Raw genomic sequence first — 115343 nt, 5'->3', positions numbered from 1 at the left:
AATATTTCCGTGACAATTTACTCTTATTTACGTATTTACATTTAGCTGCAGAGCCTGAATTAACAAAGGCTCTTGTTAAGAAAAAAGTAATTGGACTTGCTTATGAGACAGTACAGTTACCAAATGGTTCCCTTCCATTACTAACACCAATGAGTGAGGTTGCGGGAAGGATGGCAACGCAAATCGGCGCCCAATTTTTAGAGAAGCCACATGGTGGCAAAGGTATTTTACTAGCTGGAGTACCTGGAGTACATCGTGGTAATGTGACGATCATCGGTGGTGGAGTTGCAGGTACGAATGCTGCTAAGATGGCAGTGGGTCTTGGAGCACAGGTAACGGTTATCGATTTAAATCCAGACCGTCTCCGCCAGCTTGATGACATTTTTGGCGCAGATGTAACAACACTTATGTCAAACCCACTTACTATTGCAGAAGCTGTGAAGGAATCCGATCTTGTAATCGGAGCAGTACTCATTCCGGGAGCAAAGGCTCCAAAACTTGTAACGGAAGAAATGATTAAATCAATGGCACCAGGTTCTGTAGTCGTAGATATTGCAATAGACCAAGGTGGGATTTTTGAAACCACGGACAAAATTACAACACATGATAATCCAACCTATATCAAACATGATGTTGTCCACTATGCCGTTGCGAACATGCCTGGAGCAGTACCACGCACTTCAACTTTTGCATTAACAAATGTAACTGTTCCGTATGCACTGATGATCGCGAATAAAGGATTCAAGAAAGCTTGTTTGGAAAATGATGCTTTGTTCCAAGGAATCAATACACTAGATGGATATGTAACCTACAAAGCGGTTGCAGAAGCACACGGAACCTCCTATTCAGATGAAAAAACACTTTTTGAAAATAGATAAAAACTCTGAGGGTACCTTTTTAGGTATCCTTTTCCAGTTTCGCCAGTATCTAATCATTGTCACCATTCTTTATGCATAAAAATAAGATAAAGAAAAGTATGTAGTGAGTCATACGTCTACTAAAGGAGTAAAGGAGTGCACAAGTATGGGTTCATCCGTTTTTTATAATGGATCATTAGCACCCTATGTTCACCGACCAACGTCTTCCGAAACAGAAAATCTGAATCAATCGACCTATTATTCGAATTTTGTATCTGAACATATAAAGTTACAGGAAAAATACAATGAAACCATTAAAGAATATATAAAAAGCAATGAAGAATTAATTAAGAAGTTAGCGGAGGAACAAAAGGGATTTCAACATCAATTTTTTGATCATGAACAGAAGCAAAGGATGAAGGAGGAAAAGCTCTCAAAGAATATGAGCGAACAGAAAAATTTATTGGAGGTATTTGTTGGCTTTATGAAGAAACAGGAAAAATACAATGAAACAGCAGCTAAGCAGCAAGTGGACCATAAAGACCAGCTTGAGATTTTAGGACGCATTGTTCAAAATCAAGAAGTCTTTAACAAAAAAGTCTCTGAGAATATGAATCTCGTGAAGGATCAATTTGACCAAATCATCGCTGCCTTAAAAAACCATGAGGTGAAAAACGAAACAATTTCAAAACGATTTGAAGAAAAAGATGAGAAAGATCTGGAAATCGTAAATACCATCTCGGAACAAAAGGAATTGTTTTTTAAGGTGTTAAATGGGTTGCAGGATAATAAAGAGCAATATAATATTTTATTTGATTATGTGCGTAATCAGGATAATTTTAACCATAAGCTGTTTGAATACCTTTGTTCAAAATTTGAAGAGGAAGAGAATGCATTTAATTAAAAGGACCCCAATGGGTCCTTTCAGAGTGTAGACAAAGTCATTACTGACTTTGTCTACACGTTTTTTACAGGATATCTAGATGTAAATTACTCTCCCCAGACTGTCTTGAAAACGCTTGTCAGACAAGGCACGCAGCCGATCGAAGACGCGAATAGAAGTTGCCTTCATGAGCGGACGAGAGAGGCAAGCAACGAAGTATGCGAGCGTTTGTCAACAGTCTGAAAAGGACCCCAAGGGGTCCTTTCATATTTATTTCGTAATGAGTTCTTTTGGGAAATTAGTTAATGTTTTAGCACCATCAGTGGTGATGATCATATCATCTTCAATCCGGACACCACCGATTTCTGGAACATAAATTCCTGGTTCAATGGTAAATACCATTCCTTTTTGTAAAAGCATATCATTTGTTTCATTCATGGATGGGAATTCATGAACATCAATTCCAAGCCCGTGACCTATTCGATGTGTGAAATATTCCCCATATCCAGCATTTGAAATAATGGAACGTGCTGCCACGTCGATATCTCCTACTCTTGTTCCTGGTTGACATGCATCAACAGCTGCTAATTGAGCTTTTAATACGGTGTTATAAACCTCACGTTGTTGATCTGAAATCTCACCAACAGCAACCGTTCTGGTAATGTCTGAACAATATCCATCTAGAACTACACCTAAATCAAATAGGACAAAATCCCCTTTTTTGATCGTTTCAAGACCAGGTTTCCCGTGTGGTGCAGCTGTTTTTAGACCTGTTAATACCATGGTATCAAAGGACATTTGACGGATTCCTTTTTTCTTTAATTCAAATTCGATTGTTGCTAACACATCTAGTTCTGTTTTTCCTTCAGCAATGGCTTCTACCCCAACTTCTACTCCATAATCAGCAAGCTTAGCTGCTTCTTGGAGAATAGATACCTCTTGTTCTTCTTTAATCATACGTAACGTATGTAATTTTTCTTCAGCAGATACAAATGAGGTGGAAGGGAATAATTTTTGAATCTGCTCAAATCGCTCAACGGTTAAATGCTCTTTTTCAAGGGCCAATGTGGATACATTTACATTTCGTTTTGAGAGAGAATTTTGGATTAGCTCCCATGGATTATCTGTATCACTAAATCCGATGATTTCATATTGCCAGCCTGCATTACGTGCTTGAGCAAGTTCCATATTAGGACAAATTAAAATAGGCTCTTCATCTTGAAAGACAAATAAACCAAGAAGTCTTTCATGTGGGTCTGTATAAAAATTTGTTAAGTAAAATACATTTGGAGTAGACGTAATGAAACTACACGTAATGTCTTTTTCCTTTAACCAACTAGATAACTGTTGTAATCGTTGATTCATATGTAACACATCCTTTTGAATAATAAAGAACACTGTTCAATTTTAGCACTTTGTTGGTTAAAGAGAAAGGAGGAGAACTTCATAGTAAAAATAATTCAGGGTTTGTTTTAATTAGGAAAAGGGTATAAAAAAAGAGGGAAAGTACGCATGAAAAAAGAAGTAATATAATATGGTTTCTACATACAATTCTGGAAGGAGAGATCCATATGAAGGTATCGTATCATGGACATTCTGTCGTAAAAATTGAAACGAGTGGTAAGACAATCATAATTGACCCGTTTATTACAGGTAACCCACATACAGACTTAAACTCAGCGGAAGAAAAAGTCGATGTCATTTTACTCACACATGGACATGGAGATCATGTTGGGGACACTGTAGACCTTGCTAAGCGTAACTCAAGCTTGGTGGTTGCACCAAATGAACTTGCTGTTTATTTAGGATGGCAGGGATTGAAGGTGCATCCAATGCATATTGGTGGTGCGCACCAATTTGATTTCGGGAAGGTGAAGTATACTCTGGCCTTTCACGGTTCAAGCGTAGAAATTCCTGAGAAGAAGGAGTTTGTATATACAGGTATGCCAGGAGGCATCTTGTTTACGGCTGAAGGAAAGACCATTTATCATGCAGGAGACACTGCATTGTTTTATGACATGAAGTTAATTGGCGAACTTAACGACATTGATGTTGCCTTCTTGCCAATAGGGGATAATTTTACAATGGGACCAGATGATGCTTTAATCGCAGCGGAGTGGTTAAAAGCAAAAACAATTGTTCCAATTCACTATAATACTTTCCCGGTTATTCAGCAGGATGCCAATGATTTTGTCTCAAGACTTACCTCAAGTGAAGGAAAAGTTTTATCAGCAGGAGATTCAATTGAATTATAGAGCGAAATAAAGGCGTGAGGATCAGTCTTTTTTCTATGCTTGCCTCATAGAATAATACAAGCATAGGTAAAGGAGGAAATGGTATGCATAATAGATTATTACTATGTTTACTGCTTTGTGGTGTTTTACTATACTATGGGGTACCACGTTTATCAATAGGTGCAGAAGGCTTAGAAGGTATTTTTGCGATTTCGTGGCTCGTTTTTGCTTTGATTGTAGTCAGTGGAAATCTAATTGGTTTATTGTATAATCCTAAAACTTCTCAAAAAATGGCAAATCCACAAGGTGCGTCAGCAAAACGTCGACAAAGAATGCGGAATTACTAACATCAATCAGCCTAAGCTGATTGATGTTAGTAATTAGCCTCCGGCGGATGCCACGATTTTTCAAAAGAAGATTTTCAGGAGTAAGATCAAAGACTAACAACGCCACATCCTGTGGCAACGTCTTTGTGACCCACCTCGTGTGCCTAAAATCGGGCGCAAATACGCTGAGGCGTATTTGATTTCTATATAAAATTGAATAAAGCGTGCTTCACCCGTATAATAAAGATAAGAAAATAACGGAAATAGATAAAAGAATGATTATTAGAGGGTGAAGAGCTTGGCGACAAAGCATGAGCAAATATTACAGTATATTGACACACTTCCGATTGGTGAGAAAATTTCAGTTCGACAAATTGCCAAGGATATGAAGGTGAGCGAGGGGACGGCTTACCGTGCAATCAAGGATGCAGAAAATAAGGGATATGTTAGCACGATCGAACGTGTAGGGACAATTCGAATTGAACGAAAGAAGAAGGAAAACATTGAAAAACTCACCTTCGCTGAAGTTGTGAACATTGTCGATGGACAAGTGCTTGGGGGAAAAGCGGGTCTTCACAAAACATTAAATAAATTTGTCATCGGTGCTATGAAGCTTGAGGCAATGATGCGTTATACGGGTGCTGGAAACCTATTGATTGTTGGTAACCGTACAAAGGCACATGAATATGCGTTAAATGCAGGTGCTGCTGTACTGATTACAGGTGGCTTTGACACGGATGAACAAGTAAAAAAACTTGCTGATGAACTACAGCTACCTATTATCTCCAGTAGCTATGATACCTTTACGGTTGCTACAATGATTAATCGTGCCATTTATGATCAGCTCATAAAAAAAGAGATTGTATTAGTTGAGGATATTTTAACACCGGAAACTGAGACGGTTAGTCTTCACCTTTCGGATAAAGTTGAGAAATGGTATGAACACAATACTGAAACAGGGCACGGACGCTATCCTGTAATTGATAACCAATCAAAGGTAGTTGGTATGGTGACTGCAAAGGACATCATGGGACAGGACCCACAAATGCCAATTGAAAAAGTGATGACAAAAAACCCAATGACGGTGAATGGAAAAACATCTGTTGCATCTGTCTCACATATGATGGTATGGGAAGGAATTGAAATGCTACCGGTCGTCAATCAGTCAAATCGATTGCAAGGAATCATTAGTCGTCAGGATGTATTAAAAGCCCTTCAGATGATAGGTCGTCAACCACAGGTAGGGGAAACAATTGATGATATTGTCACAAATCAACTCGTGGATATTTCTGCTGATGGAGAGTCTATTTATCAATGTGAAGTTACTCCACAAATGACAAATTACTTGGGGACCATTTCCTACGGTGTGTTTACAACAATTGTCACAGAGGCTGCCAATAGGGTACTTAAATCCTTTAAAAAAGGTGACCTTGTTATTGAAAATATGACGGTTTATTTTATGAAGCCTGTTCAAATTGATAGTATGATGGAAATTCATCCTCGAGTTTTAGAGGTTGGTAGACGATTTGGTAAAGTCGATGTTGAAGTTTTCAATGGTGGAGTCGTTGTTGGAAAGGCAATGATGATGGCACAATTAATTGAAAGATAGATTGTTTATTTAGGTTCAAACTTTGATGTTATTGAGCAAAATTGATTTCCACTGTAGGTGGACGCTTTCAGCGGGCGTGGCTTGAGCCTCCTCGTCGCTAATCGCTCCTGTGGGGTCTCAAGTCTCACGCTTTTCCCGCAGGACTTTGGATTTCTTCCTTGAAATAACCCACGCACGAAGAAAATGTGAATGCATTTTCGAGGAGTCGCCACCTTCCGCTTCAATCAAAATGGTTTTGTTTTATCCAATAGCAACAATCTTTTAAGAAATTTTATGTAAGGAAAAAAAAGAGACGCTAAGGCGTCCTTTTTCTTTCTTACTGTTGTTCTGCTTCTTTTATCACTAATGGTTGATAATGCTTATAGGCACGGAATCCTGCCCATGTGCTTCCGCCACCAACAATGATAAGGATGGTACCAATTACATATGAGATTGTAGAAGGATGAACAAAGTAAGCATTTAAACCGAAAAAGGCAACAAATAGTCCGAGTGCCATACTCGACTTCGCAGAAAGCCATTGTTTTTCAACTGGACGTCTTGTGCGAAAGTATTTTGTCTTATAATAAAAATAAAACATAAGTGCAAATATGATGAAAAAAACAAGTATCTTCATAAAGCTTCCTCCAATTCTAGATTGCTATTCCTATTGTAACTAGAACGAATCTAAAATGCTAGTGAATAGAATGTGGAAACTTCGTGAAGAAAAGAGAGAACAAAATGGTATTCAATAAGGAGAGTTGAAATGATTCAAGAGATTCTAAAAGCAATAAGAGAATTTGAGACAATTATCATTCATCGCCATGTAAGGCCGGATCCGGATGCTTATGGGTCACAATGTGGTTTAGCTGAAATCTTGACAGCTTCCTATCCGACTAAAAACGTTTTTGTCGTTGGCGAGGATGAACCCTCATTACTCTTTCTAAAAGAAATGGATAAGATATCTGATGAAACCTATAAAGACGCTCTAGTGATTGTTTGTGATACTGCAAATCAGGGGCGGATTTCAGATCAGCGCTACAAACAAGGCAGAAAGCTAATTAAAATTGATCATCATCCAAATGAAGACCCATATGGAGACCTTCTATGGGTTGATACAAATGCAAGCTCCTGCAGTGAATTGATTTATGAGCTCTACCTCCAAGGGGAAAATCAGGGTTTTACACTTTCACAGGAGGCTGCGAAACTTCTATTTGCTGGAATGGTCGGAGACACCGGTCGATTTTTATTTCCAAATACAAATCCAAAAACATTTACATATGCAGGAGAATTACTTGAATATGGCTTTGATTTTCCATTAGTTTACGAAAATTTGTATAAAATAAAGGAACAAGTCGCTCGTCTAAGTGGGTATGTTTATCAGAATTACAAGGTTACTGAAGATGGTGTGGGCTGGATGACAATTACAAATGATATTTTGAAAAAATACAATGTAACACCTGATGAAGCATCGCAGCTTGTAAGTAATTTAGGAAATATCGAAAATCTCAAGACGTGGGTGTTTTTCGTAGAGGAAAAGGATCAAATTCGTGTTCGCTTACGCTCAAAAGGACCGGTAATAAACGAGGTTGCCAAAAAGTACAATGGTGGTGGGCATCCCCTCGCATCAGGAGCTACCATCTATTCATGGGATGAGGTAGAACAGGTTATTGCTGATTTGCAGGAGGTTTGCAGACTAAAAAAATAAAGCCGCTCCATTTGCATGCGACTTTTCTTTTAGTTTTCTACCTTTATGGGGATGAACCAAGAGCCTAAATCCGTTACCTCTTCAAGAACATTAAGGTTTAGTGCTTGTATTTCTTTCTTTAGCGCATTGATGACATCTGGGGATTCTGCGTAAGCGGAGTACCCATTTTTTAAATGTGTCATTTTCTCATTTAAAAGTTTTCTGCGGTTAATATACATATTTTCCCTCCTTGTGCGTTTTAATTACATTTTATTTCATTTCTGCTCAAAAATGCTACATATTTTTAAAATTTTCCAAAAATTTTAATGTGTCTGTAACAAAATGTTCACTTGATAACGAATAAAAGCCTCCTAAAATGGAGGCTTCGTTTAAAGATAAGAAAGTATAAAATTTTTTACGTAGTTTTCGTTGCTAGCTCCAGGCGCCATTGGCTCTCTGGTCATAAGCCTATCGCTCGGGAGGCAAGAAGCGCCTTCTGTCAGCGCTTTTCTTATTTAACTAGTTCGATATAGAGTGTGATTTCGAGTGTAGTATCAAAAAAGACGGTGTGAATTTTGAGTCTATATTTTTTATCGTCCAGTTCATAAACACTATTTTCAATTGTCCTAAAAAGAAGCTCTTTGTTTTGGGATACAGTTTGAATATCCTGTCCAATTAAGGTGTTAAGATCCTCAATGACAGCGGTTTTCATATGATGAAGATTGAGTGAACTAATATCAAACTTCTTTTTATTTACAAAATCCACCTTAAAGTCTTGAATTTTGAGTTTGTTTTTGTTATCTTCGTTTAATTTTTTCACATCTTCAATAAGAATATCCTTACTTTTTTTTAGCTCTTTAATTTCATCTTCCTGTTGTGTAATCTTTCGAATCTGATTATCCTGCAACACCCCAAACTGAAACAAAAAGATGAACCAACTTAATAGTGCGCCGATTACAATACCAGCAAAAAATCGTTGCCATCCCGGTTTTTGATGATAAGGCGGGACTCTCATTAGGTGATATGCTCCTGTGTGAACCACTCAATAATTCTCCACCCGAACTGAGCTCCTCCCATTGCTGAGACAATTAGGAGAAATTGCTTAAAGACATCTTTTGTTTGTCCAAGAAAAATCCCCTTTTCAAAGCTATAAAAGGTATCGAAAGTCCCACCAATTGCAGCAACAAGTGCCCAAATTTTTAACTTGCTTGCCACCGAATAGATTTCAGATAAAGGTGCTTGACCTGACATAAAGGCACCGAGCCCCCCGATTAACGATCCACCTAAAAGAACCCCGAGCGCAATAAAAAAGCTATGAATAAATGCAGGCATAAAAGCATCTTTTATTTCCATTTGGACACCCTCTTTTTGTTATTGATATTTTTATAATGATTTAATACATGTATATGGACAAACCGTACAAACTATGAGTTTTGTTTTGCTTGTTTCATAAATAGGACTATAATTGAAGTATTCAATAGAACGAATCAAGAAAGAGGTGGGATTTCATTGCCTTTTGTTCATCTACAGGTTCAAAGCGCCTACAGCCTTTTATCGAGTGCTGCAAAAATAGAAGCATTGGTTGAAAAAGCGAGCAACCTTGGGCTTAAAGCATTGGCGTTAACCGATGAAAATGTAATGTATGGTGCAATAGCTTTTTATAAAGAATGCAGGAAGCGTGGAATCAGGCCAATCATAGGAATGACTGCCTCCGTGTTGTCGGAGGATGAGCACATTGCTTATCCTGTAGTATTACTCGCGAAAAACAACAAAGGATATCAAAATCTATTAAAAATTAGTAGTGCTATCCAGACCAAATCAAAAGAAGGAATCCCAAGAAGATGGTTATCCCAATATCGCGAGGGGTTAATTGGTATATCGCCTGGTCTTAAAGGGGACATTGAGCAAAGTTTAAAGAATGGAAATTACGAGGAAGCTATAAAGCGGTCTATTTCTTATAAGAATATTTTTGAACAAGAGAACTTTTATTTATCTGTGCAGGACCATGGCTTGCGAGAAAATGTGGAAATCAACAAAAACCTTTTCGCAATAAGTAAAGAACTAAAAATACCATTGGTTGCTACAAATAACGTTCAATACATAGAGCAAGAAGATTCATTTGCTCACGAATGCTTATTATCGATTAAAAATGGAACTAAGCTTGCAGATGATGATCGAGCCGTTCTACCAAGCAAGGAATATTATTTAAAATCTCCTTCACAAATGACCGAGCTTTTTTCTGACACTCCAGAGGTTCTTGAAAATACAATACACATTGCTGGACAGTGTCATGTTGAAATAGAATTTGGTAAATTTGCACTACCTAAATACCCGGTTCCGGCTCAAGAATCGGCAGAGGACTATCTATCGCGAATCTGTCTTAACGGACTGAAAGAAAGGTATCAAAATCCTTCTGATGAACAATTTGAAAGACTCGAATATGAGCTTCAAGTCATCAAAAATATGAATTTTAGTGATTATTTTTTAATTGTTTGGGATTTTATGAAGTATGCTCATGAAAATGGTATTGTGACGGGACCAGGGAGGGGGTCAGCAGCCGGCTCATTAGTCGCATATGTTCTTTATATTACGGATGTTGATCCATTAGAACACCAGCTATTATTTGAACGATTCTTAAACCCCGAAAGAATATCCATGCCAGATATTGATATTGACTTTCCTGATAACCGACGAGATGAAATGATTGAATATGTATCGAAAAAATACGGAAGCCTTCATGTCGCGCAAATCATTACGTTTGGAACATTGGCTGCAAGAGCTGCACTTCGGGATGTTGGAAGAGTAATGGGAATTTCTCCTAAGGAAGCGGATTTTCTTGCCAAACAAGTTCCTAGTAAGCTTGGAATAACCCTACAACAAGCGTATGAAGAATCCCAAGGGTTACGGGATTATATTCAAAACATTGAAATCGGGCGTAAAATCTTTGAAACAGCTAAAAAAATTGAAGGCCTGCCAAGACACACTTCTACACATGCTGCTGGGGTTGTTATCAGTGAGCAACCGTTGACTGATTTAATCGCTATTCAAGAGGGGCATAATGACGTATATTTGACACAATTTCCGATGGATATACTTGAGGAAATAGGCCTCTTAAAAATGGACTTTCTTGGGCTACGAAATTTGACACTAATCGATAATATCAGGTCAATGATCAAGCGCGGGACTGGAAAGAGTATTGACCTATCGACTATTCCATTAGATGATCCGAAAACATTTGCGTTGTTAAGTAAGGGAGATACAACGGGAGTTTTTCAGCTAGAGTCAAGCGGAATGAGGAGTGTTTTAGCGCGACTACAGCCGAATGCCCTGGAAGACATCGTGGCTGTAAATGCATTGTACAGACCTGGTCCTATGGAAAACATCCCATTGTATATTGCACGTAAACATGGAAAAGAAGCAGTCGAATACCCACACTCCGACTTAAAACCAATCCTACAAATGACATATGGCGTTATTGTGTATCAGGAACAAATCATGCAGATTGCCTCAAAAATGGCTGGATTTAGTTTAGGTGAGGCTGATCTTTTAAGGAGAGCTGTAAGTAAAAAGAAGAAAGAGGTTCTTGATAAGGAGCGGGAGCATTTTATACAAGGCAGTTTAAAGAAAGGCTATACAGAAATAACAGCAAATGAAATTTATGATTTAATTGTTAGATTTGCTAATTATGGTTTTAACCGAAGCCATGCTGTTGCCTACAGTATGATTGCATATCAGCTAGCTTATTTAAAAGCCAACTATCCACTCTATTTTATGGCTGCATTACTTACGAGTGTCATTGGGAATGATGACAAGTTAGGACAATATATTCGTGAATCAAAACAAAAGGGGATTACCGTTCTACCGCCTTCAATTAATAGAAGCTATTATCCATTTATTGTTGAGAAACAGGCGATTCGATTGAGTTTGGCAGGGATAAAAAGCGTAGGAGTTGCCGCGTTAAAAGATATTATTGAAACTCGCAAGGCTAAGCCATTTTCAGACCTGTTTGATTTCTGTGTGAGGACTTCGATGAGAAGCATAAACCGTCGAACCATAGAAGCGTTAATTTGTTCTGGAGCCTTTGATGAATTTGGGGAACATCGGGCCACTCTGTTAGCTACTTTAGATGTGGCAATCGAACATGCAGAACTCGTTCGACCAAAGGATGATGAAAATCAGTTTGAGATGTCTTTTGATGACGATTTTGGACTTAAACCAAAATATGTTGAAGTTGAACCTTTTAAGGAAATGGAAAAACTCCGTTTTGAAAAAGAAGCACTTGGTTTTTATTTATCAAGTCATCCTATTTCAGCCTATGCGACATATTTAAAGAAAAACAGAGCAATCGCGATTTCGGATGCTTCCCGCTATCTACATCAAAACGTTGTGATAGGTGGATTCATCACAAAAGAGAGGACGATACGCACAAAAAAAGGTGAAGTAATGGCCTTTTTGACAATAAGTGATGAAACAGGTGAATTAGAAGGTGTTGCCTTTCCAAGAACGTATACTCAGTCAGGAAAGCTTTTAAAAAATGAGGCGTTATTATTATTAAAAGGGAAGATTGAAAATCGGAATAATCAACTACAGCTAATCATCAATCAAACCGAGGCTTTACCTGAACAAGGCGATATACCCGAAGAAGAAAAGAAACTGTTTATAAGGATGGAAAAAAGTCACCAAGTAGATCAAGTTTTTATCAATTTAAAAGAACTGTTAAGAGAATATCCAGGGGAAACACCTGTTGTTTTATATTACGAGGAATCCCAAAAAACAATTCAACTTCAACATGAACTTTGGATCAGCCCTAATCCAAAATTTTTAACCGAAGTTACGAAATTAATGGGGCCAAAAAATGTGGTGTTCCAATAACAAACTCTTTACAGGAATAGCATATATGTTATATTGTAATAGAAAAGCGAAGTGGTCATACCACTGATCATTCGTGTAAAAGGAAATTCTAATTTACTAGTTTTCATGAAAAAAGTTGGACATGTTTTAACTGCTTTTATGACTTTAACTGGTGCCAATATTTATGGCTGCCAAGTTTTCTTTATAACAAGGAGTGAAAAAAAGGAAATGACTCTAAGAGAAGAAGCTCTACATATTCATCAAATTCATAAGGGAAAGCTTGAATCAAAATCAAAAATTCCAGTAAGAAATGCAAAGGATTTAAGTTTAGCCTACTCACCAGGTGTAGCTGAACCATGTAAGGCTATTTACGATGATAAGTCCAAAGTGTATGAATACACAATGAAGGGGAATATGGTAGCTGTTGTTTCTGACGGGACAGCAGTCCTTGGCTTAGGAAACATTGGTCCAGAAGCTGCACTTCCGGTAATGGAAGGAAAGGCTGTATTGTTTAAGAGCTTTGCAGGTGTAGATGCATTTCCAATTTGTTTGAATACAACAGATGTTGACAAGATTGTGGAAACTGTAAAATTATTAGAGCCAACTTTTGGTGGAGTCAACTTAGAGGATATCGCTGCTCCAAATTGCTTTGTCATTGAGGAGCGTCTTAAAAAAGAGGCCAATATTCCGGTTTTTCATGATGATCAACACGGTACCGCGATTGTTACAGTAGCAGGACTAGTGAATGCATTAAAGCTTGTTGGAAAGAAAATGTCAGAAATAAAAGTGGTTGCAAACGGAGCAGGTGCTGCAGGTATTGCTATTATTAAGCTTTTATACCGCTATGGTGTTCGTGACATTATTATGTGCGACTCTAGAGGTGCGATTTATGAGGGACGTACCTTTGGTATGAATGATGTAAAAGCAGAAGTAGCAAAATATACAAATCGTAATCGCGTTGAAGGCTCTCTTGCAGATGCCCTCCAGGATGCGGATGTCTTTATAGGAGTGTCTGTTGAAGGTGCTTTAACAGCAGATATGGTTAAAACGATGAATCAAGACCCAATTATCTTTGCTATGGCAAATCCTAATCCTGAAATCATGCCAGATGTAGCGTTAGAAGCAGGTGCTAAGGTTGTTGGAACAGGAAGATCTGATTTTCCAAACCAAGTAAACAATGTACTTGCATTCCCAGGGATTTTTAGAGGGGCTTTAGATGCTAGAGCGACACATATAAATGAACAAATGAAAATTGCAGCTGTTGAAGCAATTGCATCATTGATAACTTCCGAGGAGCTTCGACCTGAGTACGTCATCCCTGCACCATTTGATCCGCGTGTTGCTCCCGCAGTTGCAGCAAGTGTTGCAAAGGCAGCAATGGAAACAGGGGTAGCAAGAATCACTGTAAATCCGGAAGAAGTTGCGGAGAAGACAAGAAGTTTAGCCATAATTGAATAATTGAATGGATGATATAAAATGACATCCCAAAGTTCGAAGGTTTATATTGAAATTGTGAAACAAATTAGGTCCATCATTCAAGATGATGGACTTTCCACTGGGGATAAAATCCCTTCCGAACGAGAGCTTTCTGACCGTCTTAATGTGGGGCGTTCCTCTGTAAGAGAAGCCTTAAGGTCGCTAGAATTATTAGGACTAATTGAGACAAGAAGGGGTGAAGGTACCTTCTTAAAGGATTTCGGGGATCACCAGTTGATTCATTTACTGGGTACCTTTATTATCCAAGGAGATAAAACAAAAGACGATCTCCTCGAAACGAAACAAACTCTCGAAAAATCCTGTATTGAATTAGCGTGTCATCAAATAAACGATCAAACGATTACAGAATTAAAAAGGACCATATGGGATGTTGAAGATCCCGAGGAATACCTTTTTAAAACAATTGCCGAAGCGACAGGTAATCGACTTTTACTCCGCATTTGGGTCGTTATTAATGAATATGTGAAGTTCATTTATGAGGAACAGACACATGAAATAAACAAAGAAGGTTTTGATGAGTTAGTTGACGCACTAAGTAAAAGAGATGTGGAAAAAGCTTTATCTGCCTACGAAAAAATCACTTTGTAGGAATTTGTCGTGCTTTTATTGACATATTCCTACAAAAAATAAAGAAGACATTCAGTAAAGTATAAGTACATGCTTTTTTGGCAACGAAGGAAGATAGAGATTTTCCTTTTTTTCGTTACTCAACTTTTTGTCTTAAAATTAGGCTCTTTTCTAAAAGATTGTTGCTTTTGGATAAAACAAAAATATTGATTGAAGCGGAAGGTGGCGACTCCTCGAAAATGCATTCACATTTTCTTCGTGCGTGGGTTATTTCAAGGAAGAAATCCAAAGTCCTTCGGGAAAAGCGTGAGACTTGAGACCCCACAGGAGCGAACAGTAGAACGAAGCATAAAAACGCCACGTCCTGTGGCAACGGCTTCGTGTCCTACATCGTGTATGCCTGAGGAGGCTCAAGCCACGCCCGCGGAAAACGTCACCTACAGCTGAAATCAATTGTGGTAAAAACAACAATGTTTGCGAAAATAGCCTAAAATCATAATCACTAAGGCGATAAATTTCAACGAAGAAGCCATTTCTATTGAAATGTGTGAGGAGGTTTATTTTGTTAAAAGACTTTTTTGTAAAGAAGAAAAAATATGCTTCAATCCCTTCAGAGCAGGCAAGACAAGATGTTCCAGAAGGAATTATGAGCAAATGTCCAAACTGTAAAAAAATCATGTATACAAAGGAACTATTGAAAAACGATAAGGTTTGTATGAACTGTGGCTATCATTATCAAATGACAGCTTATGAAAGAGTCGAGAGCTTACTTGATGAAGGATCTTTCGTTGAGTTCAATCATGATATGGTATCTGAAAATCCACTTGGATTTCCAGACTATCTGGAAAAGCTAAAGAAGGATCAAGTTAAAACAGGAATCAATGAAGCCGTTGTTACTGGTGAAGGTACAATTGAAGGTAATCGAGTTATTTTAGCAATTATGGATTCAAGTTTCCGAATGGGAAGTATGGGTTCTGTTGTTGGTGAAAAGATTACGAGAGCGATTGAAAAGGCAATGGAAGAAAAAGTTCCATTTCTGATTTTCACAGCTTCAGGTGGAGCAAGAATGCAAGAAGGTGTACTTAGTTTAATGCAAATGGCTAAAACGAGTTCGGCCTTAAAGCTCTTTAGTGATCAAGGTGGGCTGATTATTTCAATTATGACTCACCCAACAACAGGTGGTGTATCTGCAAGCTTTGCTTCCTTAGGAGATTTTAATTTTGCAGAGCCAGGTGCGTTAATAGGTTTTGCTGGAAGAAGGATTATTGAGCAAACCATCCGCGAAGAACTTCCAGATGATTTCCAAACAGCTGAGTTTTTATTAAAACATGGTCAATTGGATGCAGTTATCCACCGTCATGAATTAAAAAATACATTGGCAAATATTGTAGACATTCATATGAACGGGGGTGCGGTGAATTGGTAGGAGAACTAGAATTTGAGAAGCCAGTTGTGGAATTGAAAAAGAAGATTGCTGAGTTAAAAGAATTTACAAGTGATTCAAATGTGGATCTATCTGATGAAATTTCTAAACTTGAATCAAGACTTCAAAAACTAGAAAATGATATCTATACTCATTTAAAACCATGGGACCGTGTGCAAATCGCGCGTCATCCCGAGAGACCAACAACCCTTGATTATATTGAACGTATTTTTACAAACTTTTTCGAATGTCATGGTGATCGATTTTACGGTGACGATGCTGCCATTGTCGGTGGCGTGGCTAAATACCATGGATTAGCAGTAACCGTTATTGGCCATCAACGTGGTAAGGACACGAAAGAAAATATTAAAAGAAACTTTGGTATGCCGCATCCTGAAGGATATCGGAAAGCACTTCGTTTAATGAAACAGGCTGAAAAATTTCGACGTCCAATTATTTGTTTCATTGATACGAAGGGGGCATATCCAGGTAAAGCAGCAGAAGAACGTGGACAAAGTGAGGCGATTGCCAAAAATCTTTTTGAAATGGCAAGCTTAACTGTTCCTGTTATTTGTATCGTTATTGGAGAAGGTGGAAGTGGCGGAGCTCTTGCATTAGGTGTTGGAAATCACATCCATATGCTTGAAAACTCTACGTATTCTGTTATTTCTCCCGAAGGTGCAGCTGCATTGCTTTGGAAAGACGCTGGACTTGCGAAAAAAGCTGCAGAGTCTATGAAGATTACTGCGCCAGACTTAAAAGAACTAGGAATTGTAGATGAAATTATTCCTGAAATTAGAGGCGGTGCTCATAAAGATGTTGCAGAGCAAGCAGCTTCCATTGATACAGTTCTATTAAAATCATTAAAAGAATTGCGTAAATTAAATAACGATGAGTTAATTCAGCACCGCTATCAAAAATACAAAAAGATCGGCCAATTTAAAATAGCTGAAGAAGAGTATATCGGAGTTCAGTAAAAAAGTAGACGTGCATCTAACACAAAGTGTAGGGCACGTTTTACTTTGTTTTATTTTCAAAAAAATGAAAATCTTTTTTGTATATATGATTTGCGAATTGCCCTCGCTAAAATTCCTTTTATTTTTTGTTTTTTCGGCAGATTTCACACTTTTTTCTTTATTTAATACGTTTTCATAACTTGTTTTACTTATATATTAGTGTTATTTTATACATATTGCGAAAGAATAGTAAAAGCATACCGAAAAATAAGTTCACGATTATTTTTTACATAGAGGTGGAAAAATGAAAAGAATAGGTGTTTTAACAAGTGGCGGGGATTCACCTGGTATGAACGCTGCAATTCGTGCTGTAGTACGTAAAGCGATTTTTCATGATGTTGAAGTATATGGAATTTATCAGGGATATGCCGGGCTTATTAGTGGACAGATTAAAAAGTTAGAAATTGGGGATGTTGGTGACATCATCCATCGTGGTGGTACAATGCTTTATACGGCACGATGTTTGGAATTCAAGACAGAGGAAGGTCGTAAACAAGGTATTGAACAACTCAATAAATTAGGGATTGAAGGCTTAGTTGTAATAGGCGGTGACGGTTCATACCGTGGTGCCCAAAAATTAACGGAACTTGGTTTCCCATGTGTGGGTGTCCCAGGTACAATTGACAATGACATCCCTGGTACTGATTTTACAATCGGTTTTGACACAGCATTAAATACAGTTATTGATGCAATTGATAAGATTAGGGATACAGCAACTTCTCATGAACGTACATATGTAATTGAAGTAATGGGTAGACATGCTGGCGATCTTGCATTATGGGCAGGATTGGCCGGGGGTGCTGAAACAATCTTAATTCCTGAAGTTGATCATGACATGAATGAAGTTGTTGCAAAGCTTAACCGAGGTCATGAACGTGGTAAGAAACATAGTATTATTGTAGTAGCTGAAGGTGTAGGCAGCGGTGTGGAAATCGGGAACAAGATTCAAGAAGCGACAAGTTTTGAAACGAGAGTAAGTGTACTTGGACATATTCAACGTGGTGGTTCACCAACTGCAACTGACCGTGTATTAGCTAGCCGCCTTGGAGCAAAAGCTGTTGAGCTCTTGCTGGAAGGAAAAGGTGGAAGAGCGGTTGGAATTCAAAAAAACCAATTAGTAGACCATGATATAATGGAAATCTTAGATCGTAAACATACAGTTGACGAAAAAATGTATAACCTGTCGCAAGAACTATCAATTTAATAAGGATTTCTGTATAATTCACTGAGGAAGTGTTGCTAATCGCTCTATGGCGATTATAGAGGAGGAAAATGTAATGAGAAAAACAAAAATAGTATGTACGATAGGACCAGCTAGTGAAAGTATTGAAAAGCTTGTAGCTTTAGCAAACGCTGGGATGAATGTAGCAAGACTTAATTTTTCACATGGCGACTTTGAAGAACATGGTGCACGTATAAAAAATATCCGTGAAGCTTCTAAAATAACTGGCAAGAATATTGCAATTTTATTAGATACTAAAGGACCTGAAATTCGTACAAATACAATGGAAAATGGTGCAATTGAATTAGTTGAAGGGTCAAACATAACTATTTCAATGGAAGAAGTTGTTGGTACACCGGAAAAATTCTCAATTACATATCCGGGACTTATTGAGGATGTTCATGCAGGCTCCAGAATTCTACTAGATGATGGTTTAATCGGATTGGAAGTAGTAGAAATTAATCATCAGAAACGTGAAATTCTAACAAAAGTATTAAATAGCGGAACATTAAAAAACAAAAAAGGTGTAAACGTACCGGGTGTTAGTGTAAACCTACCAGGTATTACTGAAAAAGATGCAAAGGATATTGTATTTGGTATCCAACAAGATGTTGATTATATCGCAGCATCCTTCGTTCGTCGAGCATCAGACGTATTAGAAATAAGAGAATTACTTGAAGAAAATAACGGAGAGAACATTCAAATCATCCCTAAAATTGAAAACCAAGAGGGTGTCGATAACATTGATGAAATCCTTGAAGTATCGGATGGACTAATGGTAGCTCGTGGTGATCTAGGAGTTGAAATTCCTGCTGAAGAAGTGCCACTCGTTCAAAAGGATTTAATTAAGAAATGTAATGCAGCTGGTAAACCAGTTATTACTGCAACTCAAATGTTAGACTCCATGCAACGTAATCCTAGACCAACTCGTGCAGAAGCTAGTGACGTTGCGAATGCGATCTTTGATGGTACTGACGCAATTATGCTTTCTGGTGAAACTGCTGCGGGTTCATATCCAGTTGAGGCTGTTCAAACGATGCATAATATTGCTTCACGCGCTGAAGAGGCTTTAGTACATCGTGAAATCTTATCTCAACGTAGTAAAATCTCTGGTACTACTATTACAGATGCGATTGGTCAGTCGGTTGCCCATACCGCACTTAACCTAGATGTTTCTGCGATTGTCACACCTACTGAAAGTGGACATACAGCAAGAATGATTTCAAAATACCGTCCAAAGGCGCCAATTATTGCTGTAACAGCAAGTGAATCAACAACAAGAAAGCTTTCACTTGTTTGGGGCGTATACGCACAAACAGGTAACGTGGCAAAATCAACTGATGAAATGCTCGATAACTCTGTTGATGTAGCATTAGGAACCGGAATTATCAAACCTGGTGATTTAGTTGTGATTACAGCTGGTGTTCCAGTTGGAGAGCGTGGAACAACTAATATAATGAAGATTCATGTTGTTGGCAACATCCTTGCAAATGGACAAGGAATTGGTAGAAAATCAGCTTTTGGCAAGGTAGTTGTAGCACATAATAGTGAAGAAGCTGCAGCAAAGATGTATGATGGAGCAATCCTTGTAACACCTGCAACTGACCGTGATATGGTAAAATACGTGGAGCAAGCTTCAGCGTTAATTACGGAAGAAGGCGGTCTAACTAGCCACGCAGCTGTAGTAGGATTAAGTATCGGAATTCCTGTTATTGTTGGTGTGGATAAGGCAACAACACTATTGAAGGATGGACAAGATATTACTGTTGATTCTGCTCGTGGAGTTATTTATGAAGGACATGCAAATGTTTTATAAGTATAAGAAAGAGAAGGGAAACCTTCTCTTTTTTTTGCCAATATAGTGAAAAAACGTCTCCCGTCGGGATAAAAAAGGGATACTCTAGCAAATGGTGCTGTGCATTACGAATTGGAAAAATTAGGAGAAGATGAATAAAAACTACTCTTTTGAAGACAGAAAACATATAATATAAGAAAAGCCTTCACTAGGAGGACAATATGAGAATATTACTAGCATTGATTATAGTTGTACCGGCTCTTGAAATAAGTGTTCTAATTTTTTCAGGCAAGACGCTTGGAATTCCATTTACATTACTATTAATCATTCTAACAGGAGTGATTGGTGCATGGCTTGCAAAGAAACAAGGGCTAGAAACAATTAGACGTGCAAGGCAACAGATGGATTACGGTCAAGTACCAGGGGACGCGATAATGGATGGAATCTGTATCTTAATAGGTGCAGTCTTGCTTTTAACTCCCGGCTACATTAGCGATTTGACAGGATTTCTCTTGCTTATTCCTGTAACCCGAAATTATATTAAGCCGGTTATAACGAACTGGATTAGTCGGAGAATTAATAGAGGTCATTTTACAGTTATTCGTCGTTGATAAAGAAAAAGCCACTTGGATGGCTTTTTCTTTATGCTTCTCTTCCGATAATAAAATTCCATACATCTTGAAATACACCTGTTGTATATAAGGTCCTAATGATGACTAAAATGACGGGTCCGATAATCAGTCCGATGAAACCGAATAATTGAAACCCAACGAAAAGGGATATCAAGGTTGCCAAAGGATCTAGTCCAATACTTGATGAGATCACCTTTGGCTCCATTACTTGACGCTGCACAATCACCACAATATATAAAATTCCCAGCCCGATTGCTAGTGGGATTTCCCCACTAAAAGCGGAATAAATAATCCACGGAACAAACACAAGCCCAGTACCTAAATACGGGAGAAGATCCACAAGCCCAATTAACAAGGCAATTGTAATTGCATAATCAACCCGTAATACTAATAACCCAATCAATACGATTCCCGCAGTTATCGAAATCAAAGTTGCTTGAGCTTTAATAAATCCAAATAATGCTTTCTTTAGTTCTATAAAAATTGATTTTCCGCTTGTTCTAGCTTTAACAGGGATAAATTTTCTCCCCATTATGATGAATTTATTCCAATCCTTGCTTATGAAAAACGTTGCTAGCAGTGAAAATACAATAACAGTTGCTGCATTCGGCAACCAACCTAGAAATTTAGGAATGTTTTCTAAGAACGCTTTTAAAAACTCCCCAACATTTGTTGCAATAGTAGTACCTACATTGCTTACATTATCCATTATGGTTTGTTGTTGATCTTGCTCTAAATTATGGAACATGCTTGTTAATCTCTCATATAGAGGGATAATTTGCCCAACGATTAAATCTTCAAAATACACTACTAGTTTTTCAAAATGCTGTGGAACCTCTTTTGCTAAATAGTTTGCTCCCGAAATAATTTCAGCTATTAAAAGCGTAAGGAACCCTGTGACAACACCAAATACAATGAAGATTCCTAAAAATACTGATAAACCTCGTGGCATCCTTCCTTTGCGTTCTAAAAAATTGACAAGGGGATTGATAAGGAAAGCGAGTAATAAAGCAAAAATAAACGGATAGGTAAGTTTAAATAGAAAATAAAACAAGATGAAGCCAACTACTACTAAAGCAATAACTAAAAGAAATCGAAGAAAACTGTACACATAATGAATGTTCAAACTTTTTCCTCCCTAGGTAATTCTTACATCTTATTTTACAACCACATTGAAAACTTTAAAAGTAAATACGAAGTTACGAATAATAAAGTTTCCAATTATGGAGAAAAAATTGGAAATATGATATTATACGTAAGAGCGAGTGAAAAAAATTTCGTGAACAAACTGCAAAAACACAAAATTAGCTATATCTATGATATATTGCTTATTTAGGTATTCGACTCTGTTAAATAGTAAAAGAGAAAAATATTTTTGCATGATAATAGTTTATTACGAAAATTAGTCTCTTTTGATTCACAAAAGTCTGATTCTTTATTATAATAGAGTCGAGAGTTACAACTTTTTCTACATAGCACTTGCTAATTCTCGTAATTGTCACAATATTATTTCGATATTTGTGACATTGAATGTTTTATTGGAAAATGAAAGCATTTACTTCACGAAATGAAGGGTATTTATCGCATTCTCAAAGTGATGTTTGATTTTGAGCATGCGCTCAATTCACCTCTTAAGGGGTAGGGGAATATGAAAAAAGGAGAGGTTCTTATGACAGCAACAAAGGGACTTGAAGGAATTGTAGCTACTACTTCTTCAGTTAGTTCAATTATTGATGACACATTAACGTATGCAGGATTCGATATTGATGAATTAGCTGAAAATGCTAGTTTTGAAGAGGTTGTCTATCTACTTTGGCATCGTAAACTTCCAAATAAAGAGGAGTTAGCTGAACTAAAGCAGCAGCTTGCTGATAATGCAAGTCTACCTCAAGAAGTACTAAATCATTTCAAAACATACCCAATCGATAAAGTTCATCCAATGGCAGCTCTTCGTTCAGCAGTTTCACTATTAGGGCTTTATGATGAAGAAGCGGACGTTATGGATCCAGAAGCAAATTATCGTAAGGCGATTCGTCTACAGGCAAAATTACCTACAATTGTTACCGCTTTTTCTCGTGTGCGAAAAGGATTAGAGCCAGTATCTCCACGTACTGATTTAAGTTTTGCAGGAAACTTTTTGTATATGCTAAGCGGTCAAGAGCCAAGTGAGATTGCAGAAGAAGCTTTCAATAAAGCACTCGTTTTACATGCTGACCATGAACTTAATGCATCTACTTTCACGGCTCGTGTTTGCGTTGCAACTCTTTCTGATATTTATTCAGGCGTTACTGCTGCAATTGGAGCATTAAAAGGTCCTCTACACGGTGGTGCTAACGAAGCAGTTATGAAAATGCTTACTGAAATCGGTGAAGTTGAAAACGTTGAACATTATATTAAAACTAAATTAGCGAATAAAGAGAAAATTATGGGATTCGGGCACAGAGTATACCGTAAAGGTGATCCACGTGCTAAACACTTGAAAGCAATGTCTCAAAAATTAACATCTATTACTGGTGAACCAAAATGGTATGAGATGTCAACGAAAATTGAGAAAATTGTTACAAGTGAAAAACCATTACCACCAAATGTTGACTTCTACTCAGCATCTGTATACCATAGCTTAGGTATTGATCATGATTTATTTACTCCTATCTTTGCAGTAAGCCGTGTTTCAGGTTGGTTAGCTCATATTCTAGAGCAATATGAGAACAACCGTTTAATCCGTCCACGCGCTGAATATACTGGTCCTGGAATGCAAAAATACATTCCACTTGACCAAAGAGGTTAATAAATCAATACAATATATAATAAAAGAGAAGTATTTCAGGAGAAATTCTTCCTGAAATACTTCTTAGAATTTTAGGAGGTAATACTAGTGGCAGGAGAAAAAATTACAGTATCAAATGGTGTACTAAACGTACCTAACAACCCAATTATTCCTTTTATTGAAGGTGATGGAACTGGTCCAGATATTTGGGCTGCAGCGTCACGTGTATTAGAAGCAGCAGTTGAAAAAGCATACAATGGTGAAAAATCAATTGTTTGGAAAGAAGTATTAGCAGGGGAAAAAGCGTTTAATCAAACTGGCGAATGGTTACCAGAGGAAACTTTAGACGTTATTCGCGAGTACATAATTGCTATTAAAGGACCTCTTACTACACCAGTTGGTGGGGGTATTCGTTCATTAAACGTTGCATTACGTCAAGAACTTGATTTATTCACATGTCTTCGTCCGGTACGTTACTTTACAGGTGTGCCTTCACCAGTTAAGCGTCCAGAAGATACAGATATGGTTATTTTCCGTGAAAATACTGAAGATATCTATGCTGGTATCGAATATGCAAAAGGTTCTGAAGGTGTTCAAAAACTTATTAACTTCCTCCAAAATGAACTAGGAGTTAATAAAATCCGTTTCCCAGAAACATCTGGAATTGGAATTAAACCAGTTTCTGAAGAAGGAACAAAGCGTCTTGTACGTGCTGCTATTAATTATGCAATTGAGCAAGGACGTAAGTCAGTAACACTTGTTCACAAAGGAAACATCATGAAGTTTACTGAAGGAGCATTCAAAAACTGGGGATACGAGCTTGCTGAACAAGAATTTGGCGATAAAGTATTCACATGGGCTCAATATGACCGCATCGTTGAAGAAGAAGGTAAAGATGCTGCTAATAAAGCTCAAGCTGAAGCTGAAGCTGCAGGTAAGATTATTGTTAAAGATTCAATTGCAGATATCTTCTTACAACAGATCTTAACTCGTCCTCGTGAATTTGATGTTGTTGCTACTATGAACTTAAACGGTGATTACATTTCTGATGCATTAGCTGCACAAGTTGGTGGAATTGGAATTGCACCTGGAGCAAATATTAACTATGAAACTGGCCATGCAATTTTCGAAGCTACACACGGAACAGCACCTAAATATGCTGGCTTAGACAAAGTTAACCCATCCTCTGTTCTATTATCAGGTGTATTAATGCTTGAACACCTAGGTTGGAATGAAGCAGCAAACCTAATCATGAATTCAATGGAAAAAACAATTGAATCTAAAGTTGTAACATACGACTTTGCGCGTCTAATGGAAGGCGCAACAGAAGTAAAATGTTCAGAGTTTGCTGATGAACTAATCAAAAACTTAGGCTAATCATAATTATAAGTAACTACCCTTTTGGGTAGTTACTTACTTACGTATGAATAGGGAGGATATATAATGAGTCAATTCAAACGCAAAAAGATCTCTGTAATAGGTAGTGGATTTACTGGTGCAACAACAGCTTTTCTACTTGCTCAAAAGGAATTAGGAGACGTCGTTTTAGTTGATATTCCACAAATGGAAAACCCGACCAAAGGGAAAGCTCTAGATATGCTAGAAGCAAGTCCTGTTCAAGGGTTTGATGCAACCATTACCGGAACAGCAAATTATGAAGATACAGCTGATTCCGATATTGTTGTAATTACAGCTGGAATTGCTCGTAAACCTGGAATGAGCCGTGATGACCTTGTTCAAACAAACCAAAAAATCATGAAAAGTGTTGCCCAAGAAATTACAAAACATTCTCCAAACAGTTATATCATTGTTTTAACAAATCCAGTTGACGCTATGACATATACAGTGTTTAAAGAATCTGGTTTCCCTAAAAACCGTGTTATTGGCCAATCAGGCGTACTTGACACTGCTAGATTCCGTACATTTATTGCCCAGGAACTAAATTTATCAGTAAAAGATATTACTGGATTTGTCCTAGGTGGTCATGGTGATGACATGGTACCACTTGTTCGTTACTCCTATGCAGGAGGCATCCCACTTGAAACCTTAATTCCAAAAGATCGCTTAGACGCTATAGTTGAACGGACACGTAAGGGTGGCGGTGAAATTGTAAACCTATTAGGAAATGGAAGTGCGTATTATGCACCAGCTGCTTCCTTAGTGGAAATGGTTGAAGCAATTTTAAAAGACCAGCGTCGTGTCCTACCTGCCATTGCATATCTGGAAGGTGAGTATGGCTTTACCGGAATTTACCTTGGAGTTCCAACTATACTAGGTGCAAATGGCATTGAAAAAATTATTGAACTTGAACTGACAGAGAAGGAAAAAGCAGAACTTGCAAAATCAGCCGATTCCGTAAAAAACGTCATGAATATCCTAGCCTAATCATAAACTAAAAAATACTTGTTCAAAAAGGAGGATGAAAAGGACCGCGTCGACAAGAGCGCCACATCCTGTGGCATTGTCGACACTAGCACGTCCTGTGCGTCGAAATTTCAAGGGGCGGTGCAGCTTTGAGTACCGGAGCGTATGCAGTTAATACGTGAGGAACGGAAAAGCAAGCCAACGCAGAAATTCGATGTGTCATTTTCACCGGACTTTTTGAACTTCCATGAAAAGATTCGGGGGTCTCCCCGAATTTTTTATACATAACCTTGTAATCGTTTTCATTTTAATGGAGGTGCATCCTTTTTTATGTTATTAGGGAAAAAGCGAAAACTAGGTAGAATGATTGAAGAAATGAACGTAGGTGAAAAATTAACGTTAACTGAGAAAATAGAAGATAAGGATTTACTTTTATATTTGGGTTTAACAAATGATGCAAATCCTCTTTATATTCAACATGATTATGCATCACAAACTCCGTTTAAGAAACCGATTGTACCTACAGTTATGCTGACTGGTATTATATCTGCGGCTGTATCAAAATATTTACCTGGTCCTGGTAGTCATATTCTTAAGCAAGAAATTGAATTTTTGCAGCCTTTGTACCACTACGACACAGTTCAATTTCTCTTTGAGGTTACGAAGATTCATTTTCATGACCATACTGTTGAAATTACAGTTACCGCATTGGGTGAAGATGAATCAAAGGCAATCGAGGGAAGACTACTCGTCTGTCCTCCACACCGAATTACCCCTATGGAAGGGAATATATTGGAGAACTTTTAGAGAGCTTTGTCTCTCTTTTTTGTTTTTTCATGGCAAGTCAAGAAATGTTAATCTATAATGATTTTATATAGAGATAAAAATAATGATGGGGTTTATCTTTTTTGATGGAGGAAGACAATGAAGAAAAAAGTATTGGTTGTAGAGGACGAACGTTCGATTATTACATTGCTTCAGTACAACCTACAACAGGCTGGCTACGAGGTCATTACAGCTATGGATGGAGAGGAAGGCTTGGAAAAAGCCTTAGCAGAAAGACCTAGTTTAATCGTCCTTGACTTAATGCTGCCAAAATTGGATGGTATTGAAGTGTGCAAACAGCTTCGCCAAAACAAAGTGGATATTCCAATCCTAATGTTAACCGCAAAGGATGACGAATTTGATAAAGTTCTGGGTTTGGAGCTTGGGGCAGATGACTATATGACAAAACCATTTAGTCCAAGAGAAGTAGTTGCCCGGGTGAAGGCAATACTAAGAAGAACAAGTATAAACGAAGTCAATTCAGAAGACACTACAGCATCTCCTCAAATTATGATTGGGCATCTACGAATTTTACCAGAAAATTTTGAGGCTTATTATAATGAGGAAGCACTTGACCTTACACCAAAAGAATTTGAGTTACTTGCTTATTTAGCAAAGAATAAAGGTAGAGTTCTAACTCGTGATCAACTTTTAAGTGCAGTTTGGAATTATGATTTTGCTGGTGATACAAGAATTGTGGATGTTCATATCAGTCATTTGCGTGAAAAAATCGAAAAAGATTCGAAAAAGCCAAGTGTGATTAAAACAGTAAGGGGATTAGGCTATAAGCTTGAGGAGCCAAAACTCTATGAATAAATTTCACTCGAGACTTCTATTTGCGATTATCTTTTTAATTATTATTGTTTTTCTTTGTATGGGTTTTATGTTGGGCCAATTCATTAGTAGTCTTATCACGAATAGTGCGGTACATGGAACTTCCGTTGAAAAAACAGTTCAGCAGGTTTGGATTGCACTTGTGATTTGCCTAGGAATCGCATTGGTTATTATTCTTTCGCTTATCGTTAGAATTACTACCACCTATACAAAGCCAATTGATGCTGCAACTAAAGCAGTTAAAGAGCTTGCAAAGGGAGATTATCGAGCAAGAACCTATGAAGATGATATAAGTGCTGCTGGATTACTTGGACAATCAATCAATATTGTTGCAAGAAATATTGAAGAAATGACTAAATCCTATGAAATGCAGCATGACCGATTACATACGTTGATTGAAAATATGGGGAGCGGTTTATTGTTCATTGATAGCAAAGGATATATTAGTATTTTCAATCGAACAATCAATGAGATATTTAAGACTGACCAAGGCGATTTGATGGGTCAGCTTTATTACGAAGCTTTTACTCATAAAGAAATTGTAAATTTGGTAGAAGAAATTTTTATGACAGAACGGAAGTTACGAAGACAATTCCATCTGATGATAGGAACCGAACAAAAGGACTTTGAGGTGTATGCTACACCAATATTAGGAGCGAACGTGGAATGGAGGGGTGTTGTTCTAGTCTTTCATGATATTTCAGATTTGAAAAGGCTCGAACAAATGCGAAAGGACTTTGTTGCAAATGTTTCCCATGAACTTCGCACACCAATTACATCCATTAAAGGGTTTGCTGAAACTTTATTAGATGGAGCGATGAATGATAGAGAAGTTCTTGACGATTTTTTAACAATCATTTTAAATGAAAGTCATCGTCTTCAAGTCCTCATTCAAGATTTATTGGACTTATCCAAGATAGAGAATAAAGGTTTTTCGCTTAACCTATCACGTGTAAATGTGAAGGAGCTTTTAGAAAATAGTTTACGAATGCTTAGATCAAAGGCTGAAGAAAAAGATATTCATTTAGAGCTTACAGTAGATGACATAACAACAGTAATTGAAGGAGATATGGACAGATTGAAACAGGTTTTTATCAATGTCATTAATAATAGCCTGTCATATTCTCCAAACAAGGCCAAGGTTGCGGTAAAAGCAACAAATCTTACTGACCACGTTGAAATTCAAATTATCGATACAGGTATTGGAATTGAAGAAAAAGAGCTTTCCCGGATTTTTGAAAGGTTTTACCGAGTAGACAAAGCTAGAAGCAGAAATTCCGGAGGTACCGGTTTAGGTCTTGCAATTGTAAAACATATTATTGAGGCACATGAAGGGGCAGTGCAAATCACTAGTAAGGTAGGAGAAGGAACAACCGTTACAATTCGTTTAAAAAAAGAACTATCAGCTACTAAAATAGGCTAATTTTACAAAATGTTTACAATATATACATATTCTCTTAATATCCGAACCTTATGATATTTATGAGAACCCCTTCATTCAGGAGGCCAAACTTTTTTTGACAAGGATGTATGATCCTTGTCATTTTTTTTAATATTTAAATGAAACCTTTTTACATGATATTCGTATAAGAATATGTAGATATATTGAGGGGGGAAAGCATGGTTAGTTTAAAACGAATTTATACGATTGTTGGACTAAGTGTGCTCGTTCTGATTTTAGGTGTAGTTGGATTTACATCATGGTATACAGTCGATGAATCAGAGCAAGCCATTATTTTAACCTTTGGGAAAGCAGACGAAGGCATTACAGAGCCAGGACTTCATTTTAAAATGCCATGGCCGATCCAAGACGTAGAGAAACTGCCAAAAACAACATACAGTTTACAGTTTGGATATAATCAAAAGAATGGCGAAATTACGGATGTACCAAAGGACACGAAAATGATTACCGGTGACGAAAATATTGTTCTTGCGGATATGGTTGTCCAATGGCAAATTACTGATCCTTCAAAGTTCTTATTTAATTCAGCGGACCCGGAGCAAATTTTATATAATGCTACTTCTGCATCATTAAGAAGTATTATCGGAAGTTCTAAAATCGATGATGCCTTAACATCTGGTAAAGCAGAAATTGAAGCTGAGGTAAGAGACTTATTGACGGATCTTTTAAAAAAATATGATATTGGTGTTTCAGTAACCGCTGTTAAATTGCAGGATGTTGAACTACCAAATGATGAAGTTCGAAAGGCATTTACGAATGTAACAGATGCTCGTGAAACGAGAAATACAAAAGTAAATGAAGCTAACAAATACCGGAATCAAAAATTGAATGAAGCAAAAGGGGAAAAGGAAGCCCTTATTTCTCGTGCTAACGGGGATAAAGCAGCCCGTATCGAAATTGCACGTGGGGATGTTGCGACATTTAATGCATTATACAATGAATATGTTAAAAATCCTGATATTACTAGAAAACGTCTTGTTCTAGAAACATTGGATCAAGTGTTACCAAATACAGAAATTTATATTATGAAGGATGATGGCAATACAATGAAATACTTGCCAATTCGTCCAGCTGGAAACCAAGCACAGGTTCCTCCTGTAGAAACAGAAGGGAGTGGGAACCAATGAGTGAAAATGTCGTTGACTTAAATGAAAAAAAGGGTTCCAATAAATTTAGCAAATATACAAAAGGTGGAATCATTTCACTTATTGTTATTATTTTAATTGGTATCGTATTGGTGAATATATTTATAGTAAGAGAAGGCGAATATAAGGTCGTTCGACAGTTTGGTGAGGTTGTCCGAATTGAAGAAAATCCGGGACTTTCCTATAAAATTCCGTTTATCCAGTCGGTTGAGACCTTACCAAAATATCAAATGATTTATGATGTTGAGGAAGCTGAAATCAATACGAAAGACAAAAAGCGAATGATGATCGATAACTATGCGGTTTGGCGCATTGAAGATCCGAAACAAATGATATCTACAACAAGAACCGTCTTAAATGCAGAAGCAAAGCTTGATGAATTCGTCTATTCTGCCATTCGTACAGAACTCGGTCAATTAAATTATGATGAGATTATTAATGATGAGAAGTCAGAACGTGGTAGTCTTAATGATCGAATTACAGACATTGTAAATAAAAACCTTGAAGAAGACAAATATGGAATCGTTGTAACAGATATTCGTATGAAGCGTACAGATTTACCAGCTGAAAACGAACAATCCGTATATACGAGAATGATCTCTGAGCGTGAGTCAACTGCTCAAAACTATCTCTCAGAAGGGGATGCTAAGAAGAATGAAATCGAAGCTGAAACGGATAGAGAAGTAAAAGTAATTATTTCAAAAGCTCAAGCTGACGCTGAGGTTATTCGAAGTGAAGGGGAAGGGGAAGCAGCGCGTATTTATAATGAAGCCTTCTCTAAGGACCCAGAGTTTTACAATCTTTTCCGTACGTTAGAATCCTATAAAACTACAATTGATGGAGAAACAGTCATTATTTTACCAGCTGACTCTCCGTACGCGAGATTGTTAATGGGATACACTGACTGACGATTAACGAAGTTTACACGTATGAAGTAGCCGTTATTTTCTATTCTGTTCATGACATGCTAAAATGAACAGTAGGAATTGACGGCTTTTTTTTATGAGTTTCAATGGTTGTATGGAATATAATAGATCCCAAGTTGTTATAGAAAGGAAGGATTTTTCTTGGATAAAAAGATTGTTTTGGTGGATGGAAATAGTATTGCATACCGGGCATTTTTCGCCTTGCCACTTTTGAATAATGATAAAGGTATACATACGAATGCGATTTACGGCTTTACGATGATTTTGAATCGAATTCTTGAACAGGAGAAACCAACACATATTTTAGTAGCATTTGATGCAGGAAAAACAACGTTTAGACATAGTACTTTTAGTGAATATAAAGGTGGCCGACAAAAAACACCACCTGAGCTTTCAGAGCAGTTTCCATTTTTACGAGAGCTCCTTGATGCCTACAAGATTGCCAGATATGAATTAGAAAACTATGAAGCCGATGATATTATCGGGACATTATCACTTCAAGCTGAAAGAGAAGGCTTTGAGGTAAAAGTTATTTCAGGCGATAAAGACCTAACCCAGCTTGCCTCAGATCGTGTTACCGTAGATATTACGAAAAAAGGGATTACAGATGTTGATTCATATACGCCTGATTTTATCAATAAAAAATATGGAATTACGCCAGAACGAATTATTGATATGAAAGGACTAATGGGGGATAGTTCAGATAATATTCCAGGTGTACCAGGTGTAGGTGAGAAAACAGCTTTGAAATTATTACAAGAGTTCCATACATTAGAGGAATTACTAGACTCAATTGATAAGGTGAGCGGAAAGAAGCTGAAAGAAAAGCTTGAAGAACATAAGGACCAAGCCATCATGAGTAAGCAACTTGCTACAATCTATCGTGAAGCACCTATCGAAATTGGAATTTCTGAGCTTGAATATAATGGCTATGATGGAGACCAGGTGATTAAACTTTTTAAAGAGCTCGGATTTAATTCATTGCTGGACAAAGTTGAGGCTAGCGAGAAAATAGAAGACAAGCCTTTAGAAGAGATTTCATATAAGATCGTCGATAGAGTTACTGATGATATGTTTTCTGCTGAATCTTCTTTGATTGTGGAAGTGCTTGAGGAAAGTTATCATAGGGCAGACATCCAAGGGATTGCGATATCAAATGAAAACGGGAATTTTTATATTCCAACAAAACTTGCCCTTGAATCAGATGCATTTAAGGAATGGGCAAAGGACAACGAAAAAAAGAAAACCGTGTTTGACGGAAAAAAATCACTTGTTGCGTTGAGATGGAAGGGGATCGACTTACAAGGAATTGACTTTGACTGTTTAATTGCCTCATATATTTTAAATCCATCTGATTCAACCGATGATGTTGCTGCAATAGCAAAATTAAAAGGAATTACAGATGTACAAACGGATGAGGCTGTGTATGGAAAAGGTGCAAAACAAAGCATACCAGACGAAAAAGAGCTTTCTGAGCATATTGTTAGAAAGGCAATTGCTCTCAAGAAGCTACAGGATATTTTCCTAAAAGAATTGCAGGAAAACGAACAATATAAGCTTTTCACTGATTTAGAAATGCCATTATCACTAATATTAGCGGAAATGGAAGCAACCGGGGTTAAGGTTGATGTTGAACGTTTAAAAGCAATGGGAGAAGAATTAAAGGCACATCTTCAAGAACTTGAACAAAAGATTTATGAACTGGCTGGAGAAGAATTTAACATTAATTCACCAAAGCAGCTAGGTGTCATTCTTTTTGAAAAGCTTCAACTTACTGTTTACAAGAAGACCAAAACAGGTTATTCAACGTCTGCAGATATTCTTGAAAAGCTGGCTAAAGAACATGAAATTATTGAATATATTTTGCATTATCGACAAGTTGGAAAGCTTCAATCAACCTATATTGAGGGGTTATTAAAGGTTGTGCATGAAGATACATGTAAGGTTCATACTCGATTCCAGCAAGCTTTAACACAAACCGGAAGATTAAGTTCAACAGATCCAAACCTGCAAAACATTCCAATTCGCTTGGAGGAAGGACGAAAAATAAGACAAGCCTTTGTACCTTCGAAAAAGGATTGGTTTATGTTTGCAGCCGATTACTCTCAAATTGAACTAAGAGTGCTGGCACATATTGCAAACGATGAGAATCTAATTCACGCCTTTACGAATGATCTCGATATTCATACAAAAACGGCAATGGATGTGTTCCATGTAAAGGAAGACGAGGTTACCTCCAATATGCGGCGACAGGCAAAGGCTGTTAACTTCGGAATCGTATACGGAATTAGTGATTTTGGATTATCCCAAAACCTTGGAATTACAAGGAAGGAAGCCGGACAATTTATTGAGCGTTATTTTGCAAGCTTCCCAGGCGTCAAGGAATATATGGAAGATATCGTTGAGGACGTTAGACAAAAAGGCTATGTATCAACTCTTCTTCATAGAAGACGATATATTCCTGAAATTACAGCTCGTAATTTTAATGTTCGTAGCTTTGCAGAAAGAACAGCAATGAATACTCCGATTCAAGGAAGTGCTGCTGATATTATCAAGAAAGCAATGATTGATATGGCGGCTAGATTAAAAGAAGAAAAGCTTCAAGCAAAATTGCTGTTACAAGTACATGACGAATTAATTTTTGAAGCACCAGAAGAAGAAATTGAGATATTGAAAAAAATTGTACCAGAAGTAATGGAAAATGCCATTTCCTTAAAAGTACCATTAAAGGTCGATTATGCATACGGGAAGACATGGTACGATGCTAAATAGTTTAACTTTATTCAGCCGAGTTTTAAACCCAGCTGAATAAAGTTAAAAGCCCGCCGGCGTAGGCCACGATTTTTCAAAGGAAGTTTTTCAGCATTAACTGGCACTAACCCCTCATTGAGGGCAAACGCCAGTAAAAGCCTGATCGGTTCAACTATCAATCTGTGGGGTAAAGCTTCCACAGATTGAAGTTTCACTGTATCTCGCAGTAAGATTAAAGACTAAAACAGCCACTTTCCTGTGGCAACGTCTTTATGACCCACTTTCTGTGGGGCTAAAAATCGGGCGCAAATACGCTATGGCGTATTTGATGTTAAGAAATAAGGAAGTGATCAAATGCCTGAATTACCAGAAGTTGAAACAGTTAGACGAACGTTAACTCAGCTTGTAAATGGAAAAACGATTAATCACGTGAAGGTGCTATGGCCTAAAATAATCAAAAAACCAGAAGAACCAGAACAATTTTGTGACGCTCTTCGTGGTCAAACCATTCATGATGTGGGGCGAAGAGGGAAGTTTTTGAAATTTATATTAGATGATTATGTGATGATTTCGCATTTACGCATGGAGGGCAGATATGGTCTCTATGATAAAGACGAGCCATACGATAAACATACCCATGTTTTATTTACTTTTACAGATGGAACTGAGCTTCGCTATCGGGATGTCCGGAAATTTGGAACGATGCATTTATTTAGCAAAGGGGAAGAAGAAGAGAGTCTTCCCTTATCCCAATTAGGACCTGAGCCATTTTCCAAAGAATTTACACTTAAATATTTAGAGGAAAAGCTAACAAAAACCAATCGGAAGATTAAAGTTGCACTACTTGACCAAACAAATGTTGTTGGGCTTGGGAATATTTATGTGGATGAGGCTTTATTTAGAGCGGGGATATATCCTGAACGCGAAGCAAATTCCCTGACTAAGAAGGAAATGAAGAAACTCCACCATGAAATCATTCAAACATTAAATGAAGCTGTTGAAAAAGGTGGAAGCACAATCCGATCCTATGTGAACACACAAGGTGAAATCGGGATGTTCCAATTGCAGTTATTTGTTTATGGTCAAAACGGAAAAGTATGTCAAAGATGCGGAACAGAAATACAAAAAACAGTCGTGGGCGGAAGGGGCACCCACTACTGCCCAAAATGCCAAAAGAATAAAACGAAACGAAAAAATGAGTAACGGTTAAATCAGAGAAATCCGATGCGTCATTTTCCTTCTCCGCGGACATTTCACATGAAATGGGCTCTCTCCATATACTATCTTAGCAATCGATAGGAAGGAGATTCTTTGAGATGTCCCAGTTCGCATCACTCATTTTATTAGCATTTGCAGTTAGCTTAGATAGTTTTAGTGTTGGTTTCACATATGGTATGAGAAAAATGAAAATACCATTCAGGTCAATCATAACAATAGCCTGCTGTTCAGCTGTAACCATGGCGGCTGCTATGGGGCTAGGTAAATCAATTGCCCTCTTTGTTTCACCAGAAATGGCGGACCGGCTAGGCGGTATCGTACTCGTAATTATTGGTGCCTGGGTATTGTTTCAGTTTTTTCGTCCATCATCCCAAACAGCAGAACAGAACGAAGAAAAGCTATTAGTGAAGGTTGAAATAAAATCACTTGGACTTGTTATCAATATTTTAAAGAAGCCCATGGTTGCCGACCTTGACAAATCAGGAACCATTACCGGTCTTGAAGCATTTTTACTAGGTCTTGCCCTTTCGCTTGATGCTTTTGGTGCAGGAATTGGTGCTGCTTTATTAGGCTTTTCTCCGTGGGTAATGGCTTTGTTGGTAGCCGTGATGAGCTCCCTTTTTGTTTATACAGGTATGAAAAGTGGTTCTGTTTTTTCAAAGAATCGATGGATACAGAAATTTTCATTTTTGCCAGGAATCCTATTGATTTTAATTGGAATCTGGAAATTCTAAAAAACAGCAGAGGAGATAAAATACGTGACATTAACAATCGGATTAACAGGTGGAATCGCCAGTGGAAAAAGTACAGTATCACAGATGTTTAAAGAAGCAGGAATTGTTGTAATTGATGCCGACGTTATTGCACGTAAAGTTGTTGAGATTGGCGAAGAAGCATACGAACAAATTGTTCAATCATTTGGCGAAGACATATTATTACCAGATAAGACGATTAATCGTCCGAAGTTAGGTTCGATAGTCTTTTTCAGTGAGGACAAACGACTTTTATTGAATTCAATTGTTCATCCAGCTGTTCGGAAACAAATGCTGAAGGAAAAAGAAGAGCATATGATGAACGGTGAGGAAACAGTTGTATTAGATATCCCATTGTTATTTGAAAGTAAATTAACCTCCTTAGTCGATAAAACCCTCCTTGTTTATGTTGATTATGAGAAACAGTTATCACGTCTTATGAATCGCAATAGTCTTACCAAGGAAGAGGCAGAGGCTAGGATTCAATCACAAATGCCGCTTAAGGACAAAATTCAACTTGCAGATGCTGTGATTGATAATAATGGCACAATTGAGGCTACGAAGGATCAGTTTCGTGTTATTTGTAAACAATGGGGTATTCAAATTAAAGTTTCATAACATAACAAAGGTGTCTCAAACGGCTGGGATGCCTTTTTCTATGCTTATCCATAGACAATGAGCATTCAGAAGTTGTATAAATAACCATTTTTATAAAAAATCAGAATAAAAATGTTACATATCTAATCTAATGTGTTATACTAATCATGAAAGTTTCGGTTAAATTGTATAACATATATCCTGGAGGGGTTGTAATGAAGCCAAGAATCGCAATTAATGGATTTGGCCGTATTGGTAGAATGGTATTTAGAAATGCAATCATGGATGATTCATTAGAAATAGTTGCAATCAATGCAAGCTACCCTGCTGAAACACTGTCACATCTCATAAAATATGATACAAATCACGGAAAGTTCAATGCGGAGGTCATTCCTGGGGATGACTCATTGTTGGTAAATGGAAAGCGTGTACAACTTCTAAGCTCCCGTGATCCTTTAGAGCTTCCTTGGAAAAGTTTGAATATAGATATTGTGATTGAGGCAACAGGAAAGTTTAACTCAAAGGAAAAGGCAAACTTACATTTACAAGCTGGTGCGAAAAAGGTTATCTTAACAGCACCTGGTAAGAATGAAGACATTACAATCGTTATGGGTGTTAACGAAGATAAATATGATCATGAAAATCATTTGATTATTTCAAATGCATCCTGTACAACAAATTGCTTAGCGCCAGTTGTGAAGGTGCTTAATGAACAGTTCGGAATTGTAAACGGTTTAATGACAACCGTTCACGCGTATACAAATGATCAAAAAAATATAGATAATCCACATAAAGATTTGCGAAGAGCAAGGGCTTGTGCACAATCCATTATTCCGACCTCAACTGGAGCGGCAAAAGCATTATCACTTGTGTTGCCAGAACTAAAAGGAAAATTGCATGGAATGGCGCTTCGAGTTCCAACTCCAAATGTGTCGTTAGTTGATTTAGTTGTAGATGTCGAGCGAGATGTTACAGTTGAAGAAATAAACGAAGCCTTTATTACTGCTTCTGTGGGAGCATTAAAAGGGGTTTTGGATTTTACAACTGAACCGCTAGTTTCTATTGATTTCAATACAAATCCACATTCATCCATTATTGATGGCTTATCTACGATGGTCATCGGAGATCGAAAGGTAAAGGTATTAGCTTGGTACGATAATGAATGGGGTTATTCTTGTAGAGTTGTAGATTTAGCAAAATATGTAGGCACAAAAATCATCCAAAAAACAGAAGCCAGAGTAGGCTAATTAAGAAAATAAAGAAAACCTTCCCAATTACGGGAAGGTTTTTATTTTTTATTTAATAACTGTTGCTAAAAGTATATAAACAAAGTATACTAAATTTCGTGAACTTCTTAAAAGCTTATGCTTTTGTAACTACTTAAAGGGTTAGGACCTCTCTGGACTAACTTTCCCCCGTGGTAGTTATGCTCATGCTTTACGCGAAGAACTCACCCGAAATTATTGTAAGAGGGGGAACAACTTAATTATGGAAACAATGGGTCGTCATGTGATCTCTGAATTATGGGGTTGCGATTTTGAAAAATTAAATGACATACAAGGTATTGAAGAAACGTTTGTTCAGGCAGCACTTAAATCAGGTGCGGAAATTCGTGAAGTAGCATTTCACAAATTTGCTCCACAGGGAGTTAGCGGAGTTGTGATCATTTCGGAATCACATTTAACAATTCACAGTTTTCCTGAACATGGATATGCAAGTATTGACGTTTACACTTGTGGGGATTTAGATCCTAATATTGCCGCAGACTATATTGCTGAGGCACTTGGTGCACAAACGCGTGAGAATATTGAACTCCCACGTGGCATGGGTCCGGTGCAAATAAAGCCAGCACAAGTTAAAGTACTTTAAAAATAAATATGAATCATCTAAAATAGTAAGAGGTGTAATTAACTACACCTCTTTTTTTACATTTATAACTGCAATATTTATAATATAGATTTTATAAGGAGTGGCAAATATGGGATTGCAAGCGTTTTTTTCTAATCACAGTGAAACAAGAGACAAACATTCGGACGAGCTTTTAAAAAGTCATTATTATAAAACAACAAATAAAAAAGCAATCGAAGCAGTAAAAAAGGTTATTCATAATTTAGATGGCTACCATCTCAACTCTGTATCAGAAGAACGAGGAGAAATAAGTATCTCAATCAAAAAAGGAAGAAAAGCCTTTGTTGTAGCAACAGTCGTTTCCGTTAGACCATTTGAAACAGCCATTGACTTTGCAGTAACGACAGAAACACTTCTGTTACCGATTGATTTTGGCTATAGCCGAAAGGTAATCTTGAATTTGTATCAACACTTAGATAAAGAACTGCCGCTAATTGGAAAGGGCGAATTGTAACAACAGAAATTTCCTGAGTAAAAACCCTTGTCCTACAAAAATCTTTCTTATAAGATGAATACATAGAAATCTCCTCGGAAGGGAGTTGTTACCATTGAGATGCCCTACTTGTCACCATAATGGAACAAGAGTTTTGGATTCACGTCCTGTTGATGATAGTCGATCCATCCGCAGAAGACGTGAATGTGAAAAATGCCAATACCGTTTTACGACATTTGAAAAAGTAGAGGAAATACCTTTAATTGTAGTTAAAAAAGAAGGAACGCGTGAGGAATTTAGCCGGGAAAAGATGCTCCGTGGGCTAATTAAAGCATGTGAAAAACGTCCGGTTTCTTTAAAACAATTAGAGGATATCACCCACGAAGTTGAAAAGGAATTGAGAAGTCAAGGGATTGCAGAAGTAAAAAGCGATATGATTGGTGAGTATGTCATGAATCATCTGGCAAAAGTGGATGAAGTGGCATATGTTCGCTTTGCATCCGTATACCGTCAATTTAAAGATATAAATGTATTTATTGATGAATTAAAGGAATTAATTAAACGGGAACGTTAAGGGCTTAAGAACTTTTAAGCTCTTTTTTTCACTATAATAAAGAGAAATGGAAGGCCTTGATGAAATGGAGCATTGGAAGGAAATAGTACCAGTTGATCGCTATATCGTTCATGCTGCAGACCTTTTGCATGACTATGATCGGAAAATTGTCTCATTGCTATACCAGCCTCTAATTGGCATGAAAGCCTTCAGTCTTTATATGACCCTGTGGAGTGAATTGGAGCAAAACCGACTTTGGAGTGATGAAAGTACCCATTATACATTAATGGCGCTACTTCAAACAAATCTTGAGGAAATTTATCAAGAACGATTAAAGCTTGAAGGCATTGGCCTATTAAAAACATTTGTAAAGACTGATGAAGATTCAAGAAGTTTTATCTATGAACTTCAAGCACCCCTTTCGCCGAGAGCTTTTTTTACGGATGGTGTTCTTAACGTTTACTTATATAACAGGCTTGGTAAGAGTAAATTTTTTAAACTAAAGCAGTTCTTTTCAGATAATGAAATAGATTTAGATTCGTACAAACCCATTACAAAGGCGTTTAGTGAAGTATTTGAATCCGTTAAAGTTTCAAAAATGATTTCAACCATTAGTGATGAAATGAATCATAATCTTGAACAGGATGAAAATACAGAATTCATGGATCGAAATGAAGATAAAAAGCTTTTAATTGAAAATGATAACTTTAATTTTGATTTATTCTTTGCAGGTATTTCCGAAGTAATGATACCAAAAAAATCGATTACCCCTCGGGTAAAAGAGGCGATCACAAAGCTTTCCTTCCTTTACGGAATTGATCCGATTGAAATGCAAGGGATTGTTATGAGCGCTCTAGACCCAAACGAAAAAATTGATATTGAAAAGTTAAGAAAAGCCTCACGAGATTGGTATCAATTTGAAACGGGAAATGAATTACCTACGCTGACGGAAAAAATCCAACCATTAACAAATCAAACGATGATCAATAAAGTTCCCCAAACAAAGGAAGAGGAATTAATACAAAAGCTTGAAAGAATTTCTCCGAAAGAGTTTCTAATTGATGTTTCTGGGGGAGCGCAGCCGTCTGTCTCAGAATTAAAAATCATCGAAGAAGTCATGTTCCGACAAAACCTTCTTCCAGGTGTTGTGAATGTACTGTTATATTATGTCATGTTAAAATCAGATATGAGGCTAACAAAGTCCTATATTGAAACCATTGCGAGCAACTGGGCACGTTTGAATATTAAGACAGTAAAAGAGGCCATGGAGACGGCTAAAAAGCATAATTGGACCGCTGATAAAAAGACAAATAAATATAAAAGACAACCAATTCGCAAAGAACTGTTGCCTGATTGGTTAAAGCAAGAAGAAGGAACACAAGCAGAAGCGCCTAAACAGGAAGAAACACATGATCCATCGTTTGAGGACAAGAAGCGTTTATTTGAGGAAAGACTGAAAAAAAACAAATAGGATGGGGGTGAGGATATGAAACCGATTCAGGACTCTTTTAAAAAACTATCTAATAACACTGGATTTCAGCAGCGATATGAACAAATCAAGCATGAAGTATTAAATCACCCAGAGGTAAGGAATTTTATAAATGTCCATCAAGATGAAATAACGAATGATACAATCAATAGAAGTCTTGGGAAGTTGTACGAGTATATTAATCAAAGCAAGGAATGTAGTAAATGTGAAACCCTTGAGGCATGTAAAAACATGCTACAGGGATATCATCCTCAACTCGAACTTAAAGGAAATATAATCGATTTAAGCTATGAAAGATGTCCAAAAAAGGTTATGTATGATGAACAGGTTAAATATAAGTCATTAATTAAAAGCATGTATGTTCCAAAGGATATTCTTGATGCATCTCTTGAATCTCTTGATTTTGATGAAGGGCGTTCAGATGCCATTTTATTAATTCAGGAATTTCTTGACCACTATGAACCAGGCAAAAGAATGCAAGGACTATATTTATACGGTTCATTTGGAATTGGGAAAACCTATTTTTTAGGGGCGCTTGCAAATGGTTTGGCACTAAAAAAGGTAGCATCCATGCTCGTCTATGTACCGGAATTTATGAGAGAATTAAAGGGTTCCCTACAAGACCAATCGATCAACTCTAAAATCGATGCAGTTAAAAAGGTTCCAGTTTTAATGCTTGATGATATCGGAGCAGAATCGATGTCAAGTTGGATGCGCGATGATATTCTTGGAAGTATTCTCCAATATCGAATGCTTGAAAACCTACCTACTTTCTTCACTTCAAATTTTGATTTCAAAGGACTTGAACACCACTTATCCTATACGCAACGTGGTGAAGAGGAAAAGGTAAAAGCAGCGAGAATTATGGAACGAATTAAATATTTAGCGAAACCCGTCGAACTAAAAGGGAAAAACCGTCGCTATTAAGTAAAATAGCTATCTCTAAATGGGATAGCTATTTTTTTATTCTAAAGTTGTCCCATTAGCCATATACATGTAACAGGGTAATGGTATTGGCTATTAGGGGGGGACTAGCTTGATTGAAATGCATTTTCAAGAAACAACAGATGCACAAAAAATGTATAAGGGCTTACTAAGAAAGGTAGAAGCTCTTTCTATAGATTACATAGAGGTTGTACATGAAGAAGAAAATGTAGTGTCGGTGTTCGCATCAGAAAAAACACAATATGTTGTACAGGTCGTGATCATTCCGGTTATGACCGAATTTATCATCAAAAATAAAGAAGATCATTGGATTCTTGATTATATCGAAAATGTATTTTACTTTACTGACTACGAAGAGAAAAAACAAATATTAGAAATTGCAAAAGCGTTAATGGATGGGAATAATCCTGATATCCCTGCTGTGCAGGATGTCGTTCCACGGGAACAATTGGTAGCTGAAGCACTTCACGATTTCCTACAGGTTCCTATTTCTTTTTCATTTGAATCTTTTTTAAAGTTTCGTATGCGCTCGTATAATGAGGCATTATTACAAATTGTGGAGTCGGCTATTGACGAATACAAACTTGAGCAAGAGTATCAAACGTTTATCCAAGGATTGCGAGAATTTCGGGAAAAGCGGGAACCAAAGCTTGAACAATTACATATTTTACATGATGAGCAATTTTATTTTTATAATGATACATTTACTGAAATTAAGCGAGATGAGCTTTTTAAATTTATCGATCGAAAATTAATTTTGCATCAGCCGATGTACATTGATTCTGCCGTCTTGGCACCATTAGTATCAATTGCACCAAGATCTATATCCATTTACACGGATCAGATTGATAATGGAATGATCCAAACCATTCACAATATATTTTTAGAGAATGTCACGATTTACACAAAGAAATCCTTTGAAAATAGACGTCTGAGAGCAAAAAAAATATAAAATATGTGAAGTGCCCTTGATTTAACTTTTAAATAAGACTATAATACACACATATTGCAAATCATACATTTATAATTTTAAAAGTTATGATGAGGACACGATGGTATAATTACGGTTTTCAGAGAGGGAAGACGAGGCTGAGAGCTTCCTAACACGAATGTACTATTACCACCTCTAAACTTCAGTAGTGAACCTTTGGTAAGCAAAGCTGTAATTACTGACGGGAAACCGTTATTTATTTCTTGAGCCATGAAAGATCAACGGAAAGTCGTTTGTCTGACATGGGAACAAGGGTGGAACCACGATACATATACTCGTCCCTTTTTTAGGGACGGGTATTTTTTATTTGGCTGTTTTCGTAAATTTTGTTGTTTTTGGATATGATTGTGCGAAGGTAAATAGTAATTGTTCGCCTTCCTGTGATTTCGGCGGATGGTACGAGACTCCTGCGGGAATAGCGAGCCAAGCGAGACCCCGCAGTGAAGCGAGGAGGCTTGCGGATCGCCCGCGGAAAGCGAGTACCAGAAGCGAAATCACCCTATGTTTTAATAGCAACAATCTTTAAGAAATGAGCCTATAACTTTTATTAAGAAAAAGGAGTTGAAAACTGATGTCAGATGTAGTAAAAATTACATTTCCAGACGGAGCAGTGAAGGAGTTTCCTAAAGGAACAACAACAGAAGAAATTGCTGGCTCGATCAGCCCAGGACTAAAGAAAAAATCAATTGCCGGTAAATTTAACGGCAAGGAAATTGATTTGCGAACTGAAATCCATGAAGATGGTGAAATAGCAATTATTACCCAAGATACTGATGCAGCATTAGAAATCATGCGACACAGTACAGCTCACTTAATGGCTCAAGCAATTAAGCGTCTATACAAAGACGTTAAGCTTGGTGTGGGACCTGTTATTGAAAATGGCTTCTACTATGATATTGATATGGAAAAGTCATTAACACCTGAAGATCTACCTGAAATTGAAAAAGAAATGAAAAAAATTGTAAATGAAAATCTTGAAATTCACCGTGTTGAGGTTTCAAGAGATGAAGCGATTCGTCGATACGAAGAGATTGGTGACGAGCTTAAGCTTGAGCTAATTCAAGATATTCCAGAAGGAGAACCTTTATCCATTTACGAGCAAGGCGAATTCTTTGACCTTTGCCGTGGTGTCCATGTTCCTTCAACAGGAAAAGTAAAAGAATTCAAGCTATTAAGCATTGCTGGTGCATACTGGCGTGGGGATAGCGACAACAAGATGCTTCAACGAATTTATGGGACTGCATTCTTCAAAAAAGCAGACCTCGAAGAACATCTTCATTTCCTTGAAGAAGCCAAGGAACGTGACCATCGAAAATTAGGTAAAGAACTAAGCCTCTTTACAAACTCACAAAAAGTTGGTCAAGGCTTGCCATTATGGCTTCCAAAAGGCGCAACTATTCGTCGTGTGATCGAACGATATATTGTGGATAAAGAAGTAAGACTAGGCTATGACCATGTGTATACACCTGTTCTTGCAAATGTTGAGCTATATAAAACTTCAGGTCACTGGGATCATTATCAAGATGACATGTTCCCTGTAATGGAAATGGATAATGAAGAGCTTGTGCTTCGTCCAATGAACTGCCCGCATCACATGATGATCTATAAAAATGGAATTCACAGTTATCGTAAGCTCCCAATCCGTATTGCTGAATTAGGAACTATGCATCGTTATGAGATGAGTGGAGCATTATCTGGTCTACAACGTGTTAGAGGGATGACTCTAAATGATGCTCATATCTTCGTTCGTCCAGACCAAATTCAAGAAGAATTTAAACGCGTTGTTAATCTAATCTTAGAGGTATATAAAGACTTTGATATTAAAGACTACAGCTTCCGTCTTTCTTATCGCGACCCAGCTGATACTGAAAAATACTTCGATGATGATGCGATGTGGGAAAAAGCACAATCCATGTTAAAAGGTGCAATGGATGACCTTGGCCTTGATTATTTTGAGGCAGAGGGTGAAGCGGCATTCTATGGTCCTAAGCTTGATGTTCAAGTTCGGACAGCACTTGGAAAAGATGAAACACTTTCAACTGTTCAGCTTGATTTCTTATTACCAGAACGCTTTGATTTAACTTATATCGGTGAAGATGGAAAGCAACATCGTCCAGTCGTCATTCACCGTGGTGTTGTATCAACAATGGAACGCTTTGTTGCTTATTTAATTGAAGAATACAAAGGCGCATTTCCAACTTGGTTAGCACCTGTTCAGGTTCAAGTAATACCAGTATCTCCAGACGTTCATTTAGACTATGCGAAGAGTGTTCAAGAAAAGCTCCAGGCAGAAGGCTTACGTGTAGAAATAGATGATCGTGATGAAAAGATTGGCTATAAAATTCGTGAAGCCCAGATGCAAAAAGTTCCATTTATGCTTGTTGTAGGAGACAATGAAATGGGCGAAAATGCAGTAAACGTACGGAAGTATGGCGAGCAGAAATCAGAGACTTTATCCTTTGATACTTTCCTTGCAAATATTTTACAGGAAGTAAAAAAGTAAAAAGTTCTTGTCAAAGATAAAAGTGCATGCTAGAATAAATTTCGTTGTGTTATTCTAGTCATGCACCGTTTGACAGAGATCATCATAGATGTTATACTTTTAAAGGTAATTGAATACTTGTTTGAGAAAGTAGAAGCACCCGCTTCTCACCTGATTGACGCAAATTGCAGTTGGTAGGTCTTACGTTCATTAATCATTAATGTGTAAATGAATTGTAATAGTGTGGGTGTGCATACATTCACACTTTTTTATTTGTCTCAAATCTGTAAAATGCGCAAGATTTCAAACGAGGCATTCTTTAAAAAACCTTGGAGGTGGCTAATTATTAGCAAAGACATGATGGTAAACGAAGGCATTCGTGCCCGTGAGGTTCGTTTGATTGGTCAAAATGGTGATCAGCTAGGAATTAAATCCAAAAGTGAAGCATTAGAAATCGCTGCTAGAGCAAATCTTGATCTTGTATTGGTTGCCCCAAATGCGAAACCACCTGTATGTCGTATTATGGACTACGGTAAATTCCGTTTTGAGCAACAGAAGAAGGAAAAAGAAGCTCGTAAAAATCAAAAGGTTATTAACATCAAGGAAGTTAGACTTAGTCCGACAATTGATGAGCATGATTTTAATACAAAGCTTCGCAATGCAATCAAATTCCTTGAAAAAGGTGACAAAGTTAAAGCATCTATTCGCTTTAAAGGCCGTGCGATTACACATAAAGAAATCGGTCAACGTGTTTTAGATCGTTTTTCTAAAGCTTGTGCTGAAGTTGCTACTATTGAATCACATCCAAAAATGGATGGAAGAAGCATGTTTTTAGTACTAGCACCTAAAACTGAAAAGTAATGAAACGAGGAGGAACTCCCTATGCCAAAAATGAAAACACACCGTGGATCTGCAAAGCGTTTTAAGAAAACAGGATCTGGTAAACTTAAACGTTCACATGCATATACAAGCCACTTATTCGGAAATAAATCACAAAAGCAAAAGCGTAAGCTTCGTAAAGCTTCACTAGTAAGCAAAGGCGATTTCAAACGTATTCGCCACATGTTAGACAACATTAAATAATCGTTGATTGATTGATATAGATTCTAGGAGGGAAACAAAATGCCAAGAGTAAAAGGCGGAACTGTTACACGCAAACGTCGTAAAAAGGTATTAAAATTAGCTAAAGGTTATTTCGGTTCAAAACACACTTTATATAAAGTTGCAAACCAACAAGTAATGAAATCATTAATGTATGCTTATCGTGACCGTCGTCAAAAGAAACGCGACTTCCGTAAGCTATGGATTACTCGTATCAACGCAGCTGCTCGTATGAACGGTCTTTCTTACAGCCGTTTAATGCACGGACTTAAAGTAGCTGGTATCGAAGTAAACCGTAAAATGCTTGCTGACCTAGCTGTTAGCGACGAAAAAGCATTCGCAGAATTAGCAACTGTAGCTAAAAACAACCTAAAATAAAAAAGCGGAAGCGACTTGACCAGAAATTAGGAAACTGGCCGACTAAAATCGCCACGTCCTGTGGCAACGTCGGCACTAGCACTTCCTGTGCGTCGAAGACTTCGACTAAGAGGCGTATTTTGCCTCTACCGGAGGAGTTGAAATTTCACGAATTTCTAGTCGCTGAAGCTAGACTACAAATAAGTCTAGGTAAAAAGGTTACTCCCATTGTAAAATGAGAGTAACCTTTTTTGTTAGTTCGTCACATTAAGCTAAAAACCATAGAAGTGAAATAACGACCATAGAATCAAAATAACGACCATAAAATCGAAATATCGACCACAGAAAGAAAATAAAAACCATATGCCGCATTTTTGCGCGCTGTAAAAGGTGGATAAACAATGTACGCAATTTTAATCATTTACATCATCCTTAACATATACGGTTTCCTACTCATGTACATCGACAAAAACAGAGCTAAAACCAACAAATGGCGCATCTCTGAAAAACATATTTGGATTATCTCCATCTTAGGTGGAGCACTTGGAACGACTTTTGGTATGAGGAAGTTTCGGCATAAGACGAAGCATAAGCAATTTGTCATCCTTCTCCCTATTCTTACATTACTTTCTATAGCCATATATGTTTATATTTTAGTTAACTTGTCATAACAACTTGTACGAATGTATATGCTTAAATAGCACTTTTCATAGAAACTTACGGAAGAGGTGAGTTGTACATTTGGATGATACAATGACACTGCTATTCGTTTTTATTGAGTCTACTGGTCTACTTGCACCTATCATTTTTATTGGAATCCATCTGATTCGTCCTTTCTTTTTCATACCAGTACCTGTTGTATGTATTGTCGGGGGGATTTTATTCGGATCCGTTTTTGGCACAATCTATTCCATAGTAGGATTATCATTTCTCAGCATACTTTTTTATTTCTTATATCGACAGGTTCCAAGATTGTCGAAAAAAATTAATACACTCAAGCAAAAATGGTTAGGTGACAAAGTGAATTTTACCGTTGGGCAAATTGCAATCTTACGTCTTATTCCTTTCATTAATTTTCATCTTTTATCATTATGTATTTTGGATGTTACAAGAAATTTTCGAGAATATGCCAAAGCCTCCTTTTATACAAATATCCCAGTAGCCCTTCTTTACACTGTTTTCGGTCAATTTATCCGTGAGTTCTCTACAACCGTAATTCTTGCGATACTCCTTGCACTTACTCTTTTATTCTATCTATTACGAGAAAGGCAAGTTATTATCAAATGGCATGAGTTTTTTAATCCTAAAGCAGGTAGGTCTTATCAATAAAAAAACAGTCGTGTGCTTAACGCTCACGACTGTTCTCCTTTATCAGTTCTTTTATTGGACTTTTCCAATCAATTTTTGCATGTGGATAATTTTCATTAATTCTACGCTCAATGTATTGGAAATCCGTATAGGTTAATCCCTTCAGATTGTCCGTTTTGGCCCAGACAAAGATGGACACAACCTCAAATGATTTTTTTGTAGAACCTAAATATTTTTCCCCTTCAAATAATACTCCCTTATACGTTAATAAAAAGTTTTTATGGACATTTGCCAGGTCATCAAGCCAGAAGAATTCATTTTTTTCTTGAGCGATCTCAAGCTTCCTCTTTGGATTTAATACGTACTTAAAAATCCGATATAATAAAAAGATGATTAGAAGTAAGATGACAAAACGAATAAGTATGACAAACATAAGAGGACTCCCTCCATTTTCAATCTGCCAACATATACGAATAACCCATACAAAAGGTTTCAAGTTATTTTAAATTTGTTATAATTTTTTTCTAGAGGAGGATTTTCGTATGACATACAACTTAAAAGTAATGCTACTTAATGAGGATGCAAGGCTTCCATTGCAAGCAAATCCAGGTGATGCAGGCCTAGATTTATTTTCTGCTGAAGAAAAGGTTATTAAACCAGGGGAAGCTGAATTAATCAAAACAGGAATCAAAATTGAGCTACCACCAGGAACAGAAGCACAAGTGAGACCAAGAAGTGGACTTGCACTCAAACACTCCGTTACGGTTTTAAATAGTCCAGGAACCATTGACGAAGGCTATCGAGGAGAAATTGCTGTCATTTTAATTAATCATGGAAAAAATGATTTTGTAGTGGAAAAACAGATGCGGATAGCACAAATGGTCATTGCTGAAGTAGCTCAAGTACACTTACTACAGGTTGAGGAAGTGGCAGCCTCTGAAAGAGGAGAAGGCGGATTCGGTTCGAGTGGGACCAAATAATAAGGAACCAAAATTGCTTAATTACCACTATTTTCTGTATAATGAAATAGTCAAATTAACGAAAGTTAGGTGATTTACGAATGACAAAGCTTGATGAAACTTTAACGATGCTAAAAGATCTTACCGACGCAAAAGGGATTCCTGGTAACGAACGAGAGCCTCGTGAAGTCATGAAAAAATACATAACTCCCTATTCAAATGAACTTTCTTATGATGGACTAGGAAGTTTAATTGCTAAAAAAGAAGGCAACCCAAACGGCCCAAAAATTATGATTTCAGGGCATTTAGATGAAGTTGGCTTCATGGTAACACAGATTGATGAAAAAGGATTTTTACGTTTCCAAACCGTTGGTGGCTGGTGGTCACAGGTTATGCTTGCACAACGAGTAACCGTTGTCACAAGTAAAGGGGATATTACAGGTGTAATTGGTTCAAAACCGCCACATATCTTATCTGCTGACGCACGTAAGAAGCCTGTTGAAATCAAAGATATGTTTATTGATATTGGTGCAGCAAGTAGGGAGCAAGCTCTTGAATTTGGGGTAAAACCAGGAGACCAAGTTGTTCCATATTTCGAATTTACAGTGATGAATAATGAAAAAATGCTACTGGCCAAAGCATGGGATAACCGAATTGGCTGTGCCATTGCGATCGATGTTTTAAAATATTTAAAGAACGAAGAACATCCAAACATTGTATATGGAGTTGGTTCGGTTCAAGAGGAAGTGGGTCTTCGTGGTGCAAAAACAGCAGCAACGATGATCAAGCCAGATATTGCAATTGCCGTTGATGTCGGAATTGCCGGTGACACACCTGGAATTTCGGAAAAAGAAGCAATGAGTAAAATGGGTGAAGGTCCTCAAATCATTTTATATGATGCTTCCATGGTTTCACACAAGGGCTTACGTGATTTTGTTGTTGGAGTTGCGGATGAACTTAGCATCCCTTATCAATTTGATGCAATTGCTGGTGGTGGAACAGATGCAGGATCAATCCACATTTCACTTGAAGGTGTCCCAGCATTAGCGATTACAATCGCAACACGCTATATTCATTCACATGCCGGTATTCTTCACCGTGATGATTATGAAAATGCAGTAAAACTTATTGCAGAAGTGATTAAACGTCTAGACCAAGAAACAGTTAACAAAATAAAATTTGATTGATAATAAAAAGCCGATGATTTTTGTCATCGGTTTCAGAGAGTAGACAAAGTCAATACTGACTTTGTCTACTCAAATTTTTCACTAGATATTTAGATATAACTAACTATCTACAGACTGTCTTGAAAACGCTTGTCAGACAAGGCGCGCCGCCGATCGAAGACGCGAATAGAAGTTGCCTTCATGAGCGGACGAGAGAGGCAAGCAACGCAGTATGCGAGCGTTTGTCAACAGTCTGAAGCCGATGATTTTTGTCATCGGCTTTCCTTATTATTGCTTTAACCCTTGCTCTAATGTTGAGAGCATTTCTTGTTTTTCATCTTGGCTCGCGTTTTGCCAGATTACTTCAAATAATACTCCTAATCCCGGGAGCATTTTTTCTTCGCCACTTTGAATGGCATCTACAATAGTATCCTCTAATTCCGCTTGAGAATTTCCAGAGACATTATGCTTAACAGCATGTCTTAAGTTCAAGTTCATTTACAAGCACACCTTTCGTATGTAACTTTTCTTTTGTATCTTTTACGGTATCCGCCTTTTTTATGTATTTACCATAGGATATAATGGAAAAAGAATTAGCTAAAAGGAGCAATTAATACGTTGAAACGAATTGAATCAAATAAAAATCCTCAAATTAAGCAATGGAAAAAACTACATACGAAGAAAGAACGTGACAAGACTGGAACTTTTATGATTGAAGGCTTTCATTTAGTAGAAGAGGCTCTAAAAAGTGATGTTGTCATCAGAGAATTGATTATTAGTGAAACAGTTGACATCCCCTCTAGCTGGAATGTAGATAATCTATCTATCACAATTGTGACAGAAAAAATAATGCAAGAAATAAGTGACACAGATACCTCACAGGGAGTAGCTGCGATTTGTGACCAATATTCTGTAAAAGAAGATGGGCAGTTCTCAAGGTTGTTATTAGTAGATGCTGTACAGGATCCAGGTAATCTAGGCACAATGATTCGAACTGCAGATGCTGCAGGAATCGACGCTGTGATTATTGGTGAGGGGAGCGTTGATGTCTATAATTCAAAGGTAATTCGTTCTACACAGGGCTCGATTTTTCATATACCTATTGTGAAGGAAAATTTACAAGAAACGATTGATGGGCTTAATCAAAATGGTATTAAAGTCTATGGAACATCTTTAAAGAACGCAGTCGACTATAAACAAGCACCTGTCGAAGAGTCCTTTGCATTAATAGTCGGAAATGAAGGAAATGGCGTGCAACCAGCATTACTGGAGAAAACAGATCAAAATCTCTATATTCCAATCTACGGAAAAAGCGAGTCTTTAAATGTTGCAGTAGCAGCGGGGATTTTACTTTATCATTTGCGGTAAACAGGGGGGAGTAAAATAATCGACTTTTTCGGAGGCTCAATTGTAGGTGAACCGTTCCATTGGTTATCTTTTTCACATGTCGTGATGATGGGCTTGCTTTTAGTCTCGGGTTTTGTGTTATTTCTTTTTAGAACCAGACTTACAAAAGGAAAATCAGTCATTCGATATACATTGGCATTATTTTTATTAATTAGTGAGCTGTCTCTTTATGTTTGGTATGTATATACGGGAGTGTGGGATCCAATCGATTCTCTACCATTCCAGCTATGCTCGATTTCGCTTTTTTTGAGTATTATCATGTTACTGACTAAGAGCCACCTGTTATTTGAAGTAACCTATTTCTTAGGCATAGGTGGTGCCCTACAGGCTATGCTTACACCGGAACTCGCCTATGACTTTCCACATTATCGTTATTTTCACTTTTTCTTAGCTCACATCGCGATTATTCTAGCAAGCCTGTACATGCTTTGGTATGAGAATATTAGGCCCACTTTCAATTCTGTTTGGAAGGCATTTGCTGCTTTGAATGTCATTGCATGCATCGTCTTTTTTATCAACAAAGCAACTGGTGGAAACTATATGTTTCTTGCTCGAAAACCAATAAACCCAAGCCTAATTGACTTTCTTGGTCCGTACCCTTGGTATCTCTTATCCTTGGAACTAGTCGCGTTAATCATGTTTTTTATACTCTATCTCCCATTTATACGAAAAAAGAATTAAAATGGGTTTGATTTGCACCTCGAAGATACGTATAATATAATTTATATGCTTTACATATTATCTGTGATTTAAAAAGTCGACGAATCAGAAGCGAGAAGGTCAAGGAACTCGCGGCTTGAGGACCGGAGCGTAGGTTATGAATACGTGAGGGCTGGAGAGGCCGAGTGACGACGAGATTCGGAGCTTATCATTTGGTGACTTTTTAAACATCATATCGAAAAAACAGTGAAAGAGAACAGTAACTTTCCACTCACTATTCAGGGAGAAAATGCCGTGACTGCAAGCATTTTTATAGAAGAAGAAAGTGAATTCACCTCTGGAGTTGGCACTTGGACCGTCTGAACAAATGGCGTAAAGGTGTACCGGCATTTGCCGTTATTGAAACGAAGTGAGCAATTACTTTTTATGTAGTTGTTAACAAGGGTGGTACCGCGAATCTAAACCTCGTCCCTTTTTTGGGATTGAGGTTTTTTATTTTGTCTTATTGTCTAGCTCCAGGTGCCATCGGCTCGAGGTCACAAGTCAATCACTTCGGAAGGCAAAAAGCGTTTTCTGTCAGAGCATGTCTTGTGCTTGTCGCCGATGAACGGGCGCCTTGCGCTTTTCTAATAAAAAGGAGGAAAAAACAATGCAAGAAAGATTACTTGAGCTGAAAGAAGAAGCTCTTGCAAAAGTAGAGGCCGCAACGAATCTCAAAGAATTAAATGATATTCGTGTGGCGTATTTAGGTAAAAAAGGACCGATTACGGAAGTACTAAGAGGAATGGGTAAGCTTTCCGCTGAAGAACGTCCAAAAATGGGAGCACTTGTTAATGAAGTCAGAGAGCAAATCACTGAAAAACTAACTGCAAAACAAGAACTACTTGAAAAAGAAGAAGTCGAAAGAAAATTAGCTTCCGAAACAATTGATGTTACACTTCCGGGAAGACCGATTAAAGTAGGAGGACCTCACCCACTTACTAAGGTTATTGAAGAAATTGAAGATTTATTCCTAGGGATGGGTTATTCCATTGCCGAAGGACCTGAAGTTGAAAAGGATTATTACAATTTTGAAGCTTTAAATTTACCGAAAGACCACCCAGCAAGAGATATGCAGGATTCATTTTATATCACGGAGGATATTCTCCTTCGTACCCAAACATCTCCTGTTCAAGCGAGAACAATGGAAAAGCACGAAGGAAAAGGACCTGTAAAGATCATCTGTCCAGGTAAAGTATACCGCCGTGATAATGATGATGCGACCCACTCTCATCAATTTACACAAATCGAAGGATTAGTTGTCGATGAGAATATTCGAATGAGTGATCTTAAAGGAACCCTTAATACTTTTGCGAAAAAGATGTTTGGTGAGGACCGTGAAATTCGTCTACGCCCAAGCTTTTTCCCATTCACTGAGCCTTCAGTAGAAATGGATATCTCATGCTTTAAGTGTGGCGGGGATGGATGTAATGTATGTAAGAAGACAGGATGGATTGAAATTTTAGGTGCTGGTATGGTTCATCCAAATGTCCTTGAAATGTCAGGATTTGATTCAAAGAAATATACTGGATTTGCGTTCGGTATGGGCCCAGAACGTATTGCAATGTTGAAATATGGTATTGATGATATTCGTCATTTATACACAAATGATAATCGTTTCATCAAACAATTCAATCGGGCTTAAGGAGGGAGAAAGAGAATGTTTGTTTCATATAAATGGTTGCAGGAATACGTTGATTTATCAGGAGTAACGGCAGAAGAATTAGCAGAAAAAATTACGAGAAGTGGAATTGAAGTTGAAGGTGTCGATCATTTAGGCGAAGGCATTAGCGGGATTGTGGTTGGTCATGTATTAGAATGTGAACAACATCCCAATGCTGACAAATTAAATAAATGTCTCGTTGATGTAGGTGAAGGTGAGCCTGTTCAAATTATTTGTGGAGCACCAAACGTTGCGAAAGGCCAAAAGGTCGTAGTCGCAAAGGTAGGCGCTGTTTTACCGGGTAATTTTAAAATCAAAAAGGCAAAGCTTCGTGGTGAGGAGTCAAATGGAATGATTTGTTCTCTTCAAGAGCTTGGTTTTGAATCAAAACTTGTTTCAAAGGAATATGCTGAAGGAATTTTTGTATTCCCACATGAGGTAGAGCCTGGAACAGACGCAATTACTCAATTAAATCTTGATGATAAGGTTCTTGAACTTGGACTAACACCAAATCGTGCTGATGCGATGAGCATGATGGGAGTTGCATATGAGGTTGCGGCTATTTTAGGAAAAGACGTAAAACTACCACAACCCAATGTAACTACTACATCGGAAAAAGCGGATGATTACATTTCGATTTCAGTTGAAGCGAAGGAAGATAATCCATTATATGTAGCACGTGTAGTGAAGAATGTAAAAATTGGTCCATCACCATTATGGCTTCAAACACGCCTGATGGCTGAAGGAATTCGTCCACATAATAATGTAGTCGACATTACAAATTATATTTTATTAGAATATGGTCAACCATTACATGCGTTTGATTATGACCGACTAGGTTCTAAAGAAATTCTCGTTAGACGTGCGAAAAATGGAGAAAAAATTACGACATTAGATGATACAGAGCGTACATTAACTGATGAACACCTTGTGATTACCAATGGAACTGTTCCAGTAGCACTTGCAGGTGTAATGGGTGGAGCGAATTCTGAAGTTAAAAATGACACAACAACCGTTTTAATCGAGTCTGCATTTTTTACTGGAAGTACAATCCGTAAGTCATCTAAAGATCACGGTTTACGTAGTGAAGCTAGTTCACGCTTTGAGAAGGGGATTGATCCAAACCGCACACGAGAAGCAGCGGACCGGGCAGCTGAACTTATGGTAGAGCTTGCTGGTGGTGAAGTTCTTGACGGTGTTGTGGCTGTTGACACACTTGATATTCAGCCAGTCAATGTATCTGTATCACTTGATAGAATCAACAAAGTGTTAGGTACTGCTATTTCAAAGGAAAAAGTAGAGGAAATTTTCACAAACCTAAAATTCTCATATAGTGTTGATAATGAGATTTTCCATGTTACTGTACCTACTCGCAGACCTGACATTACAATTGAAGAGGATCTAATTGAAGAAGTAGCACGACTATACGGATATGATGAATTGCCAACAACTCTTCCAGTTGGAGAATCAAATCCTGGTAGATTAACGGAATATCAAGCAAAGCGCCGTTTAGTTAGAAGATATTTAGAAGGTGTCGGATTATACCAAAGCACCACATATTCACTTACAAGTGCTGAAAAAGCAAAAAAATATGCATTAGAAATAAGTGAACCAATTCGTTTAGCCATGCCAATGAGTGAAGAACGTGCACTTTTAAGGTTAAGCCTTCTTCCGCATTTATTAGAGGTTGTTTCACATAATCTAGCTCGTCAAATTGATAGTGTGGCGACTTACGAAACTGGCTCTGTATTCATTGCGAGACCGAATCAAGAACTCCCAGATGAAAAGGAACACTTAGCGATTGCTCTGACTGGTTCATGGTTATCACCAACATGGCAAGGCGAGAAAAAAGCGGTGGATTTCTATGTTGTGAAAGGAATTTTAGAAGGGCTTTTTGAAAAGCTGGGTCTTGAGAACAGAACTTCATTCCTACAAGCAAGAGTTGAAGGGATGCATCCTGGACGAACAGCTACCGTTTTATTAGATAACAAAGAAATTGGGTTTGTTGGCCAAGTTCATCCAAATGTCCAAAAAGACTTAGATTTAACGCCAACGTATGTAGTTGAATTATCATTAAAGGATGTTTTAGAAGCGGATGTTGAAGAAATCCTTTATAATCCAATTCCACGATTCCCGTCTATGACTCGTGATATTGCACTTGTTGTCGATCAATCAGTGGCTGCTGGTGACATGAAGCAGGTCATTATTGAAGCGGGAGGTAAGTTACTTCGCGATGTTACAATCTTTGACCTTTATGAAGGAGAGCGTATGGAGCCTGGTAAAAAATCAGTTGCTTATTCAATCAAGTATTTTGATCCAGAACGTACGTTAACTGAAGAAGAAGTAACAAAAGCACATGATAAAGTACTAAAAGCTGTTGCTGAAAAATTTAATGCAACATTGCGTTCATAATAAAAAATGGAGTGGGTCCAAAGTGACCACTCCATTTTTTATGTCTAGATTCAGGCGCTATCGGCTCGATGTCATAAGCCAATCGCTTCGGAAGGCAAAAGGCTCTTCTGTCAGCGCTAGTCTTTGGCTTTCTTATACTCCAGCTATTTTCTTTGCTTTTTCTGTATTTGCAAAATGAAGCTTTGTGAAGCTGCGTAGTGCACCTATACCTTGCTTTTTGATCAGTTTAGCAGCCACTACATCAACCTGGGCTCCAGCGCCCTTTTTTAACTCAAGCCCAGCCTTTTCACTTAGCTTATCAAATTCCTTAATGAAAGAATACCTTGCTATGATTGAGGCGGCGGCGACAGATAAATGAACCCCTTCAGCCTTTGTGCTGAAATAAACATTGTCTTTTATGATCTCCTTTTGACCGGACAAATGCTTGAAATACACATCAGGAACAGCGAATTGATCGATTAAAATTCCGTCTGGTGTAGCAGGTGCCATTTTTCTTAGGACATGCCCAATTGCTTGGTTATGTAGTAATGCCTTCAATTTTCCTTGTGTCATGCCTTTTGCTTGGAGTTCATTGTATTTTTCATTATATAAAATTAATAAGCTATATGGAATCACATGAATAATCGATTCAGCAATTTCACAAATTTGTTTGTCATTTAAATCCTTGGAATCTTTAACCCCAAGTTCCTTTAGTAAAGCAAACTTATCTTTCGAAACATATGCTGCAACAACAGTCATTGGCCCAAAATAGTCGCCTGTTCCAACCTCATCAGAGCCGATCATCGATAGTGTTCCAATATGAGGTGGCAAGCCACTATTTTTTGCAACAGATTTCTTATTAGGAGTCGTTTTAGTAGAAGTTTCTGAACTTCCCCATTTTTCTGCTTCCACCGTAGCGCCATTTCCTTGAAATAACACTTTGCCAGATTTATATGCTGTAATGGTGCAGCTTGGTAGTTTAGCGACAAATACCCCACCCTGTGGGACCTTATCTTGTAATTGATTTTTATATTGTAATTTCATTTTTTCAATGGTACCGGGGGTACACTTTAGGACAGTATTAGACAAAAATAACTTCCCCTTTACATAATAAGAGATTATTCTTTATAATCTATCATAACGTTTGTTGAGATTTCTTTCCATAAATATCGTGTTCATGGTATTATTATCAGTAGTACGTGTTCAAAAAGGAGGATGAAAAGGACCACGTCGACAAGAACGCCACGTCCTGTGGCATTGTCGACACTAGCACATCCTGTGCGTCGAAAGTTCGAGGCGGCGAAGCTTTGAGCACCGGAACGTATGCTATTAATACGTGAGGAGCGGAAAAGCGAGCCAACGAAGAAATTCGACGAGTCATTTTCACCGGACTTTTTTGAACATCCTTTTGTAGGATTGACTAGAATGGAGGCCAACTACTTGTCACAGCCACAAAAAACAAGAACAACAGTAGATATATATGGACAGCAATATTCGATTATCGGCTCTGAGAGCACAAGCCATATACGCCTTGTGGCCTCAATTGTCGATGATAAAATGAGAGAAATTAGTAGTAAGAATTCCTCACTTGATATTAATAAACTGGCAGTATTAACAGCCGTTAATATAGTCCATGAACATTTAAAGCTAAAAGAAGATTATGAAGTGCTTGAAAAACAGTTAGAACAAGCAAAAAATGAAAAGGATTGACGTGAAATGTTCGATTTAGTCTTAATAATCATCCTTTTAATGGGATTTATAATTGGGTTAAAAAGAGGGTTTATCCTCCAAATCGTTCATCTTACTGGGTTTATTGTTGCATTTATTGTTGCATACCTCTATTATGATGAACTTATGCCAAAATTAGTATTATGGATTCCATATCCAACATTTGGTGATGCCGATACCATGAAGTTTTTATTTGAAAGTACGAATTTAGAAACTTCTTATTATCGTGCAATTGCCTTTGCCATTATTTTCTTTGCAACAAAGTTCCTTTGGCAAATCATTGGATCGATGCTAGACTTCCTCGCAAATCTACCACTTCTAAAACAAATCAATGGTTGGGCTGGAGGTTTACTAGGTTTTGTCGAAGTATATTTAATTGTCTTTATCATCCTTTATATTGGAGCGCTTCTCCCTGTAGAAATCGTTCAGTCTAATCTCAATGATTCATTCATGGCTAAAATGATTGTCCAACATACCCCGTTTTTTACAGGTAAAATCAAGGATATGTGGATTTAACTTCTCTCTAACAGAGAAGTTTTTTTTATGAAAAACAGCTTTTAACCCACAAAAAGTGACTTTTTCACAAAAAATCTGTATCATTTTGGATAGAAGAAATACGCCTTTGCGCCGATTTTATTTGACTTGTTCGAGAAAATCGTGGCATCCGCCCGGGCTAATATTAATCAGTCGGGATTTAAACCCCAACAGATTAATATAAAACGTATGGAATAGGTAGGTGGTCACAATGAAAATCAATAAAAAAGATGTAATCCGTCTTTTAGAAACAATTGCGATTTATATGGAACTTAAAGGGGACAACCCATTTAAAATATCAGCCTTTCGAAAAGCTGCAGCAGCCCTTGAGAATGATGACCGAAGCTTATCGACGATCGATGACTTCACAACATTACCTGGAATTGGTAAAGGAACAGCAGCTGTGATAACAGAATATATCGACACCGGAGAATCAACTGTCTTAAAGGAATTGAAAGAAATGGTACCAGAGGGTCTCATTCCTTTACTGGACCTTCCAGGACTTGGTGGAAAAAAAATAGCCAAGCTATATCAGGAACTTGGCATTGAAGATATGGAAATGCTGAAACAAGCATGCCTAAATGAAAAAATTCAAAAACTAGCAGGCTTTGGAAAGAAAACAGAAGAAAAAATACTTGCTTCTATTGAGGAATTTGGTAAACGACCAGATCGGTTACCGATTGCTTTAATGCTTGCACTAGCTGAAGATATCGAAAAACAGCTAAGTACGATGGATGGAATCATTACATTTTCCCGAGCAGGTAGCCTTCGTCGGATGAGAGAAACAATTAAAGATCTTGATTTTATTATTGCAACGAATGAACCTGAAAAAGTGCGAGAACAGCTTTTACAGCTAAACGGCATTAATGGCATTATAGCAAGTGGAGATACAAAGGTTTCCGTCCAAATTTCATACAGCTATGATATTTCGGTCGATTTTCGTCTTGTGAAACCACATGAATTCGCAACGACTCTTCACCATTTTACGGGAAGCAAAGATCATAATGTGAGAATGAGGCAACTTGCAAAAGAACGTGGTGAAAAAATAAGTGAGTATGGCGTAGAAAATAGTGAAACAGGTGAAATAAAAACCTTTGAAACAGAAGAAGAATTCTACCAATATTTCGGACTCACCTTTATCCCACCAGAGCTAAGAGAGGATGGCTCCGAGGTAGATGCTTTCCAAAAGAAAGTGGAACATATTCAGCTCGAAGATATAAAAGGTGATCTCCATATGCATACATCGTGGAGTGATGGTGTCTACACCATCGAGGAAATGGTAGAAGCTTGCAGGAATAAAGGCTATCGTTATATGGCGATTACAGACCACTCCCAATACTTACGTGTGGCAAATGGGCTAACACCTGAGCGTTTATTAGAACAACACAAAGAAATTAAAAGATTAAATGAAAAATATGACGATTTTACAATCTTTACAGGTGTTGAAATGGATATTCTACCAGATGGTAGCCTTGATTATAACGACGAAATTATCAGGGATGTCGATGTCGTAATCGCATCGATCCATTCAAGCTTTTCTCAGCCAAGAGAGAAAATCATGCAGCGCTTAAAAACCGCTCTAGAAAATCTCCATGTAGATATTATCGCACACCCTACAGGTAGGATTATCGGGCGTAGAAAAGGGTATGACGTAGATGTTGATATGTTAATTGAGTTAGCAAAAGAAACGAATACAGCTTTAGAACTAAATGCGAATTTGAATCGTTTAGATTTATCATCAGAATATATTAAAAAGGCACAGGAAAAGGGAGTAAAACTAGTCATTAACACAGATGCACATAATATGGACATGCTAGAGGATATGGGATATGGCGTTTCCGCTGCAATAAAAGGGTGGATTAAAAAGGAGAATGTCATTAATACATGGGATAAGGATGAGCTAATCGCTTATCTAAAACGAAATGTATAGGATTAAAAAGGATTCTTTATGTTGAAGCAGTTGGTGCAGGAAGGGAGTTACAGCATGCAACCACGAGTTTTAAAGGTATTAGAGTTTGATAAAGTGAAGGAGCAGCTCAAACAGCATGTCTCATCCTCATTAGGAAGAGAAAAGGTAGATAAAATGATTCCATCTACAAATGTAGAGGAGGTTATTTTTCTGCAGGAGCAAACAGATGAAGCTGCTAAAGTACTGCGTTTAAAAGGAAATGTTCCGCTAGGAGGATTAACAGATATCAGAGCCCCCATAAAACGTGCTAGCATCGGTGGAGCTTTAAATACAATGGAGCTATTAGATATTGCAGGCACGATTTATGCCGGACGTCAAATGAAGAAATTTATAGAGGGCATGATTGTAGATGATATTAGTCTTCCTATATTAGGGGAAATAGTTACAAGCATTACTCCCTTATTTGAGCTTGAGCAAAAAATAAAGAATTGTATTGATGATAATGGTGTGGTCATGGATGGTGCGAGTGACAAATTACGTGGAATTCGAAGCCAGCTCCGAAGCAGTGAAGCAAGAATTAGGGAAAAGCTTGAACATATTATACGTTCGTCAACTGCTCAAAAAACACTTTCTGATGCCATTATTACGATTCGAAATGATCGATATGTAATCCCAGTTAAACAAGAATACCGTGGAACATATGGTGGAATCGTTCATGACCAATCCTCTTCTGGTGCCACATTATTTATCGAACCTCAATCAGTGGTTGAGCTAAATAATGTATTGCAAGAGGCGAGGGTAAGAGAAAAACAAGAAATCGACCGCATTTTACTTGAATTGTCAAATGAAGTAGCAACTGATGCAGAATCACTTTATCAAAATGTAGAGACACTTGGTGAACTTGATTTTATGTTCACAAAGGCCGGCTACAGTAAAAAAATAAAAGGCTCGAAACCAAAAATTAATGGCAATGGCTATGTCCTTATTAAAAAGGGGCGCCATCCATTAATTGATCCACAAGAAGTAGTTCCTAATGATATTGAGCTTGGTAAGGATTATACTTCAATCGTGATAACTGGTCCAAACACAGGTGGTAAAACCGTGACAATAAAAACAATCGGTTTATTAACCATTATGGCACAATCAGGCTTGCAAATTCCGGCACAGGAAGAGTCAGAGATTGCTGTTTTTGAATCTGTATATGCTGATATCGGAGACGAACAATCGATTGAACAAAGCTTAAGTACGTTTTCATCTCATATGGTAAATATTGTGGATATTTTAAAACGGGTCGATGAAAATAGTCTAGTGCTTTTTGATGAATTGGGAGCGGGAACCGATCCGCAGGAAGGGGCTGCACTTGCAATTTCGATACTTGATGAAGTCTATAACCGTGGTGCGAGGGTAATCGCAACAACGCATTATCCAGAGCTTAAAGCATATGGTTATAATCGAGCAGGAGTTATTAATGCAAGTGTCGAATTCGATATAGAAACATTGAGCCCGACTTATAAGCTATTAATTGGAGTACCAGGTCGAAGCAATGCATTTGAAATTTCAAAACGTCTTGGACTTTCAAATACAATCATACATGCAGCAAAAAGTCATATTAGCTCTGAAACGAACACAGTTGAAAATATGATCGCGTCTTTGGAACAAAGTAAAAAGGATGCCGAGCAAGAGCTTGATGAAGCAGAAGAAATCCGTAAACAAGCTGAAAAACTTCATAAGCAACTACAACAACAAATCATCGAATTTAATGAACAGCGTGATAAACTATATGAAAAAGCTGAACAAAAAGCAGCGGAAACGGTTGAAAATGCAAAAGCTGAAGCAGAACATGTCATTCGTGATCTACGTAAAATGAAGCTTGAGCAACAATCGCTTGTCAAAGAACATCAATTGATTGATGCAAAAAAACGTTTGGAAAATGCTGTTCCAAAGCTTACAGAAAAAACAAATAAACAATCTGTTGCAACGAAAACGAAGAGAAAGCTTGTTCCTGGAGACGAAGTGAAGGTAATAAGTTTAAATCAAAAGGGTCATCTAGTTGAAAAGTCAGGAAATAATGAATGGCAGGTCCAAATCGGGATTTTAAAAATGAAAGTAAAAGAAAAAGACCTCGAGTTTGTAAGTAGCCCCAAACCAGTGGAAACAAAGCCGCTTGCAACAGTTAGAGGTAAAGATTATCATGTGAGTCTTGAGCTTGACCTACGTGGTGAACGCTATGAAGATGCACTAGCAAGAGTGGAAAAATACATTGATGATGCTTTATTAGCGGGGTATCCACGTGTTTCCATTATTCATGGAAAAGGAACTGGTGCCCTAAGGCAGGGAGTTCAAGAATACCTGAAAAATCACCGCTCTGTAAAATCAACAAGATTCGGGGAAGCCGGAGAAGGTGGAACAGGCGTGACTGTTGTAGAACTCAAATAAACATGAATGAAGTGCAATCTCTAATAGGGAGAGAAGATGATGGAGCAATTTTGGGATAATGAATATGTTTTAACAGCCGCTAACTACAGTGTGGTTATACTGTGTATGGTTCTGTTTATGGCCATATTTGAATTAGTCACCAAATATAAAAATTGGGAAGAAATCCAAAAAGGTAACCTGTCAGTTGCAATGGCAACCGGGGGGAAAATCTTCGGAATCGCAAATATCTTTCGCTATTCCATCCAAAACCATGACTCACTATTCGTCATGATTGGCTGGGGCGTATTTGGATTCTTCCTCCTATTAATCGGCTATTTTATTTTTGAATTTTTAACTCCTAAGTTCAATATTGATGTTGAAATCCAACAAGATAATAGAGCAGTAGGGTTCATATCCATGATTATATCCGTGGGTCTCTCTTATGTAATCGGCGCTGGGATCGGAAATGGTGGTTTTTAGACATGGAAAAGCTAGCGAAAATTTTGTTAGTTGTTAGTGGAATCTTTGTGGTGGTCGGAATATTATATCTCTTTTTATAGGCAAAAGGGCTGAATGGAATAACCATCAGCCCTATTTATATGCCATAAGTATGACCTATAAAGTAACAACAATTCATGAATGTAATTGTCACGGAATATTCATTATACTATAATGAATATAAATGGTTTGAAAATTCAAACTGGTCACTGAATACGTCTTCGTATTCTTAATAAAATGATAATAAGGGAGGTTTTTAGATGGAGTTAGAAAGGCCGTGGTTAGCAAATTATCCGAAGGAAATTCCACATACGCTTGAATACGAAAACATTCCGATTCAAACGTATTTGAAACGTACAGCAAAGGAATATCCTCAAAAAACTGCCGTTCATTTTCAAGGAAAAGAATTAACTTTTTCACAGGTGTACGAAGAGTCTTTGAAGCTTGCAAACTATTTGGTGGAGCAAGGGATCAAAAAAGGAGATCGTATTGCCATCATGTTGCCAAACTGTCCCCAGGGTGTTATTGCCTATTACGGTGTGTTATTTTCTGGTGCAATTGTTGTCCAGACGAATCCTTTGTACACAGAAAGAGAACTTGAATATCATCTAAAGGATTCGGGCTCAAGAGCTATTATAGCATTGGATATCCTTTTTCCACGCGTCTCAAAAGTGAAAGCGCTAACACGACTTGAACACATTATTGTGACTGAGATTAAGGATTATCTACCTTTCCCTAAAAATATGATTTATCCTTACATTCAAAAGAAGCAATATGGTATTGTAGTTAAAGTTGAACACGAAGGTACGAACCACTTGTTTAGGGAAATTATGAAAAATTCCGAGGCAAAAGAAATTAATATTGAAATTGATCCAGAAGAAGACCTAGCATTGTTACAGTATACAGGAGGAACAACTGGTTTTCCAAAGGGAGTAATGTTAACTCATCGTAATTTAGTTGCAAATACAGAGATGTGTTCAAAATGGATGTACAAATGTAAAAAAGGTGAAGAATCTGTATTAGCAATACTGCCATTTTTCCATGTATACGGTATGACTACTGTGTTAAATCTTTCGATTATGATGGCTTCCAAAATGATTCTTATGCCAAAATTTGATGTAGGGGATACATTAAAAACAATTCATAAGCTGAGGCCAACTTTATTTCCAGGTGCACCAACAATGTACATTGGGTTATTGAATCATCCTGACCTTAATAAGTATGATTTATCTTCTATTGATTCGTGTATTAGTGGTTCTGCAGCATTGCCACTTGAAGTTCAAGAGCAATTTGAAAAAGTAACGGGTGGAAAACTTGTAGAAGGCTATGGATTATCGGAAGCCTCTCCTGTAACACATGCAAATTTGCTTTGGGGTCATCGTATAAATGGTAGTATTGGATTACCATGGCCAGACACAGATGCAGCTGTGCTTTCAATGGAAACAGGTGACCCTGTCGGATTTGGAGAAATTGGCGAAATCGCCGTAAAAGGTCCCCAGGTCATGAAGGGATATTGGAATAAACCAGAGGATACGGCAGCCACATTTCGGGATGGCTGGTTATTAACAGGTGACTTGGGCTATATGGATGAGGATGGATTTTTCTATGTAGTAGATCGTAAAAAGGATATGATTATTGCAGGTGGATTTAATATATACCCAAGAGAAGTGGAGGAAGTCCTATTTGAATATGAAAAGATTCAAGAGGCTGTTGTTGCCGGAATTCCTGATCCATATCGAGGTGAAACAGTAAAGGCATATGTCGTTTTAAAAGAAGGTCAACAATGTACAGAAGAAGAGCTTGATAAGCATTGCCGAAAGCATCTAGCTGCCTATAAAGTTCCCAGAGTGTACGAATTTAGAAAGGAATTACCTAAAACAATTGTCGGTAAAGTACTGCGACGAGTATTAGTGGAAGAAGAAAAGGCAAAAAGAACAAAAGTTAATTAAGAATTAGGATCAATCAGCTCAAAGACATCTATGTATGAACATAAGCTATCGAGCCATGATGTGAGCCTATGGCTCTCTTTTCTTTTCCGAATGAAAAGAAACCAATTAGAAACATATCAAATTAAATAATATATTCTTGACAGTTGTTGTTTTAAGTTTTATCATAGAAATATGAATGACTATTCATTCATTTTTCTGAAAGGAAGTAAGATCTTGAAAAAAACAACAAAACCAAAATATAAGCAAATCATAGACGCAGCAGTAGTTGTCATCGCGGAAAATGGTTATCATCAATCTCAGGTCTCAAGAATTGCAAAACAAGCAGGCGTGGCAGACGGGACGATTTATCTTTATTTTAAAAATAAAGAAGATATTCTTGTGTCGTTATTCCACGAAAAAATGGGAGAGTTTATTGAAAAAATTGAAGCTGAGATAGCAGGAAAAACGAGCGCAGCAGAGAAGTTATTAACATTAATAGAAAAACATTTTGAGCTTTTATCTGCTGATCATCACCTTGCAATCGTTACACAGCTAGAATTAAGACAATCAAATAAGGAATTAAGACACCGAATTAATGAGGTCCTAAAAGGATATTTACGAACAATCGAAACCATTATCCAATTTGGGGTCGAAAACGGTGAGTTTAATCCAAATCTTGATGTCCGGTTAGCACGACAAATGATATTTGGCTCAATTGATGAAACAGCAACCACATGGGTTATGAACGAACAAAAATATGATTTGTCAGCATTGGCGAAAGATGTTCATGCCTTATTAGTAAATGGTTGTGGAAAGACACACCTCTAGTTATCTTTTAGAGGTGTGCTACATACATATACATAATTAGGAGGGATGCAGATGGAGTTTTTGAAAGTAAAAATTGACGAGTATATCGCTACAATTTCCTTTAATCGTCCTCCAGCAAATGCATTATCAACCGCTGTTTTGAAAGAGCTTACAAGTTTACTAGAGACACTAGAGTCTAATGATGCTGTACGAGTTTTAGTTATACATGGGGAGGGTCGATTCTTCTCAGCTGGAGCAGATATAAAAGAGTTTACAACAATCAGCTCAGGAGAAGAATTTTCGAATCTTGCAAGAAAAGGTCAAACCTTATTTGAAAGAATGGAACGATTCCCAAAACCGATTATTGCAAGTATCCATGGAGCAGCTTTAGGAGGTGGGCTGGAGCTAGCAATGGCCTGCCACTTCCGTCTCGTGAGCGAAAAAGCAAAACTTGGCTTACCAGAACTGCAGCTTGGACTTATCCCTGGATTTGCAGGAACAGCACGCTTACCACGTTACGTTGGAATTGCTAAAGCTGCTCAAATGCTGTGGACAAGTGACCCGATAAGTGGCGTTGAGGCAGTCCAGTATGGTTTGGCAAATCAAGCATTCCCAGAAGAAAAACTTCATGAGGAAACGATGGAGATTGCAAAAAAAATTGCACAAAAAAGCCCTTTAGGGATAAAAGCAACTATTGAATTATTAAATTCAATGAAAAATGAACAATATGATGCAACTGTTAATCGAGAAGCTGTTTTATTCGGTGAAATGTTCGTCTCTGAGGATGGACAAGAAGGCATATCTGCCTTTATTGACAAGCGACAGCCGACGTTTAAAGGGAAATAATAGATAACAAGTGTTTAGGGAATACACAAAGTTTTTAAAAAGATTGTTGCTTTTAGATAAAAAAGTCCAAACCTAGTTGATTGGAGCGAAGGGCGGCGACTCCAGCGGGAAAAGCGTGAGACTTGAGACCCAGCAGGAGCGAAAGCGACCAGGAGGCTCAAGCCACGCCCGCGGAAAGCGTCCGCTCGTAGCCGAATCAACGATATAAAAAACAACAAAGTTTGACAAATCTACAAAAAAGCACAGAAAACTTAGGAGGGAAACACATGAACATCTTTGTTTTATTGAAAAGAACTTTTGATACAGAAGAAAAAATCGTTGTTAATAATGGGCAAATCAGTGAAGATGGGGCTGAATTTATTATTAACCCTTATGACGAATATGCGGTTGAAGAAGCAATTAGGCTCCGTGATGCAAATGGTGGCGAAGTAACGGTTGTAACAGTTGCTACGACTGATGAAGCTGATAAAGAATTACGTACAGCTTTAGCTATGGGTGCAGATAAAGCTGTAATGATTAATACAGAAGATGATCTAGAAGATGGAGATCAGTACACGACAGCAAAAATATTAGCTGAATACTTAAAAGATAAGGATGCCGATATCATTTTAGGTGGAAATGTTGCAATTGACGGTGGTTCGGGTCAGGTCGGTCCACGTGTTGCAGAAATTTTAGATATTCCTTATGTAACGACCATTACAAAACTTGAAGTGGACGGATCAAAAGTAACAGTCGTTAGGGACGTTGAAGGGGACTCTGAGGTTATCGAGACTTCTTTACCACTACTTGTTACATGTCAACAAGGACTAAATGAGCCTCGTTATCCATCTTTACCTGGAATTATGAAAGCGAAGAAAAAGCCACTTGATGAGCTTGAGTTAGATGATTTAGATTTAGATGAAGATGATGTAGAAGCAAAAACAAAAACAATTGAAATCTATCTTCCACCTAAAAAAGAAGCGGGTCGAGTGCTCGAAGGTGAATTAGAAGATCAGGTCAAGGAACTAGTATCACTTCTTCATAATGAAGCAAAGGTAGTTTAACCGAATCTGAAAAAAATGTTTTTTGTATGCGATTTCAAAAATTTCACTCAACTAATCTAGGGGGTTAGGCATAATGTCAAGAAAAGTTTTAGTTCTAGGGGAAGCACGAGATGGTGCATTACGTAACGTATCCTTTGAAGCAATTGCAGCAGGTAAAACAGTGGCTGAAGGTGGCGAAGTCGTTGCAGTTTTAGTAGGAGACTCTATAAGTTCGTTAGCAAATGAATTAATCCATTACGGTGCCGACAGGGTAGTAACAGTAGAAGATGAAAAATTAGGATCCTATACTCCGGACGGTTACTCTCAAGCTTTACTAGCTGTTATTGATGCCGAATCACCAGAAGGATTAGTATTTGGCCATACTGCATTGGGTAAAGACCTATCACCCAAAATTGCAAGTAAACTTAATTCTGGTTTGATTTCAGACGTAACGGCAATTGAAAGTGTTGGTGGAAATATTGTCTTTACTCGACCTATTTATTCAGGTAAGGCATTTGAAAAGAAAATTGTGACAGATGGATTGATGATCGCAAGTGTTCGCCCAAACAATATTACCCCACTTGAAAAAGACGAATCGCGTACTGGAGAAGTTTCGTCTCTATCCGTTGACATTAAAGATTTACGTACAATTGTAAAGGAAGTGGTTCGTAAGGCAACGGAAGGTGTTGATTTGTCAGAAGCGAAGGTTGTGATTGCAGGTGGACGTGGAGTAAAAAGTGCAGAAGGTTTTGAACCATTAAAAGAATTAGCAAATGTACTTGGTGGGGCAGTAGGTGCTTCCCGCGGTGCATGTGATGCTGATTACTGTGACTACTCCCTTCAAATTGGTCAAACAGGTAAGGTGGTTACACCAGATTTGTATATCGCTTGTGGTATTTCTGGAGCCATCCAGCACTTAGCTGGCATGTCGAACTCTAAAGTTATCGTAGCAATCAACAAAGATCCGGAAGCAAACATCTTCAAGGTTGCGGACTACGGTATTGTTGGAGACTTATTCGAGGTAGTGCCAATGCTTACAGAAGAGTTCAAGAAACTAAAGGTAAATGCATAATGCGTAGTGAAGCGAGCTAACTAGCTCGCTTTATGTATGGGGAATTTTTCTATTTACCTTTTTAAAAAATCTGGTATACTAATCAAGCGATGAGCTGAATTGCATAAGTCGATTAGACACGCCTATTGGCAAGCACTATGTGGAGTGCTGTCTCTCGCCGCAATACGCAAAAAGACGTCCTTCTGGGCGTCTTTTTCTATTTTGCATCTTCTGTTTCCATACATATCAGCTTAAAAAGTTGGGGAAGATGATTATGAATGAGGTTTAATTTCTATTCTTATCATTTCTATGGTTTTTAGTTAACTGTTTTTTTATGAAGCAAATCATTCGTAAAATGACATTCCAGATGTTATACTCTTGGTAGAATTTCAAAGTTGTAACATATTTAGGAGGGGTTTAAATGGCTATTACAAACGTAACGGATCAAAATTTTGACACAGAAACAAAAGAAGGTGTAGTATTAGCAGATTTCTGGGCACCTTGGTGTGGACCTTGTAAGATGATTGCTCCAGTATTAGAAGAATTAGATTCTGAAATTGGAGACAAAGTAAAAATCGTAAAGCTTGATGTAGATGACAACCAAGAAACTGCAGCTAAATTTGGCGTAATGAGCATCCCAACTTTACTTGTTTTCAAAAACGGTGAAGTTGTAGATAAAGTTGTTGGTTACCAACCAAAAGAGGCACTAGCTGATAGACTTGCTAACCATTATTAATCCAAAAAAACAGCCGCCAGGCTGTTTTTTGTTTGCTCTTTTTTATTCAAAGGAATTCCTTATTTTTCATCATACAACTTCTCCGTAAAAATGTTACAATATTAGGTACGGCTTAATTAGTGCAAAGGTACAAAGGTACTTTAGATTTTAATACAGATGGAGTGGTGAATATGCACGATCATCTTAAAGAGAAATTAGCAATATTACCGGACCAGCCTGGTTGTTATTTAATGAAAGACAGGCAAGGGACTATTATTTATGTAGGAAAAGCCAAAGTGTTAAAGAACCGAGTTCGGTCTTATTTTACAGGATCGCATGATGGTAAGACATTGAGACTTGTTAATGAGATTGAGGACTTTGAATATATTGTAACATCTTCAAATATTGAAGCTCTCCTATTAGAAATAAACTTAATTAAAAAACATGATCCAAAGTATAATATCATGCTAAAGGATGACAAAACATATCCTTTTATTAAAATTACTGCTGAAAAACATCCTCGTTTGTTGATAACACGAAAGGTGAAGAAGGATAAAGGTAAATATTTTGGTCCGTATCCGAATGTACAAGCAGCAAATGAAACAAAAAAACTATTAGACCGAATTTATCCTTTACGAAAATGTTCAACTCTACCAGATAAAGTTTGCTTGTATTATCATATCGGTCAATGTCTTGCTCCTTGTGTGAACGAAGTTTCTGATGAAACGAATAAAAAAATGGTTGATGACATCATTCGCTTTCTTAATGGTGGGTATAAAGAGATTAAAACGGAATTAACAGAAAAAATGATAAAGGCTTCAGAAGAACTAGATTTTGAGAGAGCGAAAGAATACCGTGATCAAATCGCAAATATTGAAACAACGATGGAAAAACAAAAGATGACCATGACCGATTTTATCGACCGAGATGTATTCGGTTATTCTTATGATAAAGGCTGGATGTGTGTTCAGGTCTTCTTCATTCGACAAGGTAAATTAATAGAGCGGGATGTTTCTTTATTCCCCTTTTATAATGAGCCAGAACAAGATTTCTTAACCTTCCTTGGTCAATTCTATTTGAAAGAAAATCATTTTAAACCAAAAGAAGTGTTACTTCCTAGTTCTATTGACCGTGAGATTGCAGAGCAATTACTAGAGGTAAACGTTCAACAGCCTAGTCGAGGGAAGAAGAAACAACTAGTAGACTTAGCAACGAAAAACGCCAAAATCGCGTTAAAGGAAAAGTTTGCACTTATTGAACGTGATGAAGAAAGGACAATCAAGGCAGTTGAAAACTTAGGGCAACGATTGGGAATATACACACCACATCGAATTGAGGCATTTGATAACTCGAATATCCAAGGAACAGACCCTGTTTCAGCAATGATTGTGTTTACTGATGGAAAACCAGATAAAAAGGAATATAGAAAATATAAAATTAAAACCGTTCAAGGTCCTGATGATTATGAATCAATGCGGGAAGTAGTGCGAAGAAGATATAGTCGCGCACTAAAAGAAAACCTTCCATTGCCTGACTTAATCCTCATTGATGGAGGAAAAGGTCATCTCGCTGCAGTAAGGGACATTTTAGAAAATGAGTTAGGTTTAGAAATCCCGTTAGCAGGACTTGCGAAGGATGATAAGCATAGGACCTCAGAGCTATTGATTGGGGAGCCGCCAGAAATTGTGGAATTACCAAGAAATAGTCAAGAGTTTTATCTTCTCCAACGGATTCAAGATGAAGTTCACCGTTTTGCGATAACATTCCATCGTCAAGTTCGTGGAAAAAGTGCTTTTCAATCAGTGCTCGATGATATTCCTGGTGTCGGTGAAAAACGGAAGAAAGCAATACTAAAGCATTTTGGCTCAATCAAGAGGTTAAAAGAAGCAAGTATTGAGGAAATTCAACAAGCTAATATTCCTCGTCCTACAGCTGAAGCTATCTATGAAAAATTAAAAGAATAGTCGTTGCTATTTTAAAAATACTCTGATATAATCCTAACTAATATAATATTACACTTCATTACGTTGAAGTGATGATAGAGGTGCAAGCTTTATCAGTATGCAATAGGAGGGGGATGAGCCCCTTTGATGATTGCTGAAAGGAAAGTTTGCCGAAGTGAAAAAGGACTCATACCCTTTTTTGCTGGTCTTATGTTTAAGAGACGTAAGATTGTCAAGATGAATTCATCTTGGAGAGCTATCTCACGGTGTGACACGTTGTTTTTACGTATATCACAGCAATGAGATAATCTCATTGCTGTTTTTTTATTTTATTCAACTGAGGTTAAACCTCAGTTGAATAAAATAAGTGCCTCCGGCGGATGCCTCAGATTTTTTAGAGGTAGTTATCGAGCATAAGATCAAAGACTAGGAACGCCACATCCTGTGGCAACGTCTTTGTGACCCACCTCGTGTGGGCCTAAAAATCTGGGCGCAAATACGCCAAGGCGCATTTGATTATTCGAAGGAGAGGGTATAAGCATGGGGATCATCGTTCAAAAGTTTGGAGGCACCTCAGTAGGGTCACCGGATAGAATTAAAAATGTTGCAAATCGCGTTATTCAAGAAGTGCAATCTGGAAACAAAGTTGTAGTAGTAGTTTCAGCAATGGGCAAAACAACGGACCGGCTTGTGCGCTTAGCAAATGAAATTACAAGCTCGCCAAGTAAGCGCGAGATGGATATGTTGTTAAGTACAGGTGAACAAGTAACAATTGCCCTTTTATCAATGGCATTACAGGAGAAGGGGTATGAATCTGTATCCTATACAGGCTGGCAGGCTGGTATTGAAACGGAGGCTATACATAGCAATGCCCGTATTGAAAATATAGAAGTCTCAAGAGTTAACGATAGCTTAAAAGAAGGTAAAATTGTTGTCGTTGCAGGATTCCAGGGAATCAGCAGTTCTGGAGATATCACAACTCTTGGACGGGGTGGGTCTGATACAACAGCAGTTGCACTTGCAGCAGCATTGAGTGCAGACAAATGTGATATCTACACGGATGTAACAGGTGTTTATACGACAGATCCTCGTGTAGTCCCATCTGCACGTAAACTTCATTCAATTTCCTATGATGAAATGCTGGAGCTTGCAAACCTAGGTGCTGGTGTACTTCATCCACGTGCAGTAGAATTTGCAAAAAACTTTGAAATGCCGCTTGAAGTTCGTTCAAGCATAGAGCTAGAAAATGGAACCGTTATTGAGGAGGAAGTTTCAATGGAAAAAAATCTTGTTGTTAGGGGAATTGCTTTTGAAGACCAAATTACAAGGGTAACAGTTTCTGGATTACCAAATGAATTACACACACTTTCAACCATCTTTGGTACACTCGCAAAGAATGGTCTAAACGTAGATATCATCATTCAAAACCAGACAGATGAAAATCATACAAATATTTCATTTTCAGTAAAAACTCAAGATTTACGCGATACACTAGCTGTTTTGGAAAATAATAAGGATTTATTAAAATATGAAAGCATTCAACATGAAGATGGATTAGCGAAGGTATCTATTGTAGGCTCTGGAATGGTTTCAAATCCAGGGGTTGCGGCTGATATGTTCCAGGTGCTTGCACAAGAAAACATTGAAGTGAAAATGGTAAGCACATCTGAAATCAAAGTTTCAACTGTTGTTGATCAAGCAAGTATGGTTCGTGCTGTTGAAGCTCTACATGATTCATTTAATTTAGCTGCTGTTGAAGAAGAAAAAGCAAAAGTAAAACTTTAATTTTTATTTACATAGGGTCGTTCAGAGGAGATTATTAGCCTTTGGGCGCCCTTTTGTATATAAAAAAACTGCACGAATTGTGCAGGATTTTATTCTTCGGTCATATCTTTGTGATCCCATTTCACCGTAAAAATGATACTTTGAGCTCGTCTTTTTTGTTGTTCAAAGCTTTCGGTGATTCGATTTTTCTGTTGTTGAATTTGTTGAGCAAGAAAACCAGATTCAAGTTGAAATGTACAAATATCCTTTCGTTTAAAACGAGAAGACACGATTGCACCATCCAAATGAAATTCTATTGAGTTCTTATCCGAACGCTCTACCTTAAGGTCTCCCCATCCAGCATCATGAAAAAACGAAATAATTTCTTCAATCGTTGGTAAGGGGAATTTACGGGCAAGATTTTTTCCGGCCCAGTATAAAATCTGTGGAGTTTCTTTTCCAAGTAAATCAGGAATTAAAATTTCACGTATGAGTTCATATCCAAAAACAGAAACGGTCTGTTCACTTACACTTACATTTTGTTCATTGATGTTTATGTTCTTCACTGCATTCCCCTCTTTCTCCATTCATTATTATATAACATGAGGGGATAAGAAACACATGAATTTTTTTGTTTCTTTTTGTCATTTGGATTACAAGTCTAGCCTAACAAAAGTGTCTAATTATTATCAGATTCATGAATAAATTGTGGACGTGTTTCCTTGACGCTCTTGCTTTATGGGAGTAAAATGAATTTGTTACATTATACTGATAAAAGAAAATTGTGGCTACATTTGTCTTTTTATCTATGAAAAAAGCATTTTGTAGTTTCCTGCAAGGGTTTTCAATTGTCAGTTTTATTTCGTCCTATTATATAATTTCTGCAGGATGAGGAATGAAAATGAGTGCCGAGAAGGTACGGTTTATTATTAAGGGGGGGTAAATTAAAGTATGGCAGGTAATCGTGAATTTTTTAATCGCAGGCTTCATTCGTTATTAGGTGTAATTCCTGTAGGGGTATTCTTATTGGTACACTTAACAGCGAATAACTTTGCGACAAGAGGAGAAGAAGCATTTAACAGTGCTGCTGGTTTTATGGGAAGTCTTCCGTTTAGAATTTTTCTAGAGGTAGTTATTATTTATCTACCATTAATATTCCATGCGATTTACGGTCTCTATATTGCCTTTACTGCAAAGAACAATGTGAGTAGATACGGTTTCTTCCGTAACTGGATGTTCTTCCTGCAACGCATAACCGGAATCATTACTCTAATTTTTGTAGCATGGCATGTATGGGAAACTCGTATTCAAGCAGCTTTTGGAGCGGAAGTTAACTTTCAAATGATGGAAGATATCTTAAATTCACCAGCGATGCTTATTTTCTATCTTGTTGGTGTAATCTCAACAATTTTCCATTTCTCAAATGGCTTATGGTCATTTGCTGTAAGTTGGGGGCTTACAATAACTCCTCGCTCTCAGCAAATTGCAACATATGTTACAATCATTATTTTTATTGCATTAACTTACGTAGGTGTATCTACAATCTTTGCTTTCGTATAAGAATTAAAATATTAGAACGTTCACGGTTACATTTTACAAGTTGAACGATCTCTTTATTGGGAGTGAGTTACTTTGAGTCAAGGAAAGATTATCGTAGTTGGTGGTGGATTAGCTGGTTTAATGGCTACCATCAAGGCTGCTGAAGAGGGAACACAAGTTGATTTATTTTCACTCGTACCTGTAAAACGTTCTCACTCTGTTTGTGCACAAGGTGGGATTAATGGTGCGGTTAATACAAAAGGTGAAGGGGATTCTCCTTGGATTCACTTCGATGATACAGTATATGGTGGAGACTTCTTAGCTAACCAAAAGCCAGTTAAGGCGATGTGTGAGGCAGCACCAGGAATCATTCACTTAATGGACCGTATGGGAGTTATGTTTAACCGTACACCAGAAGGTTTACTTGATTTCCGTCGATTTGGTGGAACTCAACACCACCGTACTGCATTCGCTGGCGCAACTACTGGTCAACAATTGCTTTATGCATTAGATGAGCAAGTTCGCCGTCATGAAGTAGCAGGGCTTGTAACGAAGTACGAAGGTTGGGAATTCTTGGGAATCGTACAAGATGATGAAGGAATTTGTCGTGGTATTGTCGCACAGAACCTTCAATCTATGGAAATTAAATCATTCCCTGCTGACGCTGTTATCATGGCTTCCGGTGGACCTGGGATCATCTTTGGAAAAACAACGAACTCAGTTATTAACACTGGTTCTGCTGCATCTATTGTGTACCAACAAGGTGCCTATTATGCAAATGGTGAGTTCATTCAAATTCACCCAACTGCAATCCCAGGAGATGACAAACTTCGTCTAATGAGTGAATCTGCTCGTGGTGAAGGTGGTCGCGTATGGACTTACAAAGATGGTAAACCTTGGTATTTCTTAGAGGAAAAATATCCTGCATACGGTAACTTAGTTCCACGTGATATTGCAACACGTGAAATCTTCCATGTATGTGTAGATATGAAGCTAGGTATCAATGGTGAAAACATGGTTTATCTGGATCTATCGCATAAAGATCCAAAGGAACTTGATATTAAATTAGGTGGAATTATTGAAATCTATGAAAAATTCATGGGTGACGATCCACGTAAAGTTCCAATGAAAATCTTCCCAGCTGTTCACTATTCAATGGGTGGATTATGGGTTGATGATCACCAACAAACAAACATCCCTGGATTATTTGCAGCAGGTGAGTGTGATTTTTCACAGCACGGTGCAAACCGCTTAGGTGCAAACTCACTATTATCAGCTATCTATGGTGGTATGGTTGCAGGTCCTAATGCAGTTCATTACATTAATGGACTTAAAAAAGGTACCGATTCTATATCTTCATCTGTATTCGAAAGCCACGAAAAACAAGAGCAAGAAAAATGGGATGACATTATGTCAATGGATGGTACTGAAAATGCATACCTCCTTCACAAAGAGCTCGGTGAATGGATGACAGACAACGTAACAGTTGTTCGATACAATGACAAGCTCTTAAAGACAGACGAGAAAATTCAAGAGCTTATGGAACGTTACAAGAACATTAATATCAATGACACGTCTAAATGGAGTAACCAAGGTGCTACATTTACTCGTCAATTACAAAATATGCTTCAGCTAGCACGTGTAATTACAATTGGTGCATATAACCGTAATGAAAGCCGTGGAGCACACTATAAACCTGAATTCCCTGATCGTAATGACGAGGATTTCTTAAAAACAACGATGGCTAAATTTACTGGGAAGGAATCTGCGCCTGCATTCCATTATGAAGAAGTAGATACTTCATTAATCGCACCACGTAAACGTGACTATTCAAAGAAGAAGGAGGAAAATTAAGATGAGTGAAAAAACAGTTGAATTTCATGTAACTCGTCAGGATACTCCAGATTCTGAACCATATGTTTTAAAATTTAAGGTTCCATACCGTAAGAATATGAACGTTATTTCCGCTTTAATGGAATTTCGTCGTAATCCGGTAGATATAAATGGTAATAAAGTTGCCCCAATTACTTGGGATATGAACTGTTTAGAAGAGGTTTGCGGTGCTTGTTCAATGGTTATCAATGGTAAACCTCGTCAATCTTGTTCAGCACTTATTGACCAACTTGAACAACCAATTAAACTTGAGCCAATGAAGACATTCCCTATTGTACGTGACTTACAAATTGACCGTAGCAGAATGTTTGATTCATTGAAAAAAGTAAAAGCTTGGATTCCGATTGATGGAACGTATGATTTGGGTCCTGGTCCTCGTATGCCGGAGAAGAAACGTCAATGGGCATATGAATTATCAAAATGTATGACATGTGGTGTATGTTTAGAAGCGTGTCCGAACGTAAACAGCAAGTCTGATTTCATCGGTCCAGCTCCATTATCTCAAGTTCGTTTATTTAACGCTCACCCAACAGGTGCTATGAATAAGAGTGAACGTTTAGAAGAGATTATGGGTGATGGTGGCCTTGCAAACTGTGGTAACTCACAAAACTGTGTACAGTCTTGTCCAAAAGGTATTCCACTAACAACTTCAATTGCTGCTCTAAACAGAGATACATCTATCCAAGCATTCAGAAATATGTTTGGTAGTGACCAAGTCTAATAGAAATAAGAAAGCACTCCTTCATGTATATGGAGGAGTGCTTTTTTACGAAAAGATATTTCAAAATACTGTCAACTTTAAGAAGTTTCGAAAAAAACTTCTTTTCCCACTAGAAGAAGGCACCACTTTACCGTGAAGTGAATAATCTTATGTAAGGGAGCTATTGGAATGAAACATATTACGTATATCGATGATATTGAGACATGGGAGAATGCATTTGATTTTTTCCAACCGATTCAAGTTCGCTTTTCCGAAACAGATATGTTTGGACATTTAAATAACACTGTACCCTTTACGTATTTTGAGGAAGCCAGAATTCAATATTTTAATAAAATTGGGTTTATGCAAAAATGGACCGACAAATCCAGCGAAGCAATCCCCGTGGTTGCAAGCCAACAATGTGATTATTTGAAACAAGTCTTTTTTGGAGAACAGCTTAAGTTATACGTTAAAATAAATCAGCTTGGCAATTCCTCAATGGATATTCATTATATGGCAAAGGACAAAGAAGGATCCATTTGTTTTGTCGGTAGGAGTACACTCGTTCAAATGTCTAAGCGAACAGGAAAAGGGGAACCATGGTCTGATGAGATGAAGCATATGTTAAAAAAGCACCTAACCTATATCGTATGAGCTAAGTAGAACAAATATACCAATACATTAAAAAATGGACGCGAAAATGTCTACATATCAACCTTTTAACAGTCACAGCAACCCTCTCCTTCTCATACTATATTGTGACTAAATATATACCCATCCAGTAGTTCAGCTCGAACCTTAGCAAGGAGGGTTACAATACTTGAAGGAGAAAGAGTTTCAACCAAAACCGCTACTAACAAAAAGAGAGAGAGAAGTTTTTGAATTACTAGTTCAAGACAAAACAACGAAAGATATCGCAAGTGAACTATTCATTAGCGAAAAAACAGTTCGTAACCACATTTCGAATGCGATGCAGAAGCTGGGAGTAAAGGGGCGTTCTCAAGCAGTTGTAGAGCTCCTTCGTATGGGAGAACTTGAACTTTAAGTATTACCGGCTACACTTTACACTTGTAAGGTAGCCGGTTACTTATTTAGAGGAAGTTCAAATAGTCTGTCGAAAAGGAATTTTGACTAAATACAGATACGTTTTGTGTTAAACGTCAAAGTCACTACATCCTGTGTAAGCACGGTGGCGTGCTTTGTCTTTTTTTATCTCCTTTTGATCACATTATTTAGAGAACAACTACATATTTCGATATACTGGAACTTGCTTTTTACGCGAAAAAAGTAGAAAATAAGAATAATATAGTTTTTTAATGAAATGAAGGAGTTCTTACGGATCATACAATTCCACTAACTGTGAAACGAGAGAAAACAGTTGGATTTTACACTAAAAAAACTTTACTAGGAGAGGATGTAATGACAGTTCAAGGGAGCAATGAAACCAAAGACTACCAGGTTATTGCAGATATTGAAAAATCACTTCGTTTTATTTCCGGCTTACTTAAACAAAAAGGTCGTGAAATCTTAAGTAACTTTACAATTACAACACCACAATTTATCGCCCTTCAGTGGTTGCTTGAACATGGAGATATGACAATTGGTGAATTATCAAATAAAATGTACCTAGCTTGCAGCACAACAACCGATCTTGTTGATCGAATGGAAAAAAATGAGCTTGTGATGCGTGTAAAAGACCCAAAAGATCGTCGTGTCGTTCGAATTCATTTACTTGAAGAAGGAGAACGTATCATCGAGGAAGTTATTAAAAAAAGACAGGACTACTTACACGAAATCATGGAAAACTTCTCTGACGATGAAGTGATCCAATTAGAAAAAAGTTTAAGGAAATTACATCAAGAAATGCGAGTAGAATGAGGCGAAACGTTTGAAAAGACCAATCGGAGTTATTGATTCTGGGGTGGGCGGTTTAACCGTTGCTCGGGAAATAATAAGACAATTACCTAATGAAGAAATCATCTATTTAGGTGATAACGCTAGATGCCCGTATGGGCCAAGACCTAAAGAGGAAGTTCGTCAGTTTACTTGGGAGATGACGAACTATTTATTGTCACATGATATTAAAATGCTTGTTATCGCCTGTAATACGGCAACTGCCCTTGTTCTGGATGAAATCCAAGCTGAGCTTTCCATCCCAGTAATCGGCGTAGTCTATCCAGGAGCGAGAACCGCATTAAAGGTCACAAAAAATAACTATGTTGGTGTCATCGGAACGGTTAACACAATCGAAAGTGGAGCTTATGAAGATGCGCTAAAATCAATCAACAATCAAATCATTGTCGAAAGTCTTGCTTGCCCTCAATTTGTTCCAATTGTGGAAGCAGGCGAGTTTGTCGGTCAAAAGGCAGAACACATTGTCGCTGAGTCACTCGAGCCACTGCGTGGTAAGGAGATTGACACATTGATTCTTGGCTGTACTCATTATCCACTTCTTCGTAATACGATCCAAGCCTATCTTGGGGATAGAATCAAGCTTATCGATTCCGGAGCCGAAACCGCCCGCGAGGTCAGCACGGTATTGTTCTATAGTGGACTATTAAACAAAAAGACGAGGAAAAGGAATCACTTATTCCTCACAACAGGCGAGAAAGAAATCTTTCAACGAATCGCCACTAACTGGTTTGAAAAACCGGTTTACAATGTGAAATCAGTAAAGTTATAAGGAAAGAAAAGTCCCGGGTGGGGCTTTTTTTGTTTGTCTCATTTTTATAAAAGGTTTTCTTACCATCACCAAATGGACGAAGTACATTTGAAGGTACGAACAGAGTCTAATCATGCATTCACGTAACGCCCTGACCCGAAGTGAAGGTACGAAAAGGGGCTAATCATACCCTCAGAGCTCGTCTTGAGCTGAAGTGAAGGTACGAACAGAGTCTAATCATGTCCTCACGCAACGTCCTGACCCGAAGTGAAGGTACGAATAGAATCTAATCATACCCTCACGTAACGCCCTGACCCGAAGTGAAGGTACGAATAGAATCTAATCATACCCTCACGCAACGCCCTGACCCGAAGTGAAGGTGCGAACAGAGTCTAATCATGTCCTCACGCAACGTTCTGGACCAAAATGAAGGCAAGAATGGAGTCTAATCATTCCCTCACACATCTTCCTAAATGAAGTGAAGGTAAAAATAAAGACTATTCCGTACCTACATGCAGTATATTTATTTACTCCTCTCATAATAAGATGATCTTCCTGACTGAATTAAATTGTAATTTTTTGAAAGTATTTTTCTTATTGTCTTTTTACTTTTAATTACTTTACACCACTCAAATATAGTACTTACTGTAATCTTTAATTCGGGAAAAAGATGCTCGAATTCCTCAATGCTTCTTGTTACTGCAGATTCCTTAGCCTCCCAACTTCCGCAGTTTGGGCAGGTTAGTTTATGCTGATTCCCATATTTCAAAAACTCATTCCAACACACAATGCACAAAATCCCTTTCTCCATTTCACCAAAACTATACTGAGGTAGTAAAGAAAAAGGAGATTTCTTTATATGAAGTGAAAGTAACTTTTTTGCCAAAGTATGATGTTTTTCAACCAAACTAGAAGATTGGGAACTTAAATTGTTCATGAATCGTGTCAGTTGAAATGGAAAAATAATCGGCAGGTTGGGTGGAACTTGATAGAGGTAAAATTCGGGATTTATGAAAACAAGATGACTTTCGACGGTGAAATCAGAACCGAGCTGTTGTAGTAATTGTCTAAAAAGGGACTCGCTTCGCGTAAGCTGTAAAAGGGGGTTCTTCATCTCTATTCCAGAGGACAAACTTTGCCAGCGATCTTCGTTGACAACATAATCACCTTCATAGTTTTTCACTTCAAATAAGTGAATTTTGCGCCGGGAAATTAGGAGTGAATCAATTTGGTAATGAGTGTTATTTGTTTCAAGAAGCAAGTCATTAAGGATGAGGCAATCAAGTGAAAGACTTTCTAATCGCTGGTCAAACCATGTTTCTTCACTAAAACCTTTCTCAAGTGTATGAACTTGATTCTCAATTTTTTCGGAAACTTTCTGCCGTGCACGGATGGATCTTAGGTGCAGTAATTCGATTGGTACAGTACGACTTTTCGTGATCAAACGCAACACTTCCTTTCTGATTTTCAAAATAATTTTAAATCTTCCATTCTATTTTTACAATCTATTAGCTTTTAAAATCAAAACATTTTGTCCATTTTTTTCACTAAAAAGCGGTCTAATTTGAAAATAGGGCTCGTATACATAGTAGTACAAACAGCATTAGGAGGGAAAAGAATGCGTAAAATAACTAAATCTGCAATAGCTGCCACAGTGGTTACTTCAACAGTATTACTATCAGGATGTGGCTTATTAGGTGGAAAGGAAGAAGCCAAGCAAATGGATCCACCACAAAACGAAGCGGTTGATGAGACAGTCGCAAAAGGAGAAAATCCAGCTACAGAGGCAACTGATCAGGAGGAAGCCGCTACTGAAACAGTAAAACGAGACTTATATCTAATTGATGCAAATGGATTAGTGGTCCCTTACACTGTAGATCTTCCGAAGCAAAATGCGGCAGCAAAACAAGTACTTGAGTATTTAGTTGCAGGTGGACCGTTAAATGAAATTCTACCAGACGGGTTCAGAGCCGTTATTCCACAGGATACTGAAGTAAGTGTAAACCTGAAGGATGGAACAATAACAGCTGATTTCTCAAAGGAATTTCAAACCTATAGTCCAGAGGATGAAGAAAAAATATTACAAGCCATTACTTGGACATTAACTCAATTTGAAAATGTAAACAATGTTGTCATCAGCGTGAATGGATATAAATTAGAGGAAATGCCTGTAAACGGTACTCCAATCCCAGCAGACTTAAGTAGAGCTGATGGGATAAATATGGATAACAGCGATGTTGTCGACATTACGAACAGCCGTCCTGTTACCCTTTACTTCTTTGCACAAAACGAAGAAGGTGAATACTATGTACCAGTAACGAAACGTATTGAAAATACTGGTGATGACAGAGTATCTGCAGTAGTAAATGCGTTAATTAACGGACCAAATATGAGTTCAAATTTAATTAGCGACATTCATCAAGATGTAAAGCTTTTAAGTGCAAAAATGGATGATGGAAAAGTCACACTAGATTTCAATGAGGCAATTTATGGAGCCTTTAACGAGAAAATGATTTCTAATCACGTCATTAACTCGTTAGTTTTATCCTTAACTGAGCAGCCAGAAGTAAAAAGTGTTTCGATAACGGTTAATGGTAGTGAAGATGTTGTTACTGAGGATGGTAAATCATTGACTAAACCAGTAACTCGTCCTTCAAATGTGAATACAGGTAGTTTCTAACGAAAATGGATGTGGACTTTGTTCACATCCATTTTTGTTGTGAGGGTACAATAGTAAAGTAAAATTTTGTTATACTAGAAAGGACGGTTGGGCGAATGAGAGCCCACCTTTTTTAGTGAAAGACAGGAGGTTTTATTTTTGAGGGTTGATGGACGATTACATAATCAGCTACGACCGATTCGGTTTGATATGAACTATATAAAACATCCGGAAGGATCTGTTTTAATAACAGTCGGTGATACAAAGGTCATTTGTAATGCGAGCGTAGATGACAGGGTGCCACCGTTTATGAGAGGGTCTGGTAAAGGATGGATTACAGCTGAATATTCCATGCTTCCGAGGGCTACTGAACAAAGAAATATCAGGGAATCGAGCAAGGGGAAAATTTCAGGGAGAACGATGGAAATCCAACGTCTAATTGGAAGAGCTCTTAGATCTGTTGTTAATTTGGAACAGCTCGGTGAAAAAACAATTTGGATAGATTGTGATGTCATCCAAGCGGATGGGGGTACAAGAACGGCATCGATTACTGGCGCTTTTATCGCAATGGTTCTTGCCGTACATAAAATTTATCAGAGTAAAAAGATGAACACCTTTCCAATCACTGATTTTTTAGCAGCCATCTCGGTAGGAATAGACCCTGAAAGAGGAGAAATCCTTGATTTAAATTATATAGAAGATTCAACTGCTAATGTAGATATGAATGTTGTAATGACAGGTGAGGGCCAATTTGTAGAGCTTCAAGGAACAGGTGAAGAATCTACTTTTTCTCGTCAACAACTACAAACTCTATTAGAGCTTGCTGAAAAAGGGATAAATGAGTTGATACACGCTCAGAAAGATGCATTAGGTGATTTAGCAAATCTAATTGGAAAGAAGGACTCATAAAGTGAAAGAAATCATGATTGCTACCAAAAATAGAGGGAAGGTTAAAGAATTTAGGGACTTATTTGCAAGTCAAGGTGTGGAGGTGAAGTCCTTACTTGATTATCCAAATATTGAGGATATTGAGGAGACTGGTGAAACCTTTGCTGCAAATGCACAAATAAAGGCGGAAGCCAATGCAAAAAAACTTCACATACCTGTTATAGCAGATGATTCCGGTCTTTCAATCGATTATCTTAATGGTAGGCCTGGGGTATATTCTGCAAGATATGCGGGTGAGCATAAAAATGATCTTGATAATCTTAATAAAGTGTTAGGTGAGTTAAAAGGAGTTCCAGAAGACCAAAGAACGGCTAGATTCCATTGTGCATTAGCTCTAACTATTCCAGGGGAACAAACGAAGATTGTAGAGGGAATTTGTGAAGGTGTTATTACAGAAAAGCCAGCTGGAGAAAATGGGTTTGGTTATGATCCAATCTTTTTTGTACCGGAAAAAGGGAAAACCATGGCTGAACTATCAAAAGATGAGAAAAATCAAATCAGTCATCGTGGTAATGCACTTCGTCAGCTTGACGAGCTTTTAAGAGAACGTGAGGAGTTTCAAAGATGAAAGTGCTAATTATAAGCGATAGTCATGGGCTAACTGAGGAATTATTAGATATAAAGGATCGTCACAAAGATGAAGTGGAGTTTATGCTCCATCTTGGGGATTCTGAGCTTTCTTCAAAATCAGAGGAAATGAGTGGATTTTCAGCTGTAAGAGGAAATTGTGACTTTGACTCGAACTTCCCCAATGATATGGTTGTTCTTTTGAATGGGGTAAAGGTCTATCTTACACATGGTCATTTGTACAATGTGAAGATGACGTTAATGAATCTTACATATCGTGCACAAGAAGTAGGTGCATCCATAGCCTGTTTTGGACATTCACATATAGCGGGTGCAGAAATGATTGACGGTATTTTGTTTATTAATCCAGGTAGTTTTCGTTTACCGAGAATGCGCAGGGAAAAAACATATGTAATTTTAGAGCTTGTTGAAAAACAAGCAAATGTTGTTTTTTACGATAGTGAAGGAAATCTAGTTGAGGAGTTATCAACTAAGGTGAATTTATGATACAATAGCAAAGGGAGTACATTTTACTCCCTTTAGAAAATTTTTCTTGAAAAGTTGTTGACATCTGATTCCTATCTGGCTATAATAAAAAATGTCGCTAATAAGTTAACAACAAAAACTTAGCTCAGCAAAGCGTAAACATCTAGAATTGCATCTGGGTAGCTTTGTTCCGTCGCATCAGTCATCCTCGAATATTCTAGGAGAGGAAGGAACAGGATACTGCGATTGAAGTAGTGGCTTACTGAACTACAGATAAACTTAATAATAATGTCCCAGTAGCTCAGCAGGATAGAGCAACGGCCTTCAAGAATAGGAGCCTCTATAGGGAAACAATAACTTATAGAGTGGACGACACTATATCGGTGAAGCCTTAACAGTGTAAAGCTGATGGTAATACCGAGGAAACTTACGTCTTGATAAAAGACTGAGGAGATTCGAATGATCATGTAATGATGGTAGAAACTCCAAAGAATAATCATTCATGATTATTGTGAGGTTCCGTAGAGACTACACGTGTCGCACCTGAAATGGTGAAGATATAGTCCAGACTACAAACAACAATCGTTGGTGGCGAAAGTCATAGTGGTAAGCTAAGCCGTCGGTCGGGAGTTCGAATCTCTCCTGGGACGCCATATTACATACTCAATCACAAACACTTCTTTTCATAAAAATGAATTGAAGTGTTTTTTTATTTCTCTCAAAATTTGTTAGATCTTCACCAAATAAATCCAACCAATACTTCCATTAAAACCTCAGTTTTCGTTCACAAATTTTTCAAGAAATTCTTTTAATTCAGAAATGGCGTCGCATCAAAGTTGTAAGCGGATACAGATTATGTTGCAAATCAAAATAATCTAACAATTCTCTAAAATGGTGTTGACTCTTATAAAAAATGAGAGTAATATAAGCTCTAATATTAAATATTTTCACAAAATAGACTATTGTTTATTTCGTGAATTAACAGCATATGACAGTCCTAACATAAGTACTTCATCATTTTTAAAAGATGAAAGTTCGTAGATTTGGATTATTTTTTAAACCTTAGTTTTCAGTAGTGTAAAGCGTTTAAGTTTTTAGGCATTAAAGCCATAATAAGCGCATAGAACTTTAAAAGATGTAGAATGAAAATTCCTAATATTCATAAACGTTGAAGAGGATAAGTAATCTAACGTTACGATATCGACAGAGAGCCGGTAATGGTGGAACCCGGTGTTATCCCGTTAAGATGAACTCACCTCTGAGTGTTAGCTTGAATTTTTTTAGTAGGGCTAACCGGGTGTTTGGTAACAGCTCACCCGTTATCAAAATGAACAACAAAGTTGTTCCTGAGGCGATCATTTTTTAGATCGCGAACAAGGGTGGTACCGTGGAAAGTGATAAATGCCTTTTCACCCCTTCGACCAAGAAAATTGGTCTAGTGGGTGGATTGGCATTTTATTTTTTTAAAAACCAATTATTTATTATAAGGAAGGGATGTAAGAAAAAATGGGCGTAAATGCAAAAGTGGAAGAACAAACCAAAGCTTCTACAAAAATGAACGGTTCCCAAATGCTAATTGAAGCATTAAAAAGGGAAAACGTAGAAGTCATTTTTGGATATCCTGGCGGTGCTGTACTTAATATTTATGATAGTTTATATGATTCAGGTATTTTTCATGTCCTAACTAGACATGAACAGGGTGGAATACATGCAGCTGAAGGGTATGCGAGAATTTCAGGAAAACCAGGTGTCGTTATTGCTACTTCTGGACCGGGGGCTACAAATATAGTCACTGGATTAGCAGATGCGATGATTGACTCAATTCCACTTGTTGTATTTACAGGTCAGGTTGCTTCAACAGTAATTGGATCTGATGCTTTCCAAGAAGCAGACATTCTTGGAATCACAATGCCAATTACAAAACATAGTTACCAGGTTAGGGATGTGAAAGACCTACCAAAGATTATTAAAGAAGCATTTTATATCGCTACTTCTGGAAGACCAGGACCTGTATTAATTGATATTCCGAAAGATATGACAACAAAAGAAGCGGATTTTGATTATGACCAAGAAATTCACTTACCAGGTTATCAACCGACCATTCAGCCGAACCACCTACAAATTCGTAAACTAGTCGAAGCAGTAAGCCAAGCAAAAAAACCAGTTATTCTTGCAGGTGCTGGGGTTATTTTTGCAAAAGCAGCAAACGAGTTAAAAGAATATGTGGAACAACAAAATATCCCTTTAACCCATACACTTTTAGGTTTAGGTGGTTTCCCCGCAGATCATCCACTCTATCTTGGAATGGCTGGAATGCACGGAACATACACAGCGAACATGGCATTACACGAATGTGACCTTTTAATCAGTATTGGAGCAAGATTTGATGACCGGGTTACTGGAAACCTAGAACACTTTGCACCAAACGCAACAGTTGCACATATCGATATTGATCCTGCCGAAATAGGCAAAAACGTCCCTACCAAAATTCCTGTTGTAGGGGACGCAAAAGAAGTGCTTAAGAGCTTAGTTCACCAAAATGGTAAACCTGGGGACTCACAGGAATGGAGAGAAAAACTAGCTGGATGGAAGGCTGAATATCCACTTGTTTATAAATCTTCAGAAGAAGAATTAAAGCCGCAAAAATTAATTGAACTTATTTATAAATATACAAAGGGCGAAGCGATTGTAACAACTGACGTTGGTCAGCATCAAATGTGGGCCGCTCAGTACTACCATTTTACAAAGCCAAATCGGTGGGTAACCTCCGGTGGACTTGGAACAATGGGATTCGGTTTACCATCAAGTATTGGTGCACAACTAGCTGAAAAAACTTCAACTGTTGTTGCCATTCTTGGAGATGGTGGATTCCAGATGACTTCACAAGAGCTTTCGGTCATTTATGAGTTAAACCTACCAATTAAAATTATCATCCTTAACAATAAAGCGTTAGGTATGGTAAGACAATGGCAGCAGATTTTCTATAAAGAAAGATACTCCCATTCCTTACTTCATAATCAGCCGGACTTTATGAAACTAGCTGATGCATACGGAATCAAGGGATTAAAAGCGAACAGTGAACAAGAAGCAGAGCAAGTGTTGAAAGAAGCACTTGAATATGAGGGACCTGTATTAATGGACTTCAGTGTGACGCCTTTCGAAAATGTATACCCAATGGTTGCACCTGGAAAGGGTCATCATGAAATGGTAGGTGTTAAGCTGTGAAAAGAATTATTACATTATTAGTAAATAACCGTGCAGGTGTACTCAATCGAATCACCGGCCTGTTAACAAAACGTCATTACAACATCGAAAGCATCACAGTAGGACATTCTGAAACTGAGGGACTCTCACGAATGACATTTGTTATTCATCTTGATGAGGAAACTGTAGTTGAACAGATTACAAAACAGCTAAATAAGCAAATTGATGTTATAAAGGTCATGGATATTACAAATCAAGCGATTGTCGCAAGAGAGTTAGCTCTTATAAAGGTATCATCCAGTCCATCCAATAGAAATGAGATTTATAGCTTAATAGATCCATTCCGAGCATCTATCATTGATGTAAGTAAGGATAGCCTTGTTATTCAAGTGACAGGCGAATCCGAAAAAGTAGAAGCGTTAATTGACCTCTTAAAGCCATACGGTATCAAAGAAGTTGCCCGTACTGGCACAACTGCTTTCACAAGAGGAAACCAAAAGACAGCTTCAAATTCAAAGAATTTTTCTATCGTTTAAGGGTTTAATCACAATACCATATATATTCTAATTCTAATAAGGGAGAGATTTCAAAATGACAAAGGTATATTATAACGGAGATGTGAATGAGTTAGCTTTACAAAATAAGAAGGTTGCAATCATTGGTTATGGTTCACAAGGGCATGCACATGCACTTAACTTACGTGAAAGCGGCGTTGATGTAATTGTTGGTCTTCGTCAAGGAAAGTCTTTTGAACAAGCGAAAAATGATGGTCTACCAGTATATTCAGTTCGAGAAGCGGCTGAGCAAGCAGATGTTGTAATGGTTTTACTTCCTGATGAAAATCAACCAAAAGTTTATAAAGAAGAAATTGAGCCAGGATTAAAGCCAGGAAATGCATTAGTATTCGCACATGGTTTTAACATCCACTTTAGTCAAATCGTTCCTCCAAGCTTTGTAGATGTATTCCTAGTAGCACCAAAAGGGCCAGGACATCTAGTGCGTCGTACGTATACTGAAGGTGCTGGAGTTCCAGCGTTAATTGCGATTGAGCAGGACGTAACTGGTAACGCAAAAGAAGTGGCACTTGCATATGCAAAAGGTATTGGAGCAGCTAGAGCGGGTGTTCTAGAAACTACATTCAAAGAAGAAACGGAAACAGATCTATTCGGTGAACAGGCAGTTTTATGTGGCGGTACTTCTGCATTAGTTAAAGCAGGATTCGAAACATTAGTGGAAGCTGGATACCAACCAGAAGTTGCATACTTTGAGTGTTTACATGAACTAAAACTTATCGTTGATTTAATGTACGAAGAAGGTTTAGCTGGAATGAGATATTCAATCTCTGATACTGCTCAGTGGGGAGATTTCGTAACTGGACCACGTATTGTTACTGACAGTGTAAAAGCAGAAATGAAAGAAGTATTAAAAGATATCCAAACAGGTAAATTTGCTAAAGGCTGGATCCTTGAAAACCAAGCAAATCGTCCAGAGTTCAACGCAATTAACAAAATTGAAGCAGAACATCAAATCGAAGTTGTTGGTAAGAAGCTTCGTGCAATGATGCCATTCGTGAAGCAAAGACAACAGAAAGAAGTGGTGGGTGCCCGTGCGGAAAATTAATATTTTTGACACTACATTAAGAGATGGAGAACAGTCTGCTGGAGTAAACTTAAACCTACACGAAAAACTTGAAATTGCAAAGCAGCTGGAACGACTCAATGTGGATGTCATGGAGGCCGGATTTCCAGCTGCCTCTGAAGGTGATTTTCAGTCAGTTAAACAAATTGCTGAAACCATCAAAAATGTTTCTGTAACGGGATTAGCAAGAGCCGTACAAGGCGATATCGATGCTGCTTGGGGAGCTTTAAAGGGTGGAGCGGAGCCGCGTCTCCATACCTTTATTGCTACCTCCCCAATTCATAGAAAATATAAGCTTAGACAGACTAAAGAACAGGTTATTCAATCGGCAGTAGATAGTGTAAAGTATGCATCTAAATTCTTTCCGATTATCCAGTGGTCTGCAGAGGATGCGAGTCGGACAGAGTTAGATTTCTTAGCAAAAATCATTAAAGAAGTGATTGATGCAGGTGCCAATGTTATTAATCTACCAGATACAGTAGGATATGGCGCACCTGAAGAATATGGAAAAATGTTTACTTATGTCATAAATAACGTGCCGAATATTGATAAGGTCATCCTTTCTACTCATTGTCATGATGATCTTGGAATGGCTGTTTCCAATTCATTATCAGCTGTTGAGCATGGTGCTTTACAGGTAGAAGGAACAATTAATGGTATTGGTGAAAGAGCAGGTAATGCAGCACTTGAAGAAGTAGCCGTTGCTTTGCATATTCGCCAAGATTTCTATCAAGCAAACACACGTTTAAAGTTGGATGAAATCAAACGTACAAGTGATTTGGTTAGTAAATTAACGGGTATGATTGTTCCATCAAACAAAGCGGTAATCGGTAAAAATGCTTTTGCACATGAATCAGGTATCCACCAAGACGGTGTGCTTAAGGAAAAAACAACGTATGAAATTATCACACCAGAATTAGTGGGAGTTAAATCGAATTCAATGGTACTTGGGAAGCATTCTGGTAGACACGCATTCCGCAATCGTATTGTTGAATTAGGGTATTCAGTAGATGACGGGGAAATTAATCGAGTATTTAAGTTATTTAAAGATTTAGCGGATAAAAAGAAAGAAATCACGGATGATGATTTGGTGACATTATTAGTAGATGAAAAAGTAGCTAATGTAGAAGATATGTATCAATTGACTTCGTTGCAAGTACAATACGGTACAAACCAAATCCCTACCGCAACAATTACCTTAACAGATCGCGAAGGTAATCAAATTCAAGAGGCTGCAACAGGATCAGGAAGTGTTGAAGCACTGTATAACACACTTGAGCGTTGCTTCGGTATTTCTATTACTTTAGATGATTACCGAATCCAGTCTGTTGGTGCAGGACGTGATGCACTAGCTGAAGTCTTCGTAAAAGTAAGACATAATAATACAGAAAGCAGTGGTAGAGGTTCTGCACAAGACGTGCTAGAAGCTTCTGCTCGAGCGTATGTAAATGCAGTTAATAGATTACTAGCTGTTGAAAAGAATAAGAAATTACTTGAAAAAGTAGGAGTATAAGTATTAATTACTATTTTCAGTGTGTAAAGGAAATAAAGAGGAGGAGTCAGAATGAAGAAAAGTATTGCCGTACTTCGTGGTGATGGCGTAGGGAAAGAAGTGACTAAAGGGGCAATCGAAGTGTTGAAGGCTATTGCTGACCAATACAATCATGAGTTTACATTTCAACACGCTTTAATAGGTGGTGTGGCTATAGACACTGAAGGCACTCCTCTACCAGCAGAAACACTGGAAGTATGTAAACAAAGTGATGCGGTATTACTAGGGGCAGTTGGAGGTCCTAAGTGGGATAAAAACCCTCCACATTTACGTCCTGAAAAGGGTTTATTACAAATTCGAAAAGCGTTGAATTTATATGCCAATGTAAGACCTGTAACTTGTTTTAATAGCTTGCTGGATGCGTCTCCTCTCAAGCAAGAAGTCATCGAAAATGCTGACTTTGTGATTGTAAGGGAGCTTACTGGTGGACTTTATTTTGGAAAGCCAAGCGGAAGAAGAATAGAGGATGGAGAAGAAGCTGCTGTTGACACTCTATCCTACAAGCGTTCAGAAATGAAACGTATTATTGAAAAAGCATTTGAAATGGCAATGTCAAGAAAGAAGAAAGTAACTTCTGTTGACAAAGCAAATGTATTGGAATCTAGCAGAATGTGGCGTGAGGTTGCTGAAGAGGTAGCTGTTGATTATCCAGAAGTAACGCTAGAGCATATGCTTGTGGATAACGCAGCGATGCAACTAATTCGAAATCCAAGACAATTTGATGTCATCGTCACTGAGAATATGTTTGGGGATATTTTAAGTGATGAAGCATCAATGCTTACAGGATCGCTTGGAATGCTTCCTTCAGCGAGTTTATCAACAGATGGACCAAGTCTATTTGAACCAATCCACGGTTCTGCACCAGATATAGCTGGGAAGGATATTGCCAATCCAATCGCAACCATTTTATCAGCAGCAATGCTTTTACGCTTATCCTTTGGATTAGAAGAAGAAGCGAGAGCTGTAGAAAAAGCGGTAGATGAAGTGTTAGCGGCTGGTTACCGGACTGCAGATATTGCTGATTCTCAACAAAGAGCAATGTCAACAACTGAAATGGTGGAAAAAATTAAAGAGGCCTTAGTTGAAGACGGGGCGATTTCTAATATTATGTCTGCTTATGCATAAGCTTTCTTTTTAGAATTGCATAGCATGACCCACTAGATAGCTCGGTATATACCGAGCTTGTCTTTTCAAATAAGAGAAAAAGGAGGAGGAAGATACGAATGGCACCGAAAACAATTATTGAAAAAATCTGGGATCAACACGTAATCAATCACGAAGAGGGGAAGCCAAGTCTTCTGTATATTGACCTACACCTTGTCCATGAAGTAACTTCTCCGCAAGCCTTTGAAGGATTACGTTTGAAGAATAGAAAAGTGAGAAGACCTGATTTAACGTTTGCAACAATGGACCATAACGTACCTACAACAAGCGATCGTTTCCAAACAAAGGATGAAATTGCAGCAAAACAAATGAGTGCGTTAGAAAAAAACTGTAAGGAATTCAATGTTCCTCTAGCAGACCTTTACAGCCCTGAACAAGGAATTGTTCACGTAATTGGACCTGAACTTGGATTAACACAACCAGGTAAAACGATTGTATGTGGGGATAGTCATACATCTACACATGGTGCATTTGGAGCTTTAGCGTTTGGAATTGGGACAAGTGAGGTTGAACATGTTCTTGCAACTCAAACTTTATGGCAACAAAAACCTAAAACCATGCAAGTAAATGTTGTAGGAAATCTATCTCCAGGTGTTTATGCTAAGGATGTTATTTTATCGATTATCCGCAAATTTGGGATTGATTTTGGAACGGGACATGTAATTGAATATACGGGTGAAGCGATTCGAAAGATGTCCATGGAAGAAAGAATGACCATTTGTAATATGTCCATCGAAGGCGGAGCAAAAGCTGGGTTAATTAGCCCAGATGAAACGACATTCTCATACCTAAAAGGAAGAAAACATAGCCCAGATGGTGCTGGATTCGACGCAGCCGTTGAAAGATGGAAGCAACTTGCAACTGACGAAGGTGCCGTTTTCGATACTGTTCTAGAAATTCATGCGGATGAAATTTTACCAACTGTTACATGGGGTACAAACCCATCTATGAGTGTAACAATTGATGACACAGTTCCATTCCCTGAGGATTTTAAAAGGGACGTTGACAGAAAATCTGCAGAGCGTGCTTATGAATATATGGAACTAGCTCCAGGAACTCCAATTAGCGAAATTGAAATTCAGCATGTATTTATTGGTTCGTGTACGAATTCGCGAATTGGAGATTTACGTGAAGCGGCAGACATTATACGTGGACAAAAAGTATCTCCTAAAGTGCGTGCTTTAGTCGTGCCAGGCTCACAACAAGTAAAGCTACAAGCAGAAAAAGAAGGTCTTGCAGATATATTTCGTGAAGCTGGCTTTGAATGGCGCGATGCCGGCTGTAGCATGTGCTTAAGTATGAACCCCGACGTAGTACCAGCAGGTGAAAGATGTGCTTCTACATCGAATCGTAACTTTGAAGGACGACAAGGTAAGGGTGCTCGGACACACTTGGTAAGTCCGGCAATGGCGGCAGCAGCAGCGATTTATGGAAAATTCGTAGATGTTCGTAAACTTCAAAAAGTAGCAACTGGAGAGGAGGCATAAACATGGAACCATTTATCACACATACAGGTAAAGTTGCTGGAATGGATCGAAACAATGTCGATACAGATCAAATCATTCCAAAGCAATTTTTAAAGAGTATTGAAAGAACAGGGTTTGGAAAATATGCCTTTTTCGATTGGCGCTTTGAAGCAGATGGAAGTCCAAATCCCAATTTTGAATTAAACCGAAAAGAAAACGAAGGTGCATCCATTCTTGTAGTAAACGAAAACTTTGGGTGTGGTTCTTCACGTGAGCATGCGCCATGGGCATTACAAGACTATGGATTTAAAGCTATACTAGCTCCTTCTTTAGCAGATATTTTCTATAATAACTGCTTAAAGAACGGAATGCTTCCAATTGTTCTAGAAAAAAGTGTAATCGAGTATCTATTAAAAGAAGCCAATGATGCTCATTTTGAATGTACGATTTCTTTAGAAGAACAAACCATTGTCGATTCAAAAGGCTTCCAAACAGAATTCACAATTGATTCCTATTGGAAGGAAATGTTGATCAATGGTTGGGATGAAATTGATAAAACACTTTCCTACGAGCAGCAAATTAAGGAACATGAACTTAAAACAGCCAACTAAAAATATAGACAAAGCCATTTTCGGCTTTGTCTATATTTTTGGAATCTAGCAAGCCACCCTATTGTTTTCTCCTTTTTTCATTGTTAAACTTAAAACTCAAGAAAAAAACGAGTTTGGGGTTGGAAAACTCTATGGATAAGCAAAATAAAGATAAAAAACAAGAAAAAATTATTCCTTTTCCTAAGCTTAAAGAAAGACTGATGGAAAAAGGACTTGAAGCTTTATCTAGTAAAAAATTTAACGAGGCTCTAGCATTATTGGAACAGGCAAAAGAGCTTGAAAAAGGTAACCACGAAATTGAACTAGGCATTGTCATTTGTCTTTTTGAATTGGGAGAATTGGAGCAGGCAAAAGATAGTTGTTTAATGATGTTAAAAGAGGATGTCGGGGATTATTTTCACGTTCTTCAAATTTATGTAACAATCTTGATCCAGCTCGGACAATATGATGAAGTCAAATCAACGATTGAGGCGGTGCTTGACGAAGATGCAGTTCCACCTGAGTATTTGGACCATTTAACTCAGTTACTCGAGCTAAGTAAACGAATGCTTGTTGCAGATGGGGTGGAAAAAGAAGCTGAATATGTGAACAGGGATGTGGAGGAGGAGCTTCAAAACGTCTTATATAATGAAGGAATAGTTGGAAAACAAATCGCCACTATTCAATCCTTGAAGGAATTAAATATAAGAAAATACCTCGATATGCTCATTCCATTTCTTGTGATACCTGAGAACCATCCAATTGTAAAAACCATCATCATGCAGTTGCTTGTTACAAATCAGGTGGATCTTGAGGTAGAGGTAGAGAAATTCGGTGAAACAATAAAGGTAAACCCTAAAAATCTTGTTGATCCATCGATGTCTCCATTCACCATTCGGGTTCTATCCATTTTAGAAGAACAATTGGAAAACGAGAATCCTACCCTTTACGAAATGGCAAAAGAAATTTGGCTAAGACATCTTTTTGTACTCTATCCATTCACTTTGGAGGAAGAGGAACCTTCAAAGTATGCAGCAACTTTACATTTATATAGTGCAGAATTGCATGGAATGGAGATTGAGAATCAAACACTTGAGCAAATCTATGGAGTAAATCTTTTTGAACTAAAACAAACCTTGGACAAACTAGAAAAGGTAGAACGATTTTCTTATATTGAATAAATAAAAGAATCTCGAAATTTTATAATGTAGCATAGTTGGGTAAACTTTCTAACAATATAATCATTTTCTATATGTTGAAAGGTGACCATTCTGTGTTATAATGTAATGGTTGTAAAATGCTAGTTTACCGACATATGGTAATAGTTAATCCAATTTACATATCGGAAAAAATAGTTAGTAAATAGATAGTTGGAGGGAAAGAATTATGTCTGCAAAGTGGGAAAAATTAGAAGGAAACCAAGGTGTCTTAACTATAGAAGTTGACGCTGAAACATTTAACAAAGGACTTGACGATGCATTTAAAAAGGTAGTTAAGCAAGTGAACGTACCTGGATTCCGTAAGGGAAAAATGCCTCGTGGAATGTTTGAAAAGCGTTTTGGTGTTGAATCATTATACCAAGATGCATTAGATATCATTCTTCCAGATGCATATGAAAATGCAATCAAAGAAACTGGAATTGAGCCAGTTGACCGTCCAGAAGTTGACGTTGAGCAAATCGAAAAAGGTAAAAACCTTATTTTCACTGCAAAAGTTACAGTTAAACCAGAAGTTAAACTTGGCGACTATAAAGGTCTAGAAGTGGAAAAACTTGACGATACAGTAACTGACGAAGAAGTAGATGCAGAAATCAAGCAATTACAAGAGCGTAATGCAGAACTAGTTGTAAAAGAAGAAGGTACTGTAGAAAATGGCGACACTGTAGTACTTGATTTCGAAGGTTTCGTTGATGGAGAAGCGTTCGAAGGTGGAAAAGCTGAGAACTATTCATTAGAAATTGGTTCTGGTTCATTCATCCCAGGTTTCGAAGAGCAATTAGTTGGAATAGCTGCTGGAGCTGAAAAAGACGTTGAAGTTACATTCCCTGAAGAGTACCATGCTGAAAATCTAGCAGGAAAGCCAGCTACATTTAAAGTAAAGGTTCATGAAATCAAAGGAAAAGTACTTCCTGAATTAGATGATGAGTTTGCAAAAGATGTTGACGATGAAGTGGAAACATTAGATGAGTTAAAAGCGAAAACAAGAACTCGTTTAGAAGAAACTAAGAAACAAGATGCTGAAAATAGCCTTAAAGACACATTAATCGAAAAAGCATCTGAAAATGCAGAAATCGATATTCCAGAGGCAATGATTAACACTGAATTAGACCGTATGCTTCGTGAATTCGAACAACGTCTGCAAATGCAAGGTATGAATCTTGACCTTTACTTCCAATTCTCAGGCCAAGACGAAAATGCGTTACGTGAACAGATGAAAGAAGATGCTGGTAAGCGCGTACGTGTTAACTTAACTTTAGAAGCAATTGCAAAAGCTGAAAACATCGAAGTTTCTGAAGAAGAAATTAATGCAGAGCTTGAAAATATGTCTACTATGTACGGAGTATCTGCTGACCAACTTAAGCAAATGCTTGGTGGCATCGATGGAGTTAAAGAGGATTTAAAAATAAGAAAAGCAATCGATTTTCTTGTAGAAAATAGCAAAAGTGTTGCATAATATTAAATAAGGGAATATCAAGGCGCGATATGATCGTGCCTTGTTTTATACCCAAAACATGGAAGTAGTACATACAATAGGCTGTTGGTAGTAGTTTTATTCTAACGAATCTGGGAACACTTAAAAGGAGGGCAAAGTTCACACGTTTCACTAGGCGTTTTCCAACCCAAAACATACTTACATAATATGCATGAGAGTTATTTATTACCTATTTGAAGAAGAAATATGGTACAATGTGCAATACATAACGATTTAGAATTATCGAACTGATGGTATGGGGCCTCAGTTCAAGCCAGACTGCTTAAAGATAAAGGTGTACGAGATGCGAAGGACGAAGAGATCCGATGATAATCGATACCGAAAGAATTTTGGCTTATTGTAGAGAGAAGAAACTAATAAGGGGTGACATAATGTTTAAATTTAACGATGAAAAAGGGCAACTTAAGTGTTCTTTTTGTGGTAAAACACAAGATCAGGTCCGTAAGTTAGTTGCAGGACCTGGTGTTTATATATGCGATGAATGTATCGAACTATGTACTGAAATCGTGGAAGAAGAATTAGGTACTGAAGAAGAAGTTGAATTCAAAGACGTACCAAAACCAAAAGAAATTAGAGAAATATTAGATGAATATGTGATTGGTCAAGACTCAGCCAAGAAATCCTTAGCGGTTGCTGTGTATAACCACTATAAACGTATTAATTCAAACAGCAAAATTGATGATGTTGAATTGTCAAAGAGTAATATTTGTATGATTGGGCCAACTGGTAGTGGTAAAACATTACTTGCTCAAACATTAGCTCGTATTTTAAATGTGCCATTTGCGATTGCAGACGCTACTTCTTTAACAGAGGCTGGATATGTTGGTGAAGATGTAGAAAACATTCTTTTAAAGCTCATCCAAGCTGCTGATTATGATGTGGAAAAAGCAGAAAAAGGCATTATTTATATCGACGAAATTGATAAGGTAGCACGTAAATCGGAAAACCCATCGATCACAAGGGATGTTTCCGGTGAAGGTGTTCAGCAAGCCCTTTTAAAAATTCTTGAAGGAACAGTGGCGAGTGTACCTCCACAAGGTGGAAGAAAGCATCCGCACCAAGAATTTATTCAAATCGATACGACAAATATTTTGTTTATTTGTGGTGGAGCATTTGATGGGATTGAACAAATCATTAAGCGTCGTCTTGGTAAAAAAGTAATTGGATTTGGTTCTAACGTTGTGGAAGAAGATTTAGACCAAAAATCCTTACTTTCAAGATCATTGCCAGAAGATTTATTAAAGTTTGGTTTAATTCCTGAATTTATTGGTCGTCTTCCAGTAATTGCAAGCCTCGAGCCTCTTGACGAGGATGCATTGGTTGAAATTTTAACTAAGCCTAAAAATGCCCTAGTGAAGCAATATCAAAAAATGCTTGAGTTAGATGAAGTTGAACTAGATTTCGAAGAAGATGCCCTTAAAGAAATTGCGAAAAAAGCAATTGAACGTAAAACAGGAGCACGTGGTTTACGTTCCATTATTGAAGGAATCATGCTTGATGTGATGTTTGATCTACCATCAAGAGACGATATTAAAAAATGTATTATTACAGCAGAAACAGTTTCAAAAAATACAACTCCAAAGCTTCTATTGGATGATGGAACAGTAGTTGAAAATACAGAAATCTCAGCATAACACGAAAATCCCGAGGTATCATGTGACCTCGGGATTTTTATTATTGAGATTTCCGTAATTCATTCATACGTTGTGTCCAGTTGTTTACTTTTTGTATAATTTTCTGACGTTCAACCTCTGCTTTTTTACGGTTTTCTGTACTTAATTCATTTTTTAGTTCAGCACTTAGGTTCCATTTTTTATCTACCGCTTTTATTAATGTATCATATGTTTCAGGTGTAATCATATTTTCAGAGCGCATGATCTGCAAAGCAGAGATGAATCTACTTCTTTCATTGGTTGCTGCATAGTAAAAATGGCCTGCTAATTTTTCTCTGTCTCTCATCGCATCATTCATTTGACCCCAATGCTTAATAAGGGAATTGGATTTACTCATTATTTCTTGAAAAGAAGGTACCCATTTGTTTGTAATCGAATTATCAAGCTCTTCAATTGTTTTTGCGGAAATATACTCCCCGTTTCCAGCACTTGCAACGTCTTTAAGCTGATTTTCACTCTCAGCATCTACATCAAACCCAATTATATTAACGGCCCGATTAGATTGTCTGTCAGCGAATGCTTTTGCAGTTGCAACAGGGTCCCCATCACAAGTTTCGATACCATCACTAATGATGTATAATGTCACATTATTGGACGAGTTTTCAGTTTTTTTAAGTACAAAATCAATTGCACTTGCAAGGGGTGTCCATCCCCTTGCCTGTACCGTATTTACTGCTTCTGAAAAAGCTTCCGGGTTAAATTTTTGAAGGGGATATACCTCTTCTATTTTTGAACAAGAAAGCTGTTTATCTTTTTCCTGATTCGAACCAGTATGTCCATAGACAACTAGTGAAATATCTTTTTCGTTTCCTACTGTTGCAGCAAAACGACTTGCTGCTCTCTTTGCAATATGCATTTTCTGCATTCCCTCAACTTTACCATACATACTTCCACTTGCATCAAGTAAAATATATACTTCACTTGGGGCTAGAGCTGTCTCTTCTAATCCACTTTGCATCTCTTCCGGTTCTGGAAGATAGGGTTCATACCAAGTGATACCGAAATCTTTAATTTCTGAAATTGAACGATTAAAGGCATTGCTTCCAAGATAATAATGTAAGGCTTTTAATATGTCTGTGGGCTCGTTTGTTTCGGATGTAAATGCCGCAAGTTTATTTGTTAACTCCTCCTCATAATTCCCAAGTCCAAAGTTTCCCCACATCTGCTTTGTTTCTTCTTCAAACGGAATATCTAATGTAAAAATCCCGGGGGTTTGCTCCTTAAAACCATCTAAAGAGTCGGGGATGATAATGTTTCTAATTTCTTCGATTTCTTTTTCATCAATTGTATTTTCAGAGTCCTTTTCTTCAACCTGAGCGATTGTTTTAGTATCCTTGTCTGTAGCTGTTTCGGGTTCTTTTTTATGAAGCTCCTGTTCTTGTGAGGAATCGTGTGGCTTCATCTCTTTTTCTGAACAACCACCGATAATAAGAAAAGATGCTGTAATAGTTGCCAGTATCCATTTTTTATCCATATTTTCCCTCCTTAATTATGCACAATATATATCTTACAGATAATCAGTATTTTTTAAATAGTTCAAAATTACTAGATGAAATTACATTTTTTGTATGAATTTGTTTTTTGTTAATGGATAATAGTATTTTCATGTAACATATATAACAAAATGGCTTTTCAAAAATCCTTCAAAACTGGTTTATTCCACCTTTACTCAGGAGATAATAGCTGATAGTAGTCTATATTTGCGAGCAGGAGGAATAATATGAGTTGGACAGGTATAGTTTTATTCGTACAGCTATTTTTTGGAGTGATTATCGGGCTTTATTTTTGGAATCTCCTTAAAAACCAACGAACTCAAAAGGTATCTATAGATAAAGAGTCTAGAAAAGAAATGGAGCAGCTTCGGAAAATGAGATCCATTTCCTTAACAGAGCCTCTAGCTGAGCGAGTAAGACCAACTAGTTTTGCAGATATCGTTGGCCAAGAGGATGGCATTAAGTCATTAAAGGCCGCACTATGTGGCCCGAATCCTCAGCATGTCATCATTTATGGACCGCCTGGAGTAGGGAAAACAGCCGCTGCTCGACTAGTAATGGAGGAAGCAAAACGAAATTCAAAGTCTCCATTTAAGCAGTCAGCTGTTTTTGTAGAATTGGACGCAACAACTGCAAGATTTGATGAACGTGGAATCGCTGATCCTTTAATTGGTTCTGTTCATGATCCGATTTATCAAGGTGCAGGTGCAATGGGGCAAGCCGGTATCCCTCAGCCAAAGCCGGGTGCTGTGACACATGCACATGGCGGTGTCTTATTTATCGATGAAATTGGAGAGCTTCATCCGATTCAAATGAATAAAATGCTTAAAGTGCTTGAGGATCGTAAGGTATTTCTTGAAAGTGCTTATTACAGTGAGGAAAATACCCAAATCCCCACACATATTCATGATATTTTTAAAAATGGATTGCCGGCTGATTTCCGGATGATTGGTGCAACAACAAGGACACCAAATGAACTCCCACCTGCCATACGGTCGCGCTGTCTAGAGGTCTTTTTCCGTGAATTGGATCAGGATGAATTAGCTGTCGTAACAAGAAAAGCGCTTGAAAAAGTGAGTATGCAAGCAACGGAGAAAGGAATTGCTACACTTGCATCCTATGCACGTAATGGACGTGAAGTCGTCAACATGGTTCAAATCGCAGCGGGTATTGCGATTTCGGAGGATCGGAATTTTATAAAGGATGAAGATATTGAATGGGTACTCCATTCCAGCCAGTTAACCCCACGTTATGAAAAAAAGATTTATCCAAGTGCGCGAGTTGGACTTGTAAATGGTTTAGCGGTTTATGGACCAAATACAGGTGCCCTGTTAGAAATTGAGGTAACTGTGATTCCTGCTAAAGATAAAGGAACAATTAACATAACGGGTATAGTGGAAGAAGAAAGTATTGGAGACCGCGGAAAATCAGTTAGAAGAAAAAGTATGGCAAAAGGTTCGATTGAGAATGTGATTACAGTCCTTCGTTCGATGGGTGTGCCTGCGCACGATTACGATATCCATGTTAACTTCCCGGGTGGAATTCCAATCGATGGTCCATCTGCTGGTATTGCGATGGCTACAGGAATTTATTCCGCGATACATAAGTTTCCAGTAGATCATAAGGTTGCTATGACTGGGGAAATCAGTATTCATGGGAATGTAAAACCGATTGGTGGCGTTGTGCCAAAGATAAAGGCAGCAAAACAAGCTGGCGCTAAGAAGGTCATTATCCCAGAAGAGAATATGCAATCCATCTTAAAGGACATTGAAGGGATTGAGATTATTCCGGTTACAAATCTTGAAGAGGTTTTTGAAATTGCAATTGAAACACCTGAACGACAAAAGCAATCCATCATCCCTGCATCAACAAATTATTCAAAGACAGAATCGGTCTAAAACCAAAACAGTTTAAAATAGAAAGACTTCGACATACTAAAAAGGAGCGTCGAAGTCTTTTATATTTCTATTTTGTAAAAGAAAAAACCACTAAAATAGACACTAGCTTTTAAATAAGATAAAATTTACATTTAAGAACTATATTTATTCAATTTTGAGGTGTTAGCAATGACAAGAAAAAAAGAAATCATTGTTCCTCTTTTACCACTTCGCGGATTGCTTGTCTATCCCACAATGGTTTTGCATTTAGATGTTGGCCGTGACAAATCAGTGCAAGCATTGGAGAAAGCAATGGTAGAAGACCATATCATTTTTTTAACTACCCAAAAAGATGTGTCAATTGACGATCCAACTAAGGATGATATTTATAACATAGGAACATTAACACAAGTAAAGCAAATGCTTAAGCTCCCAAATGGAACAATACGTGTATTAGTTGAAGGACTTTACCGTGCTGAAATGAAAGAAATCTATGACAATGATAGCTATTATTCAGTGAGAGTCAAAACATTTGAAGAAGACGAAACAAAGGATGTTGAAACAGAAGCACTCATGCGTATGATGCTAGAGTATTTCGAACAGTACATAAAGCTTTCAAAGAAAATATCAACTGAAACATACACTTCTGTAACTGACATTGAAGAACCAGGAAGAATGGCAGATATCATTGCTTCTCATATTCCTCTTAAACTTCAGGAGAAACAAGATATTCTTGAAACGCTTGATGTGCGTGAGAGAATGAATAAAGTGATTACGATCATTAATAATGAAAAAGAAGTCTTAAGTCTCGAAAAGAAGATTGGTCAACGTGTCAAGCGTTCAATGGAAAGAACTCAAAAAGAATATTATCTTCGTGAGCAAATGAAGGCAATTCAAAAGGAACTAGGGGACAAAGAAGGGAAAACGGGTGAAGTATCCTCTCTTAGAGAAAAAATTGAAGCAGTAGGTATGCCTGACCATGTAAAGGAAGTAGCATTAAAGGAACTTGATCGCTACGAAAAAATCCCCCAAACATCTGCGGAAAGTGCAGTAATTCGAAATTATATAGAATGGCTTTTAGCATTGCCGTGGACAAATGCGACGGAAGACCGTCTAGATATTCATCGCGCGGAAGAAATTCTTGAGAAAGACCACTTTGGACTTGAAAAGGTGAAAGAAAGAGTTCTTGAATATTTAGCTGTCCAACAGTTAACCAATTCCTTAAAGGGACCAATTTTATGTTTAGCTGGACCTCCTGGGGTCGGGAAAACATCATTAGCTAGATCGGTGGCAAAATCACTTGGCCGAAATTTCGTACGAATTTCGCTTGGAGGTGTTCGTGATGAATCTGAAATCCGTGGACATCGGAGAACATATGTCGGTGCAATGCCGGGCCGAATAATTCAAGGGATGAAAAAGGCAGGTACAATCAATCCAGTCTTTTTATTAGATGAAATTGATAAAATGTCGAATGATTTTAGAGGAGATCCATCATCAGCTATGCTTGAAGTATTGGATCCTGAACAAAACTTCAATTTTAGTGATCATTTTATTGAAGAGCCTTATGATTTATCAAAGGTTATGTTTATTGCGACGGCAAATAATTTAGCGACAATTCCTGGACCGCTTCGAGATCGTATGGAAATTATCACAATCGCTGGTTATACGGAGCTTGAAAAGGTTCATATTGCCAAAGATCATTTATTACCTAAGCAGCTTACAGAACATGGATTAACAAAAGGGAAACTGCAAATGCGAGAAGATGCCCTGTTAAACATCATCCGCTATTACACGAGAGAAGCGGGTGTTCGTGGGCTTGAACGTCAAATTGCAAAAATCTGTCGCAAGGTTGCTAAAATTATTGTTTCCGGTGAAAAGAAACGTGTTGTTATCACGGACAAAAATGTCGTTGACTTTTTAGGGAAACAAGTATTCCGCTATGGTCAAGCAGAAATTGAGGATCAAGTGGGTGTAGCTACTGGGCTTGCCTATACAGTATTCGGTGGGGACACACTTTCAATCGAGGTTTCCTTAGCACCGGGTAAAGGAAAGCTTGTGCTAACTGGTAAGCTTGGAGATGTGATGAAGGAATCTGCTCAAGCGGCATTTAGTTATATTCGTTCTAAAGCTGAAGAATTAAAAATTGATCCGGATTTTAATGAAAAAAATGATATCCATATCCACGTTCCAGAAGGTGCTGTGCCTAAGGATGGACCGTCAGCTGGTATTACAATTGCAACTGCCCTTATTTCTGCTTTAACTGGAAGGGCAGTTCGTAAGGAAGTAGGAATGACGGGCGAAATTACGTTAAGAGGACGTGTTCTTCCAATTGGCGGTTTGAAGGAAAAATCACTTAGTGCCCATCGTGCTGGATTAACGAAAATTTTATTTCCAAAGGAAAACGAAAAGGATCTAGAAGATATTCCAGAGAGTGTAAGAGAAGATGTGGAATTTGTTCCGGTTTCCCATTTAGATGAAGTCTTAAAACATGCGTTAGTAGAGGAGAAAAAATGAAAGTAACAAGTGCAGATATCGTAATTAGTGCAGTCAGACCGGAACAATATCCTGAGGGAGATTTACCTGAATTTGCATTAGCAGGACGTTCAAATGTTGGAAAATCATCATTTATTAATAAAATGATCAATCGAAAAGCATTGGCTCGTACATCATCAAAGCCTGGTAAAACACAAACCTTAAACTTTTTTCTAATAAATGAATTATTGTATTTTGTTGATGTTCCAGGCTATGGGTATGCGAAGGTGTCTAAAAAAGAAAGAGAAGCATGGGGAAAAATGATTGAGACTTATTTAACAACCCGTGAACCACTTAAAGCAGTTGTTCTCATTGTTGATTTACGCCACCCACCAACAAATGATGATGTGCTCATGTATGATTTTGCAAAGCATTATGAAATACCAGTTGTCGTCATTGCGACAAAGGCAGATAAAATTCCAAAAGGAAAATGGGATAAACATCTGAAGGTAGTTAGCGAGACACTGGAGCTTGAGCCAGGTGACCATCTCATTAAATTCTCATCAGAAACAGGTTTGGGAAAAGAAGAGGCCTGGACCGTTTTACAATCGTATATGTAATATGAAACACAGCTAAAGCAACCGCTTTGGCTGTTTTTTTTGAGTAATAATGAGGCATGCCGATTCTTTGGGGGTTTTTGGGGAATAAAAAGATTTATTGGTGATTTTACCGATTAGGTTATATGCAAGTGGTTGGACTAATAAAGATATAAGTAAAGACGGGGGACTCTCTACTAAAAAAAATTTAGTAGGATAAAAGGGGGAAAACAGCAGTGAAAAAAAGATTTGGTACTTTATTCGTTTTACTTTTGGTTATCGGTGTTTTAAGTGCTTGTGGCGGTGAAAAATCATCTTCAAACGGGATGAATTTAGTAGAGGATGGAAAATTTACGTTTGCATCTTCGGGTGAATACAATCCATTTAGTGTTACAGATGGCAATGGTGTTATGACAGGTTTTGATATTGATGTGGCAGAGGCAATTGCTAAGGAGCTCAGTCTAGAACCTAATCAAAAGAGGTTTAAATTTAACAGTATTGTAGAGGGTGTGAAGACTGGAAGATTTGATGCTGCAGTAGCTAGTCATACGATAACAGATGAGCGTGCTGAGCATGTTAATTTTTCAACACCTTACTATTATTCAGGACCACAAATATTTGTTAGACCTGATAGTGATGTTCAAAGTCTAGAAGATTTGAAGGATTTGGAAATTGCCGTGTCAAAGGGATCTACATATGCAAAAACGGCACAAGAGGTTACTGGAAACGTGATTCAATATGACAGTGATGTAACAGCATTAGAAGCTTTGGCGATTGGAAAACATGATGCGGTGATTACGGATTTCTTAACAGGGAAAGAAGGAATCGGCAATGGTCTAGAAATTGAAGGTAGGGACATTCTCGGTTTGAGTGAGCAAGCAATTGCTGTTTCAAAGGAAAATGAAGAACTGTTGAAAAAAATCAATGACGCATTAGAAAAGCTTAGAGAAGATGGAACACTGAAAAAAATAAGCGAAAAATACTTCAAAGAAGATATAACTACGAATCCAGAAGAATAAGAACATCATCGAAACGAATGTGTTTTTCCTACGCATTCGTTTCTTTTTCTAAAGGGAGACATTTTTGAAAAAGGAGTTGAGTAAAATTGCCAGAATTAAGTCATATCATTGAGCAATTAATTGAAACGTATCCACTTTTTCTAAAGGGGATGCTTCTAACCTTACAAGTAACGATCGTTGCCGTTTTCATCGCCGTTTTTATCGGTTTGCTTTTTGCATTCTTAAAAATTTCAGCCAAAACCATCTTTGTTAAGATAGCAGATCTGTATATATATTTAGTAAGAGGTACCCCATTAGTCGTTCAAATTTTTGTCTTTTATTTTGGTTTATCTGCTTTAGATATATCGATGTTTTGGTCGGTAACATTAGGATTAGCCTTCCATAACGGTGCATATCTGGCAGAAATTTTTCGAGGTGCTATACAATCGATTGATAGTGGTCAAATGGAGGCTGGACAGTCTTTGGGAATGAGTAGGACCTTAACGATGAGAAGAATTATCCTTCCCCAAGCGTTTCGAAGAGCCTTACCACCTCTTGGAAACCAATTTATTATCGCTTTAAAGGACTCATCCCTAGCCGCATTTATCGGCTTAAATGAGCTATTTAATGTTTCGACAACATTAGGATCGAATAATTTTGACTATATGACATATTTACTCATAGTTGCTATTTATTATTTAATCCTCGTTCTAATCTTTACTATATTAGTTGGTATGCTTGAGAAAAAATTGGCTGCTATCGACAAATAAGGATGGTGAAATGATATGGGAAAAAAGGAAATGATAAAGGTTGTAAATTTAAATAAATCATTTGGTGACCTACATGTGTTAAAAGATATTAACTTGGTCGTTGAAGAAAGTGAAGTTGTTTGTTTAATTGGGGCCAGTGGTTCTGGGAAAAGTACATTACTTCGTTGTTTGAACTTTCTAGAGATAAAGGAAAGTGGAGAAATTATCATTAAAGATGAAAAAATAGAACCAAAAATCCACAATCTAACTGAAATTCGACAAAGAGTTGGCATGGTTTTTCAACATTTTAACCTCTTTCCTCATATGACAGTCCTAGATAATGTCATAGAGGCTCCTACCCAGGTTAAAAAGATTCCAAAACAAGAAGCTGTCAGACAGGCTGAGGAACTACTTGGCAAGGTTGGATTGGCAGATAAGGTGAATGTGTATCCATCTAAATTATCAGGCGGGCAAAAGCAACGTGTTGCTATTGCTAGAGCATTGGCAATGAAACCTGAAATCATGTTATTTGATGAACCAACATCCGCACTTGATCCAGAATTGGTTGGCGAGGTACTTACTACTATGAAGCAATTAGCGAATGAGGGAATGACGATGGTCGTTGTAACCCATGAAATGGGGTTTGCAAGAGAGGTTGCAGACCGTGTTATTTACATGCATGATGGAAAAATAGTCGAGGTGGGGAAACCAAAGGAAATCTTTGAAAATCCAAAAGAACAACGAACAAAGGATTTTCTGAACTCTATTCTATAAGGGAATTTAAGTGCCTCAAAGACCAAAATTTGAGGTGCTTTTTTAATGTAGCTCTTTTCTAAAAGATTGTTGTTATTAACTTAAAAGTTTATTGGTGGTTGTTTTTGAAATAGCCATTAAAAAGTTAAAAAGTATTATTGACACTTAGGTGCACCCTCCGGTAATTGGAGCGTATGGCACGAGATCCTCGAAAATGCTAGCATTTTCTTCGTGAGGTGTAGTTTCAAGGAAGCATTCTCAACGTCCTGCGGGAATAGCGAGCCAAGCGAGACCCCGCAGGAGTGATTAATGTTCGAAGCCTAAGAGCGCCACGTCCTGTGGCAACGGCTTCGTGACCTACAACGTGTAGGCCTGAGGAGTCTTGCAGATCGCCCGCGGAAAGCGAGTGCCAGAAGCGGAAATCACCCTAGTTCTAATTTACTTAAAACAGCCTAAATGTCATAGAAACACCCACGAATTTTCACCTTCGTGGGTATGATTGATTTTGGTATAATTTACTTTTTCTTAATGAATAATAAATAAAAGCCGATCCCGACAAGAAGAAGGGGCCAATAGTCTAAAATGAAAGAAAAACTGCCCTCTAAAAATCCTAGCCAACTTAAAAATCGGCCATAATTGAGAAACAACAGTGAAACAAATAACAGAACGATACTATGGAATAGTCCATTTTTTGTCTTTAAATAGGTAAACAGCATTCCAAGTCCGACAATGAACAATAAAGTACCTGGCTGTTTTGGCCAAAAGCTAAGTTGATTGATCCCATGGAAATGTAATCCAAAACCAACTAGAATGACACCAGGTAGAATACTACTTGGGTTGTTTTCGACAGATGCTTGCACGAGAAAAGCGATCCCAACAAGGATGACGAGTGTTTGCCACGAATAGAAGTTAGTAAATACTGGTATACCCAATTGTTGAAGCAAAAGATAGCATCCAATTCCAACAAGGATAATACCAGAAAAAAGATTATTTTTTTTCATATAGTCCCCCATGCCAGTTACTTGATTTGACCATGCTTTTTTGTTATGGTAACGATTGAAGTCAAAACGACTTATTTATTAGTATAAGCGCATTTATTAGTTCATTTTATTATAAATTCATCTTAGCATAGGTTGTCAAAAACTGTTCACACATTTTTCGACAATCGTTCACATCATACATGGTATAATAGTAGTAGTTTTTTGGAACGAAATCTATTTTATTATTTAAAAGTTGGGGTGAGAGATTATGCATACAATTATGGTCGGACTAAACTATAGAACAGCCCCTGTCGAAATACGTGAAAAATTGACCTTTGATTCAGAGAGCATTGTACAAGCAATGAAAGAATTAAAAGGGAAAAAGAGTATTTTAGAAAATATCATTGTTTCAACATGTAACCGGACAGAAATATATGCTGTTGTCGACCAACTGCATACAGGACGTTATTATATAAAAGATTTCCTTTCAAAGTGGTTTGGAATTGATAAAGAAGAATTTGCACCATATTTGAATATCTTTGAAGAAGAAGGTGCCGTTGAACATCTTTTTCATGTTACATGTGGGTTGAATTCGATGGTAGTTGGTGAAACGCAAATTCTTGGACAAGTACGTTCAAGCTTTCTTTCTGCACAAGAATTAGGGACATCAGGAACTGTATTTAACCACCTTTTTAAGCAATCCATTACATTAGCAAAACGTGCCCATTCCGAAACGGAAATTGGTTCAAACGCTGTTTCAGTAAGTTATGCTGCCGTTGAGCTAGCGAAGAAAATTTTTGGTGATCTTTCGAATAAAAATGTCCTCATCTTAGGTGCTGGGAAAATGGGCGAATTAGCTGTTCAAAACTTACACGGATCTGGTGTGGGAAAAGTAACAGTTATGAATCGTACCTTTGAAAAAGCACAAATCCTTGCTGACAAGTTCCAAGGGGAAGCAAAAGCTATCGAGGAACTTCAATGTGCCTTAATTGATGCAGACATCATGATTAGTTCTACTGGTGCAAAAGGCTATGTTGTCACGAAGGATATGATGCAAGATATCGAGCGAATGAGAAAGGGTCGTCCTTTATTTATGGTTGATATTGCTGTACCAAGGGACTTAGATCCGGGACTTGCCGATTTAGAAAGCGTCTTTTTGTATGATATCGATGATTTAGAAGGAATCGTTGAAGCTAATCTTCAGGAACGGAAAGTAGCTGCTGAAGAAATTGAACTCATGATTGAAAATGAAATCATTGAATTCAAGAATTGGTTAAATACTTTAGGTGTAGTTCCTGTCATTTCAGCGTTACGTAATAAGGCATTAGCCATTCAGGCCGAAACAATGGAGAGTATTGAACGTAAAATGCCTAATCTAACTGAACGCGAGCGAAAAGTTTTGAACAAACATACGAAAAGTATTATTAATCAGCTATTGCGTGATCCTATTTTACAAGCGAAGGAACTTGCTGCACAGCCAAACGCAGATGAATCTCTATCATTATTTATGAAGATTTTCGATATTGAGGAAGCAGTTGTTTCAGAGTATGGGATGCAAAAGGAAAAGGAACAGATTGATTCAAACAGGGTAGCAGCCAATAGACAGCAGCCTTCTCTTCAGTCATAATGAGAGGAAAATCGATATGGTAGAGATGAACGTAACGAGATTACATGAGTTTACTGTAATTCTCTATGCCTTAAGTGTCCTACTTTATTTTATAGACTTTCTTCATAATAACCGGAAGGTAAACAAATTTGCCTTCTGGTTACTTGCATTTGTATGGATCATTCAATCGATTTTTCTCTTGACACGAATGCTGAATACAGGTAGGTTGCCGATATTGTCCATGTTTGAAGGACTCTATTTTTATGCTTGGGTATTGATTACACTCTCATTAATTTTAAACAAGTTTTTAAGAGTAGACTTCATTGTGTTTTTTACAAATTTATTAGGGTTTTTCATCATGGCTTTACATACATTTGCTCCAGGGCAACATGGATCAAGTGCGGTAGAAACGCAGCTTATTTCAGAGTTACTCATGATTCATATCACGATGGCGATCCTTTCATATGGGGCTTTTTCGTTATCGTTTGTTTTTTCCGTTCTTTATTTACTTCAGTATAATTTATTAAAACAAAAAAAGTGGGGGAAACGATTACTCCGACTCGATGATTTATCGAAGCTTGACCATATGTCCTATGTATTGAATCTAATTGGGGTGCCTATGCTTTTATTAGCGCTTATATTAGGAGTGCTATGGGCTTATATCAAGGTTGAGAATTTTTATTTTTACGATGCAAAAGTGTTAGGTTCCTTTTTTGTTTTAGTTATCTACTTAGTGTACCTTTATAAAAGGGTTGTCCAAAAGCTCCAAGGAAAAACAATTGCCTACTGGAATATAGGAGCATTTTTATTTTTACTTGTAAATTTCTTTTTATTTGGAAGTTTATCGAATTTCCATTTTTGGCTTACATAGATAGGAGGAGTATGTATGAGAAAAATTATTGTTGGCTCTCGAAGAAGTAAATTGGCGATTACACAAACAAACTGGGTAATCCAGCAGCTTAAAAATTTGGGTGTTCCCAATGAGTTTGAGGTAAAGGAAATCGTTACAAAAGGTGATAAAATTCTTGATGTTACGCTATCCAAGGTTGGTGGAAAAGGCCTTTTCGTGAAGGAAATTGAACAAGCTTTATATGATAAGGAAATTGATATGGCTGTTCACAGTATGAAGGATATGCCTGCTGAGCTTCCAGCAGGACTTATCATAGGTTGTGTACCAAAGCGTGAAGATCACCGTGATGTCATCATCTCAAAAGGGGATGTATCCTTCGATAATCTTCCTAGTGGGGCAATTGTTGGAACAAGCAGCTTACGAAGAAGTGCTCAGCTTCTTGCAAAAAGAGATGATATTGAAATTAAATGGATTCGAGGAAACATCGATACAAGACTTTCCAAGCTAGAAAATGAAGACTATGATGCAATCGTTTTAGCTGCTGCAGGCTTAAAGCGTATGGGATGGTCTGATGAAGTCGTATCGGAATTTGTGGAACCAGAGGTTTGTTTACCGGCAGTTGGTCAAGGTGCTCTTGCTATTGAGTGCCGCGAAGATGATACTGAAATATTACTTGCATTATCAAAATTAAACGATGAATATACGCAAAATACAGTAGCTGCAGAGCGTGCTTTTCTTCATAAAATGGAAGGTGGCTGCCAGATTCCAATTGCTGCTTATGCAACGATGTCAGATGATAGAGAAATTGCGTTAACAGCTTTGGTTGGTTCACCTGATGGGAAAACCATTTACAAAGAACAGGTTTATGGGAAAAATCCAATTGAAGTTGGAAATGAAGCAGCGAAAAAATTATCAGACCTTGGTGCAAAAGAATTAATTGACCAAGTAAAAGAGGAGCTTAATAAGTAATGGAAGGCACACAACCTCTGTTTGGAAAAACGATTTTAAATACAAGAGGTAAAAGTGCGGCTGCTGAGTTTTCGAAGAAAATCTTGGCAGCAGGTGGAACTCCAATTGAAATACCATTACTAACGTTCCAAAAACCAAATGACACAACTTTAATTGAAGATACAATAAAGAATTTACACATGTATGAGTGGTTAATTTTTACGAGTAAGAATGGTGTTGATTTCTTTTTTGATTTTTATGATCAAGTTGTGGAAAAAGTAACGAAGAATATTCCAATGCCCAAAATAGCTGTAGTCGGTACAAAAACCGAGAAGGCTTTGTTGGCAAAAGGCTATAGACCAGAGATTGTACCTGATGAATTTATCGCAGAAGGTTTGTTTGATAGTTTAAGACCTCATGTGATGAAAGGTGTCCGCTTTTTACTAGCTCGTGGGAATTTATCACGTTCTTATTTAGTGGATGAAATAACAAGACACGGTGCTGTGGCAACAGATTTAATTGTCTATGAGACAACTGGAGATTCTCGTGATAAGGAACATTTAATCACGCTTTTAAAAGAAAAACAAATTGATATTATCACCTTCACAAGTCCATCTACAGTGAAGCAATTCTATAAAATAGTGGAACAAACGGATTGGGATGAATGGACTAAAGATGTACTATTCGCTTGCATCGGACCGGAAACAAAGAAAGCGGCGGATCATTTACATATCCCAATTCATATTTGCCCTAAGAATTACACAACTGACCATTTACTCACGGAAATTATCAATTTTTTACAAGCACAAGGAGGAGAATAAAGATGGAGAAATTACAATTTGCTAGACATCGAAGATTACGTCAATCAGCAAACATGAGAGCTTTAGTCCGTGAAACACACCTACATACAGATGATTTAATTTACCCATTATTCGTTGTGGAAGGAGAAAATAAAAAAGTTGAAGTTTCCTCAATGCCGGGTGTTTATAATATTTCATTAGATTTACTCCAACAAGAACTTGATGAAATTGTAGAATTAGGTATTAAATCAGTCATTTTATTTGGTGTACCTAATGATAAAGATGAGGTAGGTACAGGAGCTTATCATAATCACGGTATTGTTCAAGAGGCAACTCGATTAATAAAAGAAAAGCACCCAGAATTAATTGTAATTGCTGATACTTGCCTATGTGAATATACATCACATGGCCACTGTGGAGTGATTGAGAACGGAGAAATACTAAATGACCCGTCGTTAGAATTATTAGCAAAAACAGCCGTAAGTCAGGCAAAAGCGGGTGCAGACATTATTGCACCATCTAACATGATGGACGGATTTGTGACAGCGATACGTCACGGTCTGGATGAAGCAGGCTTTGAAAATGTGCCAATCATGTCCTATGCGGTTAAGTACTCATCTGCCTTTTATGGTCCATTTCGTGATGCAGCCGGGAGTGCTCCTTCTTTTGGTGACCGCAAAACCTATCAAATGGATTATGCCAACCGCTTAGAAGCATTACGTGAAGCTGAATCAGATATTGAAGAAGGTGCAGATTTCCTTATTGTAAAGCCAGCATTGTCATACTTAGATATCGTTCGCGATGTTAAAAATCATTTTAATGCACCGGTAGTTGCTTATAACGTGAGTGGAGAATATTCAATGATTAAAGCAGCAGCTCAAAATGGTTGGATTAATGAAAAAGAAATTGTCATGGAAATGCTAATTGGAATGAAACGTGCAGGAGCGGATTTGATCATTACGTATCACTCAAAAGATGTAGCACGTTGGTTAAAAGAAAATTAACGAATGAAGTGTAGTGTCTGTCCCTCTTTAACGCGGCGGGGCAGGCCCCATTACAAGAAAGGGGTTAATGAAGATGAGAAGTTATGAAAAGTCAAAAGCAGCATTTTCGGAAAGCATACACCTAATGCCGGGTGGAGTAAATAGTCCAGTACGTGCTTTCAAATCCGTAAATATGGATCCTATCTTCATGGAGCGCGGGAAGGGCTCTAAAATATATGATATCGATGGAAATGAATACATAGATTACGTACTATCATGGGGACCGCTTATTCACGGTCATGCAAATGATCAAGTGGTCGAAGCCCTTAAAAAAGCAACAGAAATGGGAACAAGCTTTGGCGCTCCGACATTATCTGAAAATAAGCTTGCTAAACTTGTAATTGAAAGGGTTCCATCCATTGAAATCGTTCGTATGGTAAACTCCGGAACAGAAGCGACTATGAGTGCGTTACGTTTAGCACGAGGTTATACAGGCCGTAATAAGATCTTGAAATTTGAAGGCTGTTATCACGGTCATGGTGACTCATTATTAATAAAAGCAGGCTCTGGTGTTGCAACTCTAGGTTTACCTGATAGTCCAGGTGTACCTGAGGGTATTGCTAAAAATACCATTACAGTGCCTTATAATGATTTAGAAGCAGTAAAATATGCATTTGAACAGTTTGGTGAAGATATTGCTGGCGTAATAGTGGAGCCAGTAGCAGGAAACATGGGGGTTGTTCCTCCACAGCCTGGATTCCTTGAAGGACTTCGTGAAATTACAACAAAGTATGGAACATTGTTAATTTTTGATGAGGTTATGACAGGATTCCGTGTGGATTATCATTGTGCTCAAGGCTATTTTGGTGTTACACCTGATATTACTTGTCTAGGTAAAGTAATCGGTGGTGGTCTACCTGTAGGTGCATATGGTGGCCGTGCAGACATTATGGAAAAAATCGCACCAGCTGGACCGATTTATCAAGCAGGAACACTTTCTGGTAATCCACTAGCGATGACTGCAGGCTATGAGACTTTATCACAGTTAAAACCTGAAGACTATACAGAATTTAAAAAGAAAGCTGATCGACTGGAAGAAGGGCTTACACAAGCAGCAGAAAAATATGATATCCCACATTGTATTAATCGTGCGGGTTCAATGATTGGATTCTTCTTTACAAATGAAAAGGTCATTAACTATGATATTGCTAAAACGTCTAATTTAGAGTATTTTGCAACGTATTATCGTGAAATGGCAAATGAAGGAGTATTTTTACCACCATCTCAATTTGAAGGGATTTTCCTTTCTACGGCTCATTCTGAAGAAGATATCGAAAAGACAATTCAAGCGGCTGAAAAAGCATTTTTAAAAATTAAAGGCTAACTTTATCGTACCGGGTTTGACCCCGGCTCCATAAAGTTAAAGACATATGGCAGACTCAGATAAAATCAACTGGGTCTGCCTTTTTATTTCGAACAACTTCTTGAAGAACTTATCATAAATCCCTTGGAACTATCATAAAAATTGTAATGTCATAATAAATCTGTTTAGAAGGA

General features: G+C 37.7%; 104 protein-coding genes, 1 riboswitch and 3 other annotated features (1 of these 108 only partly in view). Of the genes, 91 read left to right on the top strand and 13 right to left on the bottom strand.

Translation table 11 applies throughout. The annotated features are described in order from the left end of the window. Positions 1 to 878, top strand: the 3' portion of a protein-coding gene (ald, locus tag RGU12_RS17085; RefSeq protein WP_309537130.1) for an alanine dehydrogenase. Its footprint begins 244 nt before the window's first position; the window shows 878 of its 1122 coding nt (coding positions 245-1122); its start codon lies beyond the left edge, outside the window; the stop codon is at positions 876 to 878. Between the two features lie 145 nt (positions 879 to 1023). Continuing rightward, complete coding sequence (locus RGU12_RS17080) at positions 1024 to 1761, top strand: hypothetical protein (protein ID WP_309537129.1); 738 nt, start codon at positions 1024 to 1026, stop codon at positions 1759 to 1761. Between the two features lie 249 nt (positions 1762 to 2010). On the opposite strand, the gene RGU12_RS17075 is transcribed toward RGU12_RS17080, so the two are convergent. Further along, positions 2011 to 3105 (bottom strand): M24 family metallopeptidase, encoded by a 1095-nt coding sequence (locus tag RGU12_RS17075; protein WP_309537128.1) that lies wholly within the window; start codon positions 3103 to 3105, stop codon positions 2011 to 2013. A 206-nt stretch (positions 3106 to 3311) separates the two neighbouring features. Here RGU12_RS17075 and RGU12_RS17070 point away from each other — a divergent pair, with 206 nt between their 5' ends. From RGU12_RS17070 to RGU12_RS17060, 3 genes are all read left to right on the top strand, one after another. Next, positions 3312 to 3995, top strand: a complete 684-nt coding sequence (locus RGU12_RS17070; RefSeq protein ID WP_309537127.1) for a metal-dependent hydrolase — start codon at positions 3312 to 3314, stop codon at positions 3993 to 3995. An 83-nt stretch (positions 3996 to 4078) separates the two neighbouring features. Continuing rightward, a complete protein-coding gene (locus RGU12_RS17065) occupies positions 4079 to 4321 on the top strand; it encodes a hypothetical protein (protein WP_309537126.1) in 243 nt (80 codons plus the stop codon). 277 nt (positions 4322 to 4598) lie between these two features. Beyond that, positions 4599 to 5909: a DRTGG domain-containing protein gene (locus RGU12_RS17060; RefSeq protein WP_309537125.1), complete on the top strand. Its 1311-nt coding sequence runs from the start codon at positions 4599 to 4601 to the stop codon at positions 5907 to 5909. 316 nt (positions 5910 to 6225) lie between these two features. Here the strand turns inward: RGU12_RS17060 and RGU12_RS17055 are convergent, their stop codons facing one another. Then, positions 6226 to 6522, bottom strand: a complete 297-nt coding sequence (locus tag RGU12_RS17055; RefSeq protein WP_309537124.1) for a YtpI family protein — start codon at positions 6520 to 6522, stop codon at positions 6226 to 6228. A gap of 129 nt (positions 6523 to 6651) precedes the next feature. Between RGU12_RS17055 and RGU12_RS17050 the strand changes: the two genes are divergently transcribed. After that, a complete protein-coding gene (locus tag RGU12_RS17050) occupies positions 6652 to 7593 on the top strand; it encodes a DHH family phosphoesterase (RefSeq protein ID WP_309537122.1) in 942 nt (313 codons plus the stop codon). 29 nt (positions 7594 to 7622) lie between these two features. Here the strand turns inward: RGU12_RS17050 and RGU12_RS17045 are convergent, their stop codons facing one another. From RGU12_RS17045 to ytrH, 3 genes are all read right to left on the bottom strand, one after another. After that, positions 7623 to 7811 carry a YtzJ family protein gene (locus RGU12_RS17045; RefSeq protein WP_309537121.1) on the bottom strand — a complete coding sequence of 63 codons (189 nt, stop codon included), beginning with the start codon at positions 7809 to 7811 and terminating at the stop codon, positions 7623 to 7625. Positions 7812 to 8083: 272 nt separating this feature from the next. Beyond that, entirely contained in the window at positions 8084 to 8587 is a 504-nt protein-coding gene (gene ytrI, locus RGU12_RS17040) for a sporulation membrane protein YtrI (RefSeq protein WP_309537120.1), read from the bottom strand. Further along, positions 8587 to 8925, bottom strand: a complete 339-nt coding sequence (gene ytrH, locus RGU12_RS17035; protein ID WP_116351746.1) for a sporulation membrane protein YtrH — start codon at positions 8923 to 8925, stop codon at positions 8587 to 8589. The genes ytrI and ytrH overlap by 1 nt, the downstream gene beginning before the upstream one ends. A gap of 156 nt (positions 8926 to 9081) precedes the next feature. Here ytrH and RGU12_RS17030 point away from each other — a divergent pair, with 156 nt between their 5' ends. From RGU12_RS17030 to RGU12_RS16995, 8 genes are all read left to right on the top strand, one after another. Next, entirely contained in the window at positions 9082 to 12444 is a 3363-nt protein-coding gene (locus tag RGU12_RS17030; protein WP_309537119.1) for a DNA polymerase III subunit alpha, read from the top strand. 207 nt (positions 12445 to 12651) lie between these two features. Next, the gene (gene ystJ, locus RGU12_RS17025) at positions 12652 to 13881 is read left to right on the top strand and encodes an NADP-dependent malic enzyme (RefSeq protein ID WP_309537118.1); all 1230 of its coding nucleotides are present in this window, start codon (positions 12652 to 12654) and stop codon (positions 13879 to 13881) included. Positions 13882 to 13899: 18 nt separating this feature from the next. Next, the gene (locus RGU12_RS17020; RefSeq protein ID WP_309537117.1) at positions 13900 to 14508 is read left to right on the top strand and encodes a FadR/GntR family transcriptional regulator; all 609 of its coding nucleotides are present in this window, start codon (positions 13900 to 13902) and stop codon (positions 14506 to 14508) included. 541 nt (positions 14509 to 15049) lie between these two features. Further along, complete coding sequence (gene accD, locus RGU12_RS17015; RefSeq protein ID WP_309537116.1) at positions 15050 to 15913, top strand: acetyl-CoA carboxylase, carboxyltransferase subunit beta; 864 nt, start codon at positions 15050 to 15052, stop codon at positions 15911 to 15913. Further along, a complete protein-coding gene (gene accA / locus RGU12_RS17010; protein WP_116351741.1) occupies positions 15907 to 16887 on the top strand; it encodes an acetyl-CoA carboxylase carboxyl transferase subunit alpha in 981 nt (326 codons plus the stop codon). The genes accD and accA overlap by 7 nt, the downstream gene beginning before the upstream one ends. 283 nt (positions 16888 to 17170) lie before the next feature. Continuing rightward, positions 17171 to 18130 (top strand): 6-phosphofructokinase, encoded by a 960-nt coding sequence (pfkA, locus tag RGU12_RS17005; RefSeq protein WP_309537115.1) that lies wholly within the window; start codon positions 17171 to 17173, stop codon positions 18128 to 18130. A 73-nt stretch (positions 18131 to 18203) separates the two neighbouring features. Beyond that, positions 18204 to 19964, top strand: coding sequence for a pyruvate kinase (gene pyk / locus RGU12_RS17000; RefSeq protein ID WP_309537114.1), 1761 nt, complete (start codon positions 18204 to 18206; stop codon positions 19962 to 19964). 200 nt (positions 19965 to 20164) lie between these two features. After that, positions 20165 to 20554: an FxsA family protein gene (locus tag RGU12_RS16995; protein WP_309537113.1), complete on the top strand. Its 390-nt coding sequence runs from the start codon at positions 20165 to 20167 to the stop codon at positions 20552 to 20554. Between the two features lie 31 nt (positions 20555 to 20585). On the opposite strand, the gene ytvI is transcribed toward RGU12_RS16995, so the two are convergent. Continuing rightward, complete coding sequence (gene ytvI / locus RGU12_RS16990) at positions 20586 to 21701, bottom strand: sporulation integral membrane protein YtvI (RefSeq protein ID WP_309537112.1); 1116 nt, start codon at positions 21699 to 21701, stop codon at positions 20586 to 20588. Between the two features lie 543 nt (positions 21702 to 22244). On the opposite strand from ytvI, the gene citZ reads away from it, so the two are divergent. The 25 genes from citZ (at position 22245) to RGU12_RS16865 (ending at position 47804) form a co-directional block, all read left to right on the top strand. Continuing rightward, positions 22245 to 23363 carry a citrate synthase gene (gene citZ / locus RGU12_RS16985; protein WP_309538275.1) on the top strand — a complete coding sequence of 373 codons (1119 nt, stop codon included), beginning with the start codon at positions 22245 to 22247 and terminating at the stop codon, positions 23361 to 23363. Positions 23364 to 23444: 81 nt separating this feature from the next. After that, complete coding sequence (gene icd / locus RGU12_RS16980; RefSeq protein ID WP_309538274.1) at positions 23445 to 24719, top strand: NADP-dependent isocitrate dehydrogenase; 1275 nt, start codon at positions 23445 to 23447, stop codon at positions 24717 to 24719. A gap of 66 nt (positions 24720 to 24785) precedes the next feature. After that, a complete protein-coding gene (mdh, locus tag RGU12_RS16975; RefSeq protein ID WP_309537111.1) occupies positions 24786 to 25727 on the top strand; it encodes a malate dehydrogenase in 942 nt (313 codons plus the stop codon). Between the two features lie 309 nt (positions 25728 to 26036). Beyond that, complete coding sequence (locus tag RGU12_RS16970) at positions 26037 to 26513, top strand: MaoC/PaaZ C-terminal domain-containing protein (RefSeq protein WP_309537110.1); 477 nt, start codon at positions 26037 to 26039, stop codon at positions 26511 to 26513. A 117-nt stretch (positions 26514 to 26630) separates the two neighbouring features. Then, positions 26631 to 27347: a response regulator transcription factor gene (locus RGU12_RS16965; protein WP_309537109.1), complete on the top strand. Its 717-nt coding sequence runs from the start codon at positions 26631 to 26633 to the stop codon at positions 27345 to 27347. Continuing rightward, positions 27340 to 28788, top strand: coding sequence for a two-component system histidine kinase PnpS (gene pnpS, locus RGU12_RS16960; protein WP_309537108.1), 1449 nt, complete (start codon positions 27340 to 27342; stop codon positions 28786 to 28788). The genes RGU12_RS16965 and pnpS overlap by 8 nt, the downstream gene beginning before the upstream one ends. A 197-nt stretch (positions 28789 to 28985) precedes the next feature. Next, entirely contained in the window at positions 28986 to 29954 is a 969-nt protein-coding gene (gene hflK, locus RGU12_RS16955; RefSeq protein WP_309537107.1) for an FtsH protease activity modulator HflK, read from the top strand. Then, the gene (gene hflC / locus RGU12_RS16950) at positions 29951 to 30880 is read left to right on the top strand and encodes a protease modulator HflC (protein WP_309537106.1); all 930 of its coding nucleotides are present in this window, start codon (positions 29951 to 29953) and stop codon (positions 30878 to 30880) included. Before hflK ends, hflC begins: the two co-directional genes overlap by 4 nt. A 159-nt stretch (positions 30881 to 31039) precedes the next feature. Beyond that, complete coding sequence (polA, locus tag RGU12_RS16945; RefSeq protein WP_309537105.1) at positions 31040 to 33670, top strand: DNA polymerase I; 2631 nt, start codon at positions 31040 to 31042, stop codon at positions 33668 to 33670. 333 nt (positions 33671 to 34003) lie between these two features. Then, entirely contained in the window at positions 34004 to 34852 is an 849-nt protein-coding gene (gene mutM / locus RGU12_RS16940) for a DNA-formamidopyrimidine glycosylase (RefSeq protein WP_309537104.1), read from the top strand. A 113-nt stretch (positions 34853 to 34965) separates the two neighbouring features. Next, positions 34966 to 35601: a sporulation membrane protein YtaF gene (ytaF, locus tag RGU12_RS16935; RefSeq protein ID WP_309537103.1), complete on the top strand. Its 636-nt coding sequence runs from the start codon at positions 34966 to 34968 to the stop codon at positions 35599 to 35601. A 24-nt stretch (positions 35602 to 35625) separates the two neighbouring features. Continuing rightward, positions 35626 to 36237, top strand: coding sequence for a dephospho-CoA kinase (gene coaE / locus RGU12_RS16930; protein WP_309537102.1), 612 nt, complete (start codon positions 35626 to 35628; stop codon positions 36235 to 36237). Between the two features lie 194 nt (positions 36238 to 36431). After that, positions 36432 to 37463, top strand: a complete 1032-nt coding sequence (locus RGU12_RS16925; protein WP_309537101.1) for a glyceraldehyde-3-phosphate dehydrogenase — start codon at positions 36432 to 36434, stop codon at positions 37461 to 37463. Positions 37464 to 37704: 241 nt separating this feature from the next. Next, positions 37705 to 38085 (top strand): adenosylmethionine decarboxylase, encoded by a 381-nt coding sequence (gene speD, locus RGU12_RS16920; protein ID WP_116351724.1) that lies wholly within the window; start codon positions 37705 to 37707, stop codon positions 38083 to 38085. 109 nt (positions 38086 to 38194) lie between these two features. Further along, positions 38195 to 38578, top strand: a complete 384-nt coding sequence (locus RGU12_RS16915; RefSeq protein ID WP_116351723.1) for a cytosolic protein — start codon at positions 38195 to 38197, stop codon at positions 38576 to 38578. Between the two features lie 94 nt (positions 38579 to 38672). Then, the gene (gene nrdR / locus RGU12_RS16910; protein WP_309537100.1) at positions 38673 to 39131 is read left to right on the top strand and encodes a transcriptional regulator NrdR; all 459 of its coding nucleotides are present in this window, start codon (positions 38673 to 38675) and stop codon (positions 39129 to 39131) included. Between the two features lie 64 nt (positions 39132 to 39195). Beyond that, a complete protein-coding gene (locus RGU12_RS16905; RefSeq protein WP_309537099.1) occupies positions 39196 to 40581 on the top strand; it encodes a replication initiation and membrane attachment family protein in 1386 nt (461 codons plus the stop codon). 15 nt (positions 40582 to 40596) lie between these two features. Further along, positions 40597 to 41526, top strand: coding sequence for a primosomal protein DnaI (gene dnaI / locus RGU12_RS16900; protein ID WP_309537098.1), 930 nt, complete (start codon positions 40597 to 40599; stop codon positions 41524 to 41526). A 118-nt stretch (positions 41527 to 41644) separates the two neighbouring features. Then, positions 41645 to 42496 carry a putative sporulation protein YtxC gene (gene ytxC / locus RGU12_RS16895; protein WP_309538273.1) on the top strand — a complete coding sequence of 284 codons (852 nt, stop codon included), beginning with the start codon at positions 41645 to 41647 and terminating at the stop codon, positions 42494 to 42496. A gap of 610 nt (positions 42497 to 43106) precedes the next feature. Beyond that, positions 43107 to 45038, top strand: a complete 1932-nt coding sequence (gene thrS / locus RGU12_RS16890; protein WP_309537097.1) for a threonine--tRNA ligase — start codon at positions 43107 to 43109, stop codon at positions 45036 to 45038. A 121-nt stretch (positions 45039 to 45159) separates the two neighbouring features. Then, positions 45160 to 45294, top strand: a sequence feature (ribosomal protein L20 leader region). 65 nt (positions 45295 to 45359) lie between these two features. After that, positions 45360 to 45878: a translation initiation factor IF-3 gene (gene infC, locus RGU12_RS16885; RefSeq protein ID WP_309538272.1), complete on the top strand. Its 519-nt coding sequence runs from the start codon at positions 45360 to 45362 to the stop codon at positions 45876 to 45878. A 21-nt stretch (positions 45879 to 45899) separates the two neighbouring features. Beyond that, positions 45900 to 46100, top strand: coding sequence for a 50S ribosomal protein L35 (gene rpmI, locus RGU12_RS16880; protein WP_116351718.1), 201 nt, complete (start codon positions 45900 to 45902; stop codon positions 46098 to 46100). A gap of 39 nt (positions 46101 to 46139) precedes the next feature. Beyond that, complete coding sequence (rplT, locus tag RGU12_RS16875; RefSeq protein WP_010678372.1) at positions 46140 to 46496, top strand: 50S ribosomal protein L20; 357 nt, start codon at positions 46140 to 46142, stop codon at positions 46494 to 46496. Between the two features lie 380 nt (positions 46497 to 46876). Then, positions 46877 to 47146, top strand: coding sequence for a DUF1294 domain-containing protein (locus RGU12_RS16870; protein WP_309537096.1), 270 nt, complete (start codon positions 46877 to 46879; stop codon positions 47144 to 47146). A gap of 70 nt (positions 47147 to 47216) precedes the next feature. Beyond that, positions 47217 to 47804: a TVP38/TMEM64 family protein gene (locus RGU12_RS16865; protein WP_309537095.1), complete on the top strand. Its 588-nt coding sequence runs from the start codon at positions 47217 to 47219 to the stop codon at positions 47802 to 47804. 16 nt (positions 47805 to 47820) lie between these two features. Here RGU12_RS16865 and RGU12_RS16860 read toward each other — a convergent pair whose 3' ends face one another. Continuing rightward, positions 47821 to 48216, bottom strand: a complete 396-nt coding sequence (locus RGU12_RS16860; RefSeq protein ID WP_309537094.1) for a sigma-w pathway protein ysdB — start codon at positions 48214 to 48216, stop codon at positions 47821 to 47823. 109 nt (positions 48217 to 48325) lie between these two features. Here RGU12_RS16860 and dut point away from each other — a divergent pair, with 109 nt between their 5' ends. Together dut and RGU12_RS16850 are read left to right on the top strand one after the other, a co-directional pair. Continuing rightward, entirely contained in the window at positions 48326 to 48763 is a 438-nt protein-coding gene (gene dut / locus RGU12_RS16855; protein ID WP_309537093.1) for a dUTP diphosphatase, read from the top strand. A gap of 80 nt (positions 48764 to 48843) precedes the next feature. Continuing rightward, positions 48844 to 49929 carry a M42 family metallopeptidase gene (locus RGU12_RS16850; protein WP_309537092.1) on the top strand — a complete coding sequence of 362 codons (1086 nt, stop codon included), beginning with the start codon at positions 48844 to 48846 and terminating at the stop codon, positions 49927 to 49929. A gap of 267 nt (positions 49930 to 50196) precedes the next feature. Here RGU12_RS16850 and sspI read toward each other — a convergent pair whose 3' ends face one another. Next, on the bottom strand, positions 50197 to 50406 hold the full coding sequence (sspI, locus tag RGU12_RS16845; protein WP_309537091.1) for a small acid-soluble spore protein SspI: 210 nt from the start codon (positions 50404 to 50406) through the stop codon (positions 50197 to 50199). A 120-nt stretch (positions 50407 to 50526) separates the two neighbouring features. On the opposite strand from sspI, the gene RGU12_RS16840 reads away from it, so the two are divergent. The 4 genes from RGU12_RS16840 (at position 50527) to pheT (ending at position 56089) form a co-directional block, all read left to right on the top strand. After that, the gene (locus RGU12_RS16840) at positions 50527 to 51276 is read left to right on the top strand and encodes a TrmH family RNA methyltransferase (protein ID WP_309537090.1); all 750 of its coding nucleotides are present in this window, start codon (positions 50527 to 50529) and stop codon (positions 51274 to 51276) included. 15 nt (positions 51277 to 51291) lie between these two features. Beyond that, entirely contained in the window at positions 51292 to 51996 is a 705-nt protein-coding gene (locus RGU12_RS16835) for a YwaF family protein (protein WP_309538271.1), read from the top strand. Positions 51997 to 52212: 216 nt separating this feature from the next. After that, positions 52213 to 52451 (top strand) — a binding site (T-box leader). 173 nt (positions 52452 to 52624) lie between these two features. Then, positions 52625 to 53659, top strand: coding sequence for a phenylalanine--tRNA ligase subunit alpha (gene pheS / locus RGU12_RS16830; RefSeq protein ID WP_309537089.1), 1035 nt, complete (start codon positions 52625 to 52627; stop codon positions 53657 to 53659). 15 nt (positions 53660 to 53674) lie between these two features. Then, on the top strand, positions 53675 to 56089 hold the full coding sequence (gene pheT / locus RGU12_RS16825; RefSeq protein WP_309537088.1) for a phenylalanine--tRNA ligase subunit beta: 2415 nt from the start codon (positions 53675 to 53677) through the stop codon (positions 56087 to 56089). A 132-nt stretch (positions 56090 to 56221) separates the two neighbouring features. Here pheT and rnhC read toward each other — a convergent pair whose 3' ends face one another. After that, positions 56222 to 57157, bottom strand: a complete 936-nt coding sequence (gene rnhC, locus RGU12_RS16820; RefSeq protein ID WP_309537087.1) for a ribonuclease HIII — start codon at positions 57155 to 57157, stop codon at positions 56222 to 56224. 351 nt (positions 57158 to 57508) lie between these two features. Between rnhC and zapA the strand changes: the two genes are divergently transcribed. The 13 genes from zapA to RGU12_RS16755 all read left to right on the top strand — a co-directional run bounded on the left by zapA (position 57509) and on the right by RGU12_RS16755 (position 73249). After that, a complete protein-coding gene (gene zapA, locus RGU12_RS16815; RefSeq protein ID WP_309537086.1) occupies positions 57509 to 57778 on the top strand; it encodes a cell division protein ZapA in 270 nt (89 codons plus the stop codon). Between the two features lie 6 nt (positions 57779 to 57784). Beyond that, positions 57785 to 58312, top strand: a complete 528-nt coding sequence (locus RGU12_RS16810; protein ID WP_116351705.1) for a CvpA family protein — start codon at positions 57785 to 57787, stop codon at positions 58310 to 58312. A gap of 229 nt (positions 58313 to 58541) precedes the next feature. Beyond that, positions 58542 to 60260: a DNA polymerase/3'-5' exonuclease PolX gene (gene polX / locus RGU12_RS16805; RefSeq protein WP_309537085.1), complete on the top strand. Its 1719-nt coding sequence runs from the start codon at positions 58542 to 58544 to the stop codon at positions 60258 to 60260. A gap of 54 nt (positions 60261 to 60314) precedes the next feature. Then, positions 60315 to 62675 (top strand): endonuclease MutS2, encoded by a 2361-nt coding sequence (locus RGU12_RS16800; RefSeq protein ID WP_309537084.1) that lies wholly within the window; start codon positions 60315 to 60317, stop codon positions 62673 to 62675. A gap of 39 nt (positions 62676 to 62714) precedes the next feature. Further along, complete coding sequence (locus RGU12_RS16795; protein WP_309537083.1) at positions 62715 to 63134, top strand: DUF350 domain-containing protein; 420 nt, start codon at positions 62715 to 62717, stop codon at positions 63132 to 63134. Positions 63135 to 63412: 278 nt separating this feature from the next. Next, entirely contained in the window at positions 63413 to 65101 is a 1689-nt protein-coding gene (locus tag RGU12_RS16790) for a long-chain-fatty-acid--CoA ligase (protein WP_309537082.1), read from the top strand. A gap of 213 nt (positions 65102 to 65314) precedes the next feature. Next, a complete protein-coding gene (gene fadR, locus RGU12_RS16785; RefSeq protein WP_483867254.1) occupies positions 65315 to 65908 on the top strand; it encodes a fatty acid metabolism transcriptional regulator FadR in 594 nt (197 codons plus the stop codon). A 51-nt stretch (positions 65909 to 65959) separates the two neighbouring features. Further along, entirely contained in the window at positions 65960 to 66733 is a 774-nt protein-coding gene (locus tag RGU12_RS16780; RefSeq protein WP_309537081.1) for an enoyl-CoA hydratase, read from the top strand. A gap of 266 nt (positions 66734 to 66999) precedes the next feature. Beyond that, positions 67000 to 67776, top strand: a complete 777-nt coding sequence (locus tag RGU12_RS16775) for an electron transfer flavoprotein subunit beta/FixA family protein (RefSeq protein ID WP_309537080.1) — start codon at positions 67000 to 67002, stop codon at positions 67774 to 67776. A gap of 73 nt (positions 67777 to 67849) precedes the next feature. After that, positions 67850 to 68827 carry an electron transfer flavoprotein subunit alpha/FixB family protein gene (locus RGU12_RS16770; protein ID WP_309537079.1) on the top strand — a complete coding sequence of 326 codons (978 nt, stop codon included), beginning with the start codon at positions 67850 to 67852 and terminating at the stop codon, positions 68825 to 68827. Between the two features lie 400 nt (positions 68828 to 69227). Next, positions 69228 to 69542, top strand: coding sequence for a thioredoxin (trxA, locus tag RGU12_RS16765; protein ID WP_116351696.1), 315 nt, complete (start codon positions 69228 to 69230; stop codon positions 69540 to 69542). Positions 69543 to 69712: 170 nt separating this feature from the next. Further along, positions 69713 to 71485: an excinuclease ABC subunit UvrC gene (gene uvrC / locus RGU12_RS16760; RefSeq protein WP_309537078.1), complete on the top strand. Its 1773-nt coding sequence runs from the start codon at positions 69713 to 69715 to the stop codon at positions 71483 to 71485. 67 nt (positions 71486 to 71552) lie between these two features. Beyond that, positions 71553 to 71731: riboswitch (Lysine riboswitch) on the top strand. Between the two features lie 273 nt (positions 71732 to 72004). Beyond that, positions 72005 to 73249 (top strand): aspartate kinase, encoded by a 1245-nt coding sequence (locus RGU12_RS16755; RefSeq protein WP_309537077.1) that lies wholly within the window; start codon positions 72005 to 72007, stop codon positions 73247 to 73249. A gap of 89 nt (positions 73250 to 73338) precedes the next feature. On the opposite strand, the gene RGU12_RS16750 is transcribed toward RGU12_RS16755, so the two are convergent. Beyond that, positions 73339 to 73794 (bottom strand): YslB family protein, encoded by a 456-nt coding sequence (locus RGU12_RS16750; protein WP_309537076.1) that lies wholly within the window; start codon positions 73792 to 73794, stop codon positions 73339 to 73341. A gap of 385 nt (positions 73795 to 74179) precedes the next feature. On the opposite strand from RGU12_RS16750, the gene RGU12_RS16745 reads away from it, so the two are divergent. From RGU12_RS16745 to racE, 7 genes are all read left to right on the top strand, one after another. Further along, positions 74180 to 74788, top strand: a complete 609-nt coding sequence (locus tag RGU12_RS16745) for a succinate dehydrogenase cytochrome b558 subunit (protein ID WP_309537075.1) — start codon at positions 74180 to 74182, stop codon at positions 74786 to 74788. Positions 74789 to 74860: 72 nt separating this feature from the next. After that, the gene (sdhA, locus tag RGU12_RS16740; RefSeq protein WP_309537074.1) at positions 74861 to 76621 is read left to right on the top strand and encodes a succinate dehydrogenase flavoprotein subunit; all 1761 of its coding nucleotides are present in this window, start codon (positions 74861 to 74863) and stop codon (positions 76619 to 76621) included. Between the two features lies 1 nt (position 76622). Beyond that, positions 76623 to 77381 (top strand): succinate dehydrogenase iron-sulfur subunit, encoded by a 759-nt coding sequence (gene sdhB / locus RGU12_RS16735; RefSeq protein ID WP_116351690.1) that lies wholly within the window; start codon positions 76623 to 76625, stop codon positions 77379 to 77381. A gap of 168 nt (positions 77382 to 77549) precedes the next feature. Further along, positions 77550 to 78014 carry an acyl-CoA thioesterase gene (locus RGU12_RS16730; protein WP_116351689.1) on the top strand — a complete coding sequence of 155 codons (465 nt, stop codon included), beginning with the start codon at positions 77550 to 77552 and terminating at the stop codon, positions 78012 to 78014. A 166-nt stretch (positions 78015 to 78180) separates the two neighbouring features. Then, positions 78181 to 78405: a spore germination transcription factor GerE gene (gene gerE / locus RGU12_RS16725; RefSeq protein ID WP_010678342.1), complete on the top strand. Its 225-nt coding sequence runs from the start codon at positions 78181 to 78183 to the stop codon at positions 78403 to 78405. A gap of 374 nt (positions 78406 to 78779) precedes the next feature. Beyond that, positions 78780 to 79238: a MarR family winged helix-turn-helix transcriptional regulator gene (locus tag RGU12_RS16720; protein WP_309537073.1), complete on the top strand. Its 459-nt coding sequence runs from the start codon at positions 78780 to 78782 to the stop codon at positions 79236 to 79238. Positions 79239 to 79248: 10 nt separating this feature from the next. Beyond that, the gene (gene racE, locus RGU12_RS16715; protein ID WP_309537072.1) at positions 79249 to 80043 is read left to right on the top strand and encodes a glutamate racemase; all 795 of its coding nucleotides are present in this window, start codon (positions 79249 to 79251) and stop codon (positions 80041 to 80043) included. 502 nt (positions 80044 to 80545) lie between these two features. Here the strand turns inward: racE and RGU12_RS16710 are convergent. Further along, positions 80546 to 81466, bottom strand: coding sequence for a nuclease-related domain-containing protein (locus RGU12_RS16710; RefSeq protein WP_309537071.1), 921 nt, complete (start codon positions 81464 to 81466; stop codon positions 80546 to 80548). 174 nt (positions 81467 to 81640) lie between these two features. Here RGU12_RS16710 and RGU12_RS16705 point away from each other — a divergent pair, with 174 nt between their 5' ends. The 14 genes from RGU12_RS16705 (at position 81641) to clpX (ending at position 98642) form a co-directional block, all read left to right on the top strand. Then, positions 81641 to 82702, top strand: coding sequence for a GerMN domain-containing protein (locus RGU12_RS16705; RefSeq protein ID WP_309537070.1), 1062 nt, complete (start codon positions 81641 to 81643; stop codon positions 82700 to 82702). 138 nt (positions 82703 to 82840) lie between these two features. Continuing rightward, positions 82841 to 83590, top strand: coding sequence for a ribonuclease PH (gene rph / locus RGU12_RS16700; protein WP_309537069.1), 750 nt, complete (start codon positions 82841 to 82843; stop codon positions 83588 to 83590). A 1-nt stretch (position 83591) separates the two neighbouring features. After that, positions 83592 to 84197, top strand: a complete 606-nt coding sequence (locus tag RGU12_RS16695; RefSeq protein WP_309537068.1) for an XTP/dITP diphosphatase — start codon at positions 83592 to 83594, stop codon at positions 84195 to 84197. After that, positions 84194 to 84703 carry a metallophosphoesterase family protein gene (locus RGU12_RS16690; RefSeq protein WP_309537067.1) on the top strand — a complete coding sequence of 170 codons (510 nt, stop codon included), beginning with the start codon at positions 84194 to 84196 and terminating at the stop codon, positions 84701 to 84703. The genes RGU12_RS16695 and RGU12_RS16690 overlap by 4 nt, the downstream gene beginning before the upstream one ends. 1138 nt (positions 84704 to 85841) lie before the next feature. Continuing rightward, positions 85842 to 86102, top strand: a binding site (T-box leader). 86 nt (positions 86103 to 86188) lie between these two features. Beyond that, complete coding sequence (gene ilvB, locus RGU12_RS16685) at positions 86189 to 87907, top strand: acetolactate synthase large subunit (RefSeq protein ID WP_309537066.1); 1719 nt, start codon at positions 86189 to 86191, stop codon at positions 87905 to 87907. Continuing rightward, a complete protein-coding gene (gene ilvN, locus RGU12_RS16680) occupies positions 87904 to 88422 on the top strand; it encodes an acetolactate synthase small subunit (protein ID WP_309537065.1) in 519 nt (172 codons plus the stop codon). Before ilvB ends, ilvN begins: the two co-directional genes overlap by 4 nt. 55 nt (positions 88423 to 88477) lie before the next feature. Next, on the top strand, positions 88478 to 89506 hold the full coding sequence (gene ilvC / locus RGU12_RS16675; protein ID WP_309537064.1) for a ketol-acid reductoisomerase: 1029 nt from the start codon (positions 88478 to 88480) through the stop codon (positions 89504 to 89506). Next, positions 89493 to 91037: a 2-isopropylmalate synthase gene (locus RGU12_RS16670; protein WP_309537063.1), complete on the top strand. Its 1545-nt coding sequence runs from the start codon at positions 89493 to 89495 to the stop codon at positions 91035 to 91037. The genes ilvC and RGU12_RS16670 overlap by 14 nt, the downstream gene beginning before the upstream one ends. A 51-nt stretch (positions 91038 to 91088) precedes the next feature. Beyond that, the gene (leuB, locus tag RGU12_RS16665) at positions 91089 to 92201 is read left to right on the top strand and encodes a 3-isopropylmalate dehydrogenase (protein ID WP_309537062.1); all 1113 of its coding nucleotides are present in this window, start codon (positions 91089 to 91091) and stop codon (positions 92199 to 92201) included. A gap of 98 nt (positions 92202 to 92299) precedes the next feature. After that, positions 92300 to 93727, top strand: coding sequence for a 3-isopropylmalate dehydratase large subunit (leuC, locus tag RGU12_RS16660; protein ID WP_309537061.1), 1428 nt, complete (start codon positions 92300 to 92302; stop codon positions 93725 to 93727). 2 nt (positions 93728 to 93729) lie between these two features. After that, complete coding sequence (gene leuD / locus RGU12_RS16655; protein WP_309537060.1) at positions 93730 to 94317, top strand: 3-isopropylmalate dehydratase small subunit; 588 nt, start codon at positions 93730 to 93732, stop codon at positions 94315 to 94317. 131 nt (positions 94318 to 94448) lie between these two features. Further along, positions 94449 to 95477 (top strand): tetratricopeptide repeat protein, encoded by a 1029-nt coding sequence (locus tag RGU12_RS16650; protein ID WP_309537059.1) that lies wholly within the window; start codon positions 94449 to 94451, stop codon positions 95475 to 95477. A gap of 205 nt (positions 95478 to 95682) precedes the next feature. After that, positions 95683 to 96969 (top strand): trigger factor, encoded by a 1287-nt coding sequence (tig, locus tag RGU12_RS16645; RefSeq protein WP_309537058.1) that lies wholly within the window; start codon positions 95683 to 95685, stop codon positions 96967 to 96969. A 410-nt stretch (positions 96970 to 97379) separates the two neighbouring features. Then, positions 97380 to 98642, top strand: a complete 1263-nt coding sequence (clpX, locus tag RGU12_RS16640; RefSeq protein ID WP_116351670.1) for an ATP-dependent protease ATP-binding subunit ClpX — start codon at positions 97380 to 97382, stop codon at positions 98640 to 98642. A 40-nt stretch (positions 98643 to 98682) separates the two neighbouring features. Here clpX and RGU12_RS16635 read toward each other — a convergent pair whose 3' ends face one another. Then, entirely contained in the window at positions 98683 to 100155 is a 1473-nt protein-coding gene (locus RGU12_RS16635) for a VWA domain-containing protein (protein WP_309537057.1), read from the bottom strand. A 246-nt stretch (positions 100156 to 100401) separates the two neighbouring features. Between RGU12_RS16635 and lonB the strand changes: the two genes are divergently transcribed. From lonB to RGU12_RS16605, 6 genes are all read left to right on the top strand, one after another. Next, positions 100402 to 102072 (top strand): ATP-dependent protease LonB, encoded by a 1671-nt coding sequence (gene lonB / locus RGU12_RS16630; protein WP_309537056.1) that lies wholly within the window; start codon positions 100402 to 100404, stop codon positions 102070 to 102072. Positions 102073 to 102240: 168 nt separating this feature from the next. After that, a complete protein-coding gene (gene lon, locus RGU12_RS16625; RefSeq protein ID WP_309537055.1) occupies positions 102241 to 104565 on the top strand; it encodes an endopeptidase La in 2325 nt (774 codons plus the stop codon). Then, positions 104562 to 105143 (top strand): ribosome biogenesis GTP-binding protein YihA/YsxC, encoded by a 582-nt coding sequence (yihA, locus tag RGU12_RS16620; RefSeq protein ID WP_309537054.1) that lies wholly within the window; start codon positions 104562 to 104564, stop codon positions 105141 to 105143. The genes lon and yihA overlap by 4 nt, the downstream gene beginning before the upstream one ends. Positions 105144 to 105355: 212 nt before the next feature. After that, positions 105356 to 106138: a transporter substrate-binding domain-containing protein gene (locus RGU12_RS16615; RefSeq protein WP_309537053.1), complete on the top strand. Its 783-nt coding sequence runs from the start codon at positions 105356 to 105358 to the stop codon at positions 106136 to 106138. 86 nt (positions 106139 to 106224) lie between these two features. Next, positions 106225 to 106887, top strand: coding sequence for an amino acid ABC transporter permease (locus tag RGU12_RS16610; protein WP_309537052.1), 663 nt, complete (start codon positions 106225 to 106227; stop codon positions 106885 to 106887). 15 nt (positions 106888 to 106902) lie between these two features. Further along, positions 106903 to 107640, top strand: a complete 738-nt coding sequence (locus RGU12_RS16605) for an amino acid ABC transporter ATP-binding protein (protein ID WP_309537051.1) — start codon at positions 106903 to 106905, stop codon at positions 107638 to 107640. Positions 107641 to 108134: 494 nt separating this feature from the next. Here the strand turns inward: RGU12_RS16605 and RGU12_RS16600 are convergent, their stop codons facing one another. Next, a complete protein-coding gene (locus RGU12_RS16600) occupies positions 108135 to 108620 on the bottom strand; it encodes a LiaI-LiaF-like domain-containing protein (RefSeq protein ID WP_309537050.1) in 486 nt (161 codons plus the stop codon). A 247-nt stretch (positions 108621 to 108867) separates the two neighbouring features. Here RGU12_RS16600 and hemA point away from each other — a divergent pair, with 247 nt between their 5' ends. The 6 genes from hemA to hemL all read left to right on the top strand — a co-directional run bounded on the left by hemA (position 108868) and on the right by hemL (position 115170). After that, complete coding sequence (gene hemA / locus RGU12_RS16595) at positions 108868 to 110226, top strand: glutamyl-tRNA reductase (RefSeq protein ID WP_309537049.1); 1359 nt, start codon at positions 108868 to 108870, stop codon at positions 110224 to 110226. A 16-nt stretch (positions 110227 to 110242) separates the two neighbouring features. Continuing rightward, positions 110243 to 111076, top strand: a complete 834-nt coding sequence (locus tag RGU12_RS16590) for a cytochrome C assembly family protein (protein ID WP_309537048.1) — start codon at positions 110243 to 110245, stop codon at positions 111074 to 111076. Between the two features lie 15 nt (positions 111077 to 111091). Next, entirely contained in the window at positions 111092 to 112024 is a 933-nt protein-coding gene (gene hemC, locus RGU12_RS16585) for a hydroxymethylbilane synthase (protein ID WP_309537047.1), read from the top strand. Then, positions 112024 to 112824 carry a uroporphyrinogen-III synthase gene (locus tag RGU12_RS16580; RefSeq protein WP_309537046.1) on the top strand — a complete coding sequence of 267 codons (801 nt, stop codon included), beginning with the start codon at positions 112024 to 112026 and terminating at the stop codon, positions 112822 to 112824. The genes hemC and RGU12_RS16580 overlap by 1 nt, the downstream gene beginning before the upstream one ends. A 2-nt stretch (positions 112825 to 112826) precedes the next feature. Further along, a complete protein-coding gene (gene hemB / locus RGU12_RS16575; protein WP_309537045.1) occupies positions 112827 to 113807 on the top strand; it encodes a porphobilinogen synthase in 981 nt (326 codons plus the stop codon). Between the two features lie 73 nt (positions 113808 to 113880). Beyond that, entirely contained in the window at positions 113881 to 115170 is a 1290-nt protein-coding gene (hemL, locus tag RGU12_RS16570; protein WP_309537044.1) for a glutamate-1-semialdehyde 2,1-aminomutase, read from the top strand. The last annotated feature ends 173 nt before the right edge of the window (positions 115171 to 115343 follow it).

The organism is Ferdinandcohnia sp. QZ13, from assembly GCF_031324165.1.
Taxonomy (GTDB): Bacteria; Bacillota; Bacilli; order Bacillales; family Bacillaceae_L; genus Ferdinandcohnia.
This window is presented reverse-complemented; position numbering and strand designations above follow the sequence as displayed.

Bases quoted from the DNA above. Each gene is read 5' to 3' on its own strand.
- RGU12_RS16775 (WP_309537080.1), top strand. From the start codon at position 67,000: ATGAACATCTTTGTTTTATTGAAAAGAACTTTTGATACAGAAGAAAAA.
- RGU12_RS16745 (WP_309537075.1), top strand. From the start codon at position 74,180: ATGGCAGGTAATCGTGAATTTTTTAATCGCAGGCTTCATTCGTTATTA.
- RGU12_RS16730 (WP_116351689.1), top strand. From the start codon at position 77,550: ATGAAACATATTACGTATATCGATGATATTGAGACATGGGAGAATGCA.
- pyk (WP_309537114.1), top strand. From the start codon at position 18,204: ATGAGAAAAACAAAAATAGTATGTACGATAGGACCAGCTAGTGAAAGT.
- tig (WP_309537058.1), top strand. From the start codon at position 95,683: ATGTCTGCAAAGTGGGAAAAATTAGAAGGAAACCAAGGTGTCTTAACT.
- dut (WP_309537093.1), top strand. From the start codon at position 48,326: ATGACATACAACTTAAAAGTAATGCTACTTAATGAGGATGCAAGGCTT.
- hflK (WP_309537107.1), top strand. From the start codon at position 28,986: ATGGTTAGTTTAAAACGAATTTATACGATTGTTGGACTAAGTGTGCTC.
- RGU12_RS16580 (WP_309537046.1), top strand. From the start codon at position 112,024: ATGGAAGGCACACAACCTCTGTTTGGAAAAACGATTTTAAATACAAGA.
- polX (WP_309537085.1), top strand. From the start codon at position 58,542: ATGAAAATCAATAAAAAAGATGTAATCCGTCTTTTAGAAACAATTGCG.
- RGU12_RS16870 (WP_309537096.1), top strand. From the start codon at position 46,877: ATGTACGCAATTTTAATCATTTACATCATCCTTAACATATACGGTTTC.
- mutM (WP_309537104.1), top strand. From the start codon at position 34,004: ATGCCTGAATTACCAGAAGTTGAAACAGTTAGACGAACGTTAACTCAG.
- hemB (WP_309537045.1), top strand. From the start codon at position 112,827: ATGGAGAAATTACAATTTGCTAGACATCGAAGATTACGTCAATCAGCA.
- RGU12_RS16635 (WP_309537057.1), bottom strand. From the start codon at position 100,155: ATGGATAAAAAATGGATACTGGCAACTATTACAGCATCTTTTCTTATT.
- RGU12_RS16965 (WP_309537109.1), top strand. From the start codon at position 26,631: ATGAAGAAAAAAGTATTGGTTGTAGAGGACGAACGTTCGATTATTACA.
- ytaF (WP_309537103.1), top strand. From the start codon at position 34,966: ATGTCCCAGTTCGCATCACTCATTTTATTAGCATTTGCAGTTAGCTTA.
- RGU12_RS16925 (WP_309537101.1), top strand. From the start codon at position 36,432: ATGAAGCCAAGAATCGCAATTAATGGATTTGGCCGTATTGGTAGAATG.
- uvrC (WP_309537078.1), top strand. From the start codon at position 69,713: ATGCACGATCATCTTAAAGAGAAATTAGCAATATTACCGGACCAGCCT.
- RGU12_RS17075 (WP_309537128.1), bottom strand. From the start codon at position 3,105: ATGAATCAACGATTACAACAGTTATCTAGTTGGTTAAAGGAAAAAGAC.
- rpmI (WP_116351718.1), top strand. From the start codon at position 45,900: ATGCCAAAAATGAAAACACACCGTGGATCTGCAAAGCGTTTTAAGAAA.
- RGU12_RS16755 (WP_309537077.1), top strand. From the start codon at position 72,005: ATGGGGATCATCGTTCAAAAGTTTGGAGGCACCTCAGTAGGGTCACCG.
- RGU12_RS16860 (WP_309537094.1), bottom strand. From the start codon at position 48,216: ATGTTTGTCATACTTATTCGTTTTGTCATCTTACTTCTAATCATCTTT.
- RGU12_RS16795 (WP_309537083.1), top strand. From the start codon at position 62,715: ATGGAGCAATTTTGGGATAATGAATATGTTTTAACAGCCGCTAACTAC.
- RGU12_RS16850 (WP_309537092.1), top strand. From the start codon at position 48,844: ATGACAAAGCTTGATGAAACTTTAACGATGCTAAAAGATCTTACCGAC.
- RGU12_RS16770 (WP_309537079.1), top strand. From the start codon at position 67,850: ATGTCAAGAAAAGTTTTAGTTCTAGGGGAAGCACGAGATGGTGCATTA.
- hemL (WP_309537044.1), top strand. From the start codon at position 113,881: ATGAGAAGTTATGAAAAGTCAAAAGCAGCATTTTCGGAAAGCATACAC.
- hemC (WP_309537047.1), top strand. From the start codon at position 111,092: ATGAGAAAAATTATTGTTGGCTCTCGAAGAAGTAAATTGGCGATTACA.
- pheS (WP_309537089.1), top strand. From the start codon at position 52,625: ATGCAAGAAAGATTACTTGAGCTGAAAGAAGAAGCTCTTGCAAAAGTA.
- leuC (WP_309537061.1), top strand. From the start codon at position 92,300: ATGGCACCGAAAACAATTATTGAAAAAATCTGGGATCAACACGTAATC.
- speD (WP_116351724.1), top strand. From the start codon at position 37,705: ATGGAAACAATGGGTCGTCATGTGATCTCTGAATTATGGGGTTGCGAT.
- mdh (WP_309537111.1), top strand. From the start codon at position 24,786: ATGAGTCAATTCAAACGCAAAAAGATCTCTGTAATAGGTAGTGGATTT.
- ilvC (WP_309537064.1), top strand. From the start codon at position 88,478: ATGACAAAGGTATATTATAACGGAGATGTGAATGAGTTAGCTTTACAA.
- RGU12_RS16605 (WP_309537051.1), top strand. From the start codon at position 106,903: ATGGGAAAAAAGGAAATGATAAAGGTTGTAAATTTAAATAAATCATTT.
- pfkA (WP_309537115.1), top strand. From the start codon at position 17,171: ATGAAAAGAATAGGTGTTTTAACAAGTGGCGGGGATTCACCTGGTATG.
- leuB (WP_309537062.1), top strand. From the start codon at position 91,089: ATGAAGAAAAGTATTGCCGTACTTCGTGGTGATGGCGTAGGGAAAGAA.
- RGU12_RS16705 (WP_309537070.1), top strand. From the start codon at position 81,641: ATGCGTAAAATAACTAAATCTGCAATAGCTGCCACAGTGGTTACTTCA.
- pheT (WP_309537088.1), top strand. From the start codon at position 53,675: ATGTTTGTTTCATATAAATGGTTGCAGGAATACGTTGATTTATCAGGA.
- RGU12_RS16810 (WP_116351705.1), top strand. From the start codon at position 57,785: ATGTTCGATTTAGTCTTAATAATCATCCTTTTAATGGGATTTATAATT.
- RGU12_RS16790 (WP_309537082.1), top strand. From the start codon at position 63,413: ATGGAGTTAGAAAGGCCGTGGTTAGCAAATTATCCGAAGGAAATTCCA.
- ytxC (WP_309538273.1), top strand. From the start codon at position 41,645: ATGCATTTTCAAGAAACAACAGATGCACAAAAAATGTATAAGGGCTTA.
- RGU12_RS16905 (WP_309537099.1), top strand. From the start codon at position 39,196: ATGGAGCATTGGAAGGAAATAGTACCAGTTGATCGCTATATCGTTCAT.
- RGU12_RS16915 (WP_116351723.1), top strand. From the start codon at position 38,195: ATGGGATTGCAAGCGTTTTTTTCTAATCACAGTGAAACAAGAGACAAA.
- ytrI (WP_309537120.1), bottom strand. From the start codon at position 8,587: ATGAGAGTCCCGCCTTATCATCAAAAACCGGGATGGCAACGATTTTTT.
- RGU12_RS17020 (WP_309537117.1), top strand. From the start codon at position 13,900: ATGACATCCCAAAGTTCGAAGGTTTATATTGAAATTGTGAAACAAATT.
- sspI (WP_309537091.1), bottom strand. From the start codon at position 50,406: ATGAACTTGAACTTAAGACATGCTGTTAAGCATAATGTCTCTGGAAAT.
- RGU12_RS16970 (WP_309537110.1), top strand. From the start codon at position 26,037: ATGTTATTAGGGAAAAAGCGAAAACTAGGTAGAATGATTGAAGAAATG.
- RGU12_RS16780 (WP_309537081.1), top strand. From the start codon at position 65,960: ATGGAGTTTTTGAAAGTAAAAATTGACGAGTATATCGCTACAATTTCC.
- RGU12_RS16720 (WP_309537073.1), top strand. From the start codon at position 78,780: ATGACAGTTCAAGGGAGCAATGAAACCAAAGACTACCAGGTTATTGCA.
- RGU12_RS17070 (WP_309537127.1), top strand. From the start codon at position 3,312: ATGAAGGTATCGTATCATGGACATTCTGTCGTAAAAATTGAAACGAGT.
- dnaI (WP_309537098.1), top strand. From the start codon at position 40,597: ATGAAACCGATTCAGGACTCTTTTAAAAAACTATCTAATAACACTGGA.
- trxA (WP_116351696.1), top strand. From the start codon at position 69,228: ATGGCTATTACAAACGTAACGGATCAAAATTTTGACACAGAAACAAAA.
- RGU12_RS16800 (WP_309537084.1), top strand. From the start codon at position 60,315: ATGCAACCACGAGTTTTAAAGGTATTAGAGTTTGATAAAGTGAAGGAG.
- sdhB (WP_116351690.1), top strand. From the start codon at position 76,623: ATGAGTGAAAAAACAGTTGAATTTCATGTAACTCGTCAGGATACTCCA.
- leuD (WP_309537060.1), top strand. From the start codon at position 93,730: ATGGAACCATTTATCACACATACAGGTAAAGTTGCTGGAATGGATCGA.
- rplT (WP_010678372.1), top strand. From the start codon at position 46,140: ATGCCAAGAGTAAAAGGCGGAACTGTTACACGCAAACGTCGTAAAAAG.
- RGU12_RS16650 (WP_309537059.1), top strand. From the start codon at position 94,449: ATGGATAAGCAAAATAAAGATAAAAAACAAGAAAAAATTATTCCTTTT.
- RGU12_RS16600 (WP_309537050.1), bottom strand. From the start codon at position 108,620: ATGAAAAAAAATAATCTTTTTTCTGGTATTATCCTTGTTGGAATTGGA.
- hflC (WP_309537106.1), top strand. From the start codon at position 29,951: ATGAGTGAAAATGTCGTTGACTTAAATGAAAAAAAGGGTTCCAATAAA.
- RGU12_RS17065 (WP_309537126.1), top strand. From the start codon at position 4,079: ATGCATAATAGATTATTACTATGTTTACTGCTTTGTGGTGTTTTACTA.
- pnpS (WP_309537108.1), top strand. From the start codon at position 27,340: ATGAATAAATTTCACTCGAGACTTCTATTTGCGATTATCTTTTTAATT.
- yihA (WP_309537054.1), top strand. From the start codon at position 104,562: ATGAAAGTAACAAGTGCAGATATCGTAATTAGTGCAGTCAGACCGGAA.
- RGU12_RS17080 (WP_309537129.1), top strand. From the start codon at position 1,024: ATGGGTTCATCCGTTTTTTATAATGGATCATTAGCACCCTATGTTCAC.
- lon (WP_309537055.1), top strand. From the start codon at position 102,241: ATGACAAGAAAAAAAGAAATCATTGTTCCTCTTTTACCACTTCGCGGA.
- RGU12_RS17050 (WP_309537122.1), top strand. From the start codon at position 6,652: ATGATTCAAGAGATTCTAAAAGCAATAAGAGAATTTGAGACAATTATC.
- RGU12_RS16690 (WP_309537067.1), top strand. From the start codon at position 84,194: ATGAAAGTGCTAATTATAAGCGATAGTCATGGGCTAACTGAGGAATTA.
- ystJ (WP_309537118.1), top strand. From the start codon at position 12,652: ATGACTCTAAGAGAAGAAGCTCTACATATTCATCAAATTCATAAGGGA.
- RGU12_RS16995 (WP_309537113.1), top strand. From the start codon at position 20,165: ATGAGAATATTACTAGCATTGATTATAGTTGTACCGGCTCTTGAAATA.
- ytrH (WP_116351746.1), bottom strand. From the start codon at position 8,925: ATGGAAATAAAAGATGCTTTTATGCCTGCATTTATTCATAGCTTTTTT.
- RGU12_RS17055 (WP_309537124.1), bottom strand. From the start codon at position 6,522: ATGAAGATACTTGTTTTTTTCATCATATTTGCACTTATGTTTTATTTT.
- thrS (WP_309537097.1), top strand. From the start codon at position 43,107: ATGTCAGATGTAGTAAAAATTACATTTCCAGACGGAGCAGTGAAGGAG.
- ilvB (WP_309537066.1), top strand. From the start codon at position 86,189: ATGGGCGTAAATGCAAAAGTGGAAGAACAAACCAAAGCTTCTACAAAA.
- citZ (WP_309538275.1), top strand. From the start codon at position 22,245: ATGACAGCAACAAAGGGACTTGAAGGAATTGTAGCTACTACTTCTTCA.
- hemA (WP_309537049.1), top strand. From the start codon at position 108,868: ATGCATACAATTATGGTCGGACTAAACTATAGAACAGCCCCTGTCGAA.
- lonB (WP_309537056.1), top strand. From the start codon at position 100,402: ATGAGTTGGACAGGTATAGTTTTATTCGTACAGCTATTTTTTGGAGTG.
- clpX (WP_116351670.1), top strand. From the start codon at position 97,380: ATGTTTAAATTTAACGATGAAAAAGGGCAACTTAAGTGTTCTTTTTGT.
- RGU12_RS16590 (WP_309537048.1), top strand. From the start codon at position 110,243: ATGGTAGAGATGAACGTAACGAGATTACATGAGTTTACTGTAATTCTC.
- RGU12_RS17045 (WP_309537121.1), bottom strand. From the start codon at position 7,811: ATGTATATTAACCGCAGAAAACTTTTAAATGAGAAAATGACACATTTA.